At 65.5% G+C, this 113,011-nt stretch carries 109 protein-coding genes and 1 tRNA gene (1 of these 110 cut by a window edge); 80 read left to right on the forward strand and 30 right to left on the reverse strand.

Features of this window, described 5'->3' with window-relative positions; all coding sequences use genetic code 11:
• The 8 genes from aroA to AB1411_04470 all read left to right on the forward strand — a co-directional run.
• A partial coding sequence (gene aroA / locus AB1411_04435; GenBank protein ID MEW6542841.1) for a 3-phosphoshikimate 1-carboxyvinyltransferase occupies window positions 1-1,209 on the forward strand: 1,209 nt, incomplete at its 5' end.
• An 80-nt stretch (window positions 1,210-1,289) separates the two neighbouring features.
• Window positions 1,290-1,943: a (d)CMP kinase gene (gene cmk, locus AB1411_04440; GenBank protein MEW6542842.1), complete on the forward strand. Its 654-nt coding sequence runs from the start codon at window positions 1,290-1,292 to the stop codon at window positions 1,941-1,943.
• The gene (locus AB1411_04445) at window positions 1,940-2,653 is read left to right on the forward strand and encodes a lysophospholipid acyltransferase family protein (GenBank protein MEW6542843.1); all 714 of its coding nucleotides are present in this window, start codon (window positions 1,940-1,942) and stop codon (window positions 2,651-2,653) included. The genes cmk and AB1411_04445 overlap by 4 nt, the downstream gene beginning before the upstream one ends.
• Window positions 2,644-4,395: a 30S ribosomal protein S1 gene (locus AB1411_04450; GenBank protein MEW6542844.1), complete on the forward strand. Its 1,752-nt coding sequence runs from the start codon at window positions 2,644-2,646 to the stop codon at window positions 4,393-4,395. The genes AB1411_04445 and AB1411_04450 overlap by 10 nt, the downstream gene beginning before the upstream one ends.
• 78 nt (window positions 4,396-4,473) lie before the next feature.
• On the forward strand, window positions 4,474-5,373 hold the full coding sequence (sppA, locus tag AB1411_04455) for a signal peptide peptidase SppA (protein ID MEW6542845.1): 900 nt from the start codon (window positions 4,474-4,476) through the stop codon (window positions 5,371-5,373).
• 94 nt (window positions 5,374-5,467) lie between these two features.
• Window positions 5,468-5,746: an HU family DNA-binding protein gene (locus AB1411_04460; protein ID MEW6542846.1), complete on the forward strand. Its 279-nt coding sequence runs from the start codon at window positions 5,468-5,470 to the stop codon at window positions 5,744-5,746.
• Between the two features lie 29 nt (window positions 5,747-5,775).
• Window positions 5,776-6,780, forward strand: a complete 1,005-nt coding sequence (locus AB1411_04465; protein ID MEW6542847.1) for a hypothetical protein — start codon at window positions 5,776-5,778, stop codon at window positions 6,778-6,780.
• A gap of 46 nt (window positions 6,781-6,826) precedes the next feature.
• Window positions 6,827-7,486, forward strand: a complete 660-nt coding sequence (locus tag AB1411_04470; protein ID MEW6542848.1) for a hypothetical protein — start codon at window positions 6,827-6,829, stop codon at window positions 7,484-7,486.
• Window positions 7,487-7,682: 196 nt separating this feature from the next.
• On the opposite strand, the gene AB1411_04475 is transcribed toward AB1411_04470, so the two are convergent.
• On the reverse strand, window positions 7,683-8,003 hold the full coding sequence (locus AB1411_04475; GenBank protein ID MEW6542849.1) for a hypothetical protein: 321 nt from the start codon (window positions 8,001-8,003) through the stop codon (window positions 7,683-7,685).
• 243 nt (window positions 8,004-8,246) lie between these two features.
• Here AB1411_04475 and AB1411_04480 point away from each other — a divergent pair, with 243 nt between their 5' ends.
• The 4 genes from AB1411_04480 to AB1411_04495 all read left to right on the forward strand — a co-directional run bounded on the left by AB1411_04480 (window position 8,247) and on the right by AB1411_04495 (window position 11,002).
• Complete coding sequence (locus AB1411_04480; GenBank protein MEW6542850.1) at window positions 8,247-9,461, forward strand: VCBS repeat-containing protein; 1,215 nt, start codon at window positions 8,247-8,249, stop codon at window positions 9,459-9,461.
• A gap of 100 nt (window positions 9,462-9,561) precedes the next feature.
• On the forward strand, window positions 9,562-9,756 hold the full coding sequence (locus AB1411_04485; GenBank protein ID MEW6542851.1) for a hypothetical protein: 195 nt from the start codon (window positions 9,562-9,564) through the stop codon (window positions 9,754-9,756).
• Between the two features lie 111 nt (window positions 9,757-9,867).
• Window positions 9,868-10,056 (forward strand): hypothetical protein, encoded by a 189-nt coding sequence (locus AB1411_04490; GenBank protein ID MEW6542852.1) that lies wholly within the window; start codon window positions 9,868-9,870, stop codon window positions 10,054-10,056.
• Window positions 10,057-10,063: 7 nt separating this feature from the next.
• Window positions 10,064-11,002, forward strand: coding sequence for a D-alanyl-D-alanine carboxypeptidase family protein (locus tag AB1411_04495; GenBank protein ID MEW6542853.1), 939 nt, complete (start codon window positions 10,064-10,066; stop codon window positions 11,000-11,002).
• Between the two features lie 168 nt (window positions 11,003-11,170).
• On the opposite strand, the gene AB1411_04500 is transcribed toward AB1411_04495, so the two are convergent.
• The 5 genes from AB1411_04500 to AB1411_04520 all read right to left on the reverse strand — a co-directional run bounded on the left by AB1411_04500 (window position 11,171) and on the right by AB1411_04520 (window position 14,820).
• Window positions 11,171-11,704, reverse strand: coding sequence for a hypothetical protein (locus tag AB1411_04500; protein ID MEW6542854.1), 534 nt, complete (start codon window positions 11,702-11,704; stop codon window positions 11,171-11,173).
• Between the two features lie 112 nt (window positions 11,705-11,816).
• Window positions 11,817-12,323, reverse strand: coding sequence for a shikimate kinase (locus tag AB1411_04505; GenBank protein ID MEW6542855.1), 507 nt, complete (start codon window positions 12,321-12,323; stop codon window positions 11,817-11,819).
• Window positions 12,320-13,174, reverse strand: coding sequence for a shikimate dehydrogenase (locus AB1411_04510; GenBank protein ID MEW6542856.1), 855 nt, complete (start codon window positions 13,172-13,174; stop codon window positions 12,320-12,322). Before AB1411_04510 ends, AB1411_04505 begins: the two co-directional genes overlap by 4 nt.
• A 12-nt stretch (window positions 13,175-13,186) precedes the next feature.
• Window positions 13,187-13,939, reverse strand: coding sequence for a glucose 1-dehydrogenase (locus tag AB1411_04515; GenBank protein ID MEW6542857.1), 753 nt, complete (start codon window positions 13,937-13,939; stop codon window positions 13,187-13,189).
• Complete coding sequence (locus tag AB1411_04520; GenBank protein ID MEW6542858.1) at window positions 13,936-14,820, reverse strand: tRNA (adenine-N1)-methyltransferase; 885 nt, start codon at window positions 14,818-14,820, stop codon at window positions 13,936-13,938. The genes AB1411_04515 and AB1411_04520 overlap by 4 nt, the downstream gene beginning before the upstream one ends.
• A gap of 168 nt (window positions 14,821-14,988) precedes the next feature.
• On the opposite strand from AB1411_04520, the gene AB1411_04525 reads away from it, so the two are divergent.
• From AB1411_04525 to AB1411_04570, 10 genes are all read left to right on the forward strand, one after another.
• A complete protein-coding gene (locus AB1411_04525; GenBank protein MEW6542859.1) occupies window positions 14,989-16,317 on the forward strand; it encodes a nodulation protein NfeD in 1,329 nt (442 codons plus the stop codon).
• A gap of 1 nt (window position 16,318) precedes the next feature.
• Complete coding sequence (locus AB1411_04530) at window positions 16,319-17,092, forward strand: slipin family protein (protein ID MEW6542860.1); 774 nt, start codon at window positions 16,319-16,321, stop codon at window positions 17,090-17,092.
• 52 nt (window positions 17,093-17,144) lie between these two features.
• Window positions 17,145-17,837, forward strand: a complete 693-nt coding sequence (locus tag AB1411_04535) for a TrkA family potassium uptake protein (protein ID MEW6542861.1) — start codon at window positions 17,145-17,147, stop codon at window positions 17,835-17,837.
• Window positions 17,838-18,090: 253 nt separating this feature from the next.
• Window positions 18,091-19,353: a sigma-70 family RNA polymerase sigma factor gene (locus AB1411_04540; protein ID MEW6542862.1), complete on the forward strand. Its 1,263-nt coding sequence runs from the start codon at window positions 18,091-18,093 to the stop codon at window positions 19,351-19,353.
• A 134-nt stretch (window positions 19,354-19,487) separates the two neighbouring features.
• Complete coding sequence (locus AB1411_04545) at window positions 19,488-20,567, forward strand: trypsin-like peptidase domain-containing protein (protein MEW6542863.1); 1,080 nt, start codon at window positions 19,488-19,490, stop codon at window positions 20,565-20,567.
• 106 nt (window positions 20,568-20,673) lie between these two features.
• Complete coding sequence (locus tag AB1411_04550) at window positions 20,674-21,966, forward strand: cation:proton antiporter (protein ID MEW6542864.1); 1,293 nt, start codon at window positions 20,674-20,676, stop codon at window positions 21,964-21,966.
• A gap of 175 nt (window positions 21,967-22,141) precedes the next feature.
• Entirely contained in the window at window positions 22,142-23,482 is a 1,341-nt protein-coding gene (locus tag AB1411_04555) for an ArsB/NhaD family transporter (protein ID MEW6542865.1), read from the forward strand.
• A 318-nt stretch (window positions 23,483-23,800) separates the two neighbouring features.
• Window positions 23,801-25,039: a glycosyl transferase gene (locus AB1411_04560; protein ID MEW6542866.1), complete on the forward strand. Its 1,239-nt coding sequence runs from the start codon at window positions 23,801-23,803 to the stop codon at window positions 25,037-25,039.
• Window positions 25,006-26,319 carry a glycosyltransferase gene (locus tag AB1411_04565; GenBank protein ID MEW6542867.1) on the forward strand — a complete coding sequence of 438 codons (1,314 nt, stop codon included), beginning with the start codon at window positions 25,006-25,008 and terminating at the stop codon, window positions 26,317-26,319. The genes AB1411_04560 and AB1411_04565 overlap by 34 nt, the downstream gene beginning before the upstream one ends.
• 71 nt (window positions 26,320-26,390) lie before the next feature.
• Complete coding sequence (locus tag AB1411_04570) at window positions 26,391-27,095, forward strand: hypothetical protein (GenBank protein MEW6542868.1); 705 nt, start codon at window positions 26,391-26,393, stop codon at window positions 27,093-27,095.
• Window positions 27,096-27,123: 28 nt separating this feature from the next.
• Here AB1411_04570 and AB1411_04575 read toward each other — a convergent pair whose 3' ends face one another.
• Entirely contained in the window at window positions 27,124-27,954 is an 831-nt protein-coding gene (locus tag AB1411_04575; protein MEW6542869.1) for an HAD-IIB family hydrolase, read from the reverse strand.
• Between the two features lie 121 nt (window positions 27,955-28,075).
• Between AB1411_04575 and AB1411_04580 the strand changes: the two genes are divergently transcribed.
• Window positions 28,076-28,495 (forward strand): hypothetical protein, encoded by a 420-nt coding sequence (locus AB1411_04580; protein MEW6542870.1) that lies wholly within the window; start codon window positions 28,076-28,078, stop codon window positions 28,493-28,495.
• Window positions 28,496-28,546: 51 nt separating this feature from the next.
• Here AB1411_04580 and priA read toward each other — a convergent pair whose 3' ends face one another.
• Window positions 28,547-30,700, reverse strand: a complete 2,154-nt coding sequence (priA, locus tag AB1411_04585; protein MEW6542871.1) for a primosomal protein N' — start codon at window positions 30,698-30,700, stop codon at window positions 28,547-28,549.
• Between the two features lie 58 nt (window positions 30,701-30,758).
• On the reverse strand, window positions 30,759-32,165 hold the full coding sequence (locus AB1411_04590; GenBank protein MEW6542872.1) for a flagellar motor protein MotB: 1,407 nt from the start codon (window positions 32,163-32,165) through the stop codon (window positions 30,759-30,761).
• A gap of 581 nt (window positions 32,166-32,746) precedes the next feature.
• On the opposite strand from AB1411_04590, the gene ndhC reads away from it, so the two are divergent.
• The 14 genes from ndhC to AB1411_04660 all read left to right on the forward strand — a co-directional run bounded on the left by ndhC (window position 32,747) and on the right by AB1411_04660 (window position 49,852).
• Window positions 32,747-33,130, forward strand: a complete 384-nt coding sequence (gene ndhC / locus AB1411_04595) for an NADH-quinone oxidoreductase subunit A (protein MEW6542873.1) — start codon at window positions 32,747-32,749, stop codon at window positions 33,128-33,130.
• A gap of 158 nt (window positions 33,131-33,288) precedes the next feature.
• Window positions 33,289-33,804 (forward strand): NADH-quinone oxidoreductase subunit B family protein, encoded by a 516-nt coding sequence (locus AB1411_04600; GenBank protein ID MEW6542874.1) that lies wholly within the window; start codon window positions 33,289-33,291, stop codon window positions 33,802-33,804.
• An 87-nt stretch (window positions 33,805-33,891) separates the two neighbouring features.
• Window positions 33,892-34,383: an NADH-quinone oxidoreductase subunit C gene (locus AB1411_04605; protein ID MEW6542875.1), complete on the forward strand. Its 492-nt coding sequence runs from the start codon at window positions 33,892-33,894 to the stop codon at window positions 34,381-34,383.
• A gap of 86 nt (window positions 34,384-34,469) precedes the next feature.
• Window positions 34,470-35,714, forward strand: coding sequence for an NADH dehydrogenase (quinone) subunit D (gene nuoD, locus AB1411_04610; protein ID MEW6542876.1), 1,245 nt, complete (start codon window positions 34,470-34,472; stop codon window positions 35,712-35,714).
• Window positions 35,715-35,801: 87 nt separating this feature from the next.
• Complete coding sequence (locus AB1411_04615) at window positions 35,802-38,549, forward strand: molybdopterin-dependent oxidoreductase (protein ID MEW6542877.1); 2,748 nt, start codon at window positions 35,802-35,804, stop codon at window positions 38,547-38,549.
• Window positions 38,550-38,603: 54 nt separating this feature from the next.
• Entirely contained in the window at window positions 38,604-39,191 is a 588-nt protein-coding gene (gene nuoI / locus AB1411_04620; protein MEW6542878.1) for an NADH-quinone oxidoreductase subunit NuoI, read from the forward strand.
• Between the two features lie 10 nt (window positions 39,192-39,201).
• Window positions 39,202-39,723, forward strand: a complete 522-nt coding sequence (locus tag AB1411_04625; protein ID MEW6542879.1) for an NADH-quinone oxidoreductase subunit J — start codon at window positions 39,202-39,204, stop codon at window positions 39,721-39,723.
• 83 nt (window positions 39,724-39,806) lie between these two features.
• The gene (nuoK, locus tag AB1411_04630) at window positions 39,807-40,109 is read left to right on the forward strand and encodes an NADH-quinone oxidoreductase subunit NuoK (GenBank protein ID MEW6542880.1); all 303 of its coding nucleotides are present in this window, start codon (window positions 39,807-39,809) and stop codon (window positions 40,107-40,109) included.
• A 1-nt stretch (window position 40,110) separates the two neighbouring features.
• A complete protein-coding gene (gene nuoL / locus AB1411_04635; protein ID MEW6542881.1) occupies window positions 40,111-42,111 on the forward strand; it encodes an NADH-quinone oxidoreductase subunit L in 2,001 nt (666 codons plus the stop codon).
• Between the two features lie 113 nt (window positions 42,112-42,224).
• Window positions 42,225-43,871 carry an NADH-quinone oxidoreductase subunit M gene (locus tag AB1411_04640; protein MEW6542882.1) on the forward strand — a complete coding sequence of 549 codons (1,647 nt, stop codon included), beginning with the start codon at window positions 42,225-42,227 and terminating at the stop codon, window positions 43,869-43,871.
• 1 nt (window position 43,872) lies between these two features.
• Window positions 43,873-45,534, forward strand: coding sequence for an NADH-quinone oxidoreductase subunit M (locus tag AB1411_04645; protein MEW6542883.1), 1,662 nt, complete (start codon window positions 43,873-43,875; stop codon window positions 45,532-45,534).
• Window positions 45,531-47,030, forward strand: coding sequence for an NADH-quinone oxidoreductase subunit N (locus AB1411_04650; protein ID MEW6542884.1), 1,500 nt, complete (start codon window positions 45,531-45,533; stop codon window positions 47,028-47,030). Before AB1411_04645 ends, AB1411_04650 begins: the two co-directional genes overlap by 4 nt.
• Window positions 47,031-47,120: 90 nt before the next feature.
• On the forward strand, window positions 47,121-48,896 hold the full coding sequence (locus AB1411_04655; protein MEW6542885.1) for a caspase family protein: 1,776 nt from the start codon (window positions 47,121-47,123) through the stop codon (window positions 48,894-48,896).
• Window positions 48,897-49,015: 119 nt separating this feature from the next.
• Window positions 49,016-49,852 carry a phosphodiester glycosidase family protein gene (locus AB1411_04660; protein ID MEW6542886.1) on the forward strand — a complete coding sequence of 279 codons (837 nt, stop codon included), beginning with the start codon at window positions 49,016-49,018 and terminating at the stop codon, window positions 49,850-49,852.
• A 47-nt stretch (window positions 49,853-49,899) separates the two neighbouring features.
• Here the strand turns inward: AB1411_04660 and AB1411_04665 are convergent, their stop codons facing one another.
• Window positions 49,900-50,331 carry a rhodanese-like domain-containing protein gene (locus tag AB1411_04665; GenBank protein ID MEW6542887.1) on the reverse strand — a complete coding sequence of 144 codons (432 nt, stop codon included), beginning with the start codon at window positions 50,329-50,331 and terminating at the stop codon, window positions 49,900-49,902.
• A gap of 89 nt (window positions 50,332-50,420) precedes the next feature.
• Between AB1411_04665 and AB1411_04670 the strand changes: the two genes are divergently transcribed.
• Entirely contained in the window at window positions 50,421-50,729 is a 309-nt protein-coding gene (locus tag AB1411_04670; GenBank protein ID MEW6542888.1) for a hypothetical protein, read from the forward strand.
• Window positions 50,730-50,806: 77 nt separating this feature from the next.
• On the opposite strand, the gene pyrE is transcribed toward AB1411_04670, so the two are convergent.
• Window positions 50,807-51,385 carry an orotate phosphoribosyltransferase gene (gene pyrE, locus AB1411_04675; protein MEW6542889.1) on the reverse strand — a complete coding sequence of 193 codons (579 nt, stop codon included), beginning with the start codon at window positions 51,383-51,385 and terminating at the stop codon, window positions 50,807-50,809.
• A gap of 148 nt (window positions 51,386-51,533) precedes the next feature.
• Here pyrE and AB1411_04680 point away from each other — a divergent pair, with 148 nt between their 5' ends.
• The 4 genes from AB1411_04680 (at window position 51,534) to AB1411_04695 (ending at window position 53,502) form a co-directional block, all read left to right on the forward strand.
• Window positions 51,534-51,851 (forward strand): hypothetical protein, encoded by a 318-nt coding sequence (locus tag AB1411_04680; protein ID MEW6542890.1) that lies wholly within the window; start codon window positions 51,534-51,536, stop codon window positions 51,849-51,851.
• 171 nt (window positions 51,852-52,022) lie between these two features.
• Window positions 52,023-52,772: a hypothetical protein gene (locus AB1411_04685; GenBank protein MEW6542891.1), complete on the forward strand. Its 750-nt coding sequence runs from the start codon at window positions 52,023-52,025 to the stop codon at window positions 52,770-52,772.
• Between the two features lie 27 nt (window positions 52,773-52,799).
• Window positions 52,800-53,117, forward strand: a complete 318-nt coding sequence (locus AB1411_04690; protein MEW6542892.1) for a nucleotidyltransferase domain-containing protein — start codon at window positions 52,800-52,802, stop codon at window positions 53,115-53,117.
• Window positions 53,104-53,502, forward strand: a complete 399-nt coding sequence (locus tag AB1411_04695) for a HEPN domain-containing protein (protein MEW6542893.1) — start codon at window positions 53,104-53,106, stop codon at window positions 53,500-53,502. Before AB1411_04690 ends, AB1411_04695 begins: the two co-directional genes overlap by 14 nt.
• Window positions 53,503-53,652: 150 nt before the next feature.
• Here AB1411_04695 and AB1411_04700 read toward each other — a convergent pair.
• A tRNA-Leu gene (locus AB1411_04700) sits at window positions 53,653-53,739 on the reverse strand.
• 187 nt (window positions 53,740-53,926) lie between these two features.
• Window positions 53,927-55,411 (reverse strand): AAA domain-containing protein, encoded by a 1,485-nt coding sequence (locus AB1411_04705; GenBank protein ID MEW6542894.1) that lies wholly within the window; start codon window positions 55,409-55,411, stop codon window positions 53,927-53,929.
• 157 nt (window positions 55,412-55,568) lie between these two features.
• Between AB1411_04705 and rplI the strand changes: the two genes are divergently transcribed.
• The 7 genes from rplI (at window position 55,569) to AB1411_04740 (ending at window position 62,484) form a co-directional block, all read left to right on the forward strand.
• Window positions 55,569-56,057, forward strand: coding sequence for a 50S ribosomal protein L9 (gene rplI, locus AB1411_04710; GenBank protein ID MEW6542895.1), 489 nt, complete (start codon window positions 55,569-55,571; stop codon window positions 56,055-56,057).
• A 36-nt stretch (window positions 56,058-56,093) separates the two neighbouring features.
• Entirely contained in the window at window positions 56,094-57,371 is a 1,278-nt protein-coding gene (gene glyA / locus AB1411_04715) for a serine hydroxymethyltransferase (GenBank protein MEW6542896.1), read from the forward strand.
• Window positions 57,372-57,386: 15 nt separating this feature from the next.
• On the forward strand, window positions 57,387-57,851 hold the full coding sequence (gene nrdR, locus AB1411_04720) for a transcriptional regulator NrdR (GenBank protein MEW6542897.1): 465 nt from the start codon (window positions 57,387-57,389) through the stop codon (window positions 57,849-57,851).
• Window positions 57,852-57,961: 110 nt separating this feature from the next.
• Window positions 57,962-59,053: a sensor histidine kinase gene (locus tag AB1411_04725; protein MEW6542898.1), complete on the forward strand. Its 1,092-nt coding sequence runs from the start codon at window positions 57,962-57,964 to the stop codon at window positions 59,051-59,053.
• Complete coding sequence (locus tag AB1411_04730) at window positions 59,040-59,711, forward strand: response regulator transcription factor (protein MEW6542899.1); 672 nt, start codon at window positions 59,040-59,042, stop codon at window positions 59,709-59,711. Before AB1411_04725 ends, AB1411_04730 begins: the two co-directional genes overlap by 14 nt.
• 544 nt (window positions 59,712-60,255) lie before the next feature.
• Window positions 60,256-61,173, forward strand: coding sequence for a UDP-3-O-acyl-N-acetylglucosamine deacetylase (lpxC, locus tag AB1411_04735; protein MEW6542900.1), 918 nt, complete (start codon window positions 60,256-60,258; stop codon window positions 61,171-61,173).
• 831 nt (window positions 61,174-62,004) lie between these two features.
• Window positions 62,005-62,484, forward strand: coding sequence for a hypothetical protein (locus AB1411_04740; GenBank protein ID MEW6542901.1), 480 nt, complete (start codon window positions 62,005-62,007; stop codon window positions 62,482-62,484).
• Window position 62,485: 1 nt separating this feature from the next.
• Here the strand turns inward: AB1411_04740 and AB1411_04745 are convergent, their stop codons facing one another.
• The 3 genes from AB1411_04745 to AB1411_04755 all read right to left on the reverse strand — a co-directional run bounded on the left by AB1411_04745 (window position 62,486) and on the right by AB1411_04755 (window position 65,612).
• A complete protein-coding gene (locus AB1411_04745) occupies window positions 62,486-63,094 on the reverse strand; it encodes a histidine phosphatase family protein (GenBank protein MEW6542902.1) in 609 nt (202 codons plus the stop codon).
• A gap of 18 nt (window positions 63,095-63,112) precedes the next feature.
• Complete coding sequence (locus AB1411_04750) at window positions 63,113-64,138, reverse strand: hypothetical protein (GenBank protein MEW6542903.1); 1,026 nt, start codon at window positions 64,136-64,138, stop codon at window positions 63,113-63,115.
• Window positions 64,139-64,475: 337 nt separating this feature from the next.
• Window positions 64,476-65,612: a lipocalin-like domain-containing protein gene (locus AB1411_04755; GenBank protein MEW6542904.1), complete on the reverse strand. Its 1,137-nt coding sequence runs from the start codon at window positions 65,610-65,612 to the stop codon at window positions 64,476-64,478.
• Window positions 65,613-65,744: 132 nt separating this feature from the next.
• Between AB1411_04755 and AB1411_04760 the strand changes: the two genes are divergently transcribed.
• From AB1411_04760 to AB1411_04775, 4 genes are all read left to right on the forward strand, one after another.
• Complete coding sequence (locus AB1411_04760; GenBank protein ID MEW6542905.1) at window positions 65,745-66,419, forward strand: LON peptidase substrate-binding domain-containing protein; 675 nt, start codon at window positions 65,745-65,747, stop codon at window positions 66,417-66,419.
• Window positions 66,419-67,396, forward strand: coding sequence for an ATP-binding cassette domain-containing protein (locus AB1411_04765; GenBank protein MEW6542906.1), 978 nt, complete (start codon window positions 66,419-66,421; stop codon window positions 67,394-67,396). The genes AB1411_04760 and AB1411_04765 overlap by 1 nt, the downstream gene beginning before the upstream one ends.
• A 128-nt stretch (window positions 67,397-67,524) precedes the next feature.
• Window positions 67,525-68,304: an ABC transporter permease gene (locus tag AB1411_04770; protein ID MEW6542907.1), complete on the forward strand. Its 780-nt coding sequence runs from the start codon at window positions 67,525-67,527 to the stop codon at window positions 68,302-68,304.
• A gap of 101 nt (window positions 68,305-68,405) precedes the next feature.
• Window positions 68,406-69,272, forward strand: a complete 867-nt coding sequence (locus tag AB1411_04775; GenBank protein MEW6542908.1) for a transglutaminase-like domain-containing protein — start codon at window positions 68,406-68,408, stop codon at window positions 69,270-69,272.
• A 27-nt stretch (window positions 69,273-69,299) separates the two neighbouring features.
• Here the strand turns inward: AB1411_04775 and AB1411_04780 are convergent, their stop codons facing one another.
• From AB1411_04780 to AB1411_04790, 3 genes are all read right to left on the reverse strand, one after another.
• Entirely contained in the window at window positions 69,300-70,052 is a 753-nt protein-coding gene (locus tag AB1411_04780; GenBank protein ID MEW6542909.1) for an MBL fold metallo-hydrolase, read from the reverse strand.
• A gap of 21 nt (window positions 70,053-70,073) precedes the next feature.
• Window positions 70,074-70,595 (reverse strand): cytochrome C, encoded by a 522-nt coding sequence (locus tag AB1411_04785; protein MEW6542910.1) that lies wholly within the window; start codon window positions 70,593-70,595, stop codon window positions 70,074-70,076.
• 102 nt (window positions 70,596-70,697) lie between these two features.
• Window positions 70,698-71,165, reverse strand: coding sequence for a MarR family transcriptional regulator (locus AB1411_04790; protein ID MEW6542911.1), 468 nt, complete (start codon window positions 71,163-71,165; stop codon window positions 70,698-70,700).
• A 108-nt stretch (window positions 71,166-71,273) separates the two neighbouring features.
• Here AB1411_04790 and AB1411_04795 point away from each other — a divergent pair, with 108 nt between their 5' ends.
• Complete coding sequence (locus tag AB1411_04795) at window positions 71,274-71,906, forward strand: HEAT repeat domain-containing protein (GenBank protein MEW6542912.1); 633 nt, start codon at window positions 71,274-71,276, stop codon at window positions 71,904-71,906.
• 10 nt (window positions 71,907-71,916) lie between these two features.
• Here the strand turns inward: AB1411_04795 and AB1411_04800 are convergent, their stop codons facing one another.
• Both AB1411_04800 and AB1411_04805 read right to left on the reverse strand, forming a co-directional pair.
• Entirely contained in the window at window positions 71,917-72,750 is an 834-nt protein-coding gene (locus tag AB1411_04800) for a metallophosphoesterase (GenBank protein MEW6542913.1), read from the reverse strand.
• Entirely contained in the window at window positions 72,747-73,364 is a 618-nt protein-coding gene (locus AB1411_04805) for a hypothetical protein (protein MEW6542914.1), read from the reverse strand. The genes AB1411_04800 and AB1411_04805 overlap by 4 nt, the downstream gene beginning before the upstream one ends.
• Before the next feature lie 58 nt (window positions 73,365-73,422).
• Between AB1411_04805 and AB1411_04810 the strand changes: the two genes are divergently transcribed.
• From AB1411_04810 to AB1411_04820, 3 genes are all read left to right on the forward strand, one after another.
• Window positions 73,423-74,496 carry a tRNA pseudouridine(13) synthase TruD gene (locus tag AB1411_04810; protein MEW6542915.1) on the forward strand — a complete coding sequence of 358 codons (1,074 nt, stop codon included), beginning with the start codon at window positions 73,423-73,425 and terminating at the stop codon, window positions 74,494-74,496.
• A gap of 26 nt (window positions 74,497-74,522) precedes the next feature.
• Window positions 74,523-75,767, forward strand: coding sequence for a TIGR00300 family protein (locus AB1411_04815; protein ID MEW6542916.1), 1,245 nt, complete (start codon window positions 74,523-74,525; stop codon window positions 75,765-75,767).
• Between the two features lie 255 nt (window positions 75,768-76,022).
• Window positions 76,023-76,823: an arginine deiminase-related protein gene (locus AB1411_04820; protein MEW6542917.1), complete on the forward strand. Its 801-nt coding sequence runs from the start codon at window positions 76,023-76,025 to the stop codon at window positions 76,821-76,823.
• Between the two features lie 50 nt (window positions 76,824-76,873).
• On the opposite strand, the gene AB1411_04825 is transcribed toward AB1411_04820, so the two are convergent.
• Window positions 76,874-77,251 carry a zinc ribbon domain-containing protein gene (locus tag AB1411_04825; GenBank protein MEW6542918.1) on the reverse strand — a complete coding sequence of 126 codons (378 nt, stop codon included), beginning with the start codon at window positions 77,249-77,251 and terminating at the stop codon, window positions 76,874-76,876.
• Window positions 77,252-77,374: 123 nt separating this feature from the next.
• Between AB1411_04825 and AB1411_04830 the strand changes: the two genes are divergently transcribed.
• Window positions 77,375-78,625, forward strand: a complete 1,251-nt coding sequence (locus AB1411_04830; protein MEW6542919.1) for a cache domain-containing protein — start codon at window positions 77,375-77,377, stop codon at window positions 78,623-78,625.
• Between the two features lie 78 nt (window positions 78,626-78,703).
• Here AB1411_04830 and AB1411_04835 read toward each other — a convergent pair whose 3' ends face one another.
• Together AB1411_04835 and AB1411_04840 are read right to left on the reverse strand one after the other, a co-directional pair.
• Window positions 78,704-82,153, reverse strand: coding sequence for a PAS domain S-box protein (locus AB1411_04835; protein MEW6542920.1), 3,450 nt, complete (start codon window positions 82,151-82,153; stop codon window positions 78,704-78,706).
• A gap of 99 nt (window positions 82,154-82,252) precedes the next feature.
• On the reverse strand, window positions 82,253-82,945 hold the full coding sequence (locus tag AB1411_04840) for a response regulator transcription factor (GenBank protein MEW6542921.1): 693 nt from the start codon (window positions 82,943-82,945) through the stop codon (window positions 82,253-82,255).
• A 340-nt stretch (window positions 82,946-83,285) separates the two neighbouring features.
• Between AB1411_04840 and AB1411_04845 the strand changes: the two genes are divergently transcribed.
• The 14 genes from AB1411_04845 (at window position 83,286) to larB (ending at window position 96,751) form a co-directional block, all read left to right on the forward strand.
• Window positions 83,286-83,690, forward strand: coding sequence for a globin (locus AB1411_04845; GenBank protein MEW6542922.1), 405 nt, complete (start codon window positions 83,286-83,288; stop codon window positions 83,688-83,690).
• Between the two features lie 41 nt (window positions 83,691-83,731).
• Window positions 83,732-84,589 (forward strand): response regulator, encoded by an 858-nt coding sequence (locus AB1411_04850; protein ID MEW6542923.1) that lies wholly within the window; start codon window positions 83,732-83,734, stop codon window positions 84,587-84,589.
• Between the two features lie 190 nt (window positions 84,590-84,779).
• Window positions 84,780-85,919 carry a methyl-accepting chemotaxis protein gene (locus AB1411_04855; protein ID MEW6542924.1) on the forward strand — a complete coding sequence of 380 codons (1,140 nt, stop codon included), beginning with the start codon at window positions 84,780-84,782 and terminating at the stop codon, window positions 85,917-85,919.
• Between the two features lie 93 nt (window positions 85,920-86,012).
• Entirely contained in the window at window positions 86,013-86,384 is a 372-nt protein-coding gene (locus AB1411_04860; protein ID MEW6542925.1) for a response regulator, read from the forward strand.
• A 98-nt stretch (window positions 86,385-86,482) separates the two neighbouring features.
• Window positions 86,483-88,654: a chemotaxis protein CheA gene (locus AB1411_04865; protein MEW6542926.1), complete on the forward strand. Its 2,172-nt coding sequence runs from the start codon at window positions 86,483-86,485 to the stop codon at window positions 88,652-88,654.
• A gap of 58 nt (window positions 88,655-88,712) precedes the next feature.
• Window positions 88,713-88,970, forward strand: a complete 258-nt coding sequence (locus AB1411_04870) for a hypothetical protein (protein MEW6542927.1) — start codon at window positions 88,713-88,715, stop codon at window positions 88,968-88,970.
• 105 nt (window positions 88,971-89,075) lie between these two features.
• Window positions 89,076-89,594, forward strand: coding sequence for a chemotaxis protein CheW (locus tag AB1411_04875; protein ID MEW6542928.1), 519 nt, complete (start codon window positions 89,076-89,078; stop codon window positions 89,592-89,594).
• 46 nt (window positions 89,595-89,640) lie between these two features.
• Window positions 89,641-90,129 (forward strand): DUF420 domain-containing protein, encoded by a 489-nt coding sequence (locus AB1411_04880; GenBank protein MEW6542929.1) that lies wholly within the window; start codon window positions 89,641-89,643, stop codon window positions 90,127-90,129.
• Between the two features lie 27 nt (window positions 90,130-90,156).
• Window positions 90,157-91,944 (forward strand): methyl-accepting chemotaxis protein, encoded by a 1,788-nt coding sequence (locus AB1411_04885; GenBank protein MEW6542930.1) that lies wholly within the window; start codon window positions 90,157-90,159, stop codon window positions 91,942-91,944.
• Between the two features lie 199 nt (window positions 91,945-92,143).
• A complete protein-coding gene (locus tag AB1411_04890) occupies window positions 92,144-92,980 on the forward strand; it encodes a protein-glutamate O-methyltransferase CheR (protein MEW6542931.1) in 837 nt (278 codons plus the stop codon).
• A 47-nt stretch (window positions 92,981-93,027) separates the two neighbouring features.
• Window positions 93,028-93,651 (forward strand): chemoreceptor glutamine deamidase CheD, encoded by a 624-nt coding sequence (gene cheD / locus AB1411_04895; protein ID MEW6542932.1) that lies wholly within the window; start codon window positions 93,028-93,030, stop codon window positions 93,649-93,651.
• A gap of 84 nt (window positions 93,652-93,735) precedes the next feature.
• A complete protein-coding gene (locus AB1411_04900; protein MEW6542933.1) occupies window positions 93,736-94,803 on the forward strand; it encodes a chemotaxis response regulator protein-glutamate methylesterase in 1,068 nt (355 codons plus the stop codon).
• Between the two features lie 136 nt (window positions 94,804-94,939).
• Entirely contained in the window at window positions 94,940-95,959 is a 1,020-nt protein-coding gene (locus AB1411_04905) for an NAD(P)H-dependent glycerol-3-phosphate dehydrogenase (protein ID MEW6542934.1), read from the forward strand.
• A 24-nt stretch (window positions 95,960-95,983) separates the two neighbouring features.
• Window positions 95,984-96,751, forward strand: coding sequence for a nickel pincer cofactor biosynthesis protein LarB (larB, locus tag AB1411_04910; GenBank protein MEW6542935.1), 768 nt, complete (start codon window positions 95,984-95,986; stop codon window positions 96,749-96,751).
• A 67-nt stretch (window positions 96,752-96,818) separates the two neighbouring features.
• On the opposite strand, the gene AB1411_04915 is transcribed toward larB, so the two are convergent.
• Complete coding sequence (locus AB1411_04915; protein ID MEW6542936.1) at window positions 96,819-97,337, reverse strand: hypothetical protein; 519 nt, start codon at window positions 97,335-97,337, stop codon at window positions 96,819-96,821.
• A gap of 262 nt (window positions 97,338-97,599) precedes the next feature.
• Between AB1411_04915 and larC the strand changes: the two genes are divergently transcribed.
• The 8 genes from larC to AB1411_04955 are packed head-to-tail and all read left to right on the forward strand — an operon-like array spanning window position 97,600 to window position 106,150.
• Window positions 97,600-98,829: a nickel pincer cofactor biosynthesis protein LarC gene (gene larC / locus AB1411_04920; protein MEW6542937.1), complete on the forward strand. Its 1,230-nt coding sequence runs from the start codon at window positions 97,600-97,602 to the stop codon at window positions 98,827-98,829.
• On the forward strand, window positions 98,826-99,830 hold the full coding sequence (locus AB1411_04925; GenBank protein ID MEW6542938.1) for a sodium:calcium antiporter: 1,005 nt from the start codon (window positions 98,826-98,828) through the stop codon (window positions 99,828-99,830). Before larC ends, AB1411_04925 begins: the two co-directional genes overlap by 4 nt.
• A 25-nt stretch (window positions 99,831-99,855) precedes the next feature.
• Entirely contained in the window at window positions 99,856-100,779 is a 924-nt protein-coding gene (locus AB1411_04930; GenBank protein ID MEW6542939.1) for a cation diffusion facilitator family transporter, read from the forward strand.
• On the forward strand, window positions 100,766-101,791 hold the full coding sequence (gene pdxA / locus AB1411_04935) for a 4-hydroxythreonine-4-phosphate dehydrogenase PdxA (protein ID MEW6542940.1): 1,026 nt from the start codon (window positions 100,766-100,768) through the stop codon (window positions 101,789-101,791). The genes AB1411_04930 and pdxA overlap by 14 nt, the downstream gene beginning before the upstream one ends.
• A gap of 20 nt (window positions 101,792-101,811) precedes the next feature.
• Window positions 101,812-102,120 (forward strand): hypothetical protein, encoded by a 309-nt coding sequence (locus AB1411_04940; GenBank protein ID MEW6542941.1) that lies wholly within the window; start codon window positions 101,812-101,814, stop codon window positions 102,118-102,120.
• Window positions 102,117-102,953: a 16S rRNA (adenine(1518)-N(6)/adenine(1519)-N(6))-dimethyltransferase RsmA gene (rsmA, locus tag AB1411_04945; GenBank protein MEW6542942.1), complete on the forward strand. Its 837-nt coding sequence runs from the start codon at window positions 102,117-102,119 to the stop codon at window positions 102,951-102,953. The genes AB1411_04940 and rsmA overlap by 4 nt, the downstream gene beginning before the upstream one ends.
• A 54-nt stretch (window positions 102,954-103,007) precedes the next feature.
• The gene (locus tag AB1411_04950; GenBank protein ID MEW6542943.1) at window positions 103,008-105,440 is read left to right on the forward strand and encodes a DNA translocase FtsK; all 2,433 of its coding nucleotides are present in this window, start codon (window positions 103,008-103,010) and stop codon (window positions 105,438-105,440) included.
• The gene (locus AB1411_04955; protein ID MEW6542944.1) at window positions 105,437-106,150 is read left to right on the forward strand and encodes an outer membrane lipoprotein carrier protein LolA; all 714 of its coding nucleotides are present in this window, start codon (window positions 105,437-105,439) and stop codon (window positions 106,148-106,150) included. The genes AB1411_04950 and AB1411_04955 overlap by 4 nt, the downstream gene beginning before the upstream one ends.
• A 98-nt stretch (window positions 106,151-106,248) precedes the next feature.
• Here the strand turns inward: AB1411_04955 and AB1411_04960 are convergent, their stop codons facing one another.
• The 5 genes from AB1411_04960 to AB1411_04980 form a co-directional block, all read right to left on the reverse strand.
• Window positions 106,249-106,614 carry a response regulator gene (locus AB1411_04960; GenBank protein ID MEW6542945.1) on the reverse strand — a complete coding sequence of 122 codons (366 nt, stop codon included), beginning with the start codon at window positions 106,612-106,614 and terminating at the stop codon, window positions 106,249-106,251.
• Window positions 106,571-108,193, reverse strand: a complete 1,623-nt coding sequence (locus AB1411_04965; GenBank protein MEW6542946.1) for a PAS domain S-box protein — start codon at window positions 108,191-108,193, stop codon at window positions 106,571-106,573. Before AB1411_04965 ends, AB1411_04960 begins: the two co-directional genes overlap by 44 nt.
• A gap of 473 nt (window positions 108,194-108,666) precedes the next feature.
• A complete protein-coding gene (locus AB1411_04970) occupies window positions 108,667-109,638 on the reverse strand; it encodes a hypothetical protein (protein ID MEW6542947.1) in 972 nt (323 codons plus the stop codon).
• 31 nt (window positions 109,639-109,669) lie between these two features.
• Window positions 109,670-112,189, reverse strand: coding sequence for a cytochrome c (locus AB1411_04975; GenBank protein ID MEW6542948.1), 2,520 nt, complete (start codon window positions 112,187-112,189; stop codon window positions 109,670-109,672).
• Between the two features lie 252 nt (window positions 112,190-112,441).
• Window positions 112,442-113,011 carry the final stretch of a hypothetical protein gene (locus tag AB1411_04980; GenBank protein MEW6542949.1) on the reverse strand. Its footprint extends 819 nt past the window's final position, so 570 of the gene's 1,389 nt are visible here — the last part of the coding sequence; the start codon falls outside the window, past its right edge; it ends in the stop codon at window positions 112,442-112,444.

Here is a 113,011-nt window from a genome sequence, read left to right on the forward strand (position 1 = left end):
TCCCTGGCCGAGGGGGAGAGCGAGATCCGCGGCTACTGTCCGGGCGAGGACTGTCTGAACACGGCCCGCTCGTTCCGGGCGATGGGCGTGCGGATCGGGGAAGAGCCGGACCGGCTGCGCGTCTCCGGCAAGGGCCTCTGGGGGCTCGCGGAGCCGGAGCAGCCTCTGGATTGCGGCAACTCCGGCACCGGCATCCGCCTCCTGACCGGGCTCCTGGCCGGGCAGGATTTTTTCACGATCCTGACCGGCGACGAGTCCGTCCGGCGCCGTCCGATGGGCCGCGTCGTCAAGCCGCTCAGAGAGATGGGCGCCGTCATCGCCGGGCGCAAGGGCGGCTCGCTGGCGCCGCTCGCCGTCACCGGCAGCCGGCTCCGCGGGATCGTCTACGCCTCGCCCGTGGCCAGCGCCCAGGTGAAGTCCTCGCTGCTCCTGGCCGGCCTCTATGCGGAGGGGACCACCAGCATCACGGAGCCGCGTCGGTCCCGGGACCATACGGAGCGCATCTTCCGGTTCTTCGGCGTCCCCGTGAAGGAAGAGGGGACCACCGTGTCGATCCAGGGACGGCCCTCCGTCGGCTGGCCGGGCCGGACCGTGCTCGTGCCGGGGGACTTGTCGTCTGCGGCCTTTTTTCTCGTCGGGGCGACGATCGTGCCCGGCTCGGACGTGACGATCACGGGAGTCGGAGTGAATCCTACGAGGACCGGCCTTCTGGAGACCCTGAAAGAGATGGGGGCCGACATCCAGGTGTTCAACCAGCGGGAGGAGGCGGGCGAGCCGGTGGCGGACTTGCGCGTCCGCTCCGCGTCCCTGCGCGGAACGAGGATCGGGGCCGATCGCATCCCTCGGACGATCGACGAGTTTCCGATCCTGTGCGTGGCTGCGGCCCTGGCCGAGGGCGACACCGTCGTCTCCGGTGCGGAGGAGTTGCGCGTCAAGGAGAGCGACCGGATCGCGACGATGGCGTCGGAGCTGCGCAAGATGGGCGTGGCGGTGACCGAGCGACCGGACGGGTTGGTCATCAGCGGGTCCGGCGGCCGTCCCTTCCGCGGAGCGGCTTGCACGAGTTACGGCGATCACCGGGTGGCCATGTCCCTGGCTGTGGCCGCGCTGATGGCTGAGGGGGCTTCGCAGATCGCCGACACGGCTTGCATCGAGACCTCGTTTCCGGGGTTTGAAGGCAAGCTGTTGGAATTATTGACAAAGTCATGACAAAGACTATAATGCACCCCCACCGGGACGCTGGGCGGGCTGCTGGTGCGAGTACGCAGCAGCGCGAACGGCGGTTCGTCGTGACGATTGACGGACCGGCCGGGGCCGGCAAGAGCACGGTGGCGAAGCTGCTCGCGTCGCGACTGAAATACCTCTACCTCGACACCGGCGCGCTCTACCGGGCCCTGGCCTGGAAGGTGCGCGAGCGGGGGATCGATCCGGCTCAGAGCCAGGCCGTGGCCGCGCTGCTCCCCTCGACCAAAGTGGCGATGGAGGACGGGCCCGGGCGCCCGCGCATTTCCGTGGACGGGCGGGACGTGACCGAACAGATTCGGACTCCGGAGATCAGCCGCCTGGCTTCCATCGTGTCCGCGATTCCGGCGGTGCGGGACTGGCTGCTCCCGATCCAGCGGCAGATCGGCGCCGCGGGCGGCGTGGTGGGGGAGGGGCGGGACCTCGGCACGAAGGTGTTCCCGGCCGCCGACGTGAAGTTCTTTCTCGACGCGGACGTGGAGGTCCGCGCCGCGCGCCGTCACCGGGAGTTGGCGGCGTCCGGACACGTCGCGCGTCTGGACGAGACGCGCCGGGAGATCCAGACCCGCGACACCCAAGATCGTTCCCGGGAGGTCGCCCCGTTGATCCCGGCGGCGGATGCCATTGTGATCGACACGTCCGTCCTGGGAGTGGAACAGGTCGTGGAGCGCATGCTGGCCGTGATCGCGACCAGGCTGTGAGTGCGGTTGTCTATTGGTTTCTCTGGCTGCTGTTCGGCCTGATCGCGCGGGTCTGCTTCCGGTACCGGGTGGCGGGACAGGCCCACGTTCCCAGGGACGGTGGGGTTTTGGTGGCGGCCAACCACGGCAGCTACCTGGACATTCCGCTCCTGGGCATTGGGATCCCCAGGCGGGTCGCCTTTCTGGGACGTCAGGATCTGTTTCCCATCCCGGGACTGCGGTGGGCCTGCCGACAGTTGGGCTGGATTCCGATCCGGCCGGACCGGCTGGACCGCGAGGGGTTCGGCAAGGCGATCGGGCTCATCAAGGAAGGCCGGGCGGTGGTGATCTATCCGGAGGGCACGCGCACGGTGGACGGCCGGTTGCAGCCGGGGAAGCCGGGGATCGGCGTGATCGTCGAGGAGACCGGCTGTCCGGTGGTGCCGGCCTATATCGAAGGGGCCTTCCAGGCTCTGCCGCCCAGGGCGTCCCGGGTTCGCTTCCACCCGGTCCGGGTCACCTTCGGGGAGCCGATCGACTTCTCGAAGGACGCGCAGCAGTTGAAGGGCAAGGAGTTCTATCGTTACGTGAGCCGAACCGTGATGGAACGGATCGCCGAACTGGGCCGGGTGGCCCCGCCGGCGGGCCCTCCGCAGGGACGGCTGTCCGATCCCATAGCGCTGAGTGGGGCCGGACATGGACAACCATCAGCACCCGACCGTTGTCGGTAAAGCAAAGGATTAGGATCAGAAGCATGGATACGGCGTCGAAGCAGACAAGCGAGCAGATGGACCGGGGGGCCCTGGCCGCCCTCTACGAGGAAACCTTCCGCAATTTCGAGGAAGGCACGATCATCGAGGGCCGCGTCGTCGCGGTCAGCAAGGACCGGGTGGTCGTGGACATCGGCTACAAATCGGAGGGCATCATCCCGGCCGACCAGTTCTCCGGCGAGGAGCTGGCCGCCCTCAAGGTCAACGACCGGCTCCAGGTCTACATCGAGGAGCGCGAGGACGCCGAAGGCAACCTCATCCTGTCCAAGGAAAAAGCCGACAAGATGAAGGTCTGGGAGGATTTGGAGAAGGCCTTCAAGGAGGAGCGGGTCGTCGAGGGCCGCATCATCTCCCGCATCAAGGGCGGCATGATGGTGGACATCGGCGTCAAGGCGTTCCTGCCCGGTTCCCAGATCGACCTCCACCCCGTGCGCGACCTCGACTCGCTGGTCGGCAAGACCTTCCCGCTGAAGATCATCAAGATCAACCACCGCCGCGGCAACGTGGTCGTGTCGCGTCGGGTGCTGCTCGAGGAGACCCGCGACCGGAAGCGGCAGAGCACGCTCTCCACCCTCAAGGAGGGCCAGTTGATCCAGGGCACCGTGAAGAACATCACCGAGTACGGGGCCTTCATTGACCTGGGCGGGATCGACGGCCTCCTGCACATCACGGACATGTCCTGGGGACGGGTCGGCCATCCGTCCGAGCTGTTCGTGATCGGGGACAAGGTCGAGGTGATGGTGCTCAAATACGACCGGGAGACCGGCCGGATCTCCCTGGGGCTCAAACAGAAGACCGCGGATCCGTGGACGAACGTGGGGGCCCGCTATCCGGTCGGCACCCGGGTGCGCGGCAAGGTCGTGAGCCTGACGGACTACGGGGCCTTCGTGGAGCTGGAGCCCGGCGTCGAGGGGCTCGTGCACGTCTCCGAGATGTCCTGGACCCACGAGGTGCGGCACCCCTCCAAGCTGGTCTCCGTGGGCGACCAGGTCGAGGCGGCCGTGCTGAACGTGGACCCCAACAACCGTAAGATCTCGCTGGGCATGAAGCAGACCGCCCCGAATCCCTGGGACATGATCGAGTCCAAGTACCCGCCCGGCACCCGCATCGAGGGGAAGGTCAAGAGCCTCACCGACTTCGGCGCCTTCATCGGGCTCGACGAGGGGATCGACGGGTTGATCCACATCTCCGACATGTCCTGGACCAAGCACGTCAAGCACCCCTCCGAGCTCTTCAAGAAGGGGCAGAAGGTCTCGGCGGTCGTGCTGCGGATCGACAAGGAGAAGGAGCGGCTCTCGCTCGGCTACAAGCAGCTCTCGCGCGATCCGTGGGAAGAGGAGATCCCGCAGCGCTACAAGGTCGGGGCCGGCGCGGATGGGAAGGTCTCGAAGATCACCGACTTCGGCGTGTTCGTGGAGCTGGAAGGCGCGGTGGAGGGGTTGATCCACATCAGCGAGATCGGCCTGGAGCCGCACGCGCGCATGGACGAGAAGTTCAAGGTCGGCGACCAGGTGTCCGCCAAGATCATCAAGGTGGACCGGGACGAGCGCAAGATCGCGCTCAGCCTTCGCGAGCATCAGTTGGATTCCGAGCGGCGCCAGGTGGACGAGTTCCATGCCAGCCAGGGCTCGGTGGATCAGACCCTGGGTCGTGCGGCCAAGAAAAGCAGGAAGCGGGGCGACGGTGACCAGGAGAACGGCTGAGCCGGCGCCCGCGTCGAAAGCGATCGGCCTGCGCCGTGAGCGCACGTGCCGTAGACGGGGCGGAGGAGCCCCGGAGCCATGACCCAAGACTCCACCCAGCAGCCGCCTCGACGGTTCAAGCCTCTGCGGCTGCTCTTCTGGCTGTTGGTCGCCGGATTCGTGCTCACGATCCTGGCCAACGTCCTGGGGCCGGACATGGATCTTTCCGGCGAGGATCGCGTTGCGCTGATCCGGGTCGAGGGCGTGATCCTGGACGCCCACCAGACGGTCAGCGACCTGAAGCGGTACGCGGAAAGCCCATCGGTCAAGGCGATCGTGCTGCGGATCGACAGCCCCGGCGGCGGGGTCGTCCCCTCGCAGGAAATCCACGACGCGGTCAAGCGCGTCCGCAACAAGAACAACAAGGCGGTCGTCGCGTCCATGGGGACCGTGGCGGCCTCGGGCGGCTACTACATCGCCGCGGCGACGGACCGCATCATCGCCAATCCCGGCACGCTGACGGGCAGCATCGGCGTCATCATGGAGCTGGCGAACCTGGAGGGGCTGCTCAAGAAGATCGGCGTGGAGAGCGTGGTGGTGAAGAGCGGCCAGCACAAGGATATCGGCTCCCCGTTCAGAAAGATGGACGAGTCGGACCGGCGGATCCTGCAAGCCGTGATGGACGACGTGCACCGGCAGTTCATCGAGGCGGTCGCCGAGGGTCGGGCGTTGGACGTGCGGGACGTGCAGCCGCTGGCCGACGGGCGCATTTTCACCGGCCGGCAGGCCGTGGCGGCGAAGCTGGTCGATGAGCTGGGGGACCTGGAAGACGCGATCAGGCTCGCGGGCGAGATGGGCGGGATCGAGGGAGAGCCGAAGGTCGTGGAGCCGAAGCGGCGGTTTTCCATTCGCGAGCTGCTCGAGAGCCACCTGTTCGGGTCGCTCCCCCGGTTGGATTTCCAGACGGGAGTCAGCCTCAAATACCTGATGGCGTTCTGAACGCGGAGCACTCAGCCTTGAGCGAGCGGCGCTCGAAAACCCGAAGGCTGTGTCTCCAAGCTGGCCGCTGGCAGCTCAGAGAGGAGGCGGAGGAATGACGAAGGCACAGATCATCGAACGGGTGGCGGCGGAAGTTCCCACGTTGACGAAACGGCAGGCCGAGATCGTGGTGAACACCATCTTCAACAGCATCCGCAATTCCCTGCAGAAGGGGGACAAGACCGAGATCCGGGGCTTCGGAAGCTTCCGCCTGCGCGCCCGCCGGATGAAGGAGGGCCGCAACCCCAAGACCGGCGCCACCGTCTCCGTGCCGGCCAAAAAGGTGCCTTTCTTCAAAGCCGGGAAAGAACTCAAGGAACTGCTGAACAAGTAACCGCGGCCCTCGCCGCTGAGCGGGTCACGATGGGAAGCTACGACGCAGGGGAATCGGCTGCCACCTCAGAAATCGTCTGGACCGAGGAGGCGCTCAAACGCATGGAGCGGGCCCCGGTCTTCCTCCGGGGCATGGTGAAGAAGCTGGCCGAGAAGAAGGCTCGGGAGCTGGGCTACGGCGAGATCACCGCCGAGATCCTGGACCGGTTCAAGAGCCAGATGATGGGGCGCATGGGCGGAGAGGCCGGCATGGCGGCCGCCGCCGCCCAGATGGAGAAGGGGCAGCTCCCTTGGACCGCCGCCGCGCGGGAGCGGCTGGAGACCGTGCCCGAGTTCATGCGGCCCATGATCAAGCAGATCGCCGAGGAATTGGCGGCGGAGGGCGGTCACCTCGAGGTCAACGTCGAGCTGTTCCAGCGGGTGGAGGCTTTGGGTGATCGGGAGGAGCAGGCCCGGCCGCCCATGGAGTGGACCGAGGGCGCCCTGGCCCGGCTCCGGGACAAGATCAAGCACTCGCCGCCCATCGCGATGGACTTCGTGGCCGACATGCTGAAGCGGGACACGGAGGACCTGGCCCGTGAGAAGGGGATCGCCCAGATCGACGAGGCGGCGCTGAGCCGGCTCTGGGACGCGCCGCAGGAGCGGATCGCCTGGACGGACGAAGCCTGGAAGCGCCTCCAGACCTCCCCGGACTTCGTGCGGAGCGGGATCAGGAAGGCGGCCGAGCGCCGGGCCCGCAAGCTGGGCCTGAAGGAGATCGATTCTGAGCACCTCACGAAGTTCCGGAACGAGGCGATGATGAAGGCCGTGAAGCGCATCCGGAGCTTCGGCTATCAGGAGCTCACGTTCGACGCGTTCGAGACGGCGCTCCAGAAGACCAAGCGTCTGCAAGGGAACGAGCAGGCCGAGAAACGCCTCGAGGAAATCCGGCAGCACTTCAAGAATCCGGAGACCAAGAAGCCGGAGGGCGGGACGCTCGGCGCCGAGCTCATGGACCGGTTCCGTCGCTATCTCAAGGGGGAAGGCCCCCTCTAACAGGACGTGAAAGGTGAGACGTGAAACGTGAGACCTGAGGCTCAACGTGTTCACCTTCCTTCCCTCTCGATCCGGTAGCTCTTACCGTTCACGTCTCACGTTTCACGGTCTCTGCAGGCTGGCCCTGGCGGTCGTCCTCCTGGCCGGTTGCGCCACGGGGCTCAAGCGCGACGGCGAGTGTCTCGCCAGCCTGACCCCGGCGTACCTGGACGCGCAGGACGAGCTCGCGCGGTTGGAGGCCTCCTGGCGCGAGGCGCTGCGCCGCCGCGACGCCGGGCTGAACCGTCCCATTGCCCTGTTCCCCGCCAGCCCGGTAGCCCTGACCGCGTCGGCCCCGCTCACGCCCGACGAATCGGCCTCGCTCGCCTACCAGCGGCTGCGCGAAACGCGGATCCGTTACCAGCCGATGTTCGCCTGGTACGATCGTGTCTATCAGCGCGTGCAGGTGCGTCTGGACGAGGAGCGGGTGCTGTCCGATCTCCGGATGGTGCTGCTGACTGGGCCCGGGGTCGTCTTCTATCCGGTGATCCGCTGGAACGTCCGTTCCGTCTTCTGGGACGGGGTTGATCCGGATTCGGAATCCGATCCCGTGACCCGGTTTTGCGCCGACCGGTTGAGGAGCCCCGGGACCCCCGTCACTTCGACAGGGCCCGGCCGTTCCGGAAGCGACGAGGGAACCGTGCTGGCTGGGAACGTCGGGAGGTAAAGCGGGACAAGTGGTGGAGGGACGTCCCTACAGGAGGACAAAGAGACGTCAGTTACTTCGGGGCACAACCGAAGTAAGCAACCTCCACCAAGTTCAATAAACCACGGCCCAGGCCTGATTCGCAAGGCCCGTTCCGGCGGCTCTCCAGGCCTTCAATCCGGTCGTCGGGACGGAATGAGGAGGCTGACCGCCGGGCTCAGTGGGCGGCGGGCTGCTGGGGCCAGAACTTGTGGCGGATCTGCGGCAGCGGGACGTTGTCGAAGTTCGGGATGTCGTACAGGCACCGGTCAATGATGGCCACTTCCTCAGGCGTGAATTCCAGCACGACCTTCTTTTTCCAGAACTGATCCAGCGTGAAGTAGTCGCCTGACTGGGGCTTTTCGGCCAGGAGCGCCTGCATCTTCTTGAAGCCCTCCGTATCCACCCCCGGAATCCGACCCTTGTTTCGGTCGATGCACCATTTCAACACTTCGGCGACGCCATACATCGTCAATTCGATCTTCACCGTTTCCGCCATCGGTTCCTCCTGGATGCCCGTTGCCCTGAAATCGCAACGGGCCAGGGCGCATTCTATCCCATTCCGACGCTCATCTGCCAGAGGGAACCTTGCCGGAAGGCCGGTGCCACCGGGTGGATGGGCTCGGGACCACGGCCGCCTGCTCGTTGCGTCCTGTTGGAGGGGTCTGTATACTCTCCCCACATGATCGGGCCTCTGGCAAGCCCTCCCGCCACCAGCAGGCGTGACCTTGAACGGCGCCCCATGCCAAGCTACGAGAGACATCGGTCGATTTTTGCCCGCCGGCCGCGCCGTAACGGGATTCTGCTGCGCACGGGGCTCGCACTGGCCCTGGCACTGACGGGCGGGTGCGTTCAAAAGGACGCCTACGTTCCCCCGGACCTCTTCTACCTGTTTGCGACCTACCAGGTCGGCAAGAACCCGACTTCGATCGCGGCGGCCGATTTCAACCAGGACGGCCTGACGGATCTCATCACCACCAACATCGCCCACAATTCCCTCTCCGTCCTCTTCGGCAACGGGGACGGGACGTTCAAGGAACAGGTTCAGATCGAGGCGGCAAAGGAGCCGCGCGCGCTGGCGCTCGGAGACTACAACGGGGACGGGCGCGTGGACTTGGCGGTGGCCTGTTCGGGCAGCGATCAGGTGGCCGTGTTCCTAGGTCTGGCGAACGGCGCATTCGGCTTGGGCCAGCGATATACGGTGAACAAGACACCGGTCTCCGTCGCCGGCGGGGACTTCAACGGAGATCAAAAGCCGGACCTCGCGGTCGCCTTACGGAACGACAAGATCAAGGTGTTGCTGGGGAACGGGGACGGTTCGTTCGCGGAAGGGGCGCTCTATGAATACGGCGACACCCCGACATCGATCGCGGCCTCCGATCTGAATCGGGACGGAAAGCCGGACCTGGCCGTCACGAACGGCGGTCCGATGAGCAGCGCGGTCTCCATCTGGCTCGGCAACGGCGACGGCACCTTTCAGAAGCCCACCGACTACCGGACCGGCAAGCGCCCCCTCGGGGTGACGTTCGCGGATTTCAACAACGACCAGCTGACCGATCTGTTGGTCATGAACGGGGAGATGGACACGTTCACGATCTTTCTCGGCAACGGCAACGGCACCTTCCAGGCCGGCAAGGAGGCCGGGGCCGATGCGGGACCGGTCTACGGCCTCGCCCGCGACTTCGACGGAGATCATCTGACCGACGTGGCGATCGTCAACGTCCAGTCGAACGACCTGTCCATCCTCTTCGGTCGCGGGGACGGCACGTTCCAATATCCTCCGATGAACTACAAGACGAAAGGCGGGCCCTTCGCGATCGCCCTGCTGAGCCTGACGGCCAGGCAGTCCGAAGAGCCGGGACTGGCCGTCGCGAACAACGGAACCGGGAGCATCTCGATCTTCCTGCATCGCGGGCTCAAGGCGCAGCACCAGCCGAGCGCGTCCGGCCATTCCTGAGCCTTCTCGTGCCTTGACAGGCAATCATCGGTCGGCTAGATTCGCGCGGGCCCCGGCTTTATGGGAGTCGGGGGACGCCGGAGCGGGAGCGCGTTCCGCAATGAGGCGGTTTCTCTGGTGGTTCGGCATGGGGTCGTTGACCACGCTCGCGGTGCTGATGGTGCAAGGCGGGGTGCGGGACCTCCTCTACGACACGCATCCCGGCGGGAGCGGGTTCTTCAGCTTCGCGATCACGATTCTCGGCGGCGGCTTGCTGGCCGGCTGTCTGGCGTTGATCCTGGGTCGGTTACGTTGAAAAGGAGCGATTCCGCTTGACAGTCCAGCTGGGGCAAGGTAGAAGCAGCGAGCAAGCGCGCCGTACCCACAGGACGGGCTCAAGGTTTGAACGCCTTCAGCCGACAACGGAATGCATTGCCTGAAGTGCAAGGGCTACATGATGGTCGAGCGGCACTATACGCTGCTCAACCGCCGTCTGTACGCGCGATGCCTCAATTGCGGGTTCTGGCTGGACCTGGCCGATCTGTTGCGGTTCTTTCACAAGGTGCTCGACAGCGCGGTGCGTGGTGCGAAGGTTCGTGAGACCATCACGTTGTAGCCGTTCATTGACCGGGTTCTGCGGGAACCTGCTCGGCCTGGCTTGCGCGACAGCCGTCATGGCCGCGATGGCGCCGGCGGCGTCACGAGCCGAGACCTCCCCCCTTCCCTCTTACGCCGTATCCCACGTGGCCTCCGCGTCCGCCGCCCGGACCGCACGCATCGAACGCCACCGGGCGCTCCGGCCGTTCCACGGGTTCCGTTACGCCGCCAGCGGGGTGTTGCTCAAGGATCTGGCCACGGGCCGGACCCTGTACGAATTCGGCTCGGACCAGCGGCTCTCGCCGGCCAGCTTAACCAAGATCATGTCGGCGCTGGTGATCCTGGAGCAGGGGCAGCTCCAGGACTCCGCCACCGTGAGCCGCAAGGCGGCGACCGCGCACAAGATCCGCCTGGGGCTCCGGTCCGGCTACGTCTTCCGCCTGGAGGATCTGCTCAAGGCCATGCTGATCACGTCGGCCAACGACGCCTGCCTGGCCGCAGCGGAGCACGTGGCGGGGTCGGAGGAGCGCTTCGTGGACCTCATGAACGAAAAGGCCGCCGCGCTCGGGCTCACGGACACCCACTTCAGCAACGCCTGCGGATTCGACGGCCCGTTGCACTACTCGACGGCGGCGGATCTGGCGAAGCTCAGCGAGGTCGCTCTGCAGCACCCGGTCTTCCGATCCCTCGTGCGGGAAGAGGCGGAAGTCATCACCGCCCTCAACGCGAATCGGACCTACCTGCTCAGGAACACGAACCGGTTGCTCGGCCGCCTGCCCGGCGTGGAGGGGGTGAAAACCGGATTCACGTCGCGCGCCGGCCGGTGTCTGATTGCGAAGGTCTCTCAGGATGGAAAGGAACTGCTCCTCGTGCTTCTGAACGCCAGGCGTCGCTGGAACACCGCATCCAGTCTGATCCATTACGGGCTCGAGCGGCTGGATCAGCCGCTGCCGACCTTGCGGTAGAGGCGTCGGGCTTCCCCGCGCTCCCGCCCCGTTCTCTTCCCCGTTCAATTTGTCGAGAAACTCTTTGAGACAAGCTCGGGCCAGGACCGGCTGCACGGGCGGAGCAGTCCTGTGGACGGGTCAGAGGGAGACGGCGTGACGTCCGCCTGCGACGGCGGCCGGGCTTCGCTACGGGGCGGGTGAAAATTCGATGTTGACGTCCTTGCCCAGATAATTCACCAGAAATCCCTGCTTTCCATAGTTCAGCACGGCGCCCATCACGTTTTCGTCCCCGGAATCTTCCTTTCCCAGGATCTTCCGGACTTCGTCCGGGCTCTCGCTGTTCAGCACGTTGCGGAAGACGCCGCGTGTCTTGTAGGCGAATCGATTGTTGATGAAGATCAAATCCACCTTCCCGTCCATGAGGCGCACCCCGGCCATCGGTCCGGTCGGTTTCCGCTGGTCCAGGAGCAGGATGAACGTGCCCTCCAGCTCGCTCTTCACCCCCGGGATCTTTTCGTTCACGAGGATGTCCATGGCCTTGCTTTCGGGATCGCCGAGCTTGACGCCGAACAGGGAGACCTCCGCGCTCTTGATTTGCTTGGGGTCCATGACGTCGGACTTGGTCAGTTCGTAAGACTCGGCCCCGGCCAGGCCTCCCGTCAGGAACAGCGTTGCGAGCCCCAGCGAGGCGCACCACAGCGGCCACCGTCGTGCTTCCATCGAATCCTCCCTTAGCAGGCCAGCAGATGGGATGACGGGCAGAATGACCCCGGAAAAAGTCGCGCCATTGTAGCCGACGAGGTCTCCACTTGCAAGGCGGACTGCCGGCCTTCTACAGGTTGAGATTGGCCAGGATCGTTTGCACGATCTCGCCCACGGACTTGCCGTCGGTCGGCACCACGTGATCCGCCGCAGCTCGGTACTTGGGCTCCCGTTCCCGCAGCACCTCGCCGATCTCCTCGACGAACGACTTGGTGCCGGTCAGGGACGGCCGCTGCGTGTCGCCGCCGATGCGCTCGGCGATGGTGCGGACTTCCGCGGTGAGCCAGAACAGGCGGCCGTTGGCCTTGAGGCGGTCCACGTTCTGCTGTCGCAGGATCGCGCCGCCGCCGGTGTCGATGACCAAGCCGTCCTGGCCGGCCAGTTCGCGGCACACCTCCGACTCCAAATTCCGGAAATGCTCCCAGCCGAACCGCTGGACGATCTCGGGGATGGGCAGGCCGGCCCGTGTGACGATTTCGGCGTCGGTGGAGATCAAGCGGCGCTCCAGCCGCTGGGCCAGGGCTTTTCCCACGCTGCTCTTGCCGGTTCCGCGGTAGCCGATCAGGACGATGTTCATCGGAAGTGGGATTCGAGCACGGCCCGCATGACGTCGGAGGGAGCGGTCTGGCCGGTCCAGAGCTCGAACTGGCCGACCGCCTGGTTGAGGAACATCTCCAGTCCGGGGATCGTCCGGCAGCCGGCCGCCGCGGCCTCCCGAAGCAGCCGCGTCTCGCGCGGGTTGTACACGATGTCCATCACGGTCAGCCGCGGATTCAGCAGGCGGGCGGGCACGCAGGTCTCGTCGCCCTTGGGGTGCATACCGGTCGGCGTACAATGGATCAAAATGTCGGACCGGGCGATGGCGGCCCGGAGACGGTCGTCGGTGATCGGACCCTCCTCCGCGCGCAGGTCGGTCCGATCTCTCAGGTCCTTCACCAGCGCCGACCGCTCCTTCTCGTCGATGCCCAGGATGCTCAACGCGCCGACCCGCTTGCCGGCTCCCAGGGCGAAGGCGATCGCCCGCGCCGCTCCCCCGGAGCCCAGCATCAGGATCCGCGCGCCTTCGAGCGTCACGCCGGCCTGCTCCAGCGCCAGGACCGCGCCCGACGCGTCCGTGTTGTAGCCCGTCAGCCTGTCCCCGTCCACGACGATCGTGTTCACCGACCCGATGTGTCTGGCGGTTTGCTCCACCTCGTCCAGGAAGGGGATGATCGCGACCTTGTGGGGGATCGTCACGCTGAAACCGCGGAGGTTGCCGAGCGCCCGGATGCCGCGAACGGCGCCGTCCAAATCTTCCACTTTGAAGGCCAGGTAAACGAAGTTCAGCCCCAATTTCTGGAACGCGGCGTTGTGGATGAGCGGGGAGAGGGAATGGTCCACCGGGTTGCCGAGCAGTCCGCAGAGCTTGGTCTTGGCGTTGATCTCCATCTCCCCCTTCGTCTATTGGGCAGTCATCCCGCCGTCAATGGGGAAGATCGCGCCCGTCACCCAGGCGGATTCATCCGACGCCAGGTAGAGGATCAGCTTGGCCACCTCCTCCGGCGTGCCCGGCCTCCCGAGCGGGTACATGCTCATCGCCCAGGCCAGCTTTTCCGGATCGCCGATCAGCGGCGCCGCCATCGGCGTGTCCACCAGGCCGGGGCAGATGGCGTTGCAGCGGATGCCCTGCTTCGCGTAGTCGACGGCCAGACAGCGGGTCAAGGCGTCGAGGGCCCCCTTCGTCGCACTGTAGGCGGCGGTCAGCGGGATACCGACCAGGCCGGCAATCGAGGAGATGTTGACGATGGAGCCGCCGCCCGCTTTCAGCAGCTCGGGCACGGCGGCCCGGGTCATGCGAAAGACGCCGGTCAGGTTCACGGCCAGAAGATCGTTCCACGTCGCGTCGTCCTCTTCGTGCAGCTGCTTGCCGAAGGCCCCGATGCCCGCGTTGTTGACGAGGATGTTGAGCGCACCGAAGGCCCGCACCGCCTGCGCCACCGCCGATCGGGCGTGGGCTTCGTCGCTGACGTCGCCCGCCACGGCCAGGGCCCGGCCGCCCGCCTTCTGGATCGCCCCGGCGGCCTGCTCCAGGGGCTCCTTGCGCCGCCCGGTGACGACGACCGCGGCCCCTTCCCGGGCGAACAACCGGGCGGTCGCCTCGCCGATGCCGGTCCCCCCGCCCGTGACCAATGCCACCTTGCCCGTCAGTTTCATGGACGCTCTTGCCCCTCCCGTTCCCGATCGCCCTCGTCCGCTCCCTCTTCCTCAGGCCGGGGCTGGAGCCGGTCGCCTGCTGAGCCGCCGCTCCAGAGGCCCGGCTCGACCTTCCGGGCAACCGTGATGAATCCCGAGTGCGCCACCATCCGGTGGTCGGGGCGCACGCTCCGGCCCTGGATGTTCCACGTGCGCAGCAGGGTTTCGAAGGTCTCGATCAGTCCGAACACCGCAGCCCGTTCTAAAGCTTCCACCGTCTGCATGACCTGGGGCACCGTCGGCACGTAGCTCAGGAAGAGCCCGCCGGAGCGGAGCGCCCGGACCGCATGGGGCACCACCCGCCAGGGTTCGGGCAGATCGAGGACGATCCGGTCGAAGGTCCCGTCCGCTTCGGCGATGCCCTCGTAGATGTCCTGGCGTCGGACCGCCAGGGTCGGCGTCGGTCCGAGGTACCGCTCGATGTTCTTCATCGCCGTGCGGGCGAAGTCCTCGCGTGCTTCGTAGCTCACCACGCCCCCCTGCGGTCCGACGGCGCGGAGCAGGGCCATGGTCAGGGCTCCCGAGCCGGTCCCGGCTTCGAGCACGCGGGCTCCCGGGTAGATGTCGGCCCAGATCGTGATCATGGCCAAGTCCTTGGGGTAGATGACCTGGGCCCCGCGGGGCATCTTCAGCACGTATTCCCCCAGGGTGGGCCGGACCGCCAGCATCCGCCGCCCGCGGGAGAGCGTTACGAGCGATCCGTCCGCTTTGCCGATCACGTCGTCGTGCGCGATCGTTTCTCCGCTCAGTTGGAACGTTTCCCCGGCCTTGAGCGTCACGGCGTACTGCCGTCCCTTCTTGTCCACCAGGTGAACGCGCTCTCCGTTGCGCAAATGAGTCATGGTCCGCCATTCTAGCCCGGACGATTCCCGCCCGTCTACTGACGCCGCGGGCTCGTTTCTTGACACCCTGGGACGCGGGCCGTATCATCGGCTCTGACGCGGGGCCACTCTTTATCCCCTCCCATCGCGGCCCGGCGCGCCCAATCGAAGTCGGCGATGGGGCCTTCCATGATCAGACGGCGTTGCGCGTTCATCGTTTCCCGATCGGCCGTGGCCGGGCTCGTGCTCCTGGCCGCTGCCTGCACGGGCGTGGCGCACGCCGGGGGAGCGCAGCCGGTCGTCGTGGCCACCTACGACGGCGTCGTCAACCCGGTCACGGCCGAGTACGTACACGACGCGCTGGCGTTCGCGGAGACGAGCGGCGCGCAGGCCCTCATCGTCCGGTTGGACACGCCGGGCGGACTCGATACCTCGATGCGGGTGATCATCAAGGATTTCACGGGCGCGCGGCTGCCCGTGGTGGTCTACGTGGCGCCGTCCGGAGGGCGGGCCGCCTCAGCCGGCGTCTTCCTCACGTTGGCGGCTCACGTCGCCGCCATGGCGCCGGGCACCAATATCGGCGCCGCCCACCCGGTGGCGATGGGCGGGAGCGAGATGGACAAGACCATGAAGGAAAAGGTCGAAAACGACTCGGTCGCCTACATCAAGTCCATCGCGGAGCAGCGGGGGCGAAACGTCGCCTGGGCGGAGGATGCAGTGCGCAAAAGCGTATCAGCCACGGAAAAGGAGGCCCTGGCCCTGAAGATCGTGGATTTGGTGGCGGACGACCTCGACGGCCTGCTCGAGAAACTGGAGGGGCGGACCGTCGCGCTTGCCACCGGGTCCGTGGTGCTCAAGACGAAGGGGGCGACGGTGCGCGAGTTCCCGATGGGGTGGCGGCTGGAGCTCCTCCAGACCCTCAGCGATCCCAACATCGCCTACGTGCTCATGACGATCGGAACGATCGGGCTGCTCGCCGAGCTGTACAATCCCGGCGCCATCCTCCCCGGCATCGTGGGCGCGATCAGCCTCATCCTGGCCTTCTACTCGTTCCAGTCGCTGCCGGTGAACTACGCGGGCGTGCTGCTGATCCTTCTCGGGATCGTGCTGTTCATCCTGGAAGTCTCCGTGACCAGCTACGGCCTGCTGGCGATCGGGGGCGTCGTCTCGATGATCCTCGGGTCGCTGATGTTGGTGAAGGGCGGGGCCCCGTTTCTGCAAATTTCCTGGGCCGTCATCCTGCCCGTCGTCGGCATGGCGGCGGCCTTCACCCTGCTGGTGGTCGGCATGGGCATCCGCGCGATGCGGCGCCCGCCGCTGACGGGAGGGGAGGGGATGGTGGGGATGATCGGGGTCGCCAAGACGGCGGTCGCGCCCCAGGGGCGGGTTCTGGTTCACGGCGAGTTGTGGGACGCGGTCAGCGACCAGCCGGTGCAGCCGGGAGAGCGGGTGGAGGTCACCCGGCTGGAAGGGCTGACACTCCACGTGAAGCCCGCGTTGAGAAAAGGGGAGGCCTGACATGAATCTCATCTTCAGCCCGCTCACGGTTCTGATCCTGTTCGCGCTGGTCGTCGGCATGGGGTTCCACGTCCTGCGGGAATACGAGCGGGCCGTGATCTTCCGGTGGGGACGGCTGGCCCGCGGCCTCGTGGGAGGCACCGGGCCCGGCGTCGTGATCATCATCCCGTTCGTCGACAAGCTGGTCCGGGTCAGCCTGCGGACGGTCGCGATGGACGTGCCGCCCCAGGACGTCATCACGAAGGACAACGTGACGGTCAAGGTGAACGCGGTCATCTATTTCCGCGTGGTGGACCAGCAGCGGGCGATCGTGGAAGTCGAGGACTACCTCTACGCGACCTCCATGATGGCGCAGACGACGCTCCGCAGCGTGCTGGGACAGAGCCAGTTGGACGATCTCCTGTCCAGGCGGGACGAGATCAACACCGAGTTGCAGCGGATCATCGACCAGCAGACGGAGCCCTGGGGCGTCAAGGTCACGGCCGTGGAGGTCAAGAACGTGGACCTGCCCCAGGAGATGCAGCGGGCCATCGCCCGGCAGGCGGAGGCCGAGCGGGAGCGCCGGGCCAAGGTCATCCACGCCGAAGGCGAGTACCAGGCGGCCCAGCGACTGGCCGAGGCGGCTGGCGTGATCAGTCAGAATCCGGTGGCCTTGCAGCTCCGGTATCTCCAGACCCTCGTGGAGATCGCCGCCGAAAAGAATTCCACCACGATCTTCCCCGTCCCCATCGACATCATCACCCCGCTCATCAAGGGGCTGGAGCGGAAGGCCTAGGCGGAGGACCTCTGCGGGCGGGGACCTGACGACCATTTGGAGCGAGTGAGCCATGGCCAAACGTCAATTTGCGGTGATCGGGCTCGGCCGGTTCGGCTACAGCGTGGCCGAGACCCTGGTCAGGAAGGGATGCGAGGTCCTGGCGATCGACCTCGACGAGAGCAAGGTGCAGTCCATCAGCGACCTGGCGACCTTCGCGGTCCAATGTGACGCGACGGACGAGCGGGCGCTGCGGGCGGTCAGCACCCAGAACGTGGACGTCGCGGTGGTGAGCATCGGCGAGAACATCGAGGCCAGCATCCTGATCGTCCAGGCCCTCAAGGAAATGGGCATCAAGACCGTCATCGCCAAGGCCGTGACCAACGCCCACGGCAAGATCCTCACCAACCTCGGAGTGAGCGAGGTCATCTACCCGGAGCGGGACGCCGCCGTGCGGCTGGCCCACCGGTTGGTCTCGCCGAACGTGCTCGAGTACCTGGAGCTGGCGCCCGGCTACAGCATCGAGGAAGTGACCGTGCCGGACCGGCTCGCGGGGCTGCGCCTCGGGGAGACCATGATCCGCGAGCAGCACAAGCTCAACCTGATCGGGGTGAAGAAGCAGGTGACCAGGATGGTCAAGGGCCGGATGGTCAAGGACAACGTCTTCAACTTCACGCCGACCCTGGACGACGTCATCGAGAAGGGCGACGTGCTCGTGGTGATCGGCAAGGAAGAGGATCTGGACCGGTTCTGCGCGATGGAATAGCCCGCCCAACTTTCCTCCTTCAGTTGACCTCGCGCCCCTCGTGGCTATCTCTACTTCGCGCCGCACCCTGTTGGCCTGTGGGGTTTTGGACTCTCTCATGGGTTAGGCGCGTAACAATTGGGAATATTGGACGATTTTCGTTCGATCGTCCCAGGCGAATCCTTTGGGGGTCCGCCGGTCTCTAAACATCCATTAGGAATGGCAGACCGTAAAGCTGGAACGAGGGGGCGGGTAAACCGAAGTAGGCGAAATCATGGGAAAAGGGAATCTGACAGAGGACAGGCAGCGTGGGGCGGTCGAGCCGACTCGCCCGCTGGACCCGGAAGCGGACGACCCGGAAGCCAGCGACCTGCTGGAATTGATCGAACGGGATACGGCCGAGTCCGAGACGCCGGAGTCGAAGCCGGAACCGGCGGGGGCCGGGCGGGAAGAGGATGCCTCACTCGCGCTGGAGTCGGTCTACTTCCGGTCATTCGGCGAGCGGCCGCTGCTCAACCGGGAAGAAGAAGTCGAACTGGCCAAGCGGATCGACGAGGGCACGCGCGGCATCCGCGCGGCGCTCAAGGAAGCGGCAGGCCTCGCGTGCAAGCTCCGGAGGAACGAGAATCTGCAGGAGTCGCTGCAGTCCTTGCAGGAGATTCGGGGGCTCAGCGGGTTCTCCGCGATCGCGTTGAACCGGGCGGAGGCCTGTCTGGCGGCGCTTCAAGCCGAGGCCAGGGGGCCGAGCAAGGCTGCAGCGGCCAGGGTGAAGCAGTTGGCGGCTTGCCGGCGCCGGCTTCGCCAGTCGCGGACCCTGCAGGAGCAGGCCAAGGACGAGATGGTCCGCTGCAACCTGCGGCTGGTGGTGGACATCGCCAAGCACTACACCGGGCGCGGGTTGACCCTGCTCGATCTGGTTCAGGAAGGCAACATGGGGCTGATGAAGGCCGCGGAGCGGTACCAATACCGCAAGGGGTTCAAGTTCAGCACCTACGCGACCTGGTGGATTCGCCAGGGGATCACCCGCGCGTTGGCGGACCAGTCACGGACCATCCGGATTCCGGTGCACCTGACCGAGGCGTCGCACCGGATCGTGCGGACGTCGCGGCGGCTCGTGCAGCAGCTCGGCCGTGAAGTGCGGGTCGAGGAGGTGGGCAAGGTCCTCCGGACCAGCCCGGAGAAGATCCAGGAGACCTTGCAGGCGTTCCAGGAGCCGGTCTCGCTGGAAAATCCGATCGGAGACGGAGAAACGCTCCTCGGGGAGTTGATCGCGGACCGCCAGGCGGTCGCGCCGGACGCCCATGTCCATCGCACCGAGCTGACGAGGGAGATGGACCGAATCCTTGGAACGCTGACGCCGAGGGAGCAGACGGTGATCCGGATGCGGTTCGGAATCGGCCAGGACGAGCCCTTCACGCTCGAGCAGGTGGGCCAGCACCTCTCCGTGACCCGCGAGCGGATCAGGCAGATCGAAGCCAAGGCCATCAAGAAGCTCAAGACGCCGGAGATCAAGGAGCTGTTCGCCGCGATCCGGTGACGCGCTCAGGGGAACGGATGTCGGCACGACGGGCGAGGGAGCTTTTCCCCTCGCCCGTCGTCTTTTGAAGCCCCTTGAGACTTTGCCCGGTTTAGCCCACAATGCGCACCGTTCGAGGCCGAGGAGGCTCCTGCGTGGCCGTGGGACTCAATCGGATCGGGCGTTCCGCCCTGTGCGGACGCGGCCTGATCCTCGTTCTGATCATGACCTGCATCGGGACGTTCGCCTGCTCGACGGCCTCCGTCTCGGCCCAGAACGGTCCGGAAGCGGCAAAGACCAAGCCGATGTCGGTTCCGGAGGTGGTCGCGGCGGTCAGGCCCTCCGTCGTGACCGTCCTGACCAGGGGCGTGCCCCCCATTTCCAGCCAGCATCCCACGCCACCCGGTTCCGGGTCGGGCCTCATCATCGCCGAGACCGGCTACATCCTGACGAACAACCACCTGGTTGAAGGGATCGGGAGCGTGGTGGTCGGACTTCCGACCGGCCGGCTTACGCCCGGCCGGGTCGTCGCCAGGGACTTCCTGCTGGATCTGGCGCTGATCAAAATTCAGGCCAAGGATCTGGTCGCGGCCAAGCTGGGCCAGTCTTCCTCGCTCCAGATCGGCGAGACCGTGGTCGCGATCGGCAACCCCTTCGCCTTGCGGGGCGGGTCCACGGTCACGGTCGGAGTGGTCAGCGCCCTGGATCGGTCGATCCTGGCGCCCAACGGCGAGACCCTGTATGACCTCATCCAGACCGATGCGGCGATCAATCCGGGCAACAGCGGAGGGCCGTTGGTGGATCTGTCGGGACGGGTCGTCGGCCTCAACGTCGCCGTGGCGCCGGCGGCCCAGGCGATCAGCTACGCGATCTCGATCGACGCCGCTTTTCCCCAGATCCAGTCCATGCTCGTGCGCGGGACGGTGCTGCGGCCGGACCTGGGGTTCGTCCCGCTCACGGTGACGCCCAGCATCGTGGCCAGCTTCAGCCTGGAGGTGGATCGGGGCGTCCTCGCCGTGCAAGTGGAAGAGTCGCGGCCGGCCGCCCAAGCCGGCCTCCAGAGCGGAGACGTGATCACGGCGGTGGACAACGTTCCGCTCTACAACGTCGGCGACTTCTGGCACGCCTTTCTCCGGCCCGGTGAACAGGCCCCGGCCCAGCTCACCGTCCACGGGAAGAAAGGGCAATACACCGCCACCCTTCCCCGGCCGCTGCTCCTTCCGCCCTCCCGGTAGCGTCATTCCGATCGGAGCTGCCCGGGCGGTTGCCGCGTAGGCCGCAACTTGCTATATTCCGGCCGCGCGGATTCTCCTCACCTCCTTTTTCCTTCGGAGGCCTGCCATGGAGCAATTGAGTGTCCAGGCCGTCCTTGGCCTCGTCGGCTTCATCATCCTCATCGGCTTGGCCGGGGAGCTGTTCCTCAAGAAGACGGGCATCCCCAGCGTGTTGCTGCTCGTCGCCCTGGGCGTGATGGGCGGGCCGGTGCTGAACCTGGTAGAGCCGAGCCGGGTCCAGGTGCTGGCACCCTACTTCGGCACTCTGGCCTTGCTGATCATCCTGTTCGACGGCGGGCTCAATCTCCGGATCGCAAGGGTCCTGCGGGAAGCGCCGTTGGCCCTGGCCTTCACGGTCGTCGTCTTTTCCGCAACGGTCGGCGCGACGGCCTGGGTGTATGCGGGCCTTCTGGACCACCCTTGGCTCCACGGGGTCCTGCTCGGCGCAATCCTCGGCGGCACGACCGGCGCAATCGTCATCCCCGTCGTCTCCCATCTTGCCGCGCTGCGGAATGAGACGAAGGTACTGCTCAGCCTGGAGTCCGCGTTCACCGACGTCTTCGTCGTCATTGCGACGCTGGCGGTGATCGGCATGCTGACCACTCCCGCCGGGTCGGCCCACCTCGTCCGCGACGTGTTCCACGCCTTCTTCGACGCCTTGTTGCTGGCCGTGGTCACCGGCGTGCTTTGGGCGAGGCTCTTGACCTGGCTGCGTGGCCAGACCTTCTCCTACATGTTAACGCTCGCGGCCATCCTGGTGTTGTACGACGTGGCCGAGCTTGTCGGGGCGAATGGCGCAGTCACGATCTTGTTGTTTGGCATCGTGCTGGCGAATCTGGAGACGCTGGCGCGGCGTCTCGCCGGCCCTATCCGTCGTGCGATCGGGTACGAGTTGAATCAGGCCGAGTTCTCGATGGACGAAGCGCTTCGACGACTCAACGAGGAACTGTCGTTTTTGGTTCGGACGTTCTTTTACGTGTTGCTCGGCCTGATCCTGGACCTGTCGGCCATAACGTGGAGGGTGGGGCTGGTGGGCCTGCTCCTGTTCGCCCTCGCCGTCGTCGTCCGGTGGCTGGTGGTCGAGGGGTTCGGACGTCTCTGGTGCAATTGGAGTCCGGTCGAGCGGCGCGTAGCGGCCGCCATGCTGCCGCGCGGCCTGGCGGCGGCGGTGATGGCCTTCATGCCGGCCAGCGCCGGCGTCCAGGACACGGAGTCGTTCCCGATGTACGCGCTCAGCGTGATCGCGCTCTCTGTCGCTTACATGACGGTCGCGCTGGCGTTGGAGCGGCGCCGGGGCGCAGAACCCTCGGGGTCGGTTCCGGTCGAGCCCGCCTCGGTATCGGAGCCCGGTCGGTCATGACGGACGGGCCGAGACTCCGCAGCCCAGAAAGCAACGCCGCGACACGCTGCTCTCTGCGGATGGCTTTTCTCTGGATTCGGCGTCGGGGCCGCGCGGGAACCTCGGGCCCGGGAACCAGCCGGATGACCGGATGTGCCCCGGCCGGGTCGGCCGAGCGGTCGGAAGGGACTGCGTCGTGAGCGATTTCACGCTGGCCTTGCTCATCTTCGGGGTCGCCTACCTGGCGATCGTCACGGAGCGCATCCACAAGACCATCGTGGCCCTGTTCGGCGCCGCGCTCATGATCGGGGTCGGCGTCCTCACGCAGGAGGAGGCGTTTCACTCGCACGAGTACGGGGTGGATTACAACGTGATCTTCCTGCTGATCGGCATGATGGTCATCATCAACATTACCCGTAAGACGGGGCTCTTTGAGGTCTTGGCCATTTGGGCCGCCAAAAAGGCCAAAGCCCGCCCGTTCCGGATGCTGCTGCTGTTGGCCACGATCACAGCCGTCGTCTCCGCCCTGCTCGACAACGTCACCACCGTGCTGCTGATGGCGCCGGTCACGCTGGAGGTGACCAAGCGGCTGAAGCTGAATCCGGTGACGTTCCTGGTGGCCGAAGCGATCGCCTCCAACATCGGCGGCACCGCCACGCTCGTGGGCGATCCTCCGAACATCATGATCGCCAGCAAGGCGCACCTCGGCTACGTGGACTTTCTCGCGATGCTGATGCCCGTGACGGTCGTTATCATGGCCGCCTTCCTGGGCGCGCTCTGGCTGATCTTTGGACGGTCGATGGTCGTCGCGCCGGAATTGCGGCAAGCGATCCTCGCGCTCAACGTCAAGGATGCCGTGCGGCATCGCGCGGGGCTGATTCAATGCCTCGCGCTGCTGGCCCTTACGACGCTCGGTTTTTGCCTGCACGACTTGTTTCATCTCGAACCAGCGACGGTCGCGCTGCTGGGGGCCAGCCTGTTCATGCTGACCGACCAGGGCCGGAGCGGGAACGGCGGAGACGCCGAGTTGGACTACCTCACGCAGGTCGAATGGAAAACGATTTTCTTCTTCATCGGGCTGTTCATCCTGGTCGGTGGGCTGGTCAAGGTCGGGGCGATCCGTGCGCTCGCCGATCAGCTCGTGTCTCACACGTCCGGCAACGTCGCCCGCACGACGTTCACGGTGCTGTGGGGGTCTGCCATCCTCTCGTCGATCGTGGACAACATTCCATACGTCGCGGCCATGAACCCGCTCATCGTGGATTTTGCGCGGTCGCTGCATCCGGACGTCGCGGACTATACGACGCTGGTGCACCAGGCGGACATTCTCCCCTTGTGGTGGGCCCTCGCGTTGGGCGCCTGTCTGGGCGGAAACGGGACCTTGATCGGAGCCACGGCCAACGTGGTGATCGTGGACATGGCCAGGCGTGCCGGCTACCCGATCAGTTTCTGGCGGTTTCTCGCCTTCGGCTTGCCGGTGATGCTGGCGTCGGTGGCGATCAGCCACCTCTATCTATGGCTGTGCTTTTCCCTGTAGCGTCGAACCCGCCGCGCAGGGCGTAACGGACGATCCGTGCGGCGGATGGGGACGGCGCGGTTCGATCCGTCGGGATCGGTCGGCTGGAAGCGGGCTGTGTCGAGGCTTCGGGGAAAACGGAAGTTCCCTGACGTGACACGATCCACCCGGTCGGGCGTGTCCCGCGGGACGCGAGCCGGATACTTCTACGTAAACCGAAGGGATGGCTCGACGTGAGATCGAGCCGGCACGGGCGCAATCGGGTTGACTTAGGCTCCGGATCGTTTCAGACTATCGGGAGAAAAGCCGTGAGCCTTCCTACGGCTGTGAGGTGCGGAGATGTCCGATTTCCATCAGAACGGCGTGGTGGCCGTCTTACATCGGCTCGGACGGCCAAACCTGGAACAGCTTGAAGCCGAGCTGCAACGACACGCGACCACCAATCCGGTCGCGTTGGTCCTGCCGTCGCTCTACTCCGAGTTGGAGCGACCGGCCCTCAAGGGGATCGTCGAGCACCTGAAGCAGGTCACCTACCTGAACGAGATCATCGTCGCACTGGGGCAAGCGTCGGCCCTGGAGTTTCGGCGCGCCAAGGAATATTTCAAGGTGTTGCCGCAGGACGTCCGTCTCGTGTGGGTGGACGGCCCTCGCATCCAGGACATCCTCAAAAGCCTCGTCGAGCACGAAATTGACATCGGTCTGCCGGGGAAAGGGCAGTCCTGCTGGATCGCATTCGGGTACGTGCTGGCCCGCCGCCGAAGCAACGTGATCGCCCTGCACGACTGCGATATTCTCAGCTATAGTCGCGAATACCTGGCCCGCCTGTGTTATCCCATCACCAACCCGAATCTCGGCTATGAGTTCTGCAAGGGCTATTACAGTCGCGTGACGGACCGCATGCACGGCCGGGTCACCCGTCTCCTCATCACGCCGTTGCTTCGCAGCCTCCAGCAACTGGTGGGGGCGCAGCCGCTGCTGGCGTTCCTCGACGGGTTCCGCTATCCCCTGGCCGGCGAGTTCGCCATGGTCAAGGATCTGGCTTGGATCAACCGGATCCCGGGCGACTGGGGCCTGGAGGTCGGCGTGCTGGCCGAGGTCTATCGCAACTGCGCGCTGCGTCGGATCTGCCAAGTGGACATCGCAGACGCCTACGAGCACAAACACCAGACCCTGTCGGCGGACAACCCGGAGGCGGGGCTCCACAAGATGTGCGTAGACATCACCAAGTCCCTGTTGCGGAACCTGGCGAGCGAGGGGGTGGTGCTGTCGGAGGAGCGGCTCAAGACGCTGCGCGCGACCTATCTCCAGGCGGCCCAGGAAACTATCCGGCGCTACGAGGACGACGCGGCCATCAACAGCCTGAAGTTCGACCGGCACGAGGAGCGGACCGCGGTCGAGGTCTTTCTCAAGGGCATCAAGCTGGCGTCGGAGGATTTTCTGAAGGACCCGCTGGGCGTGCCGATGATTTCCAACTGGAGTCGCGTGGCCGCCGCGATGCCGGATATCTTCGGCCGGCTCATCGAGGCGGTCGAGGACGACCGCGAGTGGGATCCGGCAGCCGCAAGCGGGCAGGCCTGAGCATGACCGTCGCGGCAACACCCTTGACCTCGGAGACCGAGAGCAGGGTTCAGGAGATCGGCGAGGCCGACGTCCTGGTCGGCATTCCCAGTTTCAACAACGCCGGCACGATCGAACACGTGGTCCGGGCCGTCAGTGCCGGGCTCGCCAAGTATTTCCCCGCCGCGCGCGCGGTCCTGGTCAATTCGGACGGGGGCTCCTCGGACGGCACTCCCGACGCGGTCGCCCGAGCGATCGTGGACTTCGGCGCCATGCTCATCAGTGAGCGCCAGAGTCGCCTGCACAAGATCATCACTCCTTACCACGGGATTCCCGGCAAGGGGAGCGCATTCCGGACGATCTTCGAGATTGCGCGGCGGTTGAAGGCCAGGGCCTGCGCCGTGGTGGATTCGGACTTGCGCAGCATCACGCCCGAGTGGATCGAGCTGCTGGTTCTGCCCGTGCTGAAAGAAGGCTATGACTACGTGGCCCCCTATTACCTCCGCCACAAGTACGACGGCACGATCACCAACAGCATCGCCTACCCGCTGACGAGGGCCCTGTACGGGCAGCGCATCCGCCAGCCGATCGGCGGCGACTTCGGCTTTTCGGGACGGCTCGCGGAGCACTACCTGGACAAGCACGTCTGGGAGTCGGACGTGGCGCGGTTCGGCATCGATATCTGGATGACGACGGAGGCGATTGCCAGCGGCGCGCGGGTTTGCCAGAGCTTCCTCGGCGCCAAAATCCACAACCCAAAGGATCCGGCCGCGGACCTCTCCGCGATGCTGGTGCAGGTCGTGGGCGCCCTCTTCGCCCTGATGGAAGAGCACCAGGCGGTCTGGGCCAAGCTGGAAGCGTCGAATCCGGTCAAACTGTACGGCTTTCAGTACGAGGTGGCCGTGGAGCCGGTCAACGTCAACGTGGAGCCCATGGTCCACACGTTCCATCAGGGCCTTACCGACCTGGAGCCGATCTGGCGGCAGATGCTGGCTCCGGAGACGCTCGGAGAGCTCCTGCCGCTCAAGGGTTGCCCTCTGCGGGAGTTCCGCATCCCGGATGACCTCTGGGCCCGCATCGTCTACGATGCGGCCCTCGCCCATCACCGCCGCACCATGCCGCGCGAGCATCTCCTCCGGGCGCTCACGCCGCTGTACCTGGGACGCACCGCCACCTTCGTCCTTGAGACCCAGGCGCTCACCACGACGGAGGCCGAGGGCCGGATCGAAACGCTGTGTCAGGTGTTCGAGAAACGCAAGCCGTACCTGGTCGGACGATGGCATGAATCAGCCAACAGCTAACAGCCTCCGGCATTAGCTCGGCGGACAGGCTGCTCGCTCGGAGCTGTTTGCTGTAGGGGAGGGAGGAGACCATGACGGAATTCTGGGAGACGGCGTTGCTGGGCCCGCTGGAAGATCTGGGCCGGAGGGTGTTGGCGCTGCTGCCGAATCTGCTCGCGATGGGCATCATCCTGTCTGCCGGGCTCGTGGCAGCTTGGGGGCTCGGGTCCCTCATCGAGCGGTTTCTCCGCGTGGTCGGGCTGGACCATCTGTGCAACCGCCTCGGCGTGAACGCCGCGCTGGCGCGGGGAGGCGTGAAGGCCGATCCGTCGCATCTGGTCGGGCGTGCGGCCTACTGGAGCACGGTAATCTTCGCGACGATGGCCAGCCTCGAGGCGCTGAACCTCCAGCCGGTCAACCAGTTTACGCGCGCGCTGCTGGCGTACATCCCGCACCTGTTTACCGCCGCCTTGATTCTGACTGCCGGCTACCTGCTCTCCAACTTCATCTCGCAGGCGGTTCTCATTGCCGCGGTGAACGCCGGCCTGCGGCCTGCCCGCCTGGTCGCGGCCTGTTCGCGCTGGGGCGTGCAACTGGTGGCCGCCGCCATGGCGCTCGAGCAGCTCGGCATCGCGCAACAGATCGTGGTGGTCGGGTTCGGCCTTGCGTTTGGCGGTGTGGTACTGGCCGTGGCGCTGGCCTTCGGCCTCGGCGCGAGGGATCTGGCCCGGCAGTTCCTGGAGCGGCAGTTCGGCAGAGGCGGAGAACAGAACAAGGACGACCTCACACACCTCTGATGGGGCTCGGGGCTAGGGGAGGAACCTTCTAACCCCATTTTTGAAGCAGGAGTTGGCGGACCGCCTGGTTCCAGCCGGCCGGGCCGATCCCCGGTGCGCGGAGCAGGTTCGGCAACGACGCCTCTGGGTCGTACGATCCGTCCGGGCGTCGGACCAGTACCGGCCGGTCCACGACGGCCAGCATGGGGAGGTCGTTGAGGCTGTCGCCGATCCCCGCGGTCACGAGCCGGTCTCCGCCGGGGGCGAGCCGGCGATAGGCGTCGATCAGGAGGCGACAGGCGCGCCCCTTGTCGCCGTCCCCCGTCAAGTGGAAGAACCGCCCCCCTCGCGTGCAGCGAAGCCCCCGCGCCTCGGCTTGCTTGCCGATCTCCTTCAGCGGCGCAGCTCGTCCCTCGACCACGAAGGGCTCGTCATATTCCCGTTGCTTTGCCAGGGCGGCGTCGGCGAGCGAAAGTCCCGTGCGGGATGCGATCTCGCCGACGGCCATGTCCCCGAACCCGCGCAGCGGGCAGCCGAGGGCCTTGGCGATTTCCCTCAGGGCCGAACGCAGGCGCTCGTAGGAAACGCCGAGCTCGATCACCTGGTACGGCCCGCGGTACGCCGCTCCCGCCACGGGCCCGCCGAAGTACCCGGTGGGGATCACGACGGCCCCGCCGTTTTCGACGACGAAGGGATGCCGATGCTCCAGGCGATACCGGATCGACTCGATCTCCGCCCTGGTCTTGCTCGAGACCAGGACGAGGGGTGCCCCGCTGGCCCGCAGCGCGCCGAGCGCTTCCCTGGCGGCAGCGAACGAGTAGGAGCGGGCGTCCAGCAAGCTCCCGTCGAGGTCCGTGAAGACGACCAGTCGCGTTGGCACAAAGCACTCCACCGTGGGGTGGCGACGACACCTTACCTGGAACGGACTGCCGGCACAACTCCGGGCCAGGATTGACTTCGCCGGGGCGGACGATTCACACTGCCCGCTCTATCCGAGCCGTGTGAGCATGGGGCTTGTCCGCCTGAACGCAGTCCTCGGCGCCGTCGTGGTGACGGTCGGCTTCTGGCTGATCTGGAGCGATCTGGCGCCGACGGTCGCGGCAGCCTTCGCGCTGGCTGTCGCCTGGTTCCTGGCCTGGCGGGGCAGGGGGCCCCGGCATACTGGCCAGCCCGTGGCCGGCCAGATGGGGGGAGGGGCCGCCGCGGTCTGGGCCTGGGCGACCCTCCTGTTGGGAATCGAGTGCGTCGCCTGGCCGTTCGTCACGATGGTCCAGATCAGAATGGTCACGGACCAGCCGTCTGAGACGCAGATGGGGGAGATCCTCCGGGCGGTGCTGTTCGGGGTCTTCTCCGGCGTCTTCTGGATGACTCTCTCCTACGGCATCTTCAAGCGGATGGTGTGGAAGAACACGGAGGTCTGAAGTTCGAAGGGAACCGGCAGGCTTCAGCGTTCCTGCTTCTGCCTTGTTGGGTTAGCCCATCTCCACCGGATCCACGTCCACCTCGAACTTCACGTTCCGCACGGTCCTCTCCGATTCCAATTGGTCCAGCGTGACTCTGACGGTCCGACGCGCCGCTTCGGCGTCGGCCGACTTCACGAGCAAATGCCAGCGGTGCCGGCCCCGGAGCTGCGCGTGCGGGGCGGGGATGGGGCCCATGATGGTCACCTCGTCCGGGGGCCGGCTTGGCGCGGCAGCCCTGAGCCGGTTCGCCCACCCCTCTGCCGCCCGCTGCACCAGCCTGGGGTTCTTCCCTGAAACATGCAGGCTGATGAGGTGAGTGAAGGGCGGATAGCCCAGGGCCTGGCGGAAGGCCGATTCCTGCTCGTAGAAGAGGCCCGGCTGCTGGCCGGCGACGGCGGCGATCGCATGGTGGGTGGGCAGGTAGGTCTGGAGGAGGACCTGGCCGCCAGCCTGGCCAGGAAGGGCCAGGCCCACGGCTTCCTGCAGCATGTGGAAGGTCCGTTCCGCGGCCCGGAAGTCCGGCAGGTGGAGCCCGGCATCCGCATGGGGAAGGCCCACCAGCTCCACTCGGGGCAGGGGCGGACCCTGAAAGAGCATCTGGGTGCCGATCAACACGTCCAGCTCGCCGCCCGCGGCGCGCCGGCGGATCGCCTCCGCTTGTCCCTGCGTGCGGGCCGTGTCCTTGTCGAGCCGTCCGATCCGGGCGGTAGGAAAGAGCCGCCGCAAGTCCTCCTCGAGCCGTTCCGTTCCGAACCCGATCGGATCGAGTTGCGCCGCACGGCAGGCCGGGCAGGTGTCGGGAATCGGCTGTGAAGCCCCGCAGGAGTGGCAGGCGAGCCGTCCGCTCCGCCGGTAGAGGGTGAGCGCGACGCTGCAGCGAGAGCAGCGTGGAACGGCGCCGCAGTCCCGGCAGAGCAACGCCGGGGCGAATCCCTTCCGGTTCAGGAAGAGGATCACGCTCAGCCGGCCTGTACGAGCTTCGAGGGCCGTGCGGATGGCTGCGATCAGCGGTGGGGTCAGGAGCGTGCCGTGGGGCGTCCGGCGGAGGTCGATGAGTTGGAGGTTCGGGACGTTGGAAGGACTCTCGGCGTCCAAGGTCAGCCTCGCCTCGGAAGCGACCAGGCGCATGGCCTCCAGTGACGGATGAGAGGAGCCGAGCAGGAGAACCGCCCCATGCTGCTCGGCGCGGAGCCTCGCGACGCCCCCCGCATGGTACCGGGGTTCCTGCTCTTCTTTGAGCGCCGCGTCGTCTTCACGGTCCACGTAGAGCAAGCCCAACGAATCGAGCGGGGCGAAGACGGCCGACCTCGTGCCGATGACCACTCGCACGGCCCCGGATCTGATCCGTTCCCAAGCCTCGTTGCGCTGGGCGGGGGCCAGGCCGCCGTGAAGCAGCGCGACCCGCTCGCCCCATCGGGCCCGGGCGAGCTGTGCCAGCATGACGGCGTGCGAGACTTCCGGAGTGATGGCCAGCACGGATCGGTCCCGATCCAGGGTCTTGCCCGTCAAATCCATCAGGCAGGCGAGCCGGACCCCGGCAGGCGCCTGGACGAGCCACGTCGCATAGCGCGGAGAGGCCAATGCGGCAGAGAGTCGGTCCTGCCAGGCTTCGGGGACTGGGGGGAGGGCCGTGGTCTGAGACGTCGTCGCCTCCTCCGTTCGGTCGGCAGGGCGTGCCGGCGCGCCGCGCCGGCGCGATCGGGGCGATTTGGCGGCGGATGAGGCGGATATGGCGGGAAGGGCGAGACGGAGACATTGCCCCCAGGGGGCCAGGTACCGGTCGGCGACTAGGCGGGTCAGCTCCAAGAGCTCTGGCGGGACTTCCGTTGGGCTTGTCCCATCGGCCGGAGGCAGGATTTCGCGCAAGCGCCCGATGCTCGGCCCCCCGGCCCCCACGGTGCCGGTGAGTCGCTCGGGGAGCGCGACGATGACGCCCTGAATCCGGCTGGGGCCGAAGGGAACAAGGACCAGACTGCCGACCCCGACTTGCCCGCGCAGCCGGTCCGGGATCAGATAGGTGAACGACCGGTACAGGTGGCGCGGAACGACGACTTCTGCGTACCGACCCGGGTGGATCTGGTCAGGTGTCGCCGGCTCGGGGGAACGGGGATCAGGCGTTCGGTCTGTGCGGACGGGCTGAGCGGCGCGGCCGGACCGGAGCATGGACCATTCTAGCAAGCGGGGGAGCAGGGGACAATCGTGCGGTCGTGGCGGTTCTCGGTTATGGCGCAGGCGGCGTGGAGGCAGGGGGCGCTGCGGTCTGCGGCTGGGCCGGGGCGGGAGGAGGTGCCTCGGCTGGGCCGCCCGGCGCTGACGGAGGGGCCGGCGACTCCATCGGAAGCAGGACGATCTCGATTCGACGGTTTTGCTTTCGTCCCGCTTCCGTCTTGTTGTTGGCCACCGGCTTGGTGTCGCCGTGGCCCACCGCGGACAGGGTGGACGGGTCGACTCCTTCCTCTTCGACCAGGTACTTCACGACGCCGGCCGCCCTGGCTTCGGAGAGTTCCTGGTTGCCGGGGAACAGCCCTTTCAGCGACGGACCGATCGGGCGGTCGTCCGCATGGCCTTCGATCCGCGCCCGTTTGTCCGGGATCTGCTTGAGGATCTCGCCGATGCGTTTGAGGATCGGGAGCCCCTTCGGCTTGACCGGGGCCTCGCCCGGGTCGAACTCCAGTTGTCGAGCCAGGTCAGCCAGCAAGGCCTCGGGGGATTGCTGACCAGCCTGCGCCTCCTGCGGAGCCTCTTTCGCCTCCGATTCCCGGCTGGCGCTCTCCAGCCGCTCCAGTTCTTCGCTCACCGATTCTGCGGGTGCAGCCCCTTCGGCGCCCTTTGCCAATTCCTTCGCCACAGGCGGCTTGAACGTCACTCGGTCGCCTTTCAGGAACGGGACCAACGAGCGGACGATTTGCGTGGTGGCGGTGGACTCCTCCACGGCCAGAACCTTGATCTCGCCGATGAGACGCATGGGCAGGCCGGTCGTGACCCGGAAGACCTCGAGCCGATCCCCGACGTAGAGCCCGTCCCTCCGACCCTGGTCGATGTACACTGCCTGGCCCTGTCCGATGAGGAAGTGCTGGGGCGGGATCGCCACGATGGTGCCCTGGGCGACGGGTGGCTGCCGGCCGGCCGGCGCCGCCTCCGGAGGCGGCGGGGGAACAAACTGCATGGCGCTGTCCCCGGGGGTGATGGGTCCATAGGCGCGGACGATGCGGACGGACGCCAGATCCTGCGTGACTTTCGTGACGTTGACGATGCCGACGATCGCATACAGGTTGCCCAGGAGCTGGCCGGTGAAGGGATGGAACACCTCGGAGATCCGGCGATAGATGGTGAGGGCGTCGCCCGCGGCGACCTGGCGCGAACCGCTCAAGCGGAGAAAGATCGCCTCGTTGGCCCCAAGCAGGATTCGGTTGCCGCCCGAGACGGTGTCACCGGAAATCTGGCTGACAACCCCGTCCTGCGGAAGGGATGGGCGGATGAATCCGGCGGCGAAGGCCAGGGCCGGCTCCCCGACCCGCACACGGTCCACGCCGGTTTTTTGATCCGGAGGTTCACACAAGGCGGGCGCAGTCCAGAGCAGGATCCATCCGAGGGTGCTGAGCAGTGTGCAGAGGCGAAATGTGGTCATGCGATTCCAAGCAATGCCGCCACGATAGCAAAACACAGGCGGTTGTCAAGCAAAGTCCGAAGCCGATGCGCTCCCAGGCTTGCTGCCGCCGTGGTTTGCGTTTCGGTTTCGGAGGGTGCTACGCTTGACCGCGGCCATTCATCCGTCCGGCTCGGAGGGAACGATGAGCGAGACGACGAGACCCCAAGCTCAACAGGACCGTCCGGCGTCCCCCAGACGCCGCATCGAGACCCAGATCCCTCGGCGCAAGAAGGCCAAAGCTGTGCCGCCGTTCGAGGCGGAATGGGAAGCAGCGTCGGGCCGGCCCCCAGCCGATCTCCGCACCCCGCCAGACAGGATGAAGCGGTCTCGCTAGACCTCACAGCCGGCCATCGTGGCAAACCCTCTTCGATCCAAGCTGCGGGAACAGGCCAGCCGTTCGCAACCATAGAGAAAATAAGGAGATATAATTCTTGATCGAAAGCCGTGTAGGGCTTTCGGGAGGGGCGCCGTTAGGTCCTTTGTTCGCTTGATCTTGCGCGGAGGGAGAGTCTAAGATGCCGAATCTCCGTTGGAAGTCAAGGTGTTGGACGTGAGGTGACATGAGCGGGATGGAGCTGCTCCTTGAGTATTTAGGCCGCTACTTCCCGGTTCTGCTGTTCATCGTGATCGCGCTGGCCTTCGGCGTGGTCACGTTGGTCATCAGCTATTTGGTCCAGCCCAAGTATCCGGAACCGGAGAAGCTCAGCGCCTACGAATGCGGCAGCGAGCCCTTCTCCGATGCCCGGATGCCCTTCCCCGTCCGCTATTACATCTTCGCGATGCTGTTCGTCATCTTCGATATCGAGGTGATCTTCCTGTATCCCTGGGCGGTCGTCTTCGACAAGATCGGGCTCATCGGTCTGGTCGAGATGCTGATCTTCATCGGCCTGTTCCTGGTCGCCTACGTGTACGCGTGGCGCAAAGGCGCGCTGGAGTGGGACTGAATGGGTGACGGGTGACGCGTGATGAGTGACGGACGACGCGGGGATGGGGCGACACGGGGACTCGGAGATGGAGATCGCCGCGTCGCCCCCTCGCCGTGTCTCCGCGTCGGTTCATTGGCGTGGCACTTGTCACGCATCACCGAACACGGGGCTTCGAGATGGGCTTGATCCAGATCGGACGGCACGAGAAGGATGGGCAACTGGACGTGATCACCACGACGGTCGAGAAGGCCGTCAACTGGGCACGCAAGGGCTCGCTCTGGCCCATGACGTTCGGGCTCGCCTGCTGTGCGATCGAGATGATCGCGGCCGTCTCCTCCCGCTACGACATGGACCGGTACGGGGCTGGCGTCTTCCGGGCGTCGCCGCGCCAGTCCGACCTGATGATCGTGGCCGGCACGGTCTGTCGCCGGATGGCGCCCGTGATCCGCAAGATCTACGATCAGATGCCGGAACCCAAGTACGTGATCGCCATGGGGTCCTGCGCGACCTCCGGCAACATCTACGACAGTTACAGCGTCGTCCAGGGCGTGGACCGGTTCGTGCCGGTGGACATCTACGTGCCCGGCTGCCCGCCCACGCCCGAAGCTCTGTTCGACGGCATCCTCAAGCTGCAGGAGCGGATCATGCAGAAGCGGGTCTTCACCAAGCAGCCGGACGCCGTCAAAGCGTGATGGGTGATGAGCGATGGGTAACGGGTTGAAAAGCGGTCCGGAGATTTTTCCCTCTGCGTCACGCATCACCCATCACGATAGTTTGAGATGCATCCGATAGCCGAGCGCATCCAGCAGAAGTTTCCCGAGTCCTTCGTTCAGGCCGTGGAGTGGCGCGGGGATTTGGCCGTGACCGTCAAACGGGAGGCCCTCCACGGCGTGGCGCGATTCCTCCACGACGACCCGGGGATGGATTTCGACTACATCGTCCACGTGAGCTCGGTGGACTGGCCGGACGACGAGGGGCGGTTCGAAGTCGTCTACGAGTTCTATTCGATCCGGAAGCGGCATCGGATCCGGCTGAAGACCCGCGTGCCCGAGGCCGATTGCACGGTGGACTCCCTGACGGACATCTGGAAGGGCGCCAACTTCATGGAGCGCGAGGTCTACGACATGATGGGCATCCGGTTCCGCAACCACCCGGACCTGCGCCGCATCCTGATGCCGGACGATTATTCCGAAGGGTACCCGCTCCGGAAAGACTTTCCGGTGCAGGGAAAGGGGTGGCGGGACACGTTCGAGTTCCTGAACGAGACATAGTGTTGAATTGTGAATTTTGAGTTTTGAATTGGCTGGAGCCTGATAACTAAACACTCAAAACTACAAACTCCAAACTTTTTCTACGCGTGAAATTGGAAGATCAACGACAGACCGTTTACAGGGTCGATCCCGACCATCCGGAGACTGATACGCTCCCGCTCGTCCGAACCGAGGAGCTGCTCCTCAACATGGGACCGCAGCATCCGAGCACGCACGGGGTGCTGAAGGTGATCCTGGAGTTGGAAGGGGAGCGGATCGTCAAGTCCACGCCGGTCATGGGCTTCCTCCACCGGGGAGTCGAGAAGCTGGCGGAGGACGGGACCTACCAGCAGTTCATCCCGCACACGGACCGGCTGGACTACGTCTGCGCGATGTACAACAACTTCGCCTACTGCCGCGCGGTCGAGAAGCTGATGAACGTCACCGTGCCGGAGCGGGCCGAGTACCTGCGCACGATCGTCGCGGAGGTGCAGCGGATCATCGGGCACCAGTTCTGGCTGGGCACGCAGGCCCTCGACATTGGGGCCATGACGGTCTTCTTCTACACGTTCCGCGACCGGGAGATCCTCCTCGACTGGTTCGACGAGCTCTGCGGGGCGCGCCTGACGACGAGCTGGTACCGGATCGGCGGGGTGGAGCGGGACCTGACGCCTGCGCTGATCGAGAAGCTCCGGCGCTTCCTCGACTACTTCCTGCCGAAGATTGACGAGTACGTCGTGTTCCTGGAGAAGAACCGCATCTGGCTCGCCCGGACGAAGGGCGTGGCGGTGATCTCGGCGGAGGACGCGGTTAACTTCGGGCTCAGCGGCCCGACGCTCCGCGGGTCCGGCGTGGACTACGACCTGCGCAAGTACGAGGCCTACGGGGCCTATCCCCGGTGCGAGTTCAGCGTCCCGGTGGGCAAGAACGGCGACACCTACGACCGGTACTGGATCCGGGTCGAGGAGATGCGCGAGAGCGTCAAGATCATCAAGCAGTGCCTGGCCCAGATGCCGGAAGGCCCGATCATGGCCGACGTCCCCAGCGTCACCCTGCCGAAGAAGGAGCGGGTCTTCACGAACCTGGAGTCCATGATCCAGCAGTTCAAGCTCTTCTCGCAGGGGTTCGACGCGCCGAAGGGCGAGGTCTACTGCGGGACCGAGGCCCACAAGGGCGAGCTGGGCTTCTACATCGTCAGCGCGGGCGGCGGGAAGCCCTACCGGCTGAAGATCCGCGCCCCGTCGTTCATTCACATGGGCGCGTTCGATTATATGGCGCGGGGCTACATGATCGCGGACGCCGTGACGATCTTCGGGACCTACGACATCGTCATGGGGGAGTGCGACCGCTGAAGACGTGAAAGGTGAGAGGTGAAACGTGAGAAGCCGCGGTGGGGTTTCGTTTCACGTCTTACGTTTCACGTTTTACGGAGTTGAGACATGGCTCTGAAACCGGCCACCAATCCCGAAGTCGAAGCGGCGACGATCGAGCTGACCATCGACGGTCAGACCGTCACGGCCAAGGACGGGGTCTCGCTGTACGACGTGATCGCCAGCACGGGGAAGATCATCCCCGCGATGTGCTACCACTACACCTTCGACCCCTTCGGCTCCTGCGGCATGTGCCTGGTGATGCAGGAGGGCAAGAAGGCGCCGGTCCGCTCCTGCACGGCCAAGGCCACGGCCGGCATGGTGATCCGGACGGACGGCGACGAACTCTTCCAGGCCCGCAAGAAGGCGGTCGAGAAGCACCTGTCGGTCCACCCGCTGGACTGCCCGGTCTGCGACGCGGACGGCCACTGCGAGCTCCAGGACATGGCGTTCCTGCACCGGGTGACCAGTCTGGCCAACGCCAAGCAGAAGCTGATCCCGGAGGACACGCGCAGCCTCGTGCTCGACTTCAACATGAACCGCTGCATCGCCTGCGGCGAGTGCATCAACATCTGCAAGGACGTGCAGATGATCGACGCGCTCCAGTTCATGAAGAAGGGCGGCTTCAACCAGGTGGTGGCCAAGGGCGACGTCGCGCTCTCCTGCGAGTTCTGCGGCGACTGCCTGGCGGTCTGCCCGGTCGGGGCGATCACGAACAAGTTCTCCAAGTACCTCTACAAGCCCTGGCAGCTGAAGAAGACCACGACCACCTGCAACTACTGCGGGGACGGCTGCCAGATGCACGTCGAGACCAAGGACACGGAAGTGGTCCGCGTCACGTCGCCCCTGTCCTGGAAGAACAAATGGGGAGACCGGGCCGAGACCGTGAAGGGCCACGGCGGGCTCTGCGTGCGGGGCCGGTTCGGCTTTCAGTTCATCGACAACAAGAGCCGGCTGGGAATGCCCCTGGTCCGGCAGGACGACCGTCTGGTCGAGGCTCCCTGGCTGGAGACGATGCACCGGCTCGTGGACCGGCTGGCCGAGATCAAGGCCCAGCACGGGCCTCGGGCCATCGCGGGCCTGATCACGGCGCGCTGCACGAACGAGGATCTGTACCTGTTCCAGAAGCTCATGCGGGTGGCGATCGGGACCAACCAGCTCGACTCGAGCGCGCGGTACGGCCACATGAACTTCGTCCACGCGGTCCGGAAGGCGCTCGGCGCGGGCCGGATGACGAACGACTCCGAGGACATCACCAAGGCCAAGGCCATCCTCGTGGTCGGGTCCAACATCACCGAGACGAACCCCCTGGCCAGCGTGCGCGTGAAGCAGGCGATCCGCACGTACGGCGCGCAGGTGATCGTCGTGGATTCGGCCATGACCAACATCGCGAAGCTGGCGTCCCACCCGATGCTCGTCAAGCCGGGCACCGAGGGACTCTTCCTCCAGGGGCTGGTCAAGGCGGTGGTCGAGCAGGACCTCATCGACGAGGAGGCGACGGGGAAGCATCCGCAGGCCTTCGCCGCGCTCAAACGGGCGGTGGCGGCGGTGTCGCTGGAAGCGGTGGCCGCCCAGACCGGGGTGCCGGCGGAGCAGATCCGCGAGTGCGCCGCCATCTTCGCGGAAGCGCCGCGCGCGGTGATCATCTGCGGCGAAGGGATCGTCCGGCGGGCGGGCGGCTACCGGCACGTCCTGACCGCGGTGGACCTGGCCTGGGTGACCGGCAAGCTGGGAAGGCCCGGTTGCGGGATCAACACGGTGGTCGAGGAGGCCAACGAGCAGGGAGCGGCGGACATGGGTGCGGCGCCGGAGTTCCTGCCGGGCCAGGCCCGGTTCGGGGACGAAGCGGCGCGGGCCAAGTTCGCGAAGGCCTGGGGAGGCGACTCGCCGGCCCAGTTGCCGCCTGCGAAAGACGGCGCCGGTTTGATGGAGATCCTCAAACGCTGCCGGAGCGGAGCGATCAAGGCCCTGTACGTGATTGGGGAGAATCCGGTCGCCACGCTGCCGGCTTCGCTGGAGGTCAAGGAGGCGCTGTCCAATCTCGATTTGCTGATCTGCCAGGATCCTTTTTTGACCGAGACCGCGCAACTGGCCCACTTCGTCCTGCCCGCCTGCACGTTCGCGGAGAAGGACGGGACCGTGACCAATCAGGAGGGCAAGGTCCAGCGCGTCCGCCAGACGATGGATCCGATCGGGGAGAGCCTCCCCGACTGGTACATCATGACGGCGCTGTCCAGCGGCCTGGGCTACCCGCTCGATTATGAATCGCCGCAGGACATCCAGAACGAGATCATGAAGCTGCTGCCCGGCTACTACAACCTCGGCCAGCCCCGGAAGCTCGCCCCGACACCAGACGCCTATCTGGCCGACGGCTTCGCGGCCGAGGTGGCGGACCGGTATTCGGACGGGGGCGCCTCTCGCGCTTCACGTCTCACCTCTCACGATCAGTCGTTCACTCTGCTCATGGGGCAGGTGCTCTACCATTCCGGCAAGCTCTCCACACAGGCCTCCGGGTTGATCCGGATCGCACCGAACACCGGACGGCTGCGGATGAACGGGCAGGACCTGGAGCGATTGGGGCTGGGTTCCCGGAGCCCGGAGGGATCGGGAGGGGCGGGCGGACGGGTCCGCGTCATTTCGGAGCGCGGCTCGCTGGAGATGGGGGTGCAAGCGGACCCGTCGGTGCTGCCTGGGAGCTGCTTCTTCCCCGAGCATTTCAACGAGCCGCCGGTCAAGGACCTGATGCCGGTCGAGGTCGACGCCGTCACGGGGGTTCCCTCGTTCAAGCTGGCGCGCGTCTCTATTGAAAAGGCCTGAGGAGAGGAGTAGGCTGTCGCGGCTTCGCGGCAGCGAAGGGATCGGGAGAGGAGCATGAGCGTCGGCGCGCTGACGAGGAAGGTTCTGCAGGCGGCCCTGTTCTATGAGATTTGGGACGCGATGAAAGTGACCTTCAAACACATGTTCCATCGGCCGATCACCTTCCAGTACCCGCGGGAGCAGCGGACGATCCCGGACACGCACCGGGGCGCGCTGGGCCTGCTGCGCTACGACGATGGGCGGGAGCGCTGCGTGGGGTGCGACCTGTGCGAGGCGGCCTGCCCCTCCCGCTGCATCAAAGTCATCAGTGCGGAGAACAGGGATCTGCCGCTCCAGCGGTACGCGAGCGAGTTTTACATCGACATCACGAAGTGCGTGTTTTGCGGGTACTGCGTGGAGGCCTGCCCGGTCAACGCGCTGGCGATGACCAAGCTCTACGAGTATTCCACCCACGACAAACGGACCCTCCTGTTCGATAAACGGCGGCTCTACGAGATCGGGGAACGGCATTTGGCTGACGCGAAGAAGTATTTGGTGGCCCACAACCAGGAGAAGGACGACCAGTGGAGCCGCGACTACCGGTACTTCTTTCCCCAGTCGGTCCAGAAACCGACGCAGCCGCCGCCGAAACACCTGACCTGATTCGACATCCATGATCCTGCTGTTCTTCGTCTATTTTTCCCTGGTAAGCATTGCCGCCGGGGTGCTCACGGTTGCGCTGCGGAACCCCGTGCACTGCGGCCTGGCGCTGCTGACGCTGCTGCTGCACGTGGCCGGACTGTTCGTGCTCCTCAACGCCGAGTTCCTCTTCGCCGTCCAGATCATCGTCTACGCGGGCGCCATCCTGGTGCTCTACCTGTTCGTGCTGATGCTCCTCAACCTGAAGACGGACGAGCGGTACCTCCACACCCGCTACGCGGTGATCCTCTTTGCCGCCGTCGCGGTCTGCGGGGAGCTCCTGCTGCTGGTGCTGCGGTCTCCGTTCGGCGGCGCGCGCGGCGATGCCCCGGCGGACACGGTGCTCCAGACCGGGCCGAGCCACGCCGTCGGGATCAAGATGTTCAGCGACTACCTGCTGCCGTTCGAGATCGTCGGGGTCTTCCTGCTGGGCGCCATCATCGGGGCGATCGTGCTGGCGAAAACCCCTTCTTCAACGGACGAACGTGAAGCGTGAAGCGTGAAGCGTGAAGCGTGAAGCGTGAAGCGAAGAAAGATCCCTAACGCTTTACGAGCGACGAGAGACGAACGACGATTGTTATGGTTCCATTGAGCGCATACGTGGCCGTGAGCGCGATCCTGTTCGCGACCGGCCTGATCGGCGTGCTGATCCGCCGGAACTTCATCATCGTCTTGATGGCGGTCGAGGTCATGCTGAACGCGGCCAACATCAACCTGGTCGCCTTCTCTCACTATCTGGAGTCCATGGCGGGCCAGATCGTGGCGCTGTTCGTGATCGCGATCGCGGCCGGCGAGGCGGCGGTGGGCCTGGCGATCATCATCGTCGTGTTCCGCGGCAAACTGTCGACCAACGTGGATGAAATGAATCTCTTAAAGTGGTAACGTGTTCGAGCTGCTCGTCCTTCTGATCCCGACCTTTCCGCTCCTGGCCGTGCTCCTGAACGGCCTGCTGGGGCACCGTTACTCGCACGAGGTGGCACACCGGCTGGCCTGGGGCTCGGTGGGGCTGTCGTTCCTCTGCGCGATCTGGGTCTTCGCCGACACGCTCCACACGGGCGTTCCGCGCGAAGTGGTGGCCTATCGCTGGATCTTCGGCGGCGACCTCACGGTCAACCTGGCCTTCCTGATTGATCCGCTGACCTGCGTCATGCTGCTGGTCGTGACCGGCGTCGGGTTCTTCATCCACCTCTATTCGGTCGGGTACATGCACGGGGAGGAGGGGTTCACCCGCTTCTTCACCTACATGAACCTGTTCATGGTGTCCATGCTCCTGCTGGTGATGGGGAACAACTACCTGGTCCTCTTCATCGGCTGGGAGGGCGTGGGGCTCTGCTCCTACCTGCTGATCGGCTACTACTTCGACCGGGTCTCGGCGGCCAAGGCGGCGACCAAGGCCTTCGTCGTGAACCGGATCGGGGACGCCGGCTTCCTCCTGGCGATCTTCCTCGTCTTCATGAACTTCAAGACGCTGGACTACACCCAGGTCTTCGCCCAGGCGGGCCACCTCTCGACCGGGATGGCGACGGCGATCGCCCTCTGTCTGCTGATCGGGGCGGTCGGAAAGTCCGCCCAGGTCCCCCTGTACACCTGGCTGCCCGACGCGATGGAGGGGCCGACGCCGGTCAGCGCGTTGATCCACGCCGCCACGATGGTCACGGCCGGCGTGTACATGATCGTGCGCAACCACGTGCTCTACGACATGGCGCCGGTGGCCATGACCACGGTGGCCTGGATCGGCGGCGGCACGGCCCTCTTCGCCGCGACGATCGGGCTCGTCCAGACGGACATCAAGCGGGTGCTGGCCTATTCCACGGTCAGCCAGCTCGGCTACATGTTCCTGGCCTGCGGGATCGGGGCTTACACGGCCGCGATCTTCCACCTGATGACCCATGCGTTCTTCAAGGCGCTGCTGTTCCTGTCGGCCGGCTCCGTCATCCACGCCCTTCACGGCGAGCAGGACATCCGCAAAATGGGCGGCTTGAAGTCCAGGATTCCCTGGACCCACGGCCTGTTCCTCGTCGGGACGCTGGCGATCGCCGGCATCTTCCCCCTGTCCGGGTTCTGGAGCAAGGACGAGATCCTGGCCCACGCCTTCACGCACGGCTACTACGCCCTCTACGCGATGGCGGCGGTCGGGGCCTTCCTGACGGCCTTCTATATGTTCCGGCTCACGTACCTGACCTTCTACGGCCAGTCTCGCGTGGACCACCATACGGCCGAGCACATCCACGAGTCGCCTCCGGTCATGATCGGGCCGCTCGTGGTGCTCGCGGCCCTGTCGGTGATCGGCGGCTTCCCCGGCGTCCCGCCGGAGGCCGGCTGGTTCCATCACTTCCTGCACCCCGTGACGGTGTCGGCGGGAGGCGAAGGCGGGCACGAGATCGGCTTCGGGCTCCTCGCGACGCTGATGGGAGTGGCGACCGCGATCGCGCTGGCCGGGTGGGGCCTGGCCCATTACCTGTACAGCGTCCGCCCCGAGGCCGCGCCGGAGTTGGCCGCGCGCCTGCCCGGCGCCTACACGACGCTCTTGAACAAGTACTACGTGGACGAGCTCTACGACCTGCTGTTCGTGGAGCCCACCAAGCGTCTGGGACAGGTCTGGGACTGGTTCGACCGGAACGTCATCGACCGGATCGTCCTCGGGGTGGGGCAGATGACCCAGTCGGGCTCGGCGGCCAGCACCTGGATCGAGAAACACGTGATTTACGGGTTCCTGAACGTCGTGGGTTACGCCAACCACCTGGCAGCCCGCTCCTGGCGGCAGTTGCAGTCCGGACAGGTGCACCATTACGCGGCCATCATCGTGGCCGGACTCTTCATCCTGGTCCACCTGATCCTCGCCTGGTGGAGCGGCTCATCCGGCATCGGGGTGGCGTGGCGGTAAGGAACGTGAAGCGTGAAACGTGAAGCGTTGGACGTAGGAGGGTGCGGGCGAATCCCAGGCCGGTGGTTGTCTTTAGCGCTTCACGCTTCACGAGCGGCACATGACGCGATTTTATGCTTGAAGAGCTGACATTCGGGTTTCCGATCCTCTCGGCGATCCTCTTCTTCCCGCTCCTGGGGGCCATCGCCCTGTGGCTGCTGGACGAGGAGGACCTGATCAAGAACGTCGCGCTGGCCGTGTCGCTCCTGGAGCTGGCGCTGACGGTCGTCGTGCTGCTCCGCTTCGTCCCCGAGTCCCCGGCCATGCAGTTCTCCGAGCGGCTGAACTGGATTCCCCCGCTCGGAATCAGCTACCACCTGGCGCTGGACGGCATCAGCATCCTGTTCGTGCCGCTCACGGCCTTCCTCACTGTGCTGATCGTGCTGTACTCCTGGGACACGGTGCGCCACCAGATCAAGACCTACTTCATCGCGCTGCTGAGCCTGGAGACGATGGTCATGGGGATCTTCGAGTCGCTGGACTTGATCCTCTTCTTCGTCTTCTGGGAGCTGATGCTGATCCCCAGCTACTTCCTGATCAAGCTCTGGGGCGGGGTCGAGCGGCAGTACGCGGCCCTCAAGTACGTCCTCTACACGCTCCTGGGCAGCGTGTTCATGCTGGTCGGGATCGTGCTCCTGGACCTGAACTACCACCAGTGGGCCGTGACGCACCACATCGAGCCGGCCTACACGTTCGATTTCCTGCAATTGCTGGCCATCCCGATCCCCACGGACAAGCAGATCCTGATCTTCTGGCTCATCTTCCTCGGGCTGGCCTTCAAGGCGCCGATCTTTCCGTTCCACACCTGGCTGCCGGACGCCCTGCTGGAAGGGCCGATCGGCATGTCGGTGGTCCTGGCCGGGGTCAAACTCGGGACCTACGGTTTCCTGCGGTTCAGCCTGCCGTTGCTCCCGGACGCGGCCAGGAGCGAGGGCGTGGTCGCGGTCATGATGGCGCTGGCGTTGGCGGCGATCGTGTACGGGGCGATCGTGGCCCTGATCCAGCCGGATTTCCGGCGGCTGCTGGCCTTCAGCAGCATCAGCCACCTGGGCTTCGTCGTGGCGGGGACCTTCGCGCTGAACTTCCAGGGGCTCCAGGGCAGCCTGCTCACGATGATCAACCTGGGCTTCAGCACGGCCGGCCTCTTCTTCCTGGCCGGGTTCCTCTACGTGAGGCGGCAGACGACGAACCTCTCGGCCTTCGGCGGCCTGGCCAAGAAGCTCCCGCTGCTGGCCACGTTCCTGCTGATCATCGGCCTGGCCTCGATCGGGCTGCCGGGGACGAACGGGTTCGTGGGGGAGTTCCTGATCCTCCTGGGCACCTTCCAGGCTTCCTGGCTCTACGGGGCGATCGCGGTGACCGGGGTGATTTTCGGGGCGGCCTATTTCCTCTGGTACTACGAGCGGGCCATGTTCGGGCCGCTGACCCAGACCGTGAGCCACGCGCTCACGGACCTGAACGTCCGCGAGCTGGTGATCGCCGCCTCCCTCTCGGTCATGATTTTCTGGATCGGAGTCTATCCCTCGCCGTTCCTCAGGATGATGAACGGGTCGGTGCAGGCCCTGGTGGAGCGGCTGGAGCGGGGCGCGGCGGTGGCGCTCGCGCAACCGCCGGGCGCGAGGCACGAGGCGCGGGGCGCGGGGCATCAGACTAATGCGAGCAACGGGTTTTCTTCGGCATTGCCTCGTGCCACGAACCTCGAACCTCGCGCCGTGAATTAAGATGAGCGACTACACGCTGCTCTACATCCTGTTCGCGCCCTTCCTCGGGGCGATCCTGCTGCTGTTCATTCCGAACCGGCAGGCCCTCCAGGTCCGCCTCGTCGCGGCCGTCTCCTCCGGGATTTCCCTGTTGGCCTCCTTCTACCTCTTCTACGCCTACGACCCGGCCAAGGGCGGCTTTCAGTTCATCCAACGGTACGAATGGTCCCGGGAGCTGGGGATCGCCTTCTACCTGGGCGTGGACGGCATCGGGACCCCGCTGGTCCTGGCCTCCTCGATCCTGCTCTTCGCCGGCGTCTTCATCTCCTGGCACATCAAGGACCGGACCAAGGAGTTCTACATCTTCCTGCTGATCCTGGCGGCCGCCACGATCGGCGTGTTCATGTCGCTGGACCTCTTCTTCCTCTATTTCTTCTACGAGATGTCCGTGATCCCGATGTACCTCCTGTTGGGCGTCTGGGGCAGCCACACCAAGGGGTACCTGGACATGACCGACCCGGAGGGCCTCAAGAAGCGGGATTCGGTCGGGTTCATCTTCAACTTCGGGGCCAACAGCAAGGAATATGCGGCGATGAAGCTGACCCTGTTCCTTTCGGCCGGGGCGGTCGTCGCGCTGATGGGCATCCTGCTGATCTACAAGTACTCGGGCCTCAACACCTTCGACATCCTGGTGCTGCGGGAGAAGGCCCGCTTCTCCGGTCTCCTGGCCGACGTCATCTGGCTCCTGGTCTTCTTCGGGTTCGCCTCGATCGCCCCGATCTGGCCGCTGCACTCCTGGTCGCCGGTCGGGCACGCCGCGGCCCCGGCCGCCACGAGCATGCTGCACGCCGGCGTGCTGATGAAGCTCGGGCACTTTTCGATCATCCGGGTGGGCTACGAGATCCTGCCCGAGACCACCCGCGAGCTGATGCCGATCGCCGCGGTCCTCTGCATCTTCAGCATCATCTACGGCGGGTTCGTCGCCTATTACGCGCGGGACACCAAGTACGTGATCGGGTACTCCAGCTCCAGCCACATGGGGTACGTGTTCCTCGGCATGGCGGCGCTGGACTACATCAGCCTGAGCGGGGCCGTGCTCTACATGTTCGCCCACGCGCTCGCGACGGGCATGCTCTTCGCCATGGCCGGCTGGGTCTACGACCAGACGCACACGCGCGACATTCCCTCGCTCGGCGGGCTCGTGAACCGCATGCCGTTCGTGGCCGGCTGCTTCCTCGTCGCCTGCATGGCTTCGATCGGGATGCCGGGCACGGTCAACTTCATCGCGGAGATCATGATCCTGGTCGGGAGCTGGAACAAGTACCCGTTCCAGGTGATCGTGGCCGTGGTCGGGATCGTGCTGACGATGGCCTACCTGTTCCGGATGATGCGCGGGGTGTTCTACGGGGCGATGGACGCCCATTACAGCCACGCGCACGACGCGGTCGCGACGGTGGACCGGCTCCCGCTGCTGCTCATGATCGCGTGCAGCATCTCGTTCGGCATCTTCCCCGGCCACTTCTACAACGTGATCCGGTCCGGGGTGGACCCGCTGATCTCCCGCATCACGCAGGTGGTGCCGCTGACCGCGCAGAGCGGTGACGCGTTAACGAACCACGCGGATGAATTGGCCGCTTCCCCCCGTCACTCGTCACTCGTCACCCGTCACGAGGGGAACGAATGACGTTCAACCTGTCGCTATCGGGCTCGGACCTGCTCCTGATGCTGCCGGAGATCGTCCTCACGCTCTGGCTGTGCGTGGTCCTGATCGTGGACTTCGCCATGCCCCGGCTGCCCAAGGACCGGATCGCCTACCTGAGCCTGGCCGGATTGGGGCTCGTGCTGCTCAACCTCGCCTGGTTCGACCGGGCCGGCGTGACCGGCACCCTCTTCGCCAACATGTTCGTCGTGGACCGGCTGGCGATCTTCTTCAAGGTCTTCGTCGTCGGCGCCACGGCCCTGGTCATCCTGGCCTCGATGGACTACGTCCGGCGCTTCCGGTTCTTCAAGGGCGAGTATTACTTCCTCGTCCTGATGTCGGCGCTGGGCATGATGTTCATGGCTTCGGCCAACGACCTGCTGTCGGTCTTCATCACGCTGGAGTTCTCCACCTTCGGCTTCTACGTCCTGGTCGCCTACCTGCGCGACGACGTGGCCTCCAACGAGGCGGGGCTCAAGTTCTTCATCCTCGGCGTCTTTGCGGCGGGCCTGCTGGCCTACGGGATCAGCCTGGTGTTCGGCGAGACGGGCAAGCTGGTGTTCTCCGACATCGCCTCGGCCGGGGCGACGCCGGGGCTCGTGATCGGGTTCCTGCTGATCTTCGCCGCCCTCGGCTTCAAAATCGGGGCGGTGCCGTTCCACTCCTGGATTCCGGACACCTACCACGGGGCGCCCACGCCCGTGACCGCGTTCCTCTCGATCGCGCCCAAGGGGGCGGCCTTCGCGATCCTGCTCCGGATGTTCTTCGTGTCGCTGGCCACGTTCAAACCCGCCTGGGTGATGATGCTGGTGGGGGTCTCGATCCTCTCGATGACCTACGGGAACATCGTGGCGATCGCGCAGAAGAACATCAAGCGCCTGCTGGCTTACTCCGGAATCGCGCAGATCGGAAACGTGCTGATCGGGCTGGCGGCTGGCACCAAGATGGGGGGCGACGCGATCCTGTTCTACCTGCTGACCTATCTGTTCGCCAACCTGGGCGCCTTCGCGATCGTGATCGCGGTGGGCAACCTGATCCAGAGCGACGAGATCGAGGATTACAACGGCCTCAACCGCCGCTCCCCGTTCCTGGCTTTCGCCATGCTGGTCTTCCTCCTGTCCCTGGCCGGGGTCCCGCCGCTGGCCGGCTTCATCGGCAAGCTTTACATCTTCGTCGCCGCGATCAAAGAGGGCCTCTACACGCTGATCGTGGTCGGGCTCGTCAACATCGTGATCTCGATGTACTACTACCTGGTCGTGGTCAAGAAGATGTACATCAACGAGCCGGCCGATTCCACGCCGCTCGCCATCTCGGGCCCGATGAAGGCGGTCGTCTACGTCGGCCTGGCCGGCACGCTGATCCTGGGCATCTACCCGCAGCCCTTCATCGACTGGGTCGTCGCCGCGACCCTCATGTTCTCCAACATGGCCGGGGCGTCCGCCTCGATCGCGCCTCCGCCCGTCCTCCCCTTCGGCGGCTAAGCTTCCCTTCTGAGTCGCGCCGCGATCGTTGACAGGGCCCGAACGGAACGGTAGAGTTTGCCCGTTGATGAAATCAGAGGGGAGGTCAGGATGCGCTTCACTCCGAGCAGGTCGAACGTCGGTCCCGGACTCATCATCGGGTGCATGATCCTGGCTCTCGGCGTGCAAGCCGGCTGCGGCACACTGGCCGTGACGGAGGAGCCGACCCCGAGCCTTCCGCAGAAACCCATCCCGGCCAGGCTGGGCGTGCACGTGACCGGCGAGGCGCTCAAGCGGGCCTTCGCCGATCCGGATCGGCGCAAGCTGGGGCTGGCCCCGGGACAATACTTCACCGACGTCATCCTGCTTCCTCCGGAAACCCGGTACATCGCCCCGCAAGACATTCTCGATCAGTTCGGCGCGGATCTGATCCTCCAGCTCCAAATCACCGATACGAAGAGCAGCGGGGATATGAACGCGATCTTTTTCGCGGCGATGCCCTTGACCTTCTTCGAGCCGCTCGCGCCGATCATGAGCTATGAAGTCACCGTGACCATGGAGGCCAACCTGCGGGATGCCCGAACCGGCCGCCTGCTCTGGGCCAAGACCGAGCCGACCTTGGCCACCGACCACTTCAGTCCCATCGGTCCGGAAGAGAAGATGGCCGGCTTAGCTCAGCGCGGGCTCCACAATGCCGTCGTCAGGGTCTTCGAGACCTTGAAGCAGGAGCTGGCGGCCTATCAGCCTGGCGCTGTCCCCAAGCTGGCGGGCAGGATCGGGAGCAGCGCGGCCCTCAGCCAGGTACAAAAGGAGCTCAAGGAGCTCGAGGAGCAGGAGCGGCAGCTCGATGAGCAGAAGAAAGAGGAGCAGAAGAGGCTGGCCGCGGTTCGGCAGCAGATTGAAGAGAAGAAGAAGCGGATCGAGGAGGAGAAAAGGAGCAGGGTGGGGGGCGGCGCCGCGCTCAGCCAGGCGGAAAAGGAGCTCAAGGCGCTGGAGGAGCAAGAGCGGCAGGTAGAGGAACAGAAGAAAGAGCAGGTGAAGTTGGCGGCGATTCAGCAGCAGATCGAAGAAAAGAAGAGGCGGATTCTCGAAGAAGAGAAGAAGAAGCGGGAAAGGGTGAAGGCGAATCGCTATGCGATCGTGATGGGCATCGAGCAGTATCGGGAGCGAATTCCCAAGGCGGACTTTGCGGTGCAGGATGCCAAGGACGTGGCCCAGTTCCTGACCGCACAGGCCGGCTACCGGGAGGAGAACGTCATCCTGCGCCTGAACGAGCAGGCGACGAAGTCCGACATGGAGAAGTACTTCGAGGCCTGGCTCAAGAACAACGTGGACGCGAACGCCAGCCTGCTCATTTACTTTTCCGGCCACGGCGCCCCCCAGGCCGCGACCGGCGACGCCTACCTCGTGCCCTACGACGGAGACCCGGCCTTCATTGAGCAGACCGGCTATCCGCTCAAGCGGCTCTACCTGATGCTGGACAAGCTGCCGACCAAGAACGTCGTCGTGATGCTGGATTCCTGTTTCTCCGGGGCCGGCGGCCGGTCCGTGCTGGCCAAGGGGGCCAGGCCGATGGTCCTGACGGTCGAGGGGCTGGCGAGCAGCGCGAAGGCCGTGGTCCTGGCCGCGACCTCCGGGAGCCACCTCAGCCTGGCGGATCAGGAGAAGGGCCACGGCCTGTTCACCTATTACGCGCTCCAGGGGCTTGCCGGCGACGCCGACGCGAACGGCGACGGGGCCATCGACGTGCAGGAGCTCTTCGAGTACCTCAAGCCGCAGGTGCAGCGGGTCGCCCGCCGGACCTACAACACCGAACAGGTGCCGCAATTGATCGTCCCGCCCGCACTGGCCACCCAGGCCCCGCCCAGGCTGGTCGAGCTGCGATAGAATCGGGGCCGGTCGCGGGCTTCTTGGGCCTCCTGGAGGCGACGCTCGTTCAGCCCCCGTCGTCGTGCGCGGATCGTCATGAGACGCCGATCGTGAGAGAGCGAAGGCACAGATCGCTAATGGGGCTCTTCGTCTTGTGGCTGGTCGGGCTGGCGGGGCTGACGGCGCCGGGACCGGCTCTGGCCCAGAACGTGGAGTGGGAGCCGCTCGATGACGGGCTGGCTGTCTCGGTCTGGGAACCGGCGGCGCAGTGCCACGACGACGTGCCGGCCCTCTATCTCGTCAGGATCGATCCCGAGCAGCTCCGCTTCGAGACCTACTACTACCGGGACGAAAGGCTGACGGTCCCCCCGACCATCCGGGAATGGCAGGAGCGGACGAAGAGCCGCCTGCTCTTCAACGCCGGGCTTTTCCGGGAGGATTACTCCTACATGGGGCTGCTGTTCAAGGGCGCGCGGTCTCTGGGGGGGAAGCGCCATTCCCAATGGCAGGGGCTCTTCGTGGCGGAGCCGGTCCACAAGGGCCTGCCCAAGGCGCGCGTCCTGGACTTGGCGGCCGATCCCTTCCCCGAGTCGAATCCCCCCTACAGGGAGGCGGCCCAGTCGCTGATGCTGCTGGACGGCTCGGGGAAGCCGCGGGTGCGTCAGACCGACAAACGGGCGCACCAGACGATCGTGGCGGAGGACGCTCAGGGCCAGATCCTCGTGCTCAAAACGACCGACGAGGTGGGCCTGCGGGCGCTGGCGGAATGTCTGCGGGATCGGTTTCCGGCGATCCGGCGCGCCATGGCCATGGACGGCGGTTCCTCGTCCGACTTGCTGGTCGAGGCGGGGCTGCTCCAGGGGCTGAAACGTGCGGCGGGAGCGAGGTCCCGGCAGTCGCTCGTGGACGGCAGCGGGACCGCGCACATCCCGCTCCCCGCGGTCATCGGAATCTTTCCGCGGCACGAGAAGTGATGGGGAAGTGTCCCTCCCCTTTCACCTGTCGCGCGTCACGGTCTCTTTCAGCCTCGCGGCGCCTCGACCGGGTAGCCGGCTTCCCTCCAGGCGTTCATGCTGCCGTTGACGTTGTAGACGTGCTTGTAGCCCAGGTCGGCCAGCGCCTCGGCGGCGATGTTGCTCCGGTGCCCGGATTGGCAGTAGACGACGATGTGGTCGTCCAGCTTCGCGCCGATCTCGCGATGGCGGGCCCGGATCTGCCGGTAGTCAATGTTCCGGTCCGTGCCGGGAATCACGCCGGACCGGTGCTCTTCCGCCGTCCGGACGTCGACCAGGAAGAAGCCCTTGGCGGACGGGCTCGGAGCCTTGGCCAGCCCGGCGCGGAGCTGCTCCACGGTGAGGAGGTACGAATGGTAGGCGGAGGCCGGCCTCTCGAACGGGACCAGCGCCAAGCCCAGGACTGCGGCGATTCCGACGGCAAAGAGGGTGCGCTTCATGGCTTCACCTCGTGTAACGAGAACCGCGGCCCTCGACGGACCGGGGTGTGACCATGCCGATGCCCATTCCAAATCATCATAGGGGGGCGATGGAGGGCTGGTCAAGAGCGGTCCTGCTGGCCGCGCTGCTCGTGGTCGCCGGCTGCGGCGAAGGCGCCAAGCTGGTGCAGGAGACGGACTCCGGCGGGATCGTCACGTATCCGTTCAAGGGCGAGAACGGCTACCTGTTCACGAAGTTCAGGAAGGACGCGTTCGGGATCATCGAGGAGCGGTGCCAGGGACGCTACACGGTGATCAAGGAGGCGGAGGCCAGGGGACGCACCCGCATCGTGGAGAACGCCGGCGGGCAGGAGGCGGTCACCGAACGGCGCTGGGGCATCCAGTTCCGGTGCAAGTAGGTGATCGGTGATGCGTGAAGTGTGATGGGGACCAAGATGATCTGGTTGAGTCGTCGTCACACATCACGTTTCACCCATCACCCATCACGGTGACTTGCGGCGAGAAGGTCGTCAATCGTGAGGAGGCTCAGGAGCGTCAGCCCTTGCTCTTCGATCCTGGCCCGGCCGTCCTGCTCCTTCCGGTCCACGATCACCAGCGCGTGATCCACCTTGAGGCCCGCGTCCCGCGCGACCTTCGTCGCCTTGAGGACCGACCCGCCGCTGGTCAGCACGTCGTCCACGATCACGGCCCGATCGCCCGGCCTCGCGGCCCCCTCGATCAGCTTCCCCAACCCGTGGTCCTTCGGCTGCTTGCGCACGACGAAGGTCCGCCAGTCCTTCCTGGGAGTCCCGCCGTGCCCGTAGTCCGAAATGGCCGTGGCGATCGCGATCGCGCCGATCTCCAGTCCGCCCAGACAGTCGAATTCCAGCGATTTCAAACGCTCGAAGGCCAGTTGGGCGACCAGGCGGCGCGGGGCCGGATGGGCCATGAGGATGCGGCAGTCCACGTAGTAGGGGCTCGTCGCGCCGGAGGCCAGCTTGAAGCCGCCGGCCGGGTCCCACTTGAAGGAGTGGGTCTCCAGAAAGGCCCGGGCCAACGCGTCCTTCGCAGTCACGAGTCCCTCGCGGTCAGGCAGATGGCGCAGTATAGCCGGATTTGCGCCGGGAGTCACCAGGCGGGAACCGGCTCGTTTCTTGACGGGTCTGCCGGTCGGGCGTACGGTGTTCCCTGCGGGATCAACCCGATCACGAAAGGAGCGGACCATGAAGAGACAGACCATTATCGCCATGGGACTGGCCGTCGCGTTGACCGCGCCGGCGCTCGCGCAGACTCAATCTCCCCGCGTCGACCAACGGGAGCGGAAGCAGCAACAGCGGATCGAGCAGGGGGTCAAGAGCGGGGAACTGACGCCCCGGGAGGCCAAGCGGCTGGAGGCGGAGCAGGCCGGGATCCGCGCCGAGGAAGCGCGGATGAAATCAGACGGCACGCTGACCAAGCGGGAACGGGCGAAGCTGCACCGGGACCTCGACCGGTCCAGCCGGCACATCGCCAAGGAGAAGCACGACGCGCAGAAGCGGTGAGCGTGGCTCAGGCGGCTGTGCCGATCAGGAACTTCACCGTCGCCTCGTCGCCCAGGAGCGCGACAGCGATCAGCCAGCCCTCCACCTGTTCGGTCTTCGCGGAGGAAACTCACTAAACTCGTTTGCCATGGGAAAGCCTGTCACACCGCGGCATAAAAACGGATCTTGGAGGTGCTCCGCAAGAGCCCGGTGCTCCGGCTGGAGGGCAACAAGACAGTCACATTCAAGAACATCCGCCCTCCCGCGAAGACGCTTTCCTTGTCAGCCGAGGCCCTGGTCACCAATGGCGGCGACAAGCCTGTGGCGCTCGTCTTCGGTCCGGAGAACGGCGCAGTCAGCGAAAAGCTGGTGTATGAGGCGGCGCGCGAGGCGTACGCGAAAAGCTACACGCACTTGTATGTGACCGGATTCGCCATCCAACCCAATGCCCGGACGCTCGTGGACAAGTGTTCTGAGGTGATGGGCGTTCCCGCGACCTATGTCCAGGCGAACCCGGACTTGATGATGGGCGACCTGCTGAAGAACATGCGGTCGAGCCAGATTTTCAGCGTGTGCGGACAACCGGAGATCAAGGTGCGCTGGACGAAGGGGAAACAGTATCAAGTCGAATTGCTCGGCCTGGACGTGTTCGATCCCGTCACGATGGAGGTGACGCACCGGAACGGCGAGGATGTGCCGGCCTGGTTCCTCGACACGGACTACAGTGATCTCTGCTTCCACGTCTCGCAGGCCTTCTTCCCACGAATGGGCGCCTGCGACAATCTGAAGAAGGCGCTCAAGGGCGAGTATGAGGCCAGCGTCTGGGATCACCTTGCCGGGACCGCGAGCGCGCCGTTTGAACCGGGCGAGCACAAACAGATCGCCGTGAAGGTGATTGACGACCGGGGGAACGAATTGCTGGTGGTGCAGAAGTTGGCGTAAACTAAGGGCTCCGAGGAGATTTTGCCCATGACGCAGACGGCGCTGCTAGAACACGTCACCAAGACCATCGTCGAACGGTTTCACCCGAAGCGGATCGTCGTCTTCGGAAGCTACGCACGCGGGGAGGCCGGTCCGGACAGCGACCTGGACCTCTTTATTGAAATGGATACCCCGCGCCGTCCCCCGGATCGGGCGATCGAGGTGAGCGAAGTCTTCGGACTCCGCCCCTGGCCGATGGACATCGTCGTCTATACGCCGGAGGAGGTCCGTCGCCTGCGCCACGTGAACGGCACCCTGCTATCGGTGATCGAGAAGGAGGGCAAGGTGCTGTATGAGCAGCCCTGAGTCCAACTTCTCCGCGTGGGTCCGCAAGGCCGAACACGATCTGCTCAATATCGAGAATAACCTCGCCGCGAAGGAGATTCCCTGGGACACGGTCTGCTTCCACGCCCAACAGGCCGCCAAGAAACTCTTGAAGGCGTTTCTTGTCTTTCACGGTCGCGATTTGTCGAAGACGCATGATCTGGTGGCGTTGCTCGCCCAATGCGTCGAGTGCGATGCCGGCCTGGCCGCGCTGGAATCCGATTGCCGGAAGCTGACGGCTTATGGCATGGCGGCCCGGTATCCTGACGACCTGTTCGATCCCAGCGAGGCGGATGGCCGCGATGTGGTCGCGGCGGCGCATCGAGTTCGCACCGAGATTCTCGCCCGCCTCCCGAAGACCAGATGAGCGCCTACGAAGTCCCTGAACCCATCCTCAATTCCCCCTTCGAGGAGCCAACGATCCTCAACGACCAAAGAAAAGAGCCGTTAGCTATTCGTTAGCTAACGGCTCTCTCTTGCCTGTGAAGCCTTTGAAAAACTAGGAGAAGACGAGAAATGGTGCCGAAGCCGGGACTTGAACCCGGACGGGCCGAAGCCCGCTAGACCCTGAATCTAGTGCGTCTGCCAATTCCGCCACTTCGGCACTGAAAGGCAACGTTGAGTGATGAAGGCTGAACGCTGAACGAAAGAGGCCGTCTTCCATTCATCATTCCGCGTTCATCGTTGTCGCGTTCGGGGGGCTGCATTATCCCTGATCGGCTGAGGCCCAGTCAAGCCGAACCCAAACGCGTGAGACGTAAGACGTCAAACGTGAGACGTTCTCTCCCATCTCATCCGGCTTGGGCCGACGGTTGGGGGCGTTGCCAGAGGGTCGAGACGCCGGACGACCCCCAGGCCTGCGGGGCGGCGAGGTCGCGGGTGTCCCCGCAGAGGACGATCCGCTCTCGGACCAGGCCCGCGGCCGCCAGCAGGAAGGAAGCCGGGATCGACGGCGCCTCGTCGGCGATCAGCACGTCGAAGCGGACCTTGCTGAACAGAGGGTCCGACACGACGCGGGCCGCCGTCGTGACGACCACCCGCTTGTTCTGGATGAACGCCTGCCGGTTGGTCCCTTCCTCCGCGGCTAGCATTTCCCGGATCTTCTTGGTGCCGCCCAGCCGTTTGATCTCCTGCTTGAGCTCGGTGTACTCGGGGCGCAGGTCCTTCGGGATGGCCGCCTCCGGGGCCAGCTCCTCGATCCGGTGCTTGGCGATCTCCAGCTCGGCCAGCAGCCCCTGGATCTGCTGCTCGTAGATGGCGCGGTGCTCGCCGAGCGTCTGCACGTTCTTGCCCATCGTCTGCATGGCGAGCCGCTTCCAGATCGGGAGCGATTCATAGTCGGCCAGCGTCTGGGCAATCTCCTTGATCTTCCCCTGGAGCTCGCTGAGCTGCGTCAGGAGCCGCCACTCCAACAGCTTGACCTCGTCCAGGTCCCGCTGCTTCTGCGCCTTGTAGGCCAGCAGCGGCGTGAGCTCCCGGAACCGGTCGTACTTGCGGCGGAGCGCCGCCTTGTCGGCCCGGGATTTGGCGTAGAACTGGTGCATCTGCGCCTCGAAGCCCAGCTCCGCCAGGGCCATCCCGCTGGCCTGGGCGAGGACCGGCATCTCGTACCGGCAGAGCCAGCTCTTGTAGGTGAGGCCGGCGGCGCGCATCGCCCGTGCCGCGAGACCCACCACCTCGTCCGAGGACCGGTGGTCCGGGCTGACCACCAACACGCGCTTGTTGTTGCGCACCAGCTCGATGACGTGACCGGCGAGCCTGGTCCGGCGCGCGCCGAGCTCGTCGCTCCAGATGGTGCCGAAGACCGCGGTGGTCGCCGCCGCGCGCACCTGGTCCTCCCGCGTTCGGTCCGGAACCAGCCAGGGAACCAGCCGCTCGGCCGGCCCCAGCGCATAGGCCCCGGCCTTGGTCGCCATGTCGGCGAGCCGCCGCGCGGCCGTGTCGAAGAACCCGGTCGCGTCCGGCACGATCGTGGCCGCCTCGACGGTCTGGCCGAAGGCGTCGAAGGCCTGGACCAGGGCCGTGTCGTCCGTCCGGCCGACCACGAAGCCTTCGGTGGGCTCGATGTCGTCGGGCGGCAGGATCGTGACCGGCACGTCTTCCGCAAGGAGGCAAGAGGGCGGGACGTCGAAGGCGTAGAGGTGCAGGGTGCCGGCGGTCGCGACGCGCCGCCCGCCGGTGGCCGTGACCGGGGCGTCGAGGCCCCGGCCGGCCGCGGCGTCGCGCTCGTCGTTCAGGGCCTGGGAGAACCGGTGGAGCAGGTCGAGAAGTTTCATCCGTCGGCGCTCGATTCCTCGAAATCGCGGCCATCTTATCGCAGGGCCCCCGGCCTGTCCAGGAGCCCTGTCCGCGTCTCCGGCCTCCACACGTCAATTGACTTTTCCCGGGGCGCTCAGTATGATTTTTGCCTTTCTCACAGAAGGAGTCGGCGTCATGAAGGTGATTCTGAAAGAGCACGTGGACGGGGTCGGGCATTTGGGGGACCTGCTGGACGTCTCCGACGGCTACGCGCGCAACTACCTGCTGCCGCGCGGCAAGGCGTTGGAGGCTAACCCCAGGAGTGTCAAGGCCTTTGAGCACGCCAAGCGGGTCATGGCGGAGAAGGCCCGGAAGGAAAAGCTGGGGATCGAGGAGCTGGCGAAGAAGATGTCGGCGGTCGCGCTCACGATCGAGGCTCAGGTCGGCAAGGACGACAAGCTGTTCGGATCGGTCACGGCCAAAGACCTGGCCGAAGGGCTCGCCGAGCACGGGTTCACGGTGGATCGGCGCAAGATCCAGCTCGCGCAGCCGATCAAGGAGCTCGGCACCTTCACGGTCCCGGTCAAGCTCCATCGGGAGGTCACGGCCGCCGTCTCGGTCAAGGTGGTGAAGAAGCAGCAGGAGGGCGAGGCGCAGCCGGCCGAGGAGAAGGGCGGCCATTGAGTCTGACGGCGGCGGGCGGTTGAGCGAGGAGGCGGGATGACGAACGCGGTAGGCTCATTGAAGGCCCTGAAGGCGACCGACCCGGCCGTGTACGACGCGATCCGCGCGGAGGAGAAGCGGCAGCGCGACAAGCTGCTGCTGATCGCGTCGGAGAACTTCGCCAGCCCGGCCGTGCTGGCGGCCCAGGGCTGCCTGATGACGAACAAGTACGCGGAGGGCTACCCGGGCCGGCGCTACTACGGGGGCTGCCAGTTCGTGGATTCCGTGGAGGACCTGGCCATCCAGCGGGCCAAGCAGATCTTTGGGGCGGAGCACGTGAACGTGCAGCCCCACTCCGGCTCCCAGGCCAACATGGCGGCGTACCTGGCGGTCCTGAAGCCGGGCGACGTGATCCTGGGCATGGACCTGGCGCAGGGCGGGCACCTGACCCACGGCAGCCGGGTGAACTTCTCGGGCACGCTCTTCCACTCCTACTTCTACGGCGTGGACCGGCAGACGGAGACCGTGGATTACGACGCGGTCCGGCGGATCGCGGAGGAGTGCCGGCCGCGGATGATCGTGGTGGGCGCCAGCGCCTACGCGCGGATTCTGGACTTCCCGCGGTTCCAGGCGATCGCCCAGTCCGTCGGCGCCTATCTGCTGGTGGACATCGCCCACATTGCGGGCCTGATCGCGGCGGGGCTCCATCCCAGCCCGGTGCCCTACGCGGACTTCGTGACCACGACCACGCACAAGACTCTGCGCGGCCCCAGGGGCGGCATCGTCATGTGCAAGGCCGAGCACGCCAGGGCGGTGGACAAGATCGTGTTCCCCGGGCTCCAGGGCGGGCCGTTGATGCACGTGATCGCGGCGAAGGCCGTCGCGCTGCAGGAGGCCCTCTCCCCCTCGTTCAAGCGGTACCAGCAGCAGGTGGTGGCCAACGCCAAGGCGCTGGCGGCCGGGCTGATCGAGCGCGGCTACCGGGTGGTCTCGGGCGGGACCGACACGCACCTCATGCTGGTCAACCTCGGCGTGAAGGGCATCACGGGCAAGGAAGCCGAGACCGCGCTCGACGCGGCCGGCATCATCGTGAACAAGAACACCGTGCCCTACGACGAAAAACCCCCGGCCGTGGCGAGCGGCATCCGGCTCGGGACCCCCATCGTCTCCACGCGGGGCATGCGCGAGCCGGAGATGGGCGAGATCGTCGGGCTGATCGATCGGGTCCTTCAGAAGCCCCAGGACAAGCGCGTGCAGCGGGCGGTCCGGAAGGAAGCCAAGGCCCTCTGCGGGCGGTTCCCCATTTTCTATCCGTACGAAGCCGCTCCGGTCTGAGACGGAGATCCCTCGGTGAAGTGTCCCTTCTGCGACGCGATCGAGGACAAGGTGGTGGATTCGCGGATGGCCCGGGAGGGCGGGGTCATCCGTCGCCGCCGCGAATGTCTGGCCTGCAAGCGGCGCTATACGACCTACGAGCGGGTCGAGGAGATTCTGCCGGTCGTCGTGAAGAAGGACGGCCGGCGGGAGCCCTTCGACCGGCTCAAGATCCTGGCCGGACTCAAGAAGGCCTGCGAGAAGCGTCCCATCAGCACCGCCACGATCGAGGCAGTCACGGACCGGGTCGAAAAGCGCATCCAGGAAATGGGCGAGACCGAGATCCCGAGCAGCGTCGTGGGGGAGGAGGTCATGAAGGAGCTGCACCAGCTCGACCAGGTGGCCTACGTCCGGTTCGCGTCGGTGTACCGGGAGTTCAAGGACATCGATCAGTTCATGGACGAGCTGAAGGCGCTCGCCCGCGAGCGGCGGGAACGGTAGCCCGGCCCGGTCATCCGCCTCGTTTCCTCCCCGTCCGTTCCCGATCCGACGACTTCACGAGCGCGCCGGCGTGTTGAGAGAGAGCCGTGCCCGTCGCACCTCCCAAATCGATGAGACGCGGAACCGCCCGGAAGCGGCCTTCCGCGGCCGTGACGCACGTGGCCATCATCGGGGCCGGGCGGGGCGGGACCGCCCTGATGGAGATCTTCGCCAAGGACCCGCTGGTCCAGATCGTGGGCATCGCGGAGATCAACCCGAAGGCGGTCGGGCTCCCGCTGGCGCGGCGGCTCAGGATTCCCGTGACGCGCGACTACCGGGAGCTGCTCGCGATGGAGCGGGTGGACCTGATCATCGACGTGACCGGCGACGCCGAAGTGGGACGGATGCTGCAGGATTTCCACCGGATGGGCGTCGCGGTGGTCGGCGGCGCGAGCGCCAAGTTCATGTGGCAATTGATCGAGGCGCGCATCCGGGCGACGGCGGAGATCGAGAAGACGCTCAACAAGTACCAGTCCCTGTACCGGCTCTACGTGAAGGAGGCGGGCGCGGCGGTCACCGAAGAGCGCACCCGCATCGCCTGCGAGATCCACGACGGGCTGGTCCAGAACCTGGCCGGGGTGAACTTCAAGCTGGACCTCTGCCAGGAGCTGCTGCGGAAGGACCCCCAGGCCTGCCTGGGCACGCTCCGCGAGACCAAGGCCCAGCTCAAGCTGGCGATCCAGGAGGCCCGCCAGGTCATCTTCAACCTGCGCCCGCTCCACTACGACAGGCTCGAGCTGATCCCGGCGCTCACGAACTACCTCAAGTCGTACGAAACCCAGTACCACATCAAAACCGAGTTTTCCCTGTCCGGCGACGAGACGACGCTGAACCCCAAGACGAAGATCTTCCTCTTCCGGATCATGCAGGAGGCGCTCAGCAACGTCCAGAAGCACTCCCGCGCGGAGCGAGTCTCGGTCCACCTGTCGGTCGGCCGCGACCGCCTGACCGCCACGATCACGGACGACGGCGTCGGGTTCGACGTGGAGGCCGTGGCTCGGGACCCCGAGAAGTGGGACCACTTCGGGCTGCGGGGGATTCTGGAGCGGGCCCGACTGGTCGGCGGGGAGGCCAGGATCGAGTCCAAGAAGGGGCGGGGCACGCGCGTGGTGATCGAGGTGCCGCTGACGCAGAAGGAGGCCAGGCGAAATGGAGCGCATTAAGGTGCTGATCGCGGACGATCACCGGGTGGTTCGCGAGGGGTTGGCCGCCATCCTGAAGACGAAGGAGAACATCGAGGTCGTCGGGGAGGCGCAGGACGGGCAGGAGGCGATCGAAAAGGCCCGGTCGCTCGTGCCGGACGTGATCCTGATGGACGTGAGCATGCCCCGGATGGGCGGGGTCGAGGCCACGCGGCAGATCAAGCGGGAGTTCCCGCACATCGGCATCATCGCGCTCACGATGTACGAGGAGCAGCAGTACATCTTCGATCTCGTGCGGGCCGGGGCCACCGGCTATCTGCTGAAGGACACGGATTCGGCGCAGATCGTGGCGGCAATCCGGGCCGTGTACCGCGGCGAGTCGCTCATCCATCCCGCGGTGGCCAGCAAGATCCTGGCGGAGTTTTCACTCCTGGCGCAGCGGAAGGGCAAAAAGCCGGCCTGGGCGGAGCACGACCTGACCGAGCGGGAGATCACGGTGCTCAGGCTGGTGGCGGACGGGAAGACCAACAAAGAAATCGCCAACAGTCTGGACCTGAGCGAGAAGACCGTCAAGAACCACGTACGCAATATCTTCCACAAGCTCCAGGTCTACGACCGGACCCAGGCGGCCATCCTGGCGATCCGCAAGGGGTTGATCGAGCTGGAGCCGAAGCCGTAATTGAGGAGAAGCGGTCAGTCTTCAGTTCTCAGTAGTCAGTTCTTTCGGAAAACCGATAACTGACAACTGAAGACTGAAAACCCTCACGCGTAGCAGTCCTCTTCCCAGGGGGAGCGCCGTGTTCGAATAGCCCCGCACTTCCCAGTACCCCGGCCGCTCGCGCTCCAGGAGCAGGATCTCCTTTCATCCGCTTCGCGCCTTTCCAGGCGTAACGCTTGGGCACGACCATGCGGACGGGGCCCCGCGCTCCCGCGAGAGCGGCTGCCCGTTCCTACTCCTGGTCAACAAGACATCTTTAGGGGCAAGTGACAATCAACTTTCTCGACAGAACGGCTGAATTGTAAAGAACGACGCGCACAGGGCCCTGTGGCTTGGGGAACTTGCGAAAAAAGTCACACGTGTCAGGTTTTTACAACAGGATAGTCGTGGTCATGAGCGGAATGTTGGAAAATTCATTATTGAAATCAGCATGTTAAATTAATTTTCCCGAAGAGGTCTTGCTGGCACGCTCGTTGCTGAATCCGACGGTCGCTTGAGGAGATTCATGCGCCCACAATATACGATAGCTCAGCCGATCACCTGCTCCGGGGTCGGTCTCCATACCGGAGACCTGGTCACGATGACCCTCAACCCCGCTCCGCCGGACACCGGCCTGGTCTTCATCCACAAACAGGAAGACCGTGCGGTTTCGCTGCAGGCATCGGTCAGGAACCTGGTGCCGACGGAATTGTGCACCGCCCTGCACGTGAACGGCACCGTGATCAAGACGGTGGAGCACGTGCTCGCGGCGCTGGCCGGCCTCGAAGTTGACAACGTGTCCGTGGAAGTGGATGGGGGCGAGGTGCCGGCGATGGACGGCAGCGCCATCCCGTTCGTCCACATGATCCGTTCGGCGGGCATCGTTCCCCAGGAGCGGCGCCAGTCGTTCCTGAAGATCGTGCGGCCGATCGAAGTGCGTGACGGCGACCGGACGGTGAGGATCGAACCGTCGGCGACCACGCGCATCACCTATTCGATTCACTACAACCATCCGCTGATTCGGAAGCAGTCCTACACCTATGACTGGTCGGCGGCTTCGTTCGAGCGCGAGGTCGCGGAGGCCCGGACGTTCGCGTTCTTGAAGGAAGTGGAGGGCCTGTGGGCCAGAGGGCTCGCCAAAGGCGGGTCCCTCGACAACACGGTCGTCCTGTCCGACGACAACATCCTCAACGAGTCCGGCCTGCGCTTTGCCGACGAGTTCGTGCGGCACAAGGTGTTGGACCTCATCGGCGACCTCTCGCTCCTCGGCGTGCCCTTCATCGGGCATCTGATCGCCGACCGGTCCGGCCACGCCCTGCACACGAAGCTCGTCGAGAGGATTCTCGCACAGCCTGACTGCTGGGTGCTGCTGAAGAGCGGGGATCTGCCGCACGCCGCCTCGCGTGCGGTGTACACCCACGCTCCCGCCCCCGCCTCGGTCTAGTCTTTCCCCGACTCGTCCCGAGCGTCTGCCGGAATTCCCACAAATGGGCGTGTGTACCTCCGGTGCGGATTGTTCTTGAGGGGGTGGGAGACTCTGCCGGGGAGAGGAAAAAGGGCGCCGGGGGCGAGTGGCCTCGCTCCCGGCGCGCATGCGTGGAGGGCTTATCTCTTCTTCTTCTTCGCGCCCTTCTTCGTCGCCAACGCACTCACCTCCTTTCGTAGATCCCCGGCTTGAAAACCGGAAAATCCTTCACGCCGCCTGCGGCACAGCCGCGGCAACGTGTATGGAGCGTTCCAGCAGGAACTCCCGCGCTTGCTCGATGACATCGCTGACCGGCGGGAGGCGCGGTCGCTTCTGGTCGGTGATAATTCGGCTTGACGGGCTGGCGAGTTTGGCTGAGTCGGGTTCCACTCGGTGGCGGAGTTCGGCAAGGTCTGGCGCCTCTTGTTGGCGCGGGTGCTTGTTCGAGGCGCGTTTCGCTGTTTCTCCAGTTCCAGCAGAGGAATCTTGTAACTGCCGATCCGCTGTGCGAGGCCTACGAAAATATCGTTGGGCTCATCCACGAACATGCACTCTGCGACACGATATAGCAGCGATGAAAAACCAAGTCAACCAAAAAATCGCCAGACGCGACTCGATTGCCGCCCGTCGAGGATGCTCGTCGTCGGTTGTCCCCGATCCAAACGGGCAGCCGGCTGCGCACGGGGGCCACGCCTCCTGCGGCTTGGCCAGGGATTTTGCCTGCCTCAAAGAAAGCGGATCTGTGTTAGAGTCGTGAGGGAATCGTCGGGAGCTCGCCGGTCGCTCCACGAAAACTACAAGGAGGATTCGATGAACAAGCTGAAGCTGCTCGCCCTGCTCTGCCTGGTCATGGCTCTGACCGCAGCCGGCTGCGGCCGCCATTACGGCCGCGGCGATGTGGACGCGATGGGCGAACGGGTCGCCCACGAGATGAACGAGCTGATCGAGAAGACCGTCCAGGACTCCGAGAAGGCCAAGAAGGTCGAGGCGGTTGTGGCCGACATCGTGCAGGAGATCAAGGAGTCCTACAAGCAGAACCGCCAGTTCCACCGGAAGCTCTACGAGCTCAACGCCAACTACCAGGCGGTGCCCGAAGATTTCACGAAGATCCTGGACGAGATGAACAACAGCCGGATGCGCTCGGCCACCAAGATCCTGGGCCTGCGGTTCAAGATGAAGGAGATGCTCACGGCGGAGGAGTGGAAATCGCTCAGCGACGGGATGAACCAGTATCGCGCGCGCTACTGGCACGACAAGGACGGGACTGACGCGGGGAAGAGCGGCGGCTGAGTCACCCGAGCGCGGCGAGATCGGTCGGATAGTTCACGCAGAGGAGCTCGGCCGTGCCGTCCCGCACTTCGAGGGCCGTCAAGGCTGCGTGGGCGACGCGGATCTGGCGGATGCGCTGGAGGTCCAAGCGGAGGTAGTGGGCCAGGATGGTCCGCAGCACGTCGGCGTGGGACACGAGGAGGAGCGGGGCTGAACCGGTCTGGGTGCAGGCCCGCTCGACCGTCGCGACGGCCCGCTCTTGCACCTCGCGCAGCGTCTCGCCGCCGGGCGGACGGGCGTCCAGCGAGTGTGCGTAGAAGTTGAGCCGCACGAGATCATCCGCCAGCTCCTGCCAGTAGCGTCCTTCCCACTCTCCCACGCCGATCTCGGTGAGCCCCCGGTCGGTGGTCACCGGCACCTTGAGCGTCGCGGCGAGAATCTCCGCCGTCTGCCGGGCCCGCGCGACCGGGCTCGAATAGAGCGCGCCAATCGTCCGCCCTTCGAGCAGGGTTGCCAGGCGCCGCGCCTGGGCCTCTCCGGTCCGGTTCAGCGGCACGGGCTTCTCGCCCATGATCTGCCCGCTGCAGTTCCAGTCCGTTTCGCCGTGTCTGACGAGGAGGAGCGTGCTCATGGAGCGTTCCGGCTCTGCTCACCCGGCGGCCGGCCGGGCATCCGTCTTGGCCGTCAAGGGGATGTGGACCCACCGTTGGGCTCCGTCGGTGGAGCGGTAGAGCCCGCTCCCGTTTGTGCCGACGTAGAGGACCCTGGAATCCAGGGGGCTCATGACGATCGTGCGGATGTTCAGGGTCTCCAACCCGTCGTTCATGGCCTGCCAGGTCCGGCCGCCGTCCAGGCTCTTGAAGATCCCGGCGCGGCCTCCGACGTACAGCGTGAGCGGGCTGGTCGGGTCCACCACGACGGTGCTCACGTACTGGTCCGGCAGCGACTGGCCGATGCGGCTCCACGAGTCGCCCCGGTTCGTGCTCTTGAACAGCCCGTTGTTGGAGCCGGCGTAGATCGTGTCCGGATTGCCGGGATCGATCACGACCTTGCTGACCCCGAGAGCCAGGGAGGCGTCCAGGATCTCCGGCGGGATCAGGCCGTTGTTGATCTTGTGCCAGGAAGTCGTGCCGTCAAGGCTCCGGTAGGTTCCGCCGGTCGTGCCGGCGTAGAAAATGTGCGGTCGGGCCTGATCCTGGGCGACTGAAAAGACGATGTGCACTTCCTTCATGCCGGCCATGCGCTCGTCCCACAGACGACCTCCGTCGGTGCTTCGAAAGACCCCGACCGTCGTGGCCGCATAGACGGTCTCGCTGTCCCTCGGGTCGAAGAGGAACTGATTGACGACCGAGACGTGTTCCTTCAGGCCGGCGTTGTGCGCGATCCACCGTTGCCCGCCGTCCGGGCTCTTGTAGACCGCGTCGCCCATGGTGCCGGCGTACACGGAGGCCGGGTGCTTGGGATCCAGGGCCAGCGAGAGCACCCGGTACGTGCTCAGGTCGGTGGCCATCCGTTCCCAGGAGTTTCCCCCGTCCCGGCTCTTGTAGACCGATTCGTTGGTGGCCACGTAGACGATGTTGGAATTGGTCGGGTGGAGCGCGATGGACACGATCGAGTCGCTCTGCTTCCCGCATCCCCAGAGCGAAACGAGCAATGCCAGCGCGGCGGCGCGCATCCAAGGCCCGCTTGCCCTTGCTGTTTGAATCCGGCGTGCGCTCGCGTGAAGAGGCATGGGGCGAAGGTGCCACAGGAGCGGGGACGAGTCAAGGCGGCTAGCCCGCATTATTCATGAACGCTCCTACTGCAATCGCGGATTCGCGGCTGCGACTAGCCTGGCCGCAGATCCCGGCGGCCAGGCGGGCGGGCTCGCCGCTCAGTCGGTCAACATACTGCAAGAGTATGCCTCCCTCCTTCGCAGCTCCGCGCGCCCGTCTCGCCAGCGACTGCGCGGGTACCCGTTGCTCCTTCGTTTGCAACGGGTGGACGTGACGAACCGTCATGAATAATGCGGGCTAGAGCCGTTGCTTGAACCGTTCGGCATACCCGGTCAGCTCCACGTAACCGAGACCGGAAACCGGCTTGTCGTCCCGCCGGCCGGTGACCCGCACCGCCCCTTCCCAATAAGTGACCTGCGTGCTCCGTCTGGTGATCAGTTCCTGGCTCGCAAGGAGTGGAGTCAGCTCCAGGGAAAGGTTCGACTCAGGCACGGCGATCCGCCAGCGGCTGGGATAGCGGGCCCCGCTGGCGGCGCTGAGCCAGGAATCCAGGCTTTCCACCCGTATCTCCTGGTTCCGGAGGTGCCGCGTCCGTCCGTCCGGGAACACGAGCGTGCCGCTGGACGAGGGATCGACGGTTCCGTCGGTGCGACGGAGCCGGTAGAGCATCAGCTCCGTCCGGTCGTCCAGCTGCACGCTGAACCAATCCCAGCCGACCTGGTCGGGAGCGAGGTCCCCGGAGCCGAACTCGTGATCCATCCAGCTCGTGCCGGTGACCGCGAGCCGCTCCCCGTCCACGGTGAGCGAACCGGTCGTGGCGAGGCGGGGCAGGGAATAGTAGTGGGAGGCCTGCTCCGGTGCCCGGCCTTTCCGGCTGACGCTGTCTTCTCCGTGGATGACGGGCGGCTTCTCGGGAGCGACGACCAGGTCAATTGCAAAGCCGTCGGTTTGGGCCTTGAGCCGGTGGCGTTCCGGCTCTCCGGGCCGGGCCTCGGCGGACCAGCGATCGATCCAGACGTGGAGGCGGCCGGACTCGGCGCCGGCCTTGCCGAGTCCGGCGCGGCTGACCTTTTCCGCGAAACGGAAGCGACCCCGGTCGTGATCGGACAGGGCCAGGTGCGCCAGGTACAGATGCCGGATCGCCCAGCGGGATTTGCTCGCCCGTGCCGACTCCTGCTCGACACCGCGTCGGAAAAAAGTCAGTTGAAAGCCGAACCGGCGCCCGTCCCCGGACGACAGGTGACCGGTGTAGTACCACCACTCGGTCCGGAACTCCTCGTGCGCCCCGTGGTCAGCCGGAAACCGGTAGGCGTAGCCCGCGAGGGCCGGACGGAACTCCACGCCGGCGGAGACGGGGCCGCGGGCCGGACCGGCCAGAGAGCCGGCGAAGACGAGGCCGGTCAGGAGCCAGGTGACGGTCCTGCTTCTGGTCATGGAAAGCTTATAGCACGCGGGAAGCGACCTCGCCAATCGTCAGGACTGGCAAGGGGTTTCTCGCAGTCGTCGAGGTCGAACCGGCTCCGCGTCTCGGTTGACATTCCGCGAGGCCATCGGCTATCGTGTGACATGCAACCAGAGCCCAATCGCGTTCCGTCCGGGCCAGCGGCCACGTTCCACATTCCGGATCTCATTCCCGTCTTTCCGCTGCCCAACGTCGTGTTTTTCCCGCGCATGTACCTGCCGCTGCACATCTTCGAGCCGCGCTACCGCGAGATGGTGGCCGACGCGGCCGACGGGGGGCACTGCGTGGGGATGGCCCTGCTGAAGGAGGGCTGGGAGGAAGAGTATTACGGGAACCCCCCGATCTACGAGATCGGCTGCGTCGGACGGCTGGTCAGCGTGGAGCCTCTGCCGGACGGCCGCTTCAACATCCTCCTGCAGGGCCTTCGCCGCTTCGAGATTCGCGAGCAGCTCTTCGACAGGAGCTATCGGCGGGCGCGCATCCGGCTCAAGACCGGCGGGGAGGGGGGCTTCACGGATCGCGCGATGCGGGCGGACCTGGTCCGCATCGCGCAGTCTTACCTGGCGGCGAAGGCCGAGGGCCATCACTGGCAGGAGCTGTTCCGCCAGAACGTGGACGACGAAGTACTCGTCCACAGCCTCTCGACGTACCTGGACCTGACTCCGATCGAAAAGCAGTTCCTCATGGAGGCGGAGGCCCTTCAGCAGCGGGCCCGCCGGCTCACCGACCTGCTCCAGTTCAAACTGCACGAACGGGACGACGCGAAGGGCTGGGGGTAATGGACCGCGCGATCGCCGTTGAAACGGCCAAGCTGGGCAAAGTGTTCGATGGCGTGGCCGCCATCCAAGACCTCTCGTTTCAGGTCTCCGCCGGCGAGATTTTCGGGCTCCTCGGCCCCAACGGGGCCGGCAAGAGCACGACCCTCCGGATCCTGATCACGCTCCTGCAGCCCACGACCGGCCAGGCCTGGGTCTGCGGCCACGACGTGGCGCGGGAGGCGGACCGTGTGCGGCGGCTCATCGGATACGTGCCGCAGGAGCGGGCCATCGACCGGTTCCTGACGGGGCGGGAACACCTGCTGCTGCTGGCCGACCTGTACCACCTGCCCAAGGCGGAGCGCGCAGGCCGGATCGCGGACATCCTCAGGCTCGTTGATCTTGAGAAGAAGGCGGACCAGCCGGCCAAGACCTATTCGGGGGGCATGAAGCGGCGGCTGGACCTGGCCTGCGGGCTTCTTCCCAACCCCAGGGTCCTGTTCCTGGACGAGCCGACCTTAGGGTTGGACGTGCAGAGCCGGCTCCGAATCTGGGACTACATCCGGCAGCTCCGCGAGCAGGGGCTCACGGTCGTGATGACCACCAATTACCTTGATGAAGCCGACCGGCTGTGTGATCGTCTGGCGATCATTGACGGTGGGCGGATCAAGGTGCTGGGGTCGCCGGACGAGCTGAAGGCCGGCCTCGGCGGGGACCTCGTGTCCTTGACCGTCGGACCGGTGGATCAGGCCAGGCTGGAGTCGCTGGCCGCGGCCATCAAGGGGCTTCCGCCCGTCCGGGCCGTCGGCATCGGCGCGACCGGGCTGGACGTCCGGGTGGAATCGCCGGAGAAGGCCTTGCCCGCGATCCTGGAGGCCACCAACCGGTCGGGCTGCCGGCTGGAGTTCATCGACTACCATCGCCCCAGGCTGGACGACGTCTTCCTCGCCTACACCGGCCACGCGATCCGAGAGGAATTTCCGCAAAGCCGTGACGAGTGACGCGTGATGAGCACGGCTAGGAAGGTAGGCGTTGAAGTGGTGATAGGCGCACGGGGCTACGGCTGCCTTTGCCGGAGGGTTTCACACGACGTGTCACCTGTCACGTGTCACGTGTCACGGACCCTGTCGTGAACGAGTACATCCAAGAAATTGCGGCGCTGACCATGCGGTGGGTGCGCCGGCTCAGCCGGGAGAAGTTCAGCATGCTGTTCACGCTGGTGCAGCCCATGCTGTTCTGGCTGATCTTCTTCGGAAACCTGTTTCAGCGTGCGGCCGACGCGCAGGTGGTCCAGGCGCCCACCTACATCAGTTTCCTGGCCGCCGGCGTCGTGGTCATGACCGTGCTGAACAACGGTCTGGCCGGCGGCGTGGATCTGCTCTTCGACAAGGAGAACGGCTTTCTCGAGCGCCTCATGGCGACGCCGATCCACCGCACCTCCGTGATCCTCAGCCGGTTCCTTTTCGTCACGACGATCACGTCTCTGCAGGTCCTGGTCATCCTGGGCGTGGCCTACCTCTTCGGCGTCCGTCCGGCGACCGGCCTGCCGGGGGTCGCGGTGATCCTCGCCATCGGCATGCTGTTCGGCGTCGGGCTCACGGCCATCTCGATGGCGATGGCCTTTTCCGTGAAAAGCCACGGCGACTTCTTCTCGGTCCTCGGGTTCCTCTCGCTTCCCATGATTTTCCTGAGCTCGGCGCTCGTGCCGCTCTCGGCCATGCCGGCCTGGATGGGCCTGCTGGCCCGGTTCAACCCGATGACCTGGGCTATTGACGCGGTCCGGCCGCTCATCCTGGCCGGGTGGGCGGAGGCGCTGGGTCCGGTCGTGATGGTCGTTGTCATCATGATCGCCTTCGACGCGCTCTGCCTGTACGGCAGCGCCCGGGCTTTCCGCCGGGCGATGGGCTGAAAAGCCGTAAGACGTGAGACGTCCGAATCCGGGGACGAGACGCATTTCACGAGCGACGCTCCACGAGAAACGAGCGACGGGACACGAGAGACGGGCGACGCATGACGCAGGCAGCCGAAAGCCAGATCAGGGCCCTGATCAAACTTCTCGCTGACGAAAACGAGCGGATCGTCAGGACCGTGAGCGACAAGCTCGTGGAGATCGGAAGCCAGGCCGTCCCCCTGTTGCAGGAGGCGGAGGTCGAGCAGCCGGAGATGGCGAGGCGGATCGCCGAAGTGCTCGACGAGATCCGGGGCAGCCGCCTGGAGGAAGACCTGCGGGACCTGGCCGCCAGGTCCGACGACCGGCTCGACCTGGAAGCCGGCGCCTTCCTGATCGCCCGCTATGCCTATCCCAATCTGGACGTGCCGACGTACCGGGGCCACCTCGACGCGATGGCGGCCGAGGTGCGCGACCGGATGGGGCCGCGGGTCTCGGGCGAGGAGGCGGTCAAGACGCTGGGACGCTATCTCTTCACCGAGGCGGGCTTTCGGGGAAACACCAAGAACTACTATGAGACCGACAACAGCTACCTCAACCGTGTCATGGATCGGCGGACCGGCATCCCGATCAGCCTCTCGGTCCTGTACCTGCTGGTCGGCTGGCGCCTGAGGCTGCCGGTGGTGGGCATCGGCATGCCCGGCCACTTCCTGGTCAAGTTCGACTCGGACCGCTACAAGATCTTCGTGGACTGTTTCAACTGCGGGGCTTTGCTGACCGAGAAGGACTGTGCGCGGTTCCTCATGCAGGCCGGTTACGGGTTCGAAGAGCGGTATCTCGCGGTCAGCTCGGCCAGGGCGATCCTGGTCCGCATGTTGAAGAACCTCATCGCCATTTACCACAAGCTCGACGACACGGTCAAAGAAGTCCGGCTGACCCGCTTCATCCGCCTCCTGGAGGACGGCGGGAAGAGAACCGACGGGTGTTGAGCGAACCCGATCCCGGCAACCCGCCGCCTACAACTGGATGTTGAGCAAATCCCGCCCCATCGTGATCCGCCCGTCGTAGCTGCGTCCCGCCTGTCGTTTCACGTCGTACCGTTCGGCGACCGGATAGAAGTGCGACAGGATCAGGTGCGCGGCGCCCGCTTCACGCGCCACCTGCCCGCACTGGCCCGCATGCAGGTGTCCTGGCCCCGGCTTGTTGGCGGGGAACGAGCAGTCCAGAACGGCTGCGTCCGCGCCCCGGCAGAGGCGGACCAGGCTCTCGCAGTATTGCGCGTCCCCGGAATAGGCCAGGCTCTTCCCCCGGTGCTCGATCCGGTAGCCGAGGCAGTGGAGCCGCGGGCTGTGTACGACGGTCCGCGGCACGATCCGCGTGGCGCCGATGGAAAAGCTCCGGTCCGCCACTTCCTTGATCCGCACCCGGAACCGGGCTGCGCGGAATCCCGGGAAGGTCGCCAGCATCATGCCGAACAGCCGCCTGCTCCCGCGGGGGCCGATCAGGGTCAAATCCGGCCGCTCGCCGACGTACCGGGAATAGAAGACCGCGTCAAAGAAGAAGGTGACGAAATCCGAAAAGTGGTCGGCGTGGAAGTGGGAAAAAAGGAGGTGCCGGATGCGGTGCCGATCCGTCCCGCTCTTGATCAGGTTCTGGAGCGTGCGGGGGCCGAAGTCGAGCAGGAGCGTCTGGTCCGTCTGGACCAGATAGCCGGCGCCGGCTCGCGTCGGGTGGACGTTGGTGCCGGAGCCGAGGATCGTGAGGCGCATCGCCGCGACGCTCTTGCCGGGTCACTTCGGAGGTTGCGGGAACTGGACGTACGGTTGCGGAGGCTCCTGATCCGGCGGGAGATACGAAGGAGCCGGCTCGCCCGACGGACCGAGGTGCTTGATGAACTTGTACATCGCGCGCAGATCGCGCTCGTGCAGATTGCGAAGCGTAAACCACGGCATGGGGGGGCGCGTTTGCAAAGTGCGAGCGACTTGCACCCATTGGTCTTCGGACAGGGTCTGGATGTAGAGCCTGAGGTTGGACGCATAGGTCGTGCCCCATGGCCCGCGCCAGCCGAGCTTGTCGCCCACCAGCCAGCGCTTCTCGTCGATCTTTCCTCCGGATGGGGCGTACCCCGGCGTATGGCAATCGTTGCATCCGCCGAGTTTGACCAGGTAACGCCCCCGCTCAAGTGCCGCCGCATCGGTTCGCTTGCCCGGCTTGTTCGACGGCGTGCCGGGCTCGGCTGCATACGCGCCGTAGGCCGCGGCCACGAGCATGGCCAATAGGATCACGCGAACGGCCGTCGTGGGTAATGGCATACTTTTCTCCTCCCTGTTCACGCGGAAGCCCGAGCATCCCCCAAACGGGTGAAACGGGCGATCTTTACCGCCGTTCCGGAGCGCCTCTCCGCAGGAGAACCGTCACGCGGACCGCTTGGCCGGCTTCTTGAAGCTGTCTCGGACGCGGAGCAGCAGGGTCCGAAGGGTTTCGGCCTCCTTGGCGGTGAGGGCGCGCTCGAAGTAGGGGCGCAGGAACGAGGCGTGGGCGACGAAGGTCTTGCGAAACAGGGCGCCCCCCTTGGCCGTCAGGCGGATCTTGACGCACCGGCGGTCCCCCTTCACCGCGTCCCGCTCGATCAACCCCTTGGCCTCCAGCCGGTCCAGCACGCCGGTCAGGGTGCCCTTGGTCACCAGCGTGGCGGCCGACAGGTCCGAACAGGTCATGCCCTCCGTGTCGCCCAGCGTCGCGATCACGTCGAACTGGGAGGGCGTCAGCTTGAGGGAGCGGATGTGACGGCTGTCCTCGCGCCAGAACGCCAGATAGGCCTCCACCATCGGCCGCAGCACCTTGAGGTAGGGATCGTCTTTGAAGTCCGGAACCTCGGCCATACGGCCCGGATAATAGTTCTAGTTAGGATGATTGTCAAGCCTCGGTGCGGCTTCGGGCGATCCCGTCTCCGTTGACTGGGTCCTCGTGGCTCCCTATCATGCTGCGCCATGGAAGGCCGCGACCAACGGGGGCAGGCGAACCTGACGGCGGTGCTCCTGCTGCTGGGGCTGATCGTCGCCGGCGTGTGGATCTGGAAGCGCATCCCGGAGGACACCAAGGACTATCTGGCGGAGCAGGGCGTCCCGCTGGCTCTGCTGGCGGCGGGGCTCCTGTTCCTGGCCTGGTCCGTGGCGCGGAGGATTCGGCGCCGGGTGACGTTCAAGCGCGACCGCGAACGGCTGCTTGCGCGGTTCGAGCGGGCGACCGTGCCGGAGAAGCGGCTGGAGCTGGCCTTCGCCTTGATCGAGTTCAATGAGTACCGGCTGGAAGGACTGGAGCGGGTAGCACCGGCCCTGGCGGAGCTGTTCAAGACGGCCGCACGGACGGCCCAGGGGGACAAGCAGCACCGGGTTCGCGGCATGGCGGTCAGTCATCTGGGGGTGATTCAGGACAAGACCGCGATCCCGCTGCTGCTGAAGGCCCTGGAGGACGACCACGCCTACGTGCGGGGCTGTGCGGCGCTGGCCCTCGGCCGGATGCGGGTGGGAGAGGCCAGAGCCAAGCTGGAGGAGGTGATGCAGGAGGATTGGGATCAGACGGTCCGGAGCCGGGCCCGCGAGGCCTTGGAACGGCTCGCGTGAGGCTCCCTGCCTATTCGGTCCAGTCCACGACGAGGATCTCCGGGGGGCAGTCCAGGCGGATTGGAAGACCGGACCAGCCGATTCCTCGGTTCACGTAGAGGCGATGGCCGTTCCGGTGGTAAAGCCCGTGGCTTCGCCCGCGACATCCGTATGGGAGCCAGAAAGGGCGTACCGACGGGATCCGCCATTGTCCCCCGTGGCTGTGGCCGCACAGCACGAGGTCCACGGCGTGCCGGTCGTCGAGGTGATCCAGGACGTTCGGGGCGTGGGCGAGCAGGACCGTGAACCGGCCGGGCGAGGCCGGCGGGATGCAGCGCAGATCGGCCCGGTGGAGCGAGGGATCGTCCAGACCGACGACGCCGAGTTCGCCCGATCCGGTTGGCACGAACATGGCTTGGTTCACCAGCAGGTGCAGCTTGTGCCGGTCGGCCAACTCGCTGAAGTGGTGGAGCGGGACGCCGCTGTAATGGTCGTGGTTCCCGAGGGTCAGATAGACCGGCGCCAATTCCCGCAGGCGGGAGAGGAAGAGGAACAGGTGCGGGAGGCCGCGCCGGACGGTCAGGAGGTCGCCGGTCACAAAGATCCAGTCCGGCCTGAGCCCGCCGATGGCGGTCAGGAGGAGGTCGTGCCTGGGCTGGTACCGGTCCAGGTGCAGGTCAGTAATTTGCACGGCTCGCCGGCCGGCCAGTGGCTGGTGTCGGCAGGTGATCCGAGAGAGGGCCGGCGTAGAACAGCCGGCCTCATAGGGTAGAATGTGGTTGAACAGATGATGGAGCGGGATGGAGAGCCGATGGTTCAGGTGGAGCCAGATGCGCCGGCTCCGGGGCAGGGGCCGGCCGCTCATCCGGAAACCTTGGTCAAGGCGGCGAGGTCGTTGGGGCTGAGCCGGTAGCCGCGGTCGTACAAGACGCCCAAGCCTGCCATCAGGCCTTCCAGGTTGCCGGCCTTCCGAATCGCGTCGAACTTGGCGTCGAGCGCGACCAGGTAGTGCCCCTGGGGGACCACCGAGCTGAACGAAAGCCCGATGGATTCCAGCACGTCCTGCAGTTCCGCGGCGCTGTAGCGTCCGTCGTCGTTACGATCCCCCACCAGCACGAACTCGTAGAAGGTGAGGCTGATGGTCAGGGAGGATTGGGCGCGCGAGAAGTCCTCGCGGGCCGCCTCAAGGCCTCCGGGATAGCGGGCGCCGCAGTCAGGAGCGCCGGTCGCGGACCGGGCTTGCCGGTAGGCGACGCCCTCGGCTTTGGGCTTGGCCGGCTTGCGCAGCCGCTCCTTGTAGAACCATTCGGTGCACGTCTGGGCCTCGGCGAATCCCTGCTTGTCGGAACGGATCTGGTTCTGGACACGGAGCGTCAGCGAGGCGAACAGGTCGGCGGGCTCGGCTTGGGCCGGGGCGACTGGTCCCAGCCAAACCGAGAGCAGAAGGATCCAGAGGCAACCGCGAGCGTGGTTCTCCATAGAGTCACTTGCGGTACTATACCACAGGAATTGCGGATCAGGGGGAGGGACGTGGAACATGGTTGAGCGGGTCTGGCCGTACCTGACGGAGTCGGTGCCCGGCATCGGAGGACGGATCCGCACGGTTCCCGAGGACTTCTGCGTGGAGGAGCGGCCCCTCTATCTGCCCTGCGGCGAGGGCGAGCACCTCTACCTCCGCGTCACCAAGCGCGGGCTGCCCACGCCCCAGATGGTCACCCGCTTCGCCTCGACGCTGGGGGTGAAGGCCCGCTGCATCGGCGTCGCCGGGCTCAAGGACGCCAACGCCGTCACGACCCAAATGGTGTCGGTGCAAGGGGCTGGTGAGGCGTCGCTCTCCCGGCTCCGCGCCGACCCTCACATCCTCTCCCTCGAGGTGCTCGGGCGGCACCGGAACCGGCTGCGAACCGGCCACCATGCCGGGAACTCCTTTCGCCTGGTGGTGCGGGGCGTCCACCAGGGCGCCCGGGCGTCGGTCCCGCTGATCTTGGAGGATCTCGCCCGTCGCGGGGTGCCGAACTTCTTCGGGCCGCAACGGCAGGGGCGGGAAGGCCTGAACCATCAAATCGGCGCGGCGTTGCTCCGCGACGAAGCCCGGCGGGCCCGGATGCCGAGGTCCAAGCGCCTCTGGTACATGCACGCCTACCAGTCGGTGCTCTTCAACGACATCCTGGCCCGGCGCATCCAGGGGATCGACCGGCTATTGGCCGGGGACTGGGCGATGAAGCACGCGAACGGCGCCTGTTTCCTCGTGGAGCAGCCGGACGTGGAGCAGCTGAGGGCGGCCGCCTTCGAGATCAGCCCCACCGGCCCGCTGTTCGGCTCGCGGGCCCCCTGGGCGACGGGAGAGCCGGGGACGATCGAACGAGCCGCGGCTGCGGAGCTGGACGCGACGCCGGAGTCGCTCACCGAGGCCGCGGCCTCCTGCGGCTTCCGGGGGGAGCGACGGCCCCTGCGCGTTCCGTTGCGGGACCTGGACTGGTCGCTCGATGGCGAGATTCTGACCCTCTCCTTCACCCTGCCTCCAGGCGGCTATGCGACCAGCGTGCTCCGCGAGTTGATGAAGACCGGGGAACTGGACGGGGTCCGGCCGCAGGGCCGGCCTGCCGCATGATAAAATGAAGGGCGAGCGAGGGCGCCATGGCTTCCGCACACGAGACGGTCATCCTCCGCGGCCACATCATTGACTCGCTGATCCTGGCCAAGGTGCTCGACACCATCCTCATGATGGGTGGGACCTTCGACCTCGAGGAGGTCCGAATCGGCGCCACGCGGGGCGAGCCCTCCTTTGCCCGGATCGTCGTCCGGGCCTCGTCGGCCCGGTTGCTGGAAGAGATCCTCGAAGCGATCCAGCCCCACGGGGCTTCGGTCGAGCGGGAGTCGGACTGCGCGATCGAGCCAGCCCCGGCCGACGGGATCCTGCCCGAGTCCTTCTACCCCACGACCCATCTCCCGACCCAGGTCCGCCTGAAGGGCGAATGGATCGACGTGGAGCGGATCGAGATGGACCTCGCGATCCGCGTGGACGCCGGGCTTGCCGCGGCCCGGGCCGTGCCGATGGGGGAGGTGCGCAAGGGCGACCTGGTCGTCACCGGACGCGAGGGCATTCGGGTCCTCCCGCTGGAGCGGCCCATGGAGCGGGACGTCTTCGGGTTCATGGAGGCGCAGGTCTCGGCGGAGCGGCCCCACGGCCACATCATTGCCGACATCGCCCGCCGCATGCAGAGCCTGCGGGAGGATCGGGGGGCGGGGAAGCCGATCGGCAAGGTCCTGCTGGCCGGCGGTCCCGCCATCGTTCATGCGGGCGGCCGGGAGGCCCTGGCCTGGCTGATCGAGTCCGGCTTCATCCACGTCCTCTTCGCCGGCAACGCGCTGGCGGCCCACGACTTGGAGGCGCACCTGTTCGGAACCTCCCTGGGGTACCGGCTGGCCGCGGGCCGGGCCGTTCCGCACGGCCACGAGCATCACCTGCGCACGATCAACCGCATCCGGGCGATCGGCAGCATCGAGCAGGCGGTCCGGTCCGGCGTCGTCACGGAGGGAATCATGGCGGCCTGCGTCCGGCGCGGCGTCCACCTGGTGCTGGCCGGCTCGATCCGGGACGACGGGCCGCTGCCCGGGGTCATCACGGACACGGTGGCGGCGCAGCGGGCCATGCGGGCGGCCTTGCCGGGCGTGGGGTTGGCCCTGCTCGTGGCCTCTACGCTCCATGCGGTGGCGACGGGCAATCTGCTGCCGGCCACGGTGCCCACGGTCTGCGTGGACGTGAATCCCTCGGTGCCGACCAAGCTGGCCGACCGGGGCAGCTTCCAGGCCGTCGGTCTCGTCATGGACGCAGCCTCGTTCCTGCGGGAGCTGGCGCGCGAACTGGGGTGGAAGGGATGAGCGGTATGAACATGCGGGTCCTGTCGCTGAACAGCCCCACCGTGCTCACTCCACCCATCCCCCAGTGGGGGCCGTCTGGTTGATCGGATTCGTCAAGCTGGGCCATGCCATATGACATTCGATCGCCGTTCCGCCGCTCTCCCCTTCCGTTGCGCGCGGCGGGGCACCCCGTTCAGCGCCACCCGCATGTTCAGGTTGCGAGGGTGAGCCGAATAGCCATGTGAGCGCGGAGGGCGTCGCTCCTGCGGAGGATCTATGAGCCGGCTGCTGGTCTGCCCGCCCGAGTACTTCCGCATCGACTACGAGATCAACCCCTGGATGCGCGTGTCCAACGTGGTGGACCCGGAGCGGGCCCGCACGCAGTGGTCGGGGTTGATGAAGGTTCTCGCGGAAGAAGTCGGGGCGGCGCTGGAGACGGTGCCGCCGGTGCCGGGTCTGCCGGACATGGTCTTTACGGCCAATGCGGGCGTCGTCTCGGGATGGCTGGCGGTGCCGAGCCGGTTCCGCCACCGGGAGCGGCAGAAGGAGGAGGAGCATTTCACCCGCTGGTTCCGGGCGCACGGCTACGACGTGGTGCTTCTGGACGAGGGGCTCTACTTCGAGGGGGCCGGGGACCTGCTCGGGTTTCCAGACGTCTGGTTCGGCGGGTACCGGCAGCGGAGCGACATCCGCGCCTATGTCCGGCTGAGCGAGCTCTTCGACCGCGAGATCATCCCGTTGGAGCTCGTGGACGGCCGGTTCTACCACCTGGATACCTGCTTCTGTCCCCTGAGCGGGGGCGAGCTGCTCTATTACCCGCCCGCCTTCGACGACTATGCCCGGACCGTCGTGGCCGACCGGATCGAGGAGGCGCGGCGGATCGCCGTGCCCGAGGCGGAGGCGCTCCGGTTCGCCTGCAACGCGGTCTGCGTGGGCAAGCACGTGGTCCTGCCGGCCGGGTGTCCTGACACGGTGGCGCGGTTGGAGGCGAGCGGGTACCGGCCCCATCCCGTGCCGCTGGACGAGTTCATGAAGGCGGGCGGCTCCGCCAAGTGCCTCACGCTGGCCCTCGACTGAATCTGCGACGCTCGTTCCTCGTCGCTCGTCACTCGCGGACGCTTCACGCCTCACGGCTTCCGGCGGAACAGCCACGCAGCGTAGAGCCCGGCCACGGCGATCGTGGTCAGCTCGACCGTGAGGAGCAACCGGCTGACGACGCCGGGCTGCGTGCGGCCGTTCACGCTTGCGTCGGGCGGGCTCAGCAGGAAATGAAAGCCCAGAAATTCCGGCGGCTGGCCTGGCGGGGTCTCCCAGGGCGGAAACAGGAGCGCGAGGAGGAGGAGCCCGGCCATCACGTAGAGCGCCGGCAGGTTCAACTCCCCCTTGTCCGGCGGGCTGGCGCCTTCCGGAGAGTCGGCCGACGGGAAACGAAGGACGGGCTTCCCGCAGTGGGTGCAGAACCGGCTGGCGTCATCGAGGGACTGGCCGCAGGATCGGCAGGTCATCAGCTCCCAGACTACCTCCAAGCCCGGCAGGTTGCTACCCCCCAAGCTCAATGAATTCCAGTTCCTCTGTAGGCGGGTGCTTGCGCGGCACCGTCTGGTCGGGTACAGTAGGGCTCCAGCCCCATGGCCCAACCGTCCGATCGGCTGACCATCCGCACACGCCCCGCGCCCATCAGCGGCGGTCTTCCGCTGAAATTGATCCTGTGGCTGATGCTCGTGCTCGTCCTGCCATTCGCGGCGGGCTTTTTGGTTTTCCGCGCCGGCGCCACGGGACAGCCTCACGGGCTTCAACAGACCGCAGTGCAAGCCGCGAAGGCGACGTTAGCCGCTCTGGACCGCCTGGTGTCCGAGCGGTCCCGAGACGTGTTGCTCGTGTCGGCGCTGCCGCAGGTCAGGGCCCTCGAGGCGGATCACCTCCCGGGCGTCCTCGACCTGTTGGTGGCGACCAGCGGCCCCACCTACGAGCTGGCTTTCGTCGCGAACCAGCAGGGACAGGTGCTGGCGGTCAACGGAATGGACGGAGAGGGCCATGCCGTTCCCTCCGCACAGCTCGTTGGGAGCATGGTGTCCGAGGCTCCGTGGTTTAGGCAAGCCATGGAGGCGGCTCCAACCGTGGTCGTCGAGGACTTTCACGACGATCCCCTGGTGCAGACGCTCTTCGGCGCCGGCTCGCCGGTTCTGAGCCTGTCGGTTCCCATCCTGAACGACCTCGGCTCGGCGGTCGGGGTGCTGTCGGTCAGACTTTCCTCGGAGCCGTTTCAGGAGGTCCTGGCGCGTCACGGTGAGGCGGCTTCCGAGGCTCTTTCGCTGGTCCTGCTGAACGGGCGCGGGGAGCCGCTGCTCGGGACGGGCCAGGCTTTGCAGCTCGACCGGCCGCTGCTGGCTTCGGCCGACGCCGGCGAGACCCTGGCTCGGTCTGGCTTGGATTGGCGGGTGCAGGCTCGCTACCGGACCGGTCAGCTTTCCCAAAGCCCCATAGGTGGAATCTGGCTGGGGTTGGGTCTGTATGGGCTCTTGGTCGCAGTCGGCACGATCCGAATGGTCAGGCAACACCTTCGCCAAGAGACGGTTAGATCTCCGGCGTCGCGGGCCGGCGAACTGCAAGCCCACGAAGACCAGCGAAATGGGAAAGGGCGGAAAGCGCAGGGCCAGACGATTCGGAGTTTGGAGCAACTCCTGGCGGCGCGCACCGAAGAGCTGAACGAAGTTCGCCGGGAGCTGGAGAGGGTGCGGGCCGGGAGCGCAACGAGGGAAAAGGGGCCCTCCCAAGGGGCGGAGATCGGGGAGAAGCCCAGGCCGAAGAGGCGATTGCCGAGCTTGGCTCAAACGAGCGAGGCGATGCGGGCGGGACTGAAGGGCCACCCGGGGCCCTGACCGGCTCGGCAACGGAAGATGCGGGGGCGTCGGGCCCTGGTCGAGCGGGCAGCGTCTCGATGCGACGGTAGGAGGGGTTCAGTTCTCGTCGGCCGACTCGCTCTCCGGCGGGGGAGGCGCGTCCAAGACCTCCCGGATCTTGCGGGCCAAGTCGCGGGGGAAGAACGGTTTGCGGATCATGTGTGCGCTCCAGCCCGGTCCTTCCCGTTCGATGACCGCGTCGTCCGTGTAGCCGGTCATGAAGAGAACCTTCAGCTCCGGCCGAGCCTGCGTCAGCCGATCCGCCAGTTCGCGCCCGTTGAGGCGCGGCATCACGACATCGGTCAGCAAGAGGTGGATCGGTCCTTCGTGGCGGGTCCCGAGCGCGAGCGCCTCGCTGCCGTCGCGCGCTTCCAATACACGATAGCCGGCTCTGTTCAGCGTCTCGCGTATGAGCGTTCGGACTGCATCTTCATCCTCGACGAGAAGAATGGTCTCGGAGCATGTGGCTGGCTCACCCACCGGTTCGGAGGGCTCGTGGCGGGGCGGCTTCTCCAGAACCCTGGGCAGGTACACTGCGAAGGTCGCGCCCTGCCCGGGCGCGCTCTGGACCGAAATGGCTCCGCCGCTTTGCTTGACGATGCCGTAGACGCTGGCCAGGCCCAGCCCCGTCCCCTTGCCCTGCTCCTTCGTGGTGAAGAAGGGCTCGAAAATGCGGGCCTGCGTCTCCGCGTCCATGCCGTGGCCCGTGTCGGTCACGGCCAGCTTGACATACGGGCCGGGTTGCACGCTGCCGAGCCGGCGGGCGAGCGCCGGGTCGATTTCGACGTTCGAAGTTTCGATCGTCAGCGTCCCGCCCTCCGGCATGGCGTCGCGGGCATTGACGACCAGGTTCATGACGACCTGCTCCATCTGGGCCTGGTCGGCTTTCACGCACCGGAGGCTGCGGTCCAGTGCCATGACCAGGTTGATGTGCTCGCCGATGAGCCGCCGGAGCATGTCGCCCATGGAGACCACGCAGTCGTTGAGACTCAGCACCCTGGGTTCCAACACCTGCCTCCGGCTGAAGGCCAGCAATTGGCGGGTCAGGGAAGCCGCCCTTTCCCCGGCCTTTTTGATTTCCAGCGGATAGCGGCGCAGCGCATCGTTCGGGTCCAAGTGCTCCAACAGGGCCGCGCTGTATCCGTTGATCACCATCACGAGGTTGTTGAAATCGTGGGCGATGCCGCCCGCCAGACGCCCGATGGCCTCCATCTTCTGCGCCTGGCGGAGCTGCTCTTCCAGCTTGAGACGCTCGGTGATGTCCGCGAAGGAAACGACCGCACCCGTAATGCGCCCGCTCTCGACGATGGGGGACACCGAATATTGGGCGGCGAACGCGGTCCCGTCGCGACGCCATAAGACCTCGTTCTCGCGGCGGGCTCCTTGGCCGGTCCGGCATGCGGAGAGGATCGGGCATTCCTCGATCGGATACGGCGAGCCATCGGACCGCGAATGGTGAATCAATTCGTGCATGTTCTTCCCGATCGCTTCGTGCGGCCCATATCCGAGCATCGCGGCCCCGGCTTTGTTGATAAACGTGCAGCGGGCATGCAAGTCGAGGCCGAAAATGCCCTCGCCGGTGGATTCCAGGAGCAGGAGCCGCTCCCGGGTGACCCTGTTGCGCTCCTGTTCCGCCTGCTTCAGCGCGGTGATGTCCTGGATGACAAGGATGATCTCGCCCGTCGCGTCCATGCTCCGAGCGATGAGGCGGCAGGAAGTGATGCCGGCGTCGGGTAGCCGGTACTCTCGCTCCTGGACGGCCGGCGCCTTGCTCGTGCGCACGGAGCGCAGCAATTCCGAGAGGCTCTCGATCTGCAGGAGCGTCTCGATGGGCTGGCCGATGGTGTCCCGTTCGTCCCGTTGAATCATTTCGTGAAACGTCCGGTTGGCGAACCGGACGACATTCTGTTCATCCAGCCGCAGGATCGAGACCGGCAGGGCAGCCATCGTCGTGCGGTACAGCCTTTCGGCCGTCCGGATCTGATTCAGAAAATAGCCGTTTTCGATGGCGACCCCGGCCTCGGCGGCAAGGGTCGCAATCACCTCTTCGTCCACGTCCGTAAACTCCGATCCCCCGATTTTGTCGGCCAGATAGAGCCGACCGAGGATTCTTCCGTGCGCGCGAACGCACACTCCCAAGAACGAGCGCATCGGCGGGTGGTGGGGAGGGAATCCGCTGAACGCGGGGTGCCGGCTCAGGTCCGTGAGGCGGAGCACGTCGCTCTCCTGGGTCAGGAACCCCAGGAGGCCCCTTCCGGTCGGCCAGGAGCCGATGGCGTGCTCGGTCGCCTCGTCCATCCCGACCGTGATGAATTGGGCGAGGCTTTTCCCGGTCTCATCGAGCAGGCCGAAAGCCCCGTACCGGGCCCCGGTGACCTGCGTCGCGATATTCACGAGCAGCCGGAGGAACTCGGTCAGGGCGAAGTCCGAGCTCACTTCGGCTGTTTCCCGCTGCAAGGCCCCGCTCACGGTGTGCAGGCCCTTGAGTCGCACGAGCTGGTCCGCCGAATGGGACCATTCCTTCCGCAGGCGGGTGGTCGTCCAGACGAGGAGGCCGAGCATGGGGATGAACAGCAGAGCCCCTCCTGCTCCAACTTTGAAGAGAACATCCCGGATTGGGCGCAGAATGTCGCTCCGGTCCATCCGCACCAGAATCCCCCACTGAAAGCCGGGAAATTCTCTGTGTCCCGCAGTCTTTGCATAGCCGGTGACGACCTGGACCCGGCGGCGTGGGTGCAGCTCTTCGACGTAGCCAGGCTCCGCTTCCGCGCTCAACCTGGCCGACGGCACGCCGAGCTGCCTCAGGTTGACCTTCCCTTCCTGCCGCAGCAGGGAGTCGGCGACCAGGGTGCCGTCTCGTGCCAGGAACTGCCATTCGATCCGACTGGCGGGGCCCCGCTGCGCTTGGAACGTGCCGACCGTGCGGGAGAACACGTCTTCCAATTCCGAGAGGCCGACCCGCGTCGTCACGACTCCCAGGAATCGCCCGTCGGCGCCTCTGATCGGAGCCGAGAAGCCTACCGTGCGGTCTGTGCCCGTCTCCGGGGAAACCGAGACGTCCTGGAGCTGAGCGCCAACCCCGTCGCGCGTCGCCCGAAACCAAGCCTCCCGGCTTCGATCGAGCCCCACTGTGGCCGGATTGGTCGCGGCGATGATTCGACCCGCCGCGTCGGTCACGCCCAACCAACGGTAAAGCGGGTACCGCTCTTTCATCCCGTCGAGGTATTTCGCTAGGGCCGCCGGATTGCGCATTTTCTCCGGAAAGGCGTCAGCCATCATTTGGGCGTCGCCGTACCGTTCGAAGAGGACGTGGTCCAGCTTGTCCGCAACGTCGGCGGCGAGCACCGTCAGACTTTCCCCCGTGCTCGTGACGAGGCGGGTCTCGAGATAGTGAAGGGCCAGGCTGCCGACGATCATGACCGTCGCCGTCATGGCGGCGATGAGGAAAGGCAGCCACCGGTAGGCCGGCGTGCCGGTCGCTGGAGCCGGTGTGTGAGGGAGTCGCACCCAGTCCCCCCCGGTTTAACGAGAAAGTTCCGCTACTTTATCGGGCTTCGGTCACGAAATCTTCAGGATGGGAAAGCACGACATCGGTCGTGACACGCGCTACAGGGAGGCGAGCTTGCTGCGCAGCGCAAGCCGGATGAGGTCCGTCCTCCCGCGCACGGTCAACTTGGAGCGGAGCCGGTTGATATGGCCCTCGACGGTCCGCACGCTGAGGCGCAGAGCCGACGCGATGTCCTTGTTCGACAACCCCTCTCCGACGAGCCTGAGGATCTGGCGCTCGCGTTGCGAGAGCTTCGCGAGCGAAGGTTCGCGCTCCGTCTCCGGAATCAGCTCCTCAGGCGAGCCCAATGCTTCGGGGTACACGGCTCCATTCACCGCCAGGCTGCGCGTGGTCCTGCCCAGGTAGACGACGATCTCGCACTGTCCGGGCGGGGCGCCCTCGCCGCGGTGAACGGCGACCTTGCTCGGTCCGAACCGGTTCCCCGCGATCCCGCCCAGAATGCCCGATTCCACCAGGCAGACGTTGGGGTCGCCGTTCGCCCGCGCTCCGAACGGGCAGACCGGAATCCGGAATGTGACCGCGTCTGCGGTCGCCTCCTTCAGCGAGCATTCCCACCCCCAGCGGCGCCCCAAGCTCTCGATGCAGCGAACATAGTCCTCCCTGGAGAATGGCGTGCCTGGTTTGGGGGGCTCCGCACAGAGGCGGACCGCCTGTTCCCCCATACTCGCACCGATTTGGCGCAACAGTTTTTCGTAGACCGTTGGGTGGAGCAGGGCCCTGACGGAGTCCATGAGCTGACCCAAGGAACTTCGGATAAACTCCAAGGGGGGAGCATCGGATGATGAAGGATGGGACGAGGGAAACATCGGGTGGAAATACCACAATTTCCCTGACAGAACAATCGGTGCCGCAGGGCAAGAAGGCTATAACGTAGAGACACCCTGTGCGATCGGGTGTGGCCACGTATCAAGTCTCTCCGTTATTCGCCGATACAGTCCAACGTATGCATGGGCGCGTTCAGGTCCGGTTTCCCGGATCGAACGCGCTCTGGTGGGTGAGACCGGCTCATGCGGTTCGTGCCCGCCGAGCCACACATCATTCGTCCGTCAACCTTAAGGAGGAGGTGCCTTGATGCCCGCTGTCACGATGTCGCCTGTGAAGGACAGCTTCGGTCGCTGCTGCATCAACCCGAACTTCATCGATCGGTTTTATGAGATCTTCCTGGCCAGTCATCCCGCAATCGCGCCGATGTTCCGCAATACCGACTTCACGAGGCAGAAACAGTTGCTGCGAGCCGGTTTGAACATGGTGCTGATGCACCACGACCACAATCCCGTCGGGACCCAAGGACTGGATCGCATCGGCCAGAGCCATGGCCGTCAGAAGCTGAACATCGACCCCTTGCTCTACAAGTACTGGGTTGAGAGTCTCGTCAAAGCCGTCAAGGAATGCGATCCGCAGTGCGACGGCAAACTCGAAGACGAATGGCGCGCAGTTTTGAGGAACGGAACCGCGTACATCATGGCCAAGTATTGAGATCGTGGGCGATTATTCCAGCGTTGCCGGGAGGTCCGGGTATGGTGGCTGAGTGCTGCGCCCCAGACGTGCAATTCGACGGAATCGCCGGCGGGGCGGCCGTGACACCCTCTTGCCACGTCGGCCGCATTTTGATCGCGGAGGACGTGGAGCAGGTTCGCCAGTTCATGACGGAATTGCTGCACCGTGCGGGCTATCGCTGCGATTGTGTCGGCACTGCCCGGGAAGCCCTCCAAGCCCTGGCTACCCGCGCTTACGACCTCCTCATCACCGACATCCACATGCCGGACAATAACTCGCTGACGTATCTTCAAGCCTGCCAGGGCGGCGCGCCTCCGGTCCCCGTCATCGTGATCACGAGCTATCCGTCCGTCGGAACCGCCGTGGAGGCGGTCCGTCTTTCCGTGGTGGATTACCTCATCAAGCCCGTGGAGGGCGCCGCGCTGATCGAAAGCGTCGGCCGAGCCGTCGGGAAAGGCCGGATTTTGCGATCTCTGCGCAAGGTCCGCGAAGAGATCCGGATCTGGGACGAAGCGATGGACCGATTGGAGAAATCGCTCATTGCCTCCGAGAGTCCGGATGCCGGGACCAGGGACGCCTGGCAGACGGGATCTGTGCTCGAACGGACCCGGCTGCTCTTCGGCCAGATTGCGGCGAGCCTCAAGATTGTGCTCGAGACGGCGAAGCCTGAGTGGCCCGGTCAACGAAACGTGGACGTGTGCGCGCTCGTCCGGTGCTCGAAGGTGGCCGAGTACGAGGCGGCCCTACGCCGGACGGTCGAGGTGTTGGTGCAGACCAAGAGCGCATTCAAGTCCAAGGATCTGGGCGATTTGCGGAAGACGCTCACGGGCCTCTTGAAGAAAGAAGCGAACGAGGCGCCTCAAGTTTCCCAGTGCTAGACCGATAAGTGGACAAGACCATTCAAGCCGCGCACCGGACGGGTGAGCGGTCGTCTTAACGGGCAGGATACCAGGCCTGCAAGTTGAAGGCGCAATCAGGATGTCTTCCCTGCGTGGGGAAGCGCCGGTTGCGCCTTTTTTATTGGCACTCGCATCGGCCGCCGCGCTTGGATCGTCGGAAAGGAAACCCATGAGGACGTTGTGGTGGTGGCTGCCCGATCTGCTCCTGGTCGCCGGCGGGGCGGTCTTGTGGGGGCGGTGGTGGGTCCGGCAGAGGAACCTGGAACGGGCGCTCGCGGAAGCCGAAACCGGCAAGGCGCGGATGGCGGTGCGCTGTGCGGAATGGGAAGAGTTTGCCGGCGCCGTGGCGCCTCTGCTGCCCGTTCTGGTCGCCCAGCTCAACTCGATCGTCACTCAAACGGAGTCGGCCGCCCTGGAGCTCTGCGCCAGGTTTCAACGGATTTCGCAACGGGCGAAGGAGCAAGCCGACCAGGCGGAACACCTGTTGGCCGGGACTGGCCACCAACGTGAGGGGGACTCGGCGACGGTGGAAGGGATCCTCCAGGAGATCGACCGCACGCTCCACCAGTTCGTCCAGGACGTCCAAAAGACCGCCCGGGTGACCATGGGCGTCGTGGCGGTCATGGACGAAGTGGACGCCAACACCAAAGCCATCGCCGGGATTCTCGGAGAGGTGGAGTTCATCGCGGATCAAACGCGCCTGCTCGCGCTGAATGCGGCAATCGAAGCGGCGCGGGCAGGAGAACACGGACGCGGCTTTTCGGTCGTGGCCGATGAAGTCGCCAAGCTGGCGAACCGGTCGGGCGTCGCCGTGACGAACATCCGCAAGCTGATCAACACCGTGCAGGACAGCACGGGGCGGGCCATCAAGGAATTGGCCGCGCTGGCGTCGGTGGACGTGAGCGCAACGCTGGCGGCCAAGGCGCGGGTGGAAGAGCGGACGCGCACCGTGGTTCAACGGAACGCCGATTTGCACGCCAGGATTCGACTCGCCGATGGCCAAGCGGGCGAGCTCGTCAGCGACATCTCGCAGGTCGTGATGTCCATGCAATTCCAGGACATGACGAGGCAGAAGATCGAGCACGTCACCGCTCCGCTGGCCCGCGTGCACGATTGCATGAAGCAACTGGCGGATTCCGAGGAGGAGCTTTCCCCGCCGTTCCGTGAGACCCTCCGGGAGCTGCGCGCGCTCGATCGTACGTACACGATGGAAGCGGAGCGGACCGTGGCGCGCGCGGTGAGGAGCCGCGACGCTTCGGAGGCGGCTGGAGCCGGTGTCGCGTCGAGCGACAACGTGACGCTCTTCTGATGGCCAGCAGCGAGCGGCTGGCAGCGAACGGTGGGCAGAACACAGATCGGAGCTATCAGCCATTCGCTATTCGCTCTCTTTCGGAGGTTGATAATGGGCAAGCAGATTCTCGTGGTGGATGACTCCGTGACCATGCGGCAAATGGTCAGCTTCACGCTCACCAGCGCCGGCTTCGAGGTGATCGAAGCCGGAGACGGCCAGGAGGCGGTCGGCAAGTTGAACGGCGGAGCCAGGCCGAATCTGGTGATCACGGACCTCAACATGCCCAAGATGGACGGGATTTCCTTGATCAAGGCCGTCCGAGCCATGCCGCCGCTCAAGTTGACGCCCATCCTCATGCTCACGACGGAGTCGGACGAGACCAAGAAGAAGGAGGGGCAGACGGCCGGAGCCACCGGATGGATCGTCAAGCCGTTTAACCCCGAGCAGATGCTGAAGGTGATCGCCAAAGTGATGCCGGTGTAAAGACGGTGAGGGGTAAAGGGTGATGGGTGATGAGCCAGTAGGAGACCGACGTCTCTCCCAGTCATCACCGGTCACCCATCACTGATCGCGAGGTGGTTATGAGCCTGGACCTGTCGAAATTCCAAACGGCCTTCTTCGAGGAGAGCGCCGAGCACGTGGCCACCATGGAGGAGGGGCTGCTGCAGCTCGAGCGGCAACCGGGCGATCTCGATCTGCTCAATCGCATCTTCCGGGCGGCGCACTCCATCAAGGGCAATGCCGGCATGTTCGGGTTCACGGCAGTCGGGGAGTTCACGCACAAGTTGGAGAACCTCCTCGATGCGCTGCGCAATGGGCAGATGGAAGCCGACAAGCCCCTCATCGATCTGCTGCTGGAAGCCGCGGACGCGCTGAAGGGACTGCTGGAGGCCGCCAGGACGAATGGAACGCCCGACGAGGCCGTCGTCGGCCCTCTGGGCGAACGGCTGCGAGCCCGTGTCACTGGTGAGGCCACAGGCGCGAGGTCCGAGGCCCGAGGCACTGGGCAAGACAATTCGACCTCTTGCCCCGCGCCGAGTCTGCGCCGCTACGCCATCACCTGGGCGCCGTCCCCCACGGTCTTTCAGCGGGGGATTGATCCAAGCCTCATTCTTCGTGAACTCCGAAGCCTTGGCGCTCTCACGTCCCCGGCGGGAGATCTGGATCACCTGCCCTCCCTCGACGACCTCGCCACCATGGCATGCGCGCCATCCTGGACCCTGACGTTGGTCTCCGACCGCCCGAGGCAAGAGATCGAAGATGTCTTTCTGTTCGTGCGGGATGACGGCGTGCTGACGATCACGGAAAACAGCGTCTCTCGTGAAGCGTATCTCGTCCCTCGTGAAACGCACGACGCTTCACGCACGACGCTTCACGATCCCAAACCCCTCGGTGAAATCCTGGTCGAAGAGGGAGTGATCTCCCGGGACGCGCTGCACCATGCCCTTTCCCAGCAGAAGCGGCTGGGCGAGATTCTGGTGGAGCAAAAGGCCGCCACACCCCAGCAGATCGCCCGGGCCCTGGAACGGCAGCGCAAGCTGGAGCAAGTCGCCCCGGCCAAGAAGGTCGAAACCGGTTCGATCCGGGTGGACACGGAGAAGATTGACAAGCTGATCAACCTGGTCGGTGAACTGGTGATCACCCAGTCCATGTTGAGCGATCTCGGGGCTCACTTCGAGCCGAACCAATTGCCGTTGCTCCTGGAGCGCCTCGCCCAACTCGAACGGAACACCCGCGAGATCCAGGAGCGGGTCATGGCGGTCCGCATGCTGCCCATCGGCACCGCCTTCAACCGCTTCCCGCGTCTGGTCCGAGATTTGGCGGCGAAGAGCGCCAAGCAGATCCAACTCGTGATGTCCGGCGAAGAGACCGAGTTGGATAAGACCGTGATCGAGTCCATCGGAGACCCGCTGACGCACTTGATCAGAAATTCAGCGGATCATGGATTGGAACCGCCGGCGGAGCGGGTCGCGGCCGGAAAGCCGGAGCAGGGCACGATCACGCTCAACGCGTTTCACGAAGGCGGCAGCATCTGTATCACGGTCAGGGACGACGGACGCGGGCTGAACCGGGAGAAAATTCTGGCCAAGGCGCTTCAGCAGGACCTGATCGCCGACGCGGACAGACTGACGGACGAGCAGGTCTGGGCCCTCATCTTCCGGCCCGGCTTCTCGACCGCCGACAAGATTACGGACGTCTCCGGCCGCGGGGTCGGAATGGACGTCGTCAAGCGGAACATCGAGGCCTTGGGCGGAACGGTCAGCATTCGCACCGAGACCGGAAAAGGGACGACCTTTACGCTCAAATTGCCCCTGACCCTGGCCATCATTGACGGGCTGACCGTGCGGGTGGGGCCTGAATCGTACATCGTGCCGCTCCTCTCGGTCGTCGAGTCCATCCAGCCGCAACCGTCCGCCGTCAAAGCGGTCGTCGGCCGGGGCGAGGTGGTGAACGTGCGCGGCGCCTACCTCCCGGTGATGCGGCTGGCCGAGATTTTCGGCGTGGCGCCGGACACCACAGACCCCGCTCACGCGATCCTGGTGATCCTGGAGACCGAAGGCGAGAGGGTTGCGGTCATGGTGGACGAGCTGCTGGGGCAGCAGCAGGTGGTCATCAAGAGCCTGGAGAAGAACTTCCGAAAGGTGGACGGCATGGCGGGGGCCACGATCCTGGGCGACGGGACCGTCGCGTTCATCCTGGACGTCCGGGGCCTCATCGAGCTGGCGCGTCACGGCGCTGCCGTGGCGGCCTAACGTGAAACCTGGAGGTCACACCTTTTTATGATCGTGCACCCACACGGCGATCAGCCCGATGACGGCCAATATCCCAAGAATGAGAAATGCCAAGGTGAGCGGCGTCATGATGTCCCTCCCTTCCCGATGGACAGAGCCAGCAGGAGCGCAAGAGACCGACAAGAAGGCCGACAAGCAATTCAATGAGGCTGAACGGTTTGGTTACGATGGGATTCAAGACCGCCAAGGTAATCGTGACTTTGCAAAGGTCGTAGCAGTATTTCGCCAGGCTGTCTCGATGCCTATCAATATTCACGAGAATACTATAGCGGATTGATTGACAAAGCACAACGGCGTGAAGCGTGAAGAAAAGCGACTCCCCACGAACGACGAGATACGCTTCACGAATAACGAGCGGCGGCATTTAAAGAAGGAGGGCGCAATGGCAACGGCACTGGAAACAGCGGCGGGCGAGCAGGACCAGCAGGCAGGGGCAACCTCGGAGGGGAGCCAGTATCTGACGTTCACCCTGGGGGATGAGTGCTATGGCGTGGACATCCTTCGGGTCCAGGAGATCAAGGGCTATACGGCGGTCACGCGCATCCCGAATACGCCGGACTTCATCAAGGGAGTGTTGAACCTACGGGGCACGATCGTCCCGATCGTGGATCTGCGGACCAAGTTCGGGATGGAGAAGGCGGACCTCACCATGTTCACCGTGATCGTGGTCGTCGTCGTCCGTGACCGCGTCATGGGCGTCATCGTGGATGCGGTGTCGGACGTGCTGAACATCGCCGCGAAGGACGTCCAGCCGCCGCCGGCGTTCGGCGACAAGGTGGATACCAACTTCATCCAGAGCATCGCCAAGTCCGGTGACAAGCTCATCACGCTGCTGGACATTGACCGGGTCCTGTCCTTGGGCGAACTGGCGCAGGCGGAGGCCGCCGCCGCGAGCGCGTGAAACGCACCTCATACCCTTCTCAACCATCCTCCCTCAAGGAGAGAGGATGGAAGGAGGAGAGGAAGTCACCATGGACGGCAAAGCGATCTTCTGGTACGGCGTGCTGCTCAGCATCACGGGGGCCTATCTGGTGGCGCTCGCCGGCGTGCGGTCCGCCAAGCAGCACGACGTGGCCTACCATTCGTGCTTGATGATCCGGGCCTGCACGATCGTCGGCATTTGGCTCGTGGCCTACGTCACCAAACAATTGCTCTTCGGGCGCGAGCGGTTCGGGGGGACCGAGGCCCAGTACTGGACCCTCTATGTCCCGGTCTTCTCGGCGCACATGCTCCTGGCCGTAGCAACCATCGGGATCGGCGCCTACAACCTGTACCAGGGCCTCACGCGGCTGCGATACGGGAGCGTCGGCGCCATGGCGGCGGGCACGTCGCGCCACCGCCGTCTGGGCAAGCTGCTGGTCTGGAGCTTCACCGGCGCCATGGCAACCGCCTATCTCGTCTATTTGATGTTGTTCGTCTGGTTCCCAACTTACTGACCATCTATCAACCAAGGAGGGTGAGCAATGTTTGCCTGGTTCAGCAATATGAAGACGATGGCCAAACTGATGCTGGGGTTTTCGCTCGTCGGGGCCATCATGGCCTTCGTGGGATATACCGGCCTCACGAACATGGGCCGCATCAACGAGAGCACGGAGAACATCTACACCGTGCAGTTGAAACCGCTCATGACCCTGACCAAGGTGCGAGGCATGGTCCATCAAGTCAGGTCATGGGTCGTCCAGGCCGTCCTGGCCGATGACCCGGCGGATCGGACTCAGGCCCTGGCCAAGCTCGAGGAACTGAAGAAGCAGATTGACGAGGGTTCGCAGGCCTTTGAACAAACGATCAGGTCCGAGGAGGTCAAGAAGGCCTATGACGACTTCACCAAGGCCCTGGGAGAGTATCGAGAGGTCCGCGACGGCACCGTGCTCAAGCTGGTGCAAGCGGGGGATCGAGTCGGGGCCACCGCGGCGATGAGGGGGGAAGGGGCGGCCAAGTACAAGGCCGTGGTGGAGGCGATCAACAGGCTGGCGGACACCAAGACGATGATCGCGCAGCGCAAGTACGACGAGGCGAACAGGGTCTACGCCGATTCGAAGGCGCTGTTGACCGGCATCATCGTTGGCGGAATCGGGCTGGGCCTGTTCCTGGGGTGGGTGATCGCCAGGATGATCGCGAAGGGGCTGGCTCAAGTGAACAACGTGGCTCAGCGGGCGGCAGAGGGCGACCTCACCAAGCGGGTCTCGATCGACACCAAGGACGAGATCGGGACGATGGGGGCCGCGTTCAACCAGATGATGGAGGCCATCGCCCGGGTGGTGGGCGAGGTGCGGCACGGTTCCGAGCAGGTCTCGTCGGCCTCGGCTCAGATCAGCGCCGGCACCCAGGACCTCTCGCACCGCACCTCCGAGCAGGCCTCGGCGCTGGAGGAGACCTCCTCGGCCATGGAGGAGATGACCTCCACCGTCAAGCAGAACGCGGACAACGCCAAGCAGGCCAACCAGCTCGGCATCGCCGCCCGCGACACGGCGGAAAAGGGCAGTCAGGTGGTGGCGCAGGCGGTGGCGTCCATGGACGAGATCAACAAGTCCTCGAAGAAGATCGCCGACATCATCGGCGTGATCGACGAAATCGCCTTTCAAACGAACCTGCTGGCGCTCAACGCCGCCGTGGAAGCGGCCAGGGCCGGCGAGCAGGGACGCGGGTTCGCGGTGGTGGCGGCGGAGGTGCGGAATCTGGCGCAGCGCTCCGCCACGGCCGCCAAGGAGATCAAGGGGCTGATCAACGAATCCGTCCAAAAGGTGACGGAGGGCGCGGATCTCGTGAATCGCTGCGGCAAGACGTTGGAGGACATCGTGGCCTCGGTCAAACGGGTCACCGACATCGTGTCGGAGATCGCGGCGGCCTCGCAGGAACAGGCGAGCGGGATCGAGCAGGTCAACAAGGCGGTCATGCAGATGGACGAGACGACCCAGCAGAACGCGGCGCTCGTCGAGGAGTCCGCCTCGGCCTCGGAGAATTTGCAGCAGCAGGCGGCTGAGCTCCTGCAGCAGGTGGAGTTCTTCAAGGTCTCCGACGGGGCCGGGAGCGGGCTCCGTGCGGGAGCTTCGAAGGGACAAGCGACCGCCGCGCCGAAGCCGGCCGCTCATGCCGCCGTCCATCCATCCGGCCACAAGCCGGCGGCGGTGAAGCAGGCCAAGCGGCCGATCGAGCCGAAGGCGGAGCCGGTCTCCGTCGGGGCTGGCAAAGCCAACGGCAACGGCCACGGAGCCCTCCACGCCGACGTGAAGGACGGCTTCGAGGAGTTCTAGGACTGCCCTCCCGTCTGTCTCCTTTCCTCCCAAGGGGACGCACGGGGAGAGCGCCCCCTCCCTCTTTCCTCGCCCTCACCTCCTGGGGGGCGAGGAAAGAGCGTAGGCGGTTCGTTCTTCGTCCACGCGAGCGGATGGAACCGGTGCGAGGGAGCTGCCGAATCGGGAAAGATCTCCGAGCCGGAAATGGGCGTGGACGATGGCAAGCACGGCCAGCGAGACGATGGAATACCAGATCACCGACGAGGAATTCGAGCGGTTTCGCTCGCTGGTGTATCGGGAGAGCGGGATCAACCTCAGCCAGAGCAAGAGGTCATTGCTGGTCTCGCGGCTATCCAAACGCCTCCGGGCCCTCGGGATCGAGACCTTCCAGGCTTACTACGAGCACGTATTGGAGGACCGGGGCGGCGAGTTCACGCAGATGCTGGACTGCGTGGCGACGAACAAGACGGATTTCTTCCGCGAGCCGGTGCACCTGGAGTTCCTGCGCGATCGCATTTTGCCGGCCCTCGAGACGGCCAAACGCGTGCGCATCTGGTCCTCGGCCTGTTCTTCCGGGGAAGAGCCGTACTCGATCGCCATCACGCTTTGTGACGGGATCGCAGCCCCGCTCCGATGGGACTGCAAGATCCTGGCGTCGGACCTTTCGACCCGCGTCCTGGCACAGGCAGCGTCCGGGATTTACGAGGCGGAGCGGGTGCGCGAGCTGCCGCCCGGGACGATCCGACGCCATTTCCTCAAAGGCCGCGGGGCTCACGCCGGCACGGTCAAGGTGAAGCCGCATCTTTCCGATCTGGTCCGGTTCCGGAGGATCAACCTGATGGACGATCATTATCCGATCAAGAGCCAACTGGACGTCATCTTCTGTCGCAACGTGATGATCTACTTCGACCGTGCCACGCAGCAGCGGCTCGCGGCCAAGTTCCATCGCTATCTGAGGCCGGGCGGATACCTCTTCATCGGGCATTCCGAGAGCCTGCAGTGGGTGGAGCATCCCTTTCGCCCCGTGGCCCCCACGATCTACCAGAAAACGTGACGGATGACAGGTGACGAGTGACGTGTAGAAACGAGGGCGTGAAGCCGATGGCATTGCTCATCACCCATCACCCATCACGCATCGCGGAGTTTCCCCACATTCGCCGCGTGCGCGACGGCCGGTTTCCGCACGAGGTCGTGAGCATCCTGCCGGGAGAATACTTCGTGAGCCAGGAGCCGATGATCATCCAGACGGTGCTCGGTTCGTGCGTATCGGTCTGTGTCCGTGATCCGCTGTTGAGCATCGGCGGGATGAACCACTTCATGCTGCCGGTTCCCTGCGAAGGCGGGGTCAACTCCTGGGGCGAATCGGCGCGGTACGGGTGTCACGCGATGGAGTTGCTCGTCAACGAGATCCTCCGGCGCGGCGGAGGCCGTGATCGGCTGGAGGTCAAGGTGTTCGGGGGCGGAAAGATCTACGACAGCAGCCTGGACGTGGGGGCTCGGAATGCCGTCTGGGTCCTCGAGTATCTCGAACGGGAACGGCTGAAACCGATCGTGGCCGACCTGCGCGACGTGTATCCCAGGAAGGTCTATTACTTCACGGAATCCGGCCGCGTCTTGCTGAAGAGGATCAAGCGGGTCAAGAACCGGACGATCGAGGAGAGGGAGCGACGGTATCACGCCTCCTTGCAGCAGCGTCGGGCGGACGGCGAGGTTGCGTTGTTCTGAACAGGCGTGAAGCGCGGTCCGTATCTCGTTGTTCGTCCGGAGCGAGACCAGATACGCTTCACGAATTGCAGGATACGAGGGCTCATGTCAAAGATTCGCGTGTTGATCGTGGACGACTCGGCGCTGATGCGCCAAGTCCTGACCGAGTTGCTCTCGCAGGATCCGGAGATCCAGGTGGTGGGGACCGCCCAGGATCCCTATTTTGCCCGAGAGAAAATCAAGGTGCTCAACCCGGACGTGCTGACGTTGGACGTCGAGATGCCCAAGATGGATGGGTTGACGTTTCTCGAGAAACTCATGGTCGGCCATCCGATGCCGGTGGTCATGGTCAGTTCCCTCACCGAAGCCGGGTGCCAGACGACGCTGCACGCGCTGGAACTCGGGGCGGTGGACTTCATCACCAAGCCCCGGATCGGCCTGCGAAGCGGGATGGAAGAGCAGGCGCAGGAGCTCGTCGCCAAGGTCAAAGCCGCCGCAGTTGCGCGGGTTCGGGGCAAGGGGCAAGGGGCGAGGGGAGGAGCCCAACCTCTCGTCTCTCGCCCCACGCCTCTCGCCTCATCCGCGATGCTCAAGACGACCGATACGATCATCGCCATCGGGGCCTCGACGGGCGGGACCGAGGCGATTCGGGAACTGCTGGAGGTCCTGCCGCCGAACACGCCTCCGATCGTGATCACCCAGCACATGCCGGAGAAGTTCACGAAGACTTTTGCCAATCGTCTCGACGCCCTCTGCCGGATCTCGGTCAGGGAGGCGGAGGACGGCGACAGTGTCCTTCCCGGCCATGCGCTCATTGCCCCGGGGAATTACCACATGACGTTGTCCCGGAGCGGGGCGCGATACCGTGTCAGGCTGAACCAGGCCCCGCCGGTGAACCGGCACCGTCCCTCGGTGGACGTGATGTTCCACTCGGTGGCGGAGTATGCCGGCGCCAACAGTGTCGGGGTGATCCTGACCGGCATGGGGGGAGACGGGGCGCGCGGGCTGCTCGCGATGAAGCAGGCCGGCGCCTACACGGTGGCGCAGGACGAAAGCACCTGCGTCGTGTTCGGCATGCCCAAAGAAGCGATCAAGTTGGGAGGGGTGGACAGCGTGGTCCCGCTTCCCTGCATGGCGTCGCACCTCCTCTCGCGGTTGCGGAGCGCCGCGTAGCCTGCCGGCTGCGCTTCAGCCTGAGCCTCCCCTCTTTCGTCGTACGGTCTTAATCGAACCCGTCTCGTTTGACACGTTCTCCCAGGCGTTTCTATAATCCGGCGCCTTTGTAGTCGTCAGGGGGACAGGGACGTTGATGGCGCGCGCAGACCAGAAATCGGCGGTGATCGGGGCCGGGGCCTGGGGCACCACCCTGGCCCGGCACCTGGCCGGGAAGGGCGGGGAGGTTTCCCTCTGGGCGTATGAGCCGGAGGTGGTGGAGGCGGTCAACCACAAGCGGGAGAATACGCTCTTTCTCCCCGGTGTAAGCCTGCCTCCGTCGCTGACTGCGACCGGTTCGCTGGCCGGCGCGGTGCGCGGCGCCGAGTTGCTCGTCTTTGCCGTGCCGTCGCACGCAGCCCGATCCGTGCTGCGTCAACTGGGGCCGCTGTTATCCGGGCCCGTGCCGCTGGTCAGCGCCACAAAGGGGATCGAAGAAGAGACGCTCAAGGTGATGACGCAGGTCATGGAGGAGATTCTTCCGGCCGCGATGCGGAAACGACTCGCCGTCCTGTCCGGCCCCAGCTTCGCCGCGGAGGTCTGCCGGGGACAACCGACCGCCGTGACCCTGGCGGGGGAGGACGAGGAGTTGGTGGCCCGGCTCCAACCCCTGCTGATGACCCCCCTGTTCCGGGTCTACAGGGGAAGCGACCCGCTCGGCGTCCAGTTGGGCGGGGCCCTCAAGAACGTCGTCGCGCTGGGCGCCGGCATCGTGGATGGGTTGGATCTCGGACACAATGCGCGGGCCGCACTGATCACGCGCGGCCTGGCCGAGATGGTCCGGCTCGGCACCGCGATGGGGGCCCATTTGCGAACTTTCTACGGTTTGTCGGGGATCGGGGATCTGGTCCTGACCTGCACGGGTGCCTTGAGCCGGAACCGAACGGTGGGCGTCCGGCTCGGCAAGGGAGAATCGCTGGCGGGGATTCTGAACGACATGCACGCGGTCGCCGAGGGGGTCCGGACCGCCAGAGCGGCGAAGGGGCTGGCCATCAAGTACGGAGTGGAGATGCCCATCGTGCAGGAGGTCTGTTCGGTTCTGTTCGAAGGAAAACCCTGCGCCCGCGCCGTGATGGATTTGATGGAGCGCTCGGCCAAATCCGAAGAAGGCGGGTAGCGGCTCGTCGAACCGGAATAGCGGATGGATCGTCGTCGTCTCACGAAGCTTTTAAAGGATCTCAGAAGCGGCAAGCTCGACGTCGAAGAGACCGTGGAGCGGCTGCGCACCCTTCCGTACGAGGATCTGGGCTTCGCCTCGCTCGACCATCATCGGACGATCCGGCAGGGATTCCCGGAGGTCATCTTTTGCGAGGGGAAGACCAGGGCTCAGGTCGTGGCCATCGCGCGGGGGCTCTTGCGCAAGGGCGGCACGCTCCTGGCCACCCGCGTGGAGCCGGCGGTGGCCCGCGCGCTGATCCGGCTGGATCCGCGGGCCCTCCACGAGGAGGCGGCCCGGGCCGTGGTGATCCAAAAGCGGAAGCCGGTCGCCAGGGGAGACATCCTGATCGTCACCGCGGGGACGGCCGACATCCCGGTCGCCGAGGAGGCGAGGGTCACGGCCGAGGTGATGGGCAGCCGCGTGGAATGTCTCTACGACGTCGGCGTGGCCGGGATTCACCGTGTGCTGCGCCGCCATGACCGCTTGCTGCGCGCCCGAGCCCTCGTCGTCGTCGCGGGGATGGACGGGGTGTTGCCCAGCGTCGTCGGCGGCCTGGTGGACCGGCCGGTCATCGCCGTGCCCACCAGCCGGGGCTACGGGGCCAGCTTCGGCGGTCTGGCGGCCTTGCTGACCATGCTGAACGCCTGTGCGGCCGGAATCGGCGTCATGAACATCGACAACGGGTTCGGGGCCGGCGTCCTGGCCCACCGGATCAATCTGCTCGGCGAAGCGCCGCGGGCAGGAGGCTAGGGGCTAGAGGTTCGTGGGGACGGGTGAATGCTTTCCCTCTCGCCCCGTGCCCCGTGCCTCTCACCGGTCATTTGACGTCGATCGTTCCACGCTTGGGCCAGGAGACCATCTGGGTCCTGGCTCCCTTCTCGCTGACAGCCAGCAGCTTGGCCCGCACCTCATAGTGGTACTTCCCGCTTTCCGCCGGTTGCCGGCTCTGGTCCGTTCCGTCCCACGTCAGCGTGATTCCCATGCGCAGCGGGCCGGTCGCTGCGTCGGCGCTGATCGGCTGGCGGCTCGACAGGAAGCGCAGGGATCGCTTTGAGGGGGAGGTGATGAGCGAGGACACTTCCAGGATCGTCGCGCCGTCGAGTTCTTTGGGCAGCGCGACTTCGATCGAGAAGTCCAGAGGACCTTCCTGGGGCGAGTAGGAAGAGTGCGAGGTGGTGACCGAGACGATTCGGAGGTCCGGCTCTGGTCGGGGAGCGGCCCGCCGTTTGGCGGCCTCGGCGTCGCTCTGGCTCAGCAGACACAAGGCCAGCAGGGCGACGGATGCCGCACGGGGCAGCGGGTTGCTGAGGGTTCTGACGGGCAGGATGAATGGCACTGGCAGGGCGGTGACTCGTTAATCCGTGGTCTGACCGATGTTCCGGTAAAAGGCTGGAGCCTCCCTCTCCTCGGCTCACCGGCTTCCAGCCGCGTTGTGGATAGCATAGGGCTGTCGGGCTGTCAATACGAAGGCACGTAAAACGTGAAACGTCGGACGTGAAGCGTTCGGGGGAAAACCATCGGCTGGCTCGTTGCCCTCGGGAGAACGCTTACGTTAAGATGAGCGCCGAGCACGTGCGATAGCAAAGGCGGAACGGACCGTGACCTGGCTGCATTTCGACTGTTTTTCCGGCGTCAGCGGAGACATGATCCTCGGCGCGCTCGTGGACGCGGGCCTTCCCTTGAAGGATCTGGTCCGCGGACTGCGTGGACTCCGGGCGGGGGACTATGCCCTCCGCGCCAAGAAAGTCACGCGCGGGGCGTTGCATGCGACCAAAGTGGACGTGCTGGTGCGCGACGGGTTCCGCGCCCCCCTCTCTCTGAAACGCATCCGCGGCACGATCTCTGCGAGCCGCCTTCCCGCGCCGGTCAAGGACTTGAGCCTGGAAGTGTTCGACCGGCTGGCGCGGGCCGAGGGAGCCGCCCATCGGGTCAATCCCTCCGACGTCCAGTTTCACGAAATAGGGGTGGTCGACTCGCTCGTGGACGTGGTGGGGGCCCTGCTGGGCTGTCATCTCCTCGGCGTGGACCGCGTCACCGCCTCCCCGGTGAACCTGGGGGCCGGCCTGATCGAGTCCCGACACGGCCGTTTGCCGGCTCCGGGTCCGGCGGTGGCCGCGCTCGCTCGCGGCATCCCCGTCTACAGTGCCGGCCCGGCTCGGGAGCTGACGACGCCGACCGGGCTCGCGCTGTTAGGCGTCCTGGCCCGGGACTTCGGGCCCCTTCCCCTGATGCGTCCGGGGACGGTTGGGTACGGGGCCGGCACGGCCGACCCGCCCGGATGGCCCAACGTGCTCCGGGTCTTCCTCGGCCAGCCGGTCCCGACGACGTTCCAGGACGGGGCGGAGACCGTGGTCCAGATCGAAACGAACGTGGATGATCTGAACCCACAGACATACGAGGTCGTCATGGAGCGCTTGTTCTCGGCCGGAGCGCTGGACGTGACGTTGACCCCGGTCATCATGAAGCAGGGACGGCCCGGAATCGTGCTGTCCGCGCTGGTCCCGCAATCCAAGAGCCACGCCGTGGCCGTGGTGATGCTGCGCGAGACCACGACGCTGGGAGTCCGGCTGCAGGACGTACAGCGGCTCGTGCTCCCCCGCCGGGTCGAGACGGTGCAGACCACCGCGGGGCCGGTTCGAGTGAAGGTGGCGGAGACAGGATCCGGGAACGCCAAGGCGGCACCAGAATACCAGGACTGCCGGCGCCTGGCGGCGCGCACCGGCCGACCGGTGCGCGAGATCATGGAGGAGGCCCTCGTGGCCTATTTCGGCCGAAAGCGGAAGGCCAACGGCAAAAGGCGAAAGCCGATCGGGAGAGCCTCGTTGTGACAGTTCTACTCTACGTCCTGCTGTTCCTCGCATCGGTGGCGATTACCCTGGGGGGCTGCGCCCTGTTCACGAACGGGATCGAGTGGCTGGGCAAGCGGCTGAAGGTGCCCGAAGGGGCGGTGGGGAGCATCTTCGCGGCGGTCGGCACCACGCTGCCCGAAACCTCGATCCCGGTCATCGCGATCTTTTTCGGGAGCGGACAGGAGCGCGTGGAAGTCGGATTGGGCGCGATCCTCGGCGCGCCGTTCATGCTCAGCACGCTCGTCCTGCCGATTCTGGCCGGACTGCTGCTGCTCTATGCCTGGATGGGCAAACGCGCCGCATCGTTCAAGTTGGACTACCGGGAGATCCGGGTGGACCTTCAATTTTTCCTGATCGCTTACGGATTGGCCCTGAGCTGCGCCTTCCTGTCCACCAAGGCCCTGCACTATCTGGTTGCGGGAGGCTTGATCGTCCTGTACCTGGCCTACGTCAGGAGCAAGTTTTCCGCCTCGCGCGACGGGGAGCCGGGCCTGGATCCGCTGTTTTTCGCCAGACGGTCGGTGACCCCCTCGTACGGGGCCATCGGCCTCCAGGGGCTGGTCGGGCTGGTCGGGTTGGCCGGCGGGGCGCATCTGTTCGTCACCGCGGCCAAGGCCCTGGCGGTTGAAATGGATGTGTCGCCGTTGTTGCTGGCCCTCCTGATCGCGCCCCTGGCGACGGAGCTGCCGGAGATGTCCAACAGCTTCCTGTGGCTCTACCAGCGCAAGGATACCCTGGCGGTCGGCAACGTGACCGGGGCCATGGTCTTCCAGGGGACGTTTCCCGTGTCGGTGGGGCTCGTGGGAACCGAATGGATGTTGAATTCCACGGCCCTCGCCGCGATGGGGCTGGCCCTGGTCGCGGTCGGAGGCAACTTCCTGCAAGTGCTCTGGGGCGGGCACTGGCGTCCCTGGCTGCTCGGCGGGGGCGCCGCCCTGTACGTCGGATTCACGACCTATCTCTATCTCGCTGCGAGATAGACCGGAGGCGGCGGCTGGTCGGGCCATGTCATACGCGCACGAGGCGTCGGCGAACCCGTCGAAAGACGCGCGCGACCGGGAAGTCCGGTGGGTGCTCTGGGCGGTTCTGGCTCTCAACCTGCTGGTGGCCCTGGCCAAGCTCCTGTACGGGCTCATCACGTCGTCCCTCAGCATGCAGGCCGACGGGTTCCACTCCCTGTTCGACGGGATGTCGAACGTCGTGGGCCTGTTCGGGCTCTGGCTGGCGGCTGCGCCGCCGGACCGGCACCATCCGTACGGACACAAGAAATACGAAACGCTGGCCGCAGCCGCGATCGGCGGCATGCTGGTCGCGACGTGCCTCTACCTCCTGTGGCGGAGCTACGACCACTGGCTGGGATCCGTGCACCCGGAAGTCACGGGTCTGAGCTTCGGCGTGATGGCGGTCACGATGGCCGTCAACTACGGCGTCATGCGGTGGGAGCGGACCAGGGGACGGGATCTGCGCAGCGAGATCCTGGTGGCGGATTCCCAGCACACCGGCAGCGATCTCCTGACGTCCTGCTCCGTGCTGGCCGGACTGGTCGCGGTCAAGGTCGGGTATCCGCTGATGGACCCGATCGTGTCGTTGGCGATCGCGGGCGTCATTGCCTGGACGGCGGCGACCGTGTTGAAGGAGGTCTCCCATTCGTTGACCGACCGGGCCCGGCTCGATCCGGAAGCCGTCCGCACGGTGGTCCTGGGGCATGACGGCGTGCTGGATTGCCACGAGGTCCGCACGAGAGGGCTGCCGGATCACATTTTCATGGATCTGTCCGTCCATGTGCGTGCGGACATGTCCGTCGCCGAATCCCACGAGTTGGCCCATCAGGTGGAGCAGGCCATCAAGGACCGGTTCGAAGGGGTGGCAGAAGTGATCGTGCACGTGGAGCCGGAGGATTGTCCCGGGGCCAGGCATGCCGGCTGGTAAGCGGCTCCCGATCCTGGGGCTCACCATGGGGGATCCGGCCGGTATCGGGCCGGAGGTGGTCGCCAAGACGCTGGCGAGGCCCGAGGTCTGGCGGGTCTGCCGGCCGCTCGTCATCGGCTCCAGACCGGTGATGGAGCGGACGGTCCGTCAGCTTCACCTGCCGCTGCGGATCGTCGGTGTCGCCGGGCATGACCGGCTGCTCGGCCGCCGCAATGAACTCGCCCTGCTGGATCCGCTCGACCGGCCGCTCGGCCGATTCAAAGTCGGGGCGGTCTCCAGAACGGCCGGCGCGGCCTCCGTGGCCTTCGTCGTGAAAGCGGTTCGGCTGGCTGAAGCCGGCTGCATTGACGCGATCGTCACCGGGCCGATCAACAAGGAGGCCATCAACCTGGCCGGCCATGACTATCCGGGGCACACGGAGCTGCTGGCGGACTTGACGGGGAGCAAGGAGGTCGGGATGATGATCCTCGGCGGTCCGCTCAAGATCATGTTCGTCACGACGCACGTGGCCATCCGCGAGTTGCCCGACGCCTTGACGCCGGCGCGCGTCGCGCGCGCGATCCGCCTGGCCGACAGGGCCGTGCGGGAATACTTCGGGATCGCCCGGCCGAGGATCGGCGTCGCGGCCTTGAACCCGCACGCCGGCGAGGCGGGGCTGTTCGGCAAGGAAGAGCGCCGGGTGATCCTCCCGGCGGCCAGACGGGCCAGGACCTCGGGGATTCGGGCCAGTGATCCGCTGCCCGCCGACACCCTCTTCGGCAAGGCGGTCCGAGGGGGCTACGACGCCGTCGTGGCCATGTACCACGACCAGGGCTTGATCCCGCTGAAACTGCTGGCGTTCGGCACCTGCGTGAACCTGACGGTCGGATTGCCGATCATCAGGACGTCGGTGGATCACGGGACGGCGTTCGATATTGCCGGCAAGGGCGTGGCCGATCCGGGCAGCTTGATCGAGGCGATCAAGCTGGCGGCGAGACTGGCCCGCGTCAAACGGCTGAAGGCGGAAGGTTGAATTGCCGAGAGGAGTTGAAGATGTCTGATCAGGTCAAACCGGCCCTCGACGTGATCCGGGCGCAGATCAGGGAGCTGGACGCGATCCTGGAGCAGGGACGGAAGACCCTGAACACGGTCGCCGCCGGAGAACGGCTGGCGAGGTGGAAGAGGCAGGCGGTTGCGTTGCTCGCGCAGCACCTGGGGCCGAGGGAAGCCGGGAGGTTGGAGAGCACCACCCCCGGCCCGTCCTTCACCAACGACCTGCTGGAGGAACTGACCGACGACGTGGAGCTCTACCGCAACGTCATGGTGTCGCTGGAGAAGGAGTTGAAACAGCGTCAGGTATGAGCGCCGGCCCGTCTCCCGCACCGCCCCCTCGTCCGCTGAAGCGTCTCGGGCAGCACTTCCTCGTCGATCCCAACATTGCGAGAAAAATCGTGGTGCTGGCGGGCATCCGGCCGGACGAGACCGTGATCGAGATCGGGCCGGGCCGCGGCGTGTTGACGCGCGCCCTTTGTGAGCGGGCCAAGCGGGTGATCGCCATTGAGCTGGACCCCAAGCTGGGCCGATACCTCGACGAGACCCTGGGCGGCTGCCGGAACCTGGACCTGCGGATAGGCGATGCGCTGGACTTCCCCTACGATCGAATTCCCCAGGGGACGGTCGTGGTGGCCAACCTGCCCTACTACGTGTCCACGCCTCTGCTGTTCAAGCTCCTTGAGGCGCGGGATCGGATCGACCGCCTGGTGCTGATGCTCCAGACCGAGGTCGCGCGCCGTTTGGCGGCCGGGCCCGGGACCCGTGACTACGGGGTCTTGTCCGTGCTCACCCAGGTTGCGGCCGACGTGGCGATCGCGTTCCCCGTGGCGGCCGGTTGCTTCAGGCCGAGACCGGAGGTGGGGTCCTCCGTCGTCTCCCTGACCGTGCGCAAGACGCCGGCCGCGGCCGTCGCGGATGACGCGGGGTTCGTCCGGGCCGTGCGGGCCGCCTTCGCCCACCGCCGCAAGACGCTGGCGAACTCGCTGCGGGACGAAGGCTATCCGCCCGATCGGATCGCCAGGGCTCTGGCCGAGGCCGGCATCGAGCCGTCCCGCCGGGCCGAGACCGTGACGCTGCAGGAGTTCGCTGCTTTGGCCAGGGCCCTCATGGCCGCTTCTGACCGGGCCGATCCTGGCGCCTGAGCTTCCGCTCTCACCCCTTGCCCCTTGCCGGCCGAGGTGTTACCATGCCGGCCTATGGGGGTATCCAGCACGGCGAAGCGCGGTGACGCTCGCCCCACCTCCCGTGAATCCTCCCATCTGAAGCACGAGGTCATCGGGGTTCTCCTGATCACCCTCAGCCTCCTGTCCCTCCTCAGCCTGGTGTCTTACACGCCGACGGATCGCCTGCTGTTCGGCGGTGCGGCGACGGACGCCTCCGTGCCTCAAGCCCGGAACATGATCGGGACGGTCGGTGCGACGATGGCCGCGGCGCTGTTCTGGCTGATCGGGGGCGGCGCCTATCTCCTGCCGTTTCTGCTCGCCATGCTGGGCGGCCGGTGCTTCGTCGAGGGGGCGCTCAGCGTGACTCTGCGCAGCGCGGCCGGCTCGGCCGCTGCGGTGTTCTTCCTGAGCGGGCTGCTCCACCTGGAGGTCACGGCGGTGCCGACCATCTCGAGCGGGTGGGTCTTCCGCGGTACGGCGGGAGGCGCGACGGGCTACGTCCTCGCCGAGGGCTTGCGCAGTTACTTCGCCAGCACGGGCGCGCACATCCTCGTCATCGCCGGGCTCCTGGTCTCTCTCCTGCTGGCGACGCCCATGTCCCTCGCGGAGCTCGGCCGCCGGCTTCCGGAGTGGTGGGAATCGGCCGTGGAGGCCGCGGTCGCCCTGCTGCCGACGCCGACGGAAAAGGCGGGCAAGGGCGAGAAGGTCAAACGGGCCAAGGCGAAGCCGGTCAAGATCGTGCGTCCTCCTGAGCCGGAGAGGGAAGAGGCAGAGGTCCAGCAGCCGGCGCCAGTCTCGGCCCCGGAGGAGATGCGGGCCAGGGCAACCGAGGACATCGGGGAGGCGGACCGGGAGGCGCCGGTCGTCGTGACCGCCGCGGTCTCGACCATGTCCAGCGACTACGTTCTGCCCGATCCGCGCGAGCTGCTGAGCGATCCCTCCGGCCCCATGGACCGGATGAGCGACGAGGAGCTGAAAGCCCAGTCCGAAGTGCTGACGAAGGCGCTGCTGAGCTTCGGGATCGAGGGCAAGGTCACGGAGGTCCATCCGGGCCCGGTCGTGATCATGTACGAGTTCGAGCCGGCGCCCGGCGTGAAGGTGGCGCGCATCGTGAACTTGGCCGACGACCTGGCGCTGGCGCTCAAGGCGGAGAGCATCCGCATCGTGGCGCCGTTGCCCGGGAAGGCGGTCGTGGGCATCGAGGTTCCCAACCGGTGCCGGGAGACCGTGTCCCTGAAGGAGGTCATCACGAGCGACGCCTTTTCAAAATCGCAAGCCCGCTCCAAGCTCGCGCTGGCGCTGGGCAAGGACATTTTCGGCCAGCCCGCCACGGCCGATCTGAAGACCATGCCGCACCTGTTGGTGGCGGGCGCCACCGGCGCGGGCAAGAGCGTCGGCCTCAACACCATTCTCATGAGCCTTCTCTTCTCGACCAGGCCGGACGAGGTCAAGCTCCTGCTGATCGATCCCAAGATGCTGGAGCTCAAGTCTTACGACGGCATTCCCCACCTGCTGCGCCCCGTGATCACCGATCCCAAGTCGGCGGCGCGGGGCCTCGGGTGGGTGGTCCAGGAAATGGAGCGGCGGTATCAACTGCTGGCCGAGGCCGGCGTCCGCAACGTGGACGCTTACAATCGCAAGGTGGCCGAGGAGCAGGGCGTCCTCCCGCAGTCTTCCTCGGGGGAGCCTGGTCAGCCGGACCAGCCGATCGAGTTCCTCTCCGAGGAGGCGCGACTCTCCGCGGGAGAGAGCGCCGCGCTTGCGGAAGGCGCGGGGGGCTCGCCGGCCGCCGAGCCGAGCACGCCGCCGGCCCCGCTCCCCTACATCGTGGTCGTGATCGACGAGCTGGCCGACCTGATGATGGTGGCGCCCAAGGAGGTGGAGGAGAAGATCGCGCGCCTGGCCCAGATGGCCCGGGCCTCCGGCATCCACCTGGTGCTGGCCACCCAGCGGCCTTCGGTGGACGTGCTCACGGGCCTGATCAAGGCCAACTTCCCGGCCCGTATCGCGTTCCGAGTCTCGTCCAAGACGGATTCCCGCACCATCCTCGATGCCAACGGCGCGGAGGCCTTGCTGGGGCGCGGCGACATGCTGTTCCTGTCCGGCACCGGCCAGCTCGCCCGTCTGCACGGGTCTTTCGTGGCCGACGACGACGTCAGGCAGGTGGTGGACTTCGTCAAGAAGCAGGCGTCTCCGGCCTACAGCGAGGAGCTGCAGTCGCTGCGCCAGGAGGAGGCGGCGGAGGAAGAGGCGCGGGACGAGGTCTACGAGCAGGCCAAGGACCTGGTCCTGTCGTCCGGACAGGCGTCGGCTTCCCTCATCCAGCGGCGGCTCCGTGTCGGGTACCCGCGGGCGGCCCGCATGATCGAACAGATGGAACAGGACGGGATCGTGAGCGCGCCGGGCCGGGACGGGCGGCGCGAAGTGCTGGGGCGCCGCGGGCCGGTCGGGGGGGGCGAGGCGTGAGGCTCGTAGGGACGACCCTGGCTGTGATGCTCCTCGGCCTGTGCGCCTTGCCGGCTCCCGTCCCGATTGCGGCGGAAGAGGCGAAAGACGGGCGGGAAGTCCGGGCGGTCGTCAAGAAGCTGCAGGCCCGGTACGAGCAGACCCGCGATCTCCAGGCCGAGTTCACTCAGAGCACCAAGATCGAGGGATTCGCCACTCCCATCAAGTCCGGCGGGCGGATGTACATCAAGAAACCTGGCCGTCTCCGCTGGGATTACCTGGACCCGAACGTGGAGGAGATTTACGTCAACCAGAACGATGTGATGATGTACGTGCCCGAGCACAAGCAGGTGCTCGTGGGCAAGCTGACGCAGATGGCCGCCTCCCAGGCGCCGCTGCAGCTCCTGCAGGGGGTCGCCAAGCTGGAGGAGCAGTTCGACCTGGACCAGGGGGCCGGCACGGAACGGGGCGAGGGCGGGCTTCCGCTGGTGACGCTTCTGCCCAAGCCGGTCGGACACGAATCGGTGAGAACCGTGAGCCGGATCGTCTTGGAGGTGCAGCCCAAGACCTACTTCATCAAGCGGGTGTCCATCCACGAGATCAGCGGGAACGTCTCCACGTTCCACTTCACCAACCTCAAGGCCAACGTCGGGCTGAAGAGCGCCCTGTTCGACTTTCAGGTCCCTCCCGGGGTCGAAGTCGTCAAGGCGCCGGCCTTGAGCCCTCCGTAACGGCGGCACTCATCAAGCGTCCTTCGTTGATCGGCTGGGAGAGTCCTCCTCCCCCGAATGACGAGAGACGCACGACGAGCGACGTTGGCCTCGCTGAGCTAAGCGGTAAACTGGTCTCCGAAGATCGCGTGCCGATCCACGGATCGCCGGACCACCGAGAGCAGGTGGTCCTTGGAGACCGGCTTGACCAGATAGTCCACCACGCCTTGTTTCATCAATGCGACGGCCATGTCGACGTCCGGATAGCCGGTGAGGACGACGATCGGGACCGACGGGTATTGGGCCCGGAAGTAGGTGATCGCCTGCGTCCCGCTGATCTTGGGCATGCGGATGTCGCAGAGGATGGTGTCCACCATCAGCGGATTGTCGTCCGCGTTGAGGGTGGCGATGGCCTGCTCTCCGTCCTCCGCCTCCACGACTTCATAGCCGGCCCTGGTGAGATTCAGGCAGATCGGCTTTCTCACCTGCGGCTCGTCGTCCACGACAAGCACGCGTCCGATCCGTCCGTTCGAATGGCTCGCGGCAGACAGACTCTTGGGGTTCATGGCTGACCTCCTGCGTTGACGGTTCACGGACGGGGAACAGGACCGTAAAGCTCGTCCCGCGTCCTTCCTCGCTCTGGATGGAAATCCGCCCTCCGTACTTGGCCACGATCTTGTAGGCGATGCTCAGCCCCAGCCCCGTGCCTTTTCCGGGGTCCTTCGTCGTGAAGAACGGATCGAAGACCTTTCCGAGCAACGACCGCGGGATGCCGCACCCGGTGTCCGATACGCGGACGAGAATGTCCCGAGCCCCTTGCTGTACGGTCAGCGTGAGCGTGCCCTTCCCCTCCATGGCTTGCACGGCGTTGCTGATCAGATTGACGAACACCTGGTCGATCTCGGTCCGTCGGGCGCGGACCTTGGGGGCGGCGTGGAACTCCGTCGCCACCTGCACCAGGCCGAAATCCGGTCCTCGACGCACCATCTTGATCGCTTCCATCAGCCGCTCGCAGAGATCGAGGCTCGTCTCCTCGTCGAGCGAGGCGGGCCTGGCGTAGCAGACCAGGTCGCGAACCACGGCCGCCACGTGCTTGGAGTACAGGGCGATGTCCCTGGAGAACTCCTTGATCCTGGCCGGATCGGTCTCCTCCTGGATGATCTCGGCCATACCCAGGATGCCCTGGATGGGGTTGTTGATCTCGTGGGCCATGCCGGAAACCAGCGTGCCGAGGCTGGCCAGTTTTTCGGCCTGGATCAGTTGGTCCTGCGCCTGCTTGCGCTCGGTGATGTCGCGGATGATCCCGCTGAAGAAGGTGCCGGATTCGGTGCGCCACATGGCGAGGGAGAGCTCCAGGGGAAATTCGCCGCCGTCTTTGCGCAGGCCGTGCAGCTCGATCGTCCGGCCGGTCACGCAGGGCTCGTTCGTCGTGCGGAGTCGGGTCAACCCTCGTTGATGGGCCTCGCGATAACGGGTCGGCATCAAGAGCGTCAACGGCCGGCCCAGGACCTCTCCCTCCGAGTAGCCGAAGAACCGCTGGGCGCTCTTGTTCCAGGAGATGATGCGGCCTTGATCGTCGGACAGGATGATCGCGTCGGGCGCCGATTCCACGACCGAGCGGAACCGGGCTTCGCTCTCGCGCAAGGCCCGCTCCACCTGCTGTGACTTGACCGCCAGGGTCCTGACTTCGACCGCCCGCCGCACCAGCGCTCTGATCTCTTCCGGATTGTAAGGCTTGGTGATGTAGGCGAATGCCCCTCTGTTCAGCGCGATGATCGTGTTCTCGACCGTGGCGTAGCCCGTGAGGAGGACGACGGGAAGCGTCGGGTCGATTCCCTGCAGCCGTTCCAGCACGGCAAGCCCGTTCAGGTCCGGTAGCTTGATGTCGAGCAGCACGACGCTGTAGGACTGGTGGGAGGCCCGTTCGAGCGCGTCCCTCCCAAGACCGGTGCAGTGCACCAGATACCCCTCCTCGTGCAGCATGAGGCGCAGCGTGTCCCTGGCGTGGAGGTCATCGTCCACGACGAGGACATAGGTGTACAAAGACCGCAACGAGACGCTCATCGTCCGCTCTCCCGTTCGGTGCGAGGCCGGCTGCCCGCCGTGCCTACGCGGCTGCCTTGAAAGTCTTCTCCCCCGAACGACTCTCTGGCATGGCCGGCGGGGTGTCAGCGGGGCCAGGGCGCTCCTGGCATGTGGGGCCCGCCCCCGCGTCATCCATCCTGGCGCTGATCACGGCCAGCACGAGCATGCCGAACAAGGTGAATCCCGATACGACGATTCCCCAGGCCATGGTCCTTCCTCCTTGGTGAAAGGATCTGGGCGGCTGAGAGTCCGCCCGCGCACCCACTTCCTTCAGCAACGGTCGTGCCAGGGCTGCCCGGGAGCGGGATCTCCTAACTGGCTGATTCTATTTGTGTTGTCGCGGTGGAGACGAAACCGCACCGGTGAGGCTGTATCGAAAGCGATAAGTAGCTATACTGTCCGATACAGGAGGCGTTGTCGCGATCAGGCGGGCGAAGGGGCGTGAGACGCGACTACCTCGCGCCTCCGGCGATACGCTGGGTCCCGACCCAGCAGTCCTGGTCCGTGGATGAGGGGTTCTGCCTGGCCAGGTCTTCCTTGTACAGGATCATGTTCATGAAGAACATTCTCCCCATGTAGACCCGACCGAGGTACAAGCCCGGCCTGACCATGCGGAGTTCATCCCGGACTTGCAAACCCTGAGGGCCGGTCAGCCAGTCGATTTCCTTCACGTACCCGGGAATTTCGTGGCTGTAGGCATAATCGATGACGATGGCCTCACGCCGGCCGTCCAGGAGGCTCTGTCCGCAATAGACCTTGGCCGGGAACAGCAAGGGCTCCTGTGCAGCCCCCGGCGATTGTTTCGTCGTCACCCCCTCCTCCCTCTTCGGCGAGATGAGGGAGGAGAGCTTGGCAAGGTCCCCGATTTTGGTGCGGACAATCCGCTGGCTTTTGTCGAACACCTTGCCCCGCCAGAGCTGCCGGACGAGCTCCTCGCGTTGCTCTTTCGGCTTGCTCAGCAAAAGCGCGAGCCCCTTCAACCGCTCTCCGGCCAGCATCTGCGCGATCTGCAAGGACGGCCCAAAGTCTCTGGGGCGGAAGAGATGGACCTCGTAGGGCCCGTCGGGAATCGCACCGGCCGTCAATCTGGCGTAAATCTGGTCTAGTTGCTCTTGGTCGGCCGCCTGGAGGTTGCTCCGGGTGATCTTGGCCAGGTCGTTCCCCGTGAGGGGATAGTCGTGCTCCAATCGGGCGAAATCCATCTTGCAACGGTAATACTCCTCGGAACGCGCCGCGACAGGCAGCTCTTTCTCCAGCCTGGCTTTGCACTGTGCCTCGTCCTGCGGATATTGATCGGCGGGAGCGTAGCTCACCGGCGGAGCAGGTTCGCCGGGCGGCCCGGCCGCGAGGACCGACACAGGCGCGGCGGCGACCAGGATGGAGGCGAACAGCCAACTTCGGCGCAAGGCGCATAGACGGATCATAGGTTCCTCCTGTCGCGGGCGGGGCGGGCGTTTACAACGTGGCCAGGAACGCCGTAAGGTCGTTTTTGTCCTGTTGCGTCAAGCGGCCGTCCTCGAACAACTCGTAGAGCGGATGGCCCGAGGGAGTCCCCTTGTTTTCGTCAAGATCGACGCTGTTGCTGTACACCTCCGATAGGTCATGCGCTTTGTCCAGCACGCTCTTGGGGTTGCCCAGGATCTCCGCAAAGGCTTGCAGAGTGGCCTTGGCGTGCTGCTCGCCTTTCTCGGGCCCGAAACGCGAGGCGAACTTGCCTTTCAGTTTCGTGAACTGCCCGGGGTCGGCAAGGGCCTTCTGCAAATCGGTCCCGAATTGCTCGGGCTTGGACATGGCATTCTGGAGGTCGGGGAAGGCGAGCCGAAGCTCGGCGAGGAAGCCTTTGAAGTCGTTGATGAACTCCTTGTGCCGGTAATTGCCGATCAGGGCGGCCGGCTTGCCGTCGGGGAAGATCAACTCCATCCCCAGCGGACCTATGTGCTTGGCCCCGTTCGTGGGCGTGACCTTGCGGCTTCGCTTGTCCGGGTTCAACAGTTGGTCCATGGATTTCTTGAAGAGGCGGTAGCGACCCTCCACGGAGGGATCGAAGGGTTCGCAGGCGGGCGGTTTTGCCGGGCCGCCGCAGAGCTCCGGGCCGGTTGCATTGTCGTGCATGAACGGCGCATAGGCCCACAGGCTCAGGAGCGAAACGTTTCGGTAATAGCCGCGCCCCCCGTCCGCGGTCATCGAATGGCGTGCCGGCTCGTCATCCATGGACATCGGCAGGGTTACGGATGACCGGCCTCGATAGGTTTCCGACGAATACTCTTCCCAGAGATGGCCTTTCATGTGGTTGGAGTGGAGCGCGCGCGAGGCGTTCACTTCGAGCTTGGTGACGGCGGTGGGCTTGTCGTTGCCGAGCCAGTCCTTCCTGAGACCGGTCGCCGGATCGAGAGCGCGGAAGTCACGGTCAACGAACTTTCCGTTCTCCTGGTCCTCCGGCAGGCTGCTGTGGCAGCCGGCGCATTTCTTGGCGAAAATCCGCCTGCCCCGTTCTACGTCGGCGCGCAAATCGGCCTCCAAATCCTTGACGAGGTCGGCCTCGGTGTACCGCGCATCGGGGTCCTTGAGTCTCCGTTCGTTCTCCCTGGCTTCACGCAAGTCCGCCGGGGCCCCGGTCATCAAGTAATTGAGAAGGTCGGGTAGGCGGTCTTCGATGGCGCGGAAGTTCGGACAATCGCGTCGGGCCTGCCCGATGTCCATCGGCGTCTGGCCGTATCCCCTCAGACGGGGATCGAGCTGCATCATGTCGGTCAGGTGGTTGACCCAGGCGGATTCGGCGCAGCTCCCGATGTTGATGTACACGCGTTGGAGGGCTTCCAAGGCGCCGATGCTGTCTTCGCCGCCCTTCAGGATGTTGTGGACCTGCTCCCGCTTCAGGCTCTTCTTCCAACATTTCTTGCCGTCCTTCCCCGGCTCGCACCAGCACTGCTCCTGCTCGGAGGTGATTGTGCACTGCTCGCCGCTCTTGACCGGGCGCCACTTCCGAACGTCGTGGGGAAAGGTGGGTCGCCGTTTGAGGTTGATGAGGGCGTTCATCGTGCCGGTGTTGTTGACCTGATCCGTCGGAATGGCCGAGGTGTCCACGGTGCCGGGCCGCACGAGCGCGAAGACCTGCCACTCCAGGCTTTGTCTCGGCATCCCTGAAACGAAGATGGGCAGGACTCGCGAGTACTGGTTGCCGACCGTTCCGGACAGGTTCTCCGCGGCCGGATAGGCGGGGCTGTGCGGCGGCTTGAACGGCTTCAAAGGATCGAAGGCGATGTGGCAGGCCCCGCAGGCCATGCCGACGAGGAACGGCGGTTCGACGGAGCCGTCGGAGAGTTTCTTGCGGAACCCGTCCCACGTGGCCAGGCCCTTGTTGAGCTTCGCCCAGGCCTCCCGGTCGAACCTGGGGTTGGGAAACTTGCGGAATCCCATCGCGCCGGCGGACGTGCCAAACTCCAGATCGCAAGGGCTTTGCCACAGCTTCTTGGGGAACCGTATTCCGCCTTCGATCTCTTCTCTCGAAGGTGTTGCGTCGTTGAGCTCGCAGGCCGGATCCTTGTACCCGTGCTTGCCGACGTAGGTCAGCAGGACTTCATCACCGGGACAGTAATCGAAGCCGTAGGTCTCTTCGAGGCTCTTGGCCGGGCAATCCGGGTCTCCGGGCTTGCAACAGGCCGGATCGTTGACGAGGCCCCACTCGTCGAATCGCGTGGCTCTGGCCGGCGCCTTCATGACGCCGTACCAGTCAACCAACGTGCCGAGCCGTTGCTGGAACACGTAGGTGAAGAACCGGGCGGTCCCCGCAGCGGCCTTGAACCAGATCTCGCAGCCCGCCCGTTCCGATGGAGTCAACTTCACCCTGCCATTGAACAGACAGGGGTCGCTCAGATCACGCGGAGGCGCCTGCAGCGACGCGGCCTGTTCCGCGCCAAAAGCAACGGTTGCCATGGCAAAACACAGGGAGGCCGCGGTGGCGGTGAGTCGCTTCATGGCCTGCTCCTTCCATGTTAAGGAGGAACGGTGCCTGGGGGGAGAAACCGATCGAGATCTTCATTGTTTATGCGGCTCTTCGCGGGATAATTCCCGGATAGTGGCCTTATGCTCCTTCTCCCATCTGCCGAGTTTCGCTTCTTCCCACATCCAGCGGATGAAGGAGCAGGACAGCACCGCAAACACTCCGAGCGTGAGGAGTCTGCTCACCCATCTTCCTAGCGAGGCCAGGTAACTCTCCATGGTCGCACCTCAGAGATCGAACATGCGTTCAAGGAGCCACGGACCACTGCCCATGAGCACGAGGAGGGCGCCGCTTGAGAGCAGGATCCACAACCAGAAGAGGCCTGGAGCCAGGAAGGACGGAAAACGGTCGGCGGGGGGGACCAAAGGACGTCCCTCCAGCCAGGGAATCAGTCGGTCGATGAGCCGGTCCGGGTTCCGCGCATTGACCTTCCAATAGGAGGTATGGGCGGTGAAGGGCGAGACCTGATCCGCCCACGGAACGTTGGTCAACTGCAGTCCCCCCACGTTGTTGGTCCCTGAAAAGAGGTCGATCGTTCCGGCCACGATGTCCTGGCGGTCGGCGACGTTCACCCAGGGCACGGGGTTGGGGAGAGGCTGCGCGTTGATGGGGACGATCAAGGGCCAGAGAGCGGCGAATTTGTCCAACGGGCTCCCCATGGTCAGAAACCCGCGCAGACCCGCAAACAATTGCCGTCGGTCGATCTGATCGGTCGGTTGGATCCAGGGGGGACGACGGGGGGCCTGGTCGTACAGGTTCTGGTTCTGGTCCGACGCCTTAAAGACGGGATTCAGCCC

This window comes from Nitrospirota bacterium, assembly GCA_040757595.1.
GTDB lineage: Bacteria > Nitrospirota > Nitrospiria > Nitrospirales > Nitrospiraceae > JBFLWP01.

Excerpts from the sequence above, each read along its gene's own strand:
- sppA (MEW6542845.1), top strand. The coding sequence starts at position 4,474 with ATGACCCAAGACTCCACCCAGCAGCCGCCTCGACGGTTCAAGCCTCTG.
- AB1411_04460 (MEW6542846.1), top strand. The coding sequence starts at position 5,468 with ATGACGAAGGCACAGATCATCGAACGGGTGGCGGCGGAAGTTCCCACG.
- AB1411_04465 (MEW6542847.1), top strand. The coding sequence starts at position 5,776 with ATGGGAAGCTACGACGCAGGGGAATCGGCTGCCACCTCAGAAATCGTC.
- AB1411_04475 (MEW6542849.1), bottom strand. The coding sequence starts at position 8,003 with ATGGCGGAAACGGTGAAGATCGAATTGACGATGTATGGCGTCGCCGAA.
- AB1411_04480 (MEW6542850.1), top strand. The coding sequence starts at position 8,247 with ATGCCAAGCTACGAGAGACATCGGTCGATTTTTGCCCGCCGGCCGCGC.
- AB1411_04485 (MEW6542851.1), top strand. The coding sequence starts at position 9,562 with ATGAGGCGGTTTCTCTGGTGGTTCGGCATGGGGTCGTTGACCACGCTC.
- AB1411_04490 (MEW6542852.1), top strand. The coding sequence starts at position 9,868 with ATGCATTGCCTGAAGTGCAAGGGCTACATGATGGTCGAGCGGCACTAT.
- AB1411_04500 (MEW6542854.1), bottom strand. The coding sequence starts at position 11,704 with ATGGAAGCACGACGGTGGCCGCTGTGGTGCGCCTCGCTGGGGCTCGCA.
- AB1411_04505 (MEW6542855.1), bottom strand. The coding sequence starts at position 12,323 with ATGAACATCGTCCTGATCGGCTACCGCGGAACCGGCAAGAGCAGCGTG.
- AB1411_04510 (MEW6542856.1), bottom strand. The coding sequence starts at position 13,174 with ATGGAGATCAACGCCAAGACCAAGCTCTGCGGACTGCTCGGCAACCCG.
- AB1411_04515 (MEW6542857.1), bottom strand. The coding sequence starts at position 13,939 with ATGAAACTGACGGGCAAGGTGGCATTGGTCACGGGCGGGGGGACCGGC.
- AB1411_04520 (MEW6542858.1), bottom strand. The coding sequence starts at position 14,820 with ATGACTCATTTGCGCAACGGAGAGCGCGTTCACCTGGTGGACAAGAAG.
- AB1411_04525 (MEW6542859.1), top strand. The coding sequence starts at position 14,989 with ATGATCAGACGGCGTTGCGCGTTCATCGTTTCCCGATCGGCCGTGGCC.
- AB1411_04530 (MEW6542860.1), top strand. The coding sequence starts at position 16,319 with ATGAATCTCATCTTCAGCCCGCTCACGGTTCTGATCCTGTTCGCGCTG.
- AB1411_04535 (MEW6542861.1), top strand. The coding sequence starts at position 17,145 with ATGGCCAAACGTCAATTTGCGGTGATCGGGCTCGGCCGGTTCGGCTAC.
- AB1411_04540 (MEW6542862.1), top strand. The coding sequence starts at position 18,091 with ATGGGAAAAGGGAATCTGACAGAGGACAGGCAGCGTGGGGCGGTCGAG.
- AB1411_04550 (MEW6542864.1), top strand. The coding sequence starts at position 20,674 with ATGGAGCAATTGAGTGTCCAGGCCGTCCTTGGCCTCGTCGGCTTCATC.
- AB1411_04560 (MEW6542866.1), top strand. The coding sequence starts at position 23,801 with ATGTCCGATTTCCATCAGAACGGCGTGGTGGCCGTCTTACATCGGCTC.
- AB1411_04570 (MEW6542868.1), top strand. The coding sequence starts at position 26,391 with ATGACGGAATTCTGGGAGACGGCGTTGCTGGGCCCGCTGGAAGATCTG.
- priA (MEW6542871.1), bottom strand. The coding sequence starts at position 30,700 with ATGCTCCGGTCCGGCCGCGCCGCTCAGCCCGTCCGCACAGACCGAACG.
- AB1411_04590 (MEW6542872.1), bottom strand. The coding sequence starts at position 32,165 with ATGACCACATTTCGCCTCTGCACACTGCTCAGCACCCTCGGATGGATC.
- ndhC (MEW6542873.1), top strand. The coding sequence starts at position 32,747 with ATGAGCGGGATGGAGCTGCTCCTTGAGTATTTAGGCCGCTACTTCCCG.
- AB1411_04600 (MEW6542874.1), top strand. The coding sequence starts at position 33,289 with ATGGGCTTGATCCAGATCGGACGGCACGAGAAGGATGGGCAACTGGAC.
- AB1411_04605 (MEW6542875.1), top strand. The coding sequence starts at position 33,892 with ATGCATCCGATAGCCGAGCGCATCCAGCAGAAGTTTCCCGAGTCCTTC.
- AB1411_04615 (MEW6542877.1), top strand. The coding sequence starts at position 35,802 with ATGGCTCTGAAACCGGCCACCAATCCCGAAGTCGAAGCGGCGACGATC.
- nuoI (MEW6542878.1), top strand. The coding sequence starts at position 38,604 with ATGAGCGTCGGCGCGCTGACGAGGAAGGTTCTGCAGGCGGCCCTGTTC.
- AB1411_04625 (MEW6542879.1), top strand. The coding sequence starts at position 39,202 with ATGATCCTGCTGTTCTTCGTCTATTTTTCCCTGGTAAGCATTGCCGCC.
- nuoK (MEW6542880.1), top strand. The coding sequence starts at position 39,807 with ATGGTTCCATTGAGCGCATACGTGGCCGTGAGCGCGATCCTGTTCGCG.
- AB1411_04640 (MEW6542882.1), top strand. The coding sequence starts at position 42,225 with ATGCTTGAAGAGCTGACATTCGGGTTTCCGATCCTCTCGGCGATCCTC.
- AB1411_04645 (MEW6542883.1), top strand. The coding sequence starts at position 43,873 with ATGAGCGACTACACGCTGCTCTACATCCTGTTCGCGCCCTTCCTCGGG.
- AB1411_04650 (MEW6542884.1), top strand. The coding sequence starts at position 45,531 with ATGACGTTCAACCTGTCGCTATCGGGCTCGGACCTGCTCCTGATGCTG.
- AB1411_04655 (MEW6542885.1), top strand. The coding sequence starts at position 47,121 with ATGCGCTTCACTCCGAGCAGGTCGAACGTCGGTCCCGGACTCATCATC.
- AB1411_04660 (MEW6542886.1), top strand. The coding sequence starts at position 49,016 with ATGGGGCTCTTCGTCTTGTGGCTGGTCGGGCTGGCGGGGCTGACGGCG.
- AB1411_04665 (MEW6542887.1), bottom strand. The coding sequence starts at position 50,331 with ATGAAGCGCACCCTCTTTGCCGTCGGAATCGCCGCAGTCCTGGGCTTG.
- AB1411_04670 (MEW6542888.1), top strand. The coding sequence starts at position 50,421 with ATGGAGGGCTGGTCAAGAGCGGTCCTGCTGGCCGCGCTGCTCGTGGTC.
- AB1411_04680 (MEW6542890.1), top strand. The coding sequence starts at position 51,534 with ATGAAGAGACAGACCATTATCGCCATGGGACTGGCCGTCGCGTTGACC.
- AB1411_04690 (MEW6542892.1), top strand. The coding sequence starts at position 52,800 with ATGACGCAGACGGCGCTGCTAGAACACGTCACCAAGACCATCGTCGAA.
- AB1411_04695 (MEW6542893.1), top strand. The coding sequence starts at position 53,104 with ATGAGCAGCCCTGAGTCCAACTTCTCCGCGTGGGTCCGCAAGGCCGAA.
- AB1411_04705 (MEW6542894.1), bottom strand. The coding sequence starts at position 55,411 with ATGAAACTTCTCGACCTGCTCCACCGGTTCTCCCAGGCCCTGAACGAC.
- rplI (MEW6542895.1), top strand. The coding sequence starts at position 55,569 with ATGAAGGTGATTCTGAAAGAGCACGTGGACGGGGTCGGGCATTTGGGG.
- glyA (MEW6542896.1), top strand. The coding sequence starts at position 56,094 with ATGACGAACGCGGTAGGCTCATTGAAGGCCCTGAAGGCGACCGACCCG.
- AB1411_04725 (MEW6542898.1), top strand. The coding sequence starts at position 57,962 with ATGAGACGCGGAACCGCCCGGAAGCGGCCTTCCGCGGCCGTGACGCAC.
- AB1411_04730 (MEW6542899.1), top strand. The coding sequence starts at position 59,040 with ATGGAGCGCATTAAGGTGCTGATCGCGGACGATCACCGGGTGGTTCGC.
- lpxC (MEW6542900.1), top strand. The coding sequence starts at position 60,256 with ATGCGCCCACAATATACGATAGCTCAGCCGATCACCTGCTCCGGGGTC.
- AB1411_04740 (MEW6542901.1), top strand. The coding sequence starts at position 62,005 with ATGAACAAGCTGAAGCTGCTCGCCCTGCTCTGCCTGGTCATGGCTCTG.
- AB1411_04745 (MEW6542902.1), bottom strand. The coding sequence starts at position 63,094 with ATGAGCACGCTCCTCCTCGTCAGACACGGCGAAACGGACTGGAACTGC.
- AB1411_04750 (MEW6542903.1), bottom strand. The coding sequence starts at position 64,138 with ATGCGCGCCGCCGCGCTGGCATTGCTCGTTTCGCTCTGGGGATGCGGG.
- AB1411_04755 (MEW6542904.1), bottom strand. The coding sequence starts at position 65,612 with ATGACCAGAAGCAGGACCGTCACCTGGCTCCTGACCGGCCTCGTCTTC.
- AB1411_04760 (MEW6542905.1), top strand. The coding sequence starts at position 65,745 with ATGCAACCAGAGCCCAATCGCGTTCCGTCCGGGCCAGCGGCCACGTTC.
- AB1411_04765 (MEW6542906.1), top strand. The coding sequence starts at position 66,419 with ATGGACCGCGCGATCGCCGTTGAAACGGCCAAGCTGGGCAAAGTGTTC.
- AB1411_04775 (MEW6542908.1), top strand. The coding sequence starts at position 68,406 with ATGACGCAGGCAGCCGAAAGCCAGATCAGGGCCCTGATCAAACTTCTC.
- AB1411_04780 (MEW6542909.1), bottom strand. The coding sequence starts at position 70,052 with ATGCGCCTCACGATCCTCGGCTCCGGCACCAACGTCCACCCGACGCGA.
- AB1411_04785 (MEW6542910.1), bottom strand. The coding sequence starts at position 70,595 with ATGCCATTACCCACGACGGCCGTTCGCGTGATCCTATTGGCCATGCTC.
- AB1411_04790 (MEW6542911.1), bottom strand. The coding sequence starts at position 71,165 with ATGGCCGAGGTTCCGGACTTCAAAGACGATCCCTACCTCAAGGTGCTG.
- AB1411_04795 (MEW6542912.1), top strand. The coding sequence starts at position 71,274 with ATGGAAGGCCGCGACCAACGGGGGCAGGCGAACCTGACGGCGGTGCTC.
- AB1411_04800 (MEW6542913.1), bottom strand. The coding sequence starts at position 72,750 with ATGAGCGGCCGGCCCCTGCCCCGGAGCCGGCGCATCTGGCTCCACCTG.
- AB1411_04805 (MEW6542914.1), bottom strand. The coding sequence starts at position 73,364 with ATGGAGAACCACGCTCGCGGTTGCCTCTGGATCCTTCTGCTCTCGGTT.
- AB1411_04810 (MEW6542915.1), top strand. The coding sequence starts at position 73,423 with ATGGTTGAGCGGGTCTGGCCGTACCTGACGGAGTCGGTGCCCGGCATC.
- AB1411_04815 (MEW6542916.1), top strand. The coding sequence starts at position 74,523 with ATGGCTTCCGCACACGAGACGGTCATCCTCCGCGGCCACATCATTGAC.
- AB1411_04820 (MEW6542917.1), top strand. The coding sequence starts at position 76,023 with ATGAGCCGGCTGCTGGTCTGCCCGCCCGAGTACTTCCGCATCGACTAC.
- AB1411_04825 (MEW6542918.1), bottom strand. The coding sequence starts at position 77,251 with ATGACCTGCCGATCCTGCGGCCAGTCCCTCGATGACGCCAGCCGGTTC.
- AB1411_04830 (MEW6542919.1), top strand. The coding sequence starts at position 77,375 with ATGGCCCAACCGTCCGATCGGCTGACCATCCGCACACGCCCCGCGCCC.
- AB1411_04840 (MEW6542921.1), bottom strand. The coding sequence starts at position 82,945 with ATGGACTCCGTCAGGGCCCTGCTCCACCCAACGGTCTACGAAAAACTG.
- AB1411_04845 (MEW6542922.1), top strand. The coding sequence starts at position 83,286 with ATGCCCGCTGTCACGATGTCGCCTGTGAAGGACAGCTTCGGTCGCTGC.
- AB1411_04850 (MEW6542923.1), top strand. The coding sequence starts at position 83,732 with ATGGTGGCTGAGTGCTGCGCCCCAGACGTGCAATTCGACGGAATCGCC.
- AB1411_04855 (MEW6542924.1), top strand. The coding sequence starts at position 84,780 with ATGAGGACGTTGTGGTGGTGGCTGCCCGATCTGCTCCTGGTCGCCGGC.
- AB1411_04860 (MEW6542925.1), top strand. The coding sequence starts at position 86,013 with ATGGGCAAGCAGATTCTCGTGGTGGATGACTCCGTGACCATGCGGCAA.
- AB1411_04865 (MEW6542926.1), top strand. The coding sequence starts at position 86,483 with ATGAGCCTGGACCTGTCGAAATTCCAAACGGCCTTCTTCGAGGAGAGC.
- AB1411_04870 (MEW6542927.1), top strand. The coding sequence starts at position 88,713 with ATGACGGCCAATATCCCAAGAATGAGAAATGCCAAGGTGAGCGGCGTC.
- AB1411_04875 (MEW6542928.1), top strand. The coding sequence starts at position 89,076 with ATGGCAACGGCACTGGAAACAGCGGCGGGCGAGCAGGACCAGCAGGCA.
- AB1411_04880 (MEW6542929.1), top strand. The coding sequence starts at position 89,641 with ATGGAAGGAGGAGAGGAAGTCACCATGGACGGCAAAGCGATCTTCTGG.
- AB1411_04885 (MEW6542930.1), top strand. The coding sequence starts at position 90,157 with ATGTTTGCCTGGTTCAGCAATATGAAGACGATGGCCAAACTGATGCTG.
- AB1411_04890 (MEW6542931.1), top strand. The coding sequence starts at position 92,144 with ATGGCAAGCACGGCCAGCGAGACGATGGAATACCAGATCACCGACGAG.
- cheD (MEW6542932.1), top strand. The coding sequence starts at position 93,028 with ATGGCATTGCTCATCACCCATCACCCATCACGCATCGCGGAGTTTCCC.
- AB1411_04900 (MEW6542933.1), top strand. The coding sequence starts at position 93,736 with ATGTCAAAGATTCGCGTGTTGATCGTGGACGACTCGGCGCTGATGCGC.
- AB1411_04905 (MEW6542934.1), top strand. The coding sequence starts at position 94,940 with ATGGCGCGCGCAGACCAGAAATCGGCGGTGATCGGGGCCGGGGCCTGG.
- larB (MEW6542935.1), top strand. The coding sequence starts at position 95,984 with ATGGATCGTCGTCGTCTCACGAAGCTTTTAAAGGATCTCAGAAGCGGC.
- AB1411_04930 (MEW6542939.1), top strand. The coding sequence starts at position 99,856 with ATGTCATACGCGCACGAGGCGTCGGCGAACCCGTCGAAAGACGCGCGC.
- pdxA (MEW6542940.1), top strand. The coding sequence starts at position 100,766 with ATGCCGGCTGGTAAGCGGCTCCCGATCCTGGGGCTCACCATGGGGGAT.
- AB1411_04940 (MEW6542941.1), top strand. The coding sequence starts at position 101,812 with ATGTCTGATCAGGTCAAACCGGCCCTCGACGTGATCCGGGCGCAGATC.
- rsmA (MEW6542942.1), top strand. The coding sequence starts at position 102,117 with ATGAGCGCCGGCCCGTCTCCCGCACCGCCCCCTCGTCCGCTGAAGCGT.
- AB1411_04950 (MEW6542943.1), top strand. The coding sequence starts at position 103,008 with ATGGGGGTATCCAGCACGGCGAAGCGCGGTGACGCTCGCCCCACCTCC.
- AB1411_04965 (MEW6542946.1), bottom strand. The coding sequence starts at position 108,193 with ATGAGCGTCTCGTTGCGGTCTTTGTACACCTATGTCCTCGTCGTGGAC.
- AB1411_04970 (MEW6542947.1), bottom strand. The coding sequence starts at position 109,638 with ATGATCCGTCTATGCGCCTTGCGCCGAAGTTGGCTGTTCGCCTCCATC.
- AB1411_04975 (MEW6542948.1), bottom strand. The coding sequence starts at position 112,189 with ATGAAGCGACTCACCGCCACCGCGGCCTCCCTGTGTTTTGCCATGGCA.